The 115,343-nt window shown below is 56.3% G+C and carries 101 protein-coding genes (2 of these 101 running past the window's edge); 69 read left to right on the top strand and 32 right to left on the bottom strand.

The window, feature by feature from the left end; translation table 11 throughout:
- The 5 genes from rpsL to BISA_RS00780 form a co-directional block, all read left to right on the top strand.
- Positions 1-63 carry the final stretch of a 30S ribosomal protein S12 gene (gene rpsL, locus BISA_RS00760; protein WP_003813881.1) on the top strand. 309 nt of this gene lie to the left of the window's left edge, so 63 of the gene's 372 nt are visible here — the last part of the coding sequence; the start codon falls outside the window, past its left edge; it ends in the stop codon at positions 61-63.
- A gap of 5 nt (positions 64-68) precedes the next feature.
- Complete coding sequence (gene rpsG, locus BISA_RS00765; protein ID WP_003828652.1) at positions 69-539, top strand: 30S ribosomal protein S7; 471 nt, start codon at positions 69-71, stop codon at positions 537-539.
- A 26-nt stretch (positions 540-565) separates the two neighbouring features.
- A complete protein-coding gene (gene fusA, locus BISA_RS00770; RefSeq protein WP_033889608.1) occupies positions 566-2,689 on the top strand; it encodes an elongation factor G in 2,124 nt (707 codons plus the stop codon).
- A gap of 174 nt (positions 2,690-2,863) precedes the next feature.
- Positions 2,864-4,063, top strand: a complete 1,200-nt coding sequence (gene tuf / locus BISA_RS00775; protein ID WP_033889609.1) for an elongation factor Tu — start codon at positions 2,864-2,866, stop codon at positions 4,061-4,063.
- A gap of 233 nt (positions 4,064-4,296) precedes the next feature.
- Entirely contained in the window at positions 4,297-5,340 is a 1,044-nt protein-coding gene (locus tag BISA_RS00780; protein ID WP_033889610.1) for a zinc-dependent alcohol dehydrogenase family protein, read from the top strand.
- 177 nt (positions 5,341-5,517) lie between these two features.
- On the opposite strand, the gene BISA_RS00785 is transcribed toward BISA_RS00780, so the two are convergent.
- The gene (locus BISA_RS00785) at positions 5,518-6,606 is read right to left on the bottom strand and encodes a DUF6591 domain-containing protein (RefSeq protein ID WP_051917244.1); all 1,089 of its coding nucleotides are present in this window, start codon (positions 6,604-6,606) and stop codon (positions 5,518-5,520) included.
- A 172-nt stretch (positions 6,607-6,778) separates the two neighbouring features.
- On the opposite strand from BISA_RS00785, the gene BISA_RS00790 reads away from it, so the two are divergent.
- The 16 genes from BISA_RS00790 (at position 6,779) to BISA_RS00865 (ending at position 32,198) form a co-directional block, all read left to right on the top strand.
- Entirely contained in the window at positions 6,779-7,228 is a 450-nt protein-coding gene (locus BISA_RS00790; RefSeq protein ID WP_033889777.1) for a helix-turn-helix domain-containing protein, read from the top strand.
- Between the two features lie 78 nt (positions 7,229-7,306).
- Positions 7,307-8,962 carry a serine/threonine protein kinase gene (locus tag BISA_RS00795; RefSeq protein ID WP_033889778.1) on the top strand — a complete coding sequence of 552 codons (1,656 nt, stop codon included), beginning with the start codon at positions 7,307-7,309 and terminating at the stop codon, positions 8,960-8,962.
- A gap of 75 nt (positions 8,963-9,037) precedes the next feature.
- Positions 9,038-10,048 (top strand): LacI family DNA-binding transcriptional regulator, encoded by a 1,011-nt coding sequence (locus BISA_RS00800; protein ID WP_033889612.1) that lies wholly within the window; start codon positions 9,038-9,040, stop codon positions 10,046-10,048.
- Between the two features lie 270 nt (positions 10,049-10,318).
- Entirely contained in the window at positions 10,319-11,275 is a 957-nt protein-coding gene (locus tag BISA_RS00805) for a nucleoside hydrolase (RefSeq protein ID WP_033889613.1), read from the top strand.
- Positions 11,276-11,308: 33 nt separating this feature from the next.
- Positions 11,309-12,727: an MFS transporter gene (locus BISA_RS00810; RefSeq protein ID WP_033889614.1), complete on the top strand. Its 1,419-nt coding sequence runs from the start codon at positions 11,309-11,311 to the stop codon at positions 12,725-12,727.
- Positions 12,728-12,887: 160 nt separating this feature from the next.
- A complete protein-coding gene (locus BISA_RS00815; protein WP_051917246.1) occupies positions 12,888-13,892 on the top strand; it encodes a ribokinase in 1,005 nt (334 codons plus the stop codon).
- A gap of 188 nt (positions 13,893-14,080) precedes the next feature.
- Entirely contained in the window at positions 14,081-16,735 is a 2,655-nt protein-coding gene (locus tag BISA_RS00820) for an excinuclease ABC subunit UvrA (protein WP_033889615.1), read from the top strand.
- Between the two features lie 176 nt (positions 16,736-16,911).
- Positions 16,912-18,231, top strand: a complete 1,320-nt coding sequence (locus BISA_RS00825; protein ID WP_420308617.1) for an MATE family efflux transporter — start codon at positions 16,912-16,914, stop codon at positions 18,229-18,231.
- 28 nt (positions 18,232-18,259) lie between these two features.
- Positions 18,260-19,291, top strand: coding sequence for an AEC family transporter (locus tag BISA_RS00830; RefSeq protein ID WP_033889617.1), 1,032 nt, complete (start codon positions 18,260-18,262; stop codon positions 19,289-19,291).
- Positions 19,292-19,391: 100 nt separating this feature from the next.
- Positions 19,392-20,402: a LacI family DNA-binding transcriptional regulator gene (locus tag BISA_RS00835; RefSeq protein ID WP_033889618.1), complete on the top strand. Its 1,011-nt coding sequence runs from the start codon at positions 19,392-19,394 to the stop codon at positions 20,400-20,402.
- Positions 20,403-20,905: 503 nt separating this feature from the next.
- Positions 20,906-24,211: a mupirocin-resistant isoleucine--tRNA ligase gene (gene ileS, locus BISA_RS00840; RefSeq protein ID WP_033889619.1), complete on the top strand. Its 3,306-nt coding sequence runs from the start codon at positions 20,906-20,908 to the stop codon at positions 24,209-24,211.
- 457 nt (positions 24,212-24,668) lie between these two features.
- The gene (locus tag BISA_RS00845; RefSeq protein WP_033889620.1) at positions 24,669-25,976 is read left to right on the top strand and encodes an ABC transporter substrate-binding protein; all 1,308 of its coding nucleotides are present in this window, start codon (positions 24,669-24,671) and stop codon (positions 25,974-25,976) included.
- 182 nt (positions 25,977-26,158) lie between these two features.
- A complete protein-coding gene (locus tag BISA_RS00850; protein WP_033889622.1) occupies positions 26,159-27,127 on the top strand; it encodes a carbohydrate ABC transporter permease in 969 nt (322 codons plus the stop codon).
- 3 nt (positions 27,128-27,130) lie between these two features.
- On the top strand, positions 27,131-28,000 hold the full coding sequence (locus BISA_RS00855; protein WP_033889624.1) for a carbohydrate ABC transporter permease: 870 nt from the start codon (positions 27,131-27,133) through the stop codon (positions 27,998-28,000).
- Between the two features lie 129 nt (positions 28,001-28,129).
- On the top strand, positions 28,130-30,541 hold the full coding sequence (yicI, locus tag BISA_RS00860) for an alpha-xylosidase (protein WP_033889625.1): 2,412 nt from the start codon (positions 28,130-28,132) through the stop codon (positions 30,539-30,541).
- Positions 30,542-30,794: 253 nt separating this feature from the next.
- Entirely contained in the window at positions 30,795-32,198 is a 1,404-nt protein-coding gene (locus BISA_RS00865; protein ID WP_033889627.1) for a GH1 family beta-glucosidase, read from the top strand.
- Between the two features lie 216 nt (positions 32,199-32,414).
- Here the strand turns inward: BISA_RS00865 and BISA_RS13285 are convergent, their stop codons facing one another.
- On the bottom strand, positions 32,415-33,137 hold the full coding sequence (locus tag BISA_RS13285; RefSeq protein WP_272945242.1) for an NADPH-dependent F420 reductase: 723 nt from the start codon (positions 33,135-33,137) through the stop codon (positions 32,415-32,417).
- Positions 33,138-33,287: 150 nt separating this feature from the next.
- Between BISA_RS13285 and BISA_RS00875 the strand changes: the two genes are divergently transcribed.
- From BISA_RS00875 to BISA_RS00900, 6 genes are all read left to right on the top strand, one after another.
- The gene (locus BISA_RS00875; protein WP_237746049.1) at positions 33,288-33,815 is read left to right on the top strand and encodes a PadR family transcriptional regulator; all 528 of its coding nucleotides are present in this window, start codon (positions 33,288-33,290) and stop codon (positions 33,813-33,815) included.
- 110 nt (positions 33,816-33,925) lie between these two features.
- Positions 33,926-34,630: an ABC transporter ATP-binding protein gene (locus BISA_RS00880; RefSeq protein WP_033889632.1), complete on the top strand. Its 705-nt coding sequence runs from the start codon at positions 33,926-33,928 to the stop codon at positions 34,628-34,630.
- A gap of 103 nt (positions 34,631-34,733) precedes the next feature.
- Positions 34,734-37,574, top strand: a complete 2,841-nt coding sequence (locus BISA_RS00885) for an ABC transporter permease (RefSeq protein WP_237746050.1) — start codon at positions 34,734-34,736, stop codon at positions 37,572-37,574.
- Between the two features lie 30 nt (positions 37,575-37,604).
- On the top strand, positions 37,605-38,276 hold the full coding sequence (locus tag BISA_RS00890) for an endonuclease III domain-containing protein (RefSeq protein WP_033889635.1): 672 nt from the start codon (positions 37,605-37,607) through the stop codon (positions 38,274-38,276).
- Between the two features lie 160 nt (positions 38,277-38,436).
- The gene (locus BISA_RS00895; protein ID WP_033889636.1) at positions 38,437-38,916 is read left to right on the top strand and encodes a flavodoxin; all 480 of its coding nucleotides are present in this window, start codon (positions 38,437-38,439) and stop codon (positions 38,914-38,916) included.
- Positions 38,917-39,138: 222 nt separating this feature from the next.
- Positions 39,139-39,537, top strand: coding sequence for a cupin domain-containing protein (locus BISA_RS00900; protein ID WP_033889637.1), 399 nt, complete (start codon positions 39,139-39,141; stop codon positions 39,535-39,537).
- Between the two features lie 67 nt (positions 39,538-39,604).
- Here BISA_RS00900 and BISA_RS00905 read toward each other — a convergent pair whose 3' ends face one another.
- Positions 39,605-40,396 carry an ABC transporter permease gene (locus BISA_RS00905; protein WP_033889639.1) on the bottom strand — a complete coding sequence of 264 codons (792 nt, stop codon included), beginning with the start codon at positions 40,394-40,396 and terminating at the stop codon, positions 39,605-39,607.
- Positions 40,397-40,486: 90 nt separating this feature from the next.
- Entirely contained in the window at positions 40,487-41,377 is an 891-nt protein-coding gene (locus tag BISA_RS00910) for an ABC transporter ATP-binding protein (protein ID WP_033889640.1), read from the bottom strand.
- A gap of 200 nt (positions 41,378-41,577) precedes the next feature.
- Here BISA_RS00910 and BISA_RS00915 point away from each other — a divergent pair, with 200 nt between their 5' ends.
- On the top strand, positions 41,578-42,282 hold the full coding sequence (locus BISA_RS00915) for a response regulator transcription factor (protein ID WP_051917247.1): 705 nt from the start codon (positions 41,578-41,580) through the stop codon (positions 42,280-42,282).
- A 26-nt stretch (positions 42,283-42,308) separates the two neighbouring features.
- Positions 42,309-43,319, top strand: coding sequence for a sensor histidine kinase (locus tag BISA_RS00920; RefSeq protein WP_051917248.1), 1,011 nt, complete (start codon positions 42,309-42,311; stop codon positions 43,317-43,319).
- Between the two features lie 12 nt (positions 43,320-43,331).
- Here BISA_RS00920 and BISA_RS00925 read toward each other — a convergent pair whose 3' ends face one another.
- Entirely contained in the window at positions 43,332-44,234 is a 903-nt protein-coding gene (locus BISA_RS00925) for a LysR family transcriptional regulator (RefSeq protein ID WP_033889641.1), read from the bottom strand.
- 132 nt (positions 44,235-44,366) lie between these two features.
- Between BISA_RS00925 and BISA_RS00930 the strand changes: the two genes are divergently transcribed.
- Both BISA_RS00930 and BISA_RS00935 read left to right on the top strand, forming a co-directional pair.
- Positions 44,367-45,746, top strand: a complete 1,380-nt coding sequence (locus BISA_RS00930; protein ID WP_237746051.1) for an MFS transporter — start codon at positions 44,367-44,369, stop codon at positions 45,744-45,746.
- Between the two features lie 49 nt (positions 45,747-45,795).
- Positions 45,796-46,782: a 3-hydroxyacyl-CoA dehydrogenase family protein gene (locus tag BISA_RS00935; RefSeq protein ID WP_033889642.1), complete on the top strand. Its 987-nt coding sequence runs from the start codon at positions 45,796-45,798 to the stop codon at positions 46,780-46,782.
- A 128-nt stretch (positions 46,783-46,910) separates the two neighbouring features.
- On the opposite strand, the gene BISA_RS00940 is transcribed toward BISA_RS00935, so the two are convergent.
- The 4 genes from BISA_RS00940 to BISA_RS00955 form a co-directional block, all read right to left on the bottom strand.
- Positions 46,911-48,464 carry a GH39 family glycosyl hydrolase gene (locus BISA_RS00940; RefSeq protein ID WP_033889643.1) on the bottom strand — a complete coding sequence of 518 codons (1,554 nt, stop codon included), beginning with the start codon at positions 48,462-48,464 and terminating at the stop codon, positions 46,911-46,913.
- A 185-nt stretch (positions 48,465-48,649) separates the two neighbouring features.
- Positions 48,650-49,258: a sugar O-acetyltransferase gene (locus BISA_RS00945; protein WP_033889644.1), complete on the bottom strand. Its 609-nt coding sequence runs from the start codon at positions 49,256-49,258 to the stop codon at positions 48,650-48,652.
- Between the two features lie 354 nt (positions 49,259-49,612).
- Positions 49,613-50,713: a CTP synthase gene (locus BISA_RS00950; RefSeq protein WP_152597163.1), complete on the bottom strand. Its 1,101-nt coding sequence runs from the start codon at positions 50,711-50,713 to the stop codon at positions 49,613-49,615.
- 482 nt (positions 50,714-51,195) lie between these two features.
- Positions 51,196-51,726: an NAD(P)H-dependent oxidoreductase gene (locus BISA_RS00955; protein ID WP_033889645.1), complete on the bottom strand. Its 531-nt coding sequence runs from the start codon at positions 51,724-51,726 to the stop codon at positions 51,196-51,198.
- 201 nt (positions 51,727-51,927) lie between these two features.
- Here BISA_RS00955 and BISA_RS00960 point away from each other — a divergent pair, with 201 nt between their 5' ends.
- The gene (locus BISA_RS00960) at positions 51,928-52,749 is read left to right on the top strand and encodes a methyltransferase domain-containing protein (protein WP_237746052.1); all 822 of its coding nucleotides are present in this window, start codon (positions 51,928-51,930) and stop codon (positions 52,747-52,749) included.
- A gap of 64 nt (positions 52,750-52,813) precedes the next feature.
- On the opposite strand, the gene BISA_RS00965 is transcribed toward BISA_RS00960, so the two are convergent.
- Both BISA_RS00965 and BISA_RS12130 read right to left on the bottom strand, forming a co-directional pair.
- Positions 52,814-53,335 (bottom strand): NAD(P)H-dependent oxidoreductase, encoded by a 522-nt coding sequence (locus BISA_RS00965; protein WP_033889646.1) that lies wholly within the window; start codon positions 53,333-53,335, stop codon positions 52,814-52,816.
- Between the two features lie 110 nt (positions 53,336-53,445).
- Positions 53,446-54,444 carry an AraC family transcriptional regulator gene (locus BISA_RS12130; protein ID WP_051917250.1) on the bottom strand — a complete coding sequence of 333 codons (999 nt, stop codon included), beginning with the start codon at positions 54,442-54,444 and terminating at the stop codon, positions 53,446-53,448.
- A 224-nt stretch (positions 54,445-54,668) separates the two neighbouring features.
- Here BISA_RS12130 and BISA_RS00985 point away from each other — a divergent pair, with 224 nt between their 5' ends.
- Positions 54,669-55,226: a DUF1349 domain-containing protein gene (locus tag BISA_RS00985; protein WP_033889651.1), complete on the top strand. Its 558-nt coding sequence runs from the start codon at positions 54,669-54,671 to the stop codon at positions 55,224-55,226.
- 150 nt (positions 55,227-55,376) lie between these two features.
- Here the strand turns inward: BISA_RS00985 and BISA_RS00990 are convergent, their stop codons facing one another.
- Together BISA_RS00990 and BISA_RS00995 are read right to left on the bottom strand one after the other, a co-directional pair.
- A complete protein-coding gene (locus BISA_RS00990; RefSeq protein ID WP_051917251.1) occupies positions 55,377-56,033 on the bottom strand; it encodes a sugar O-acetyltransferase in 657 nt (218 codons plus the stop codon).
- A gap of 485 nt (positions 56,034-56,518) precedes the next feature.
- Entirely contained in the window at positions 56,519-57,802 is a 1,284-nt protein-coding gene (locus BISA_RS00995; RefSeq protein ID WP_051917252.1) for an MFS transporter, read from the bottom strand.
- 182 nt (positions 57,803-57,984) lie between these two features.
- On the opposite strand from BISA_RS00995, the gene BISA_RS01000 reads away from it, so the two are divergent.
- Positions 57,985-58,902, top strand: coding sequence for a LysR family transcriptional regulator (locus tag BISA_RS01000; protein ID WP_152597164.1), 918 nt, complete (start codon positions 57,985-57,987; stop codon positions 58,900-58,902).
- A gap of 27 nt (positions 58,903-58,929) precedes the next feature.
- Here BISA_RS01000 and BISA_RS01005 read toward each other — a convergent pair whose 3' ends face one another.
- The gene (locus BISA_RS01005; protein ID WP_033889652.1) at positions 58,930-59,745 is read right to left on the bottom strand and encodes a Cof-type HAD-IIB family hydrolase; all 816 of its coding nucleotides are present in this window, start codon (positions 59,743-59,745) and stop codon (positions 58,930-58,932) included.
- 206 nt (positions 59,746-59,951) lie between these two features.
- Between BISA_RS01005 and BISA_RS01010 the strand changes: the two genes are divergently transcribed.
- From BISA_RS01010 to BISA_RS01045, 9 genes are all read left to right on the top strand, one after another.
- On the top strand, positions 59,952-60,650 hold the full coding sequence (locus tag BISA_RS01010; RefSeq protein WP_033889653.1) for a GntR family transcriptional regulator: 699 nt from the start codon (positions 59,952-59,954) through the stop codon (positions 60,648-60,650).
- A 251-nt stretch (positions 60,651-60,901) separates the two neighbouring features.
- Positions 60,902-62,263: a PTS sugar transporter subunit IIC gene (locus tag BISA_RS01015; RefSeq protein WP_033889654.1), complete on the top strand. Its 1,362-nt coding sequence runs from the start codon at positions 60,902-60,904 to the stop codon at positions 62,261-62,263.
- Positions 62,264-62,426: 163 nt separating this feature from the next.
- Positions 62,427-62,726 carry a PTS sugar transporter subunit IIB gene (locus BISA_RS01020; protein WP_033889655.1) on the top strand — a complete coding sequence of 100 codons (300 nt, stop codon included), beginning with the start codon at positions 62,427-62,429 and terminating at the stop codon, positions 62,724-62,726.
- A 52-nt stretch (positions 62,727-62,778) separates the two neighbouring features.
- A complete protein-coding gene (locus tag BISA_RS01025; protein WP_033889656.1) occupies positions 62,779-63,105 on the top strand; it encodes a PTS sugar transporter subunit IIA in 327 nt (108 codons plus the stop codon).
- A 31-nt stretch (positions 63,106-63,136) separates the two neighbouring features.
- On the top strand, positions 63,137-64,573 hold the full coding sequence (locus BISA_RS01030; RefSeq protein ID WP_033889657.1) for a 6-phospho-beta-glucosidase: 1,437 nt from the start codon (positions 63,137-63,139) through the stop codon (positions 64,571-64,573).
- A gap of 29 nt (positions 64,574-64,602) precedes the next feature.
- Entirely contained in the window at positions 64,603-64,863 is a 261-nt protein-coding gene (locus BISA_RS01035; RefSeq protein WP_033889658.1) for an HPr family phosphocarrier protein, read from the top strand.
- Positions 64,820-66,487, top strand: coding sequence for a phosphoenolpyruvate--protein phosphotransferase (gene ptsP, locus BISA_RS01040; RefSeq protein ID WP_081889946.1), 1,668 nt, complete (start codon positions 64,820-64,822; stop codon positions 66,485-66,487). The genes BISA_RS01035 and ptsP overlap by 44 nt, the downstream gene beginning before the upstream one ends.
- Positions 66,488-66,563: 76 nt before the next feature.
- A complete protein-coding gene (locus BISA_RS12745; protein ID WP_156099579.1) occupies positions 66,564-66,731 on the top strand; it encodes a hypothetical protein in 168 nt (55 codons plus the stop codon).
- A 149-nt stretch (positions 66,732-66,880) separates the two neighbouring features.
- Entirely contained in the window at positions 66,881-68,266 is a 1,386-nt protein-coding gene (locus BISA_RS01045; protein ID WP_033889660.1) for an MFS transporter, read from the top strand.
- A gap of 298 nt (positions 68,267-68,564) precedes the next feature.
- Here BISA_RS01045 and BISA_RS01050 read toward each other — a convergent pair whose 3' ends face one another.
- The 3 genes from BISA_RS01050 to BISA_RS01060 all read right to left on the bottom strand — a co-directional run bounded on the left by BISA_RS01050 (position 68,565) and on the right by BISA_RS01060 (position 71,516).
- On the bottom strand, positions 68,565-69,968 hold the full coding sequence (locus BISA_RS01050) for a DHA2 family efflux MFS transporter permease subunit (RefSeq protein ID WP_033889661.1): 1,404 nt from the start codon (positions 69,966-69,968) through the stop codon (positions 68,565-68,567).
- 261 nt (positions 69,969-70,229) lie between these two features.
- Complete coding sequence (locus BISA_RS01055; RefSeq protein ID WP_033889662.1) at positions 70,230-70,949, bottom strand: SDR family NAD(P)-dependent oxidoreductase; 720 nt, start codon at positions 70,947-70,949, stop codon at positions 70,230-70,232.
- 51 nt (positions 70,950-71,000) lie between these two features.
- Complete coding sequence (locus BISA_RS01060) at positions 71,001-71,516, bottom strand: flavodoxin family protein (RefSeq protein ID WP_033889663.1); 516 nt, start codon at positions 71,514-71,516, stop codon at positions 71,001-71,003.
- A gap of 142 nt (positions 71,517-71,658) precedes the next feature.
- On the opposite strand from BISA_RS01060, the gene BISA_RS01065 reads away from it, so the two are divergent.
- Both BISA_RS01065 and BISA_RS01070 read left to right on the top strand, forming a co-directional pair.
- Entirely contained in the window at positions 71,659-72,009 is a 351-nt protein-coding gene (locus BISA_RS01065) for a winged helix-turn-helix transcriptional regulator (protein ID WP_033889664.1), read from the top strand.
- 169 nt (positions 72,010-72,178) lie between these two features.
- Positions 72,179-73,396: an ATP-binding protein gene (locus tag BISA_RS01070; RefSeq protein ID WP_033889665.1), complete on the top strand. Its 1,218-nt coding sequence runs from the start codon at positions 72,179-72,181 to the stop codon at positions 73,394-73,396.
- Between the two features lie 5 nt (positions 73,397-73,401).
- On the opposite strand, the gene BISA_RS01075 is transcribed toward BISA_RS01070, so the two are convergent.
- Positions 73,402-73,842: a GNAT family N-acetyltransferase gene (locus BISA_RS01075; RefSeq protein WP_033889667.1), complete on the bottom strand. Its 441-nt coding sequence runs from the start codon at positions 73,840-73,842 to the stop codon at positions 73,402-73,404.
- 185 nt (positions 73,843-74,027) lie between these two features.
- On the opposite strand from BISA_RS01075, the gene BISA_RS01080 reads away from it, so the two are divergent.
- A complete protein-coding gene (locus BISA_RS01080; RefSeq protein WP_033889668.1) occupies positions 74,028-75,020 on the top strand; it encodes an aldo/keto reductase in 993 nt (330 codons plus the stop codon).
- A 146-nt stretch (positions 75,021-75,166) separates the two neighbouring features.
- On the opposite strand, the gene BISA_RS01085 is transcribed toward BISA_RS01080, so the two are convergent.
- The 4 genes from BISA_RS01085 to BISA_RS01095 form a co-directional block, all read right to left on the bottom strand.
- Positions 75,167-75,358: a hypothetical protein gene (locus BISA_RS01085; RefSeq protein WP_033889669.1), complete on the bottom strand. Its 192-nt coding sequence runs from the start codon at positions 75,356-75,358 to the stop codon at positions 75,167-75,169.
- A complete protein-coding gene (locus BISA_RS01090) occupies positions 75,355-75,669 on the bottom strand; it encodes a DUF3737 family protein (RefSeq protein WP_033889670.1) in 315 nt (104 codons plus the stop codon). Before BISA_RS01090 ends, BISA_RS01085 begins: the two co-directional genes overlap by 4 nt.
- The gene (locus tag BISA_RS13290; protein WP_081889947.1) at positions 75,555-75,815 is read right to left on the bottom strand and encodes a DUF3737 family protein; all 261 of its coding nucleotides are present in this window, start codon (positions 75,813-75,815) and stop codon (positions 75,555-75,557) included. The genes BISA_RS01090 and BISA_RS13290 overlap by 115 nt, the downstream gene beginning before the upstream one ends.
- A gap of 119 nt (positions 75,816-75,934) precedes the next feature.
- Positions 75,935-76,852: a LysR family transcriptional regulator gene (locus BISA_RS01095; RefSeq protein ID WP_237746053.1), complete on the bottom strand. Its 918-nt coding sequence runs from the start codon at positions 76,850-76,852 to the stop codon at positions 75,935-75,937.
- A gap of 215 nt (positions 76,853-77,067) precedes the next feature.
- On the opposite strand from BISA_RS01095, the gene BISA_RS01100 reads away from it, so the two are divergent.
- Positions 77,068-77,586: a ferric reductase-like transmembrane domain-containing protein gene (locus BISA_RS01100; protein ID WP_152597165.1), complete on the top strand. Its 519-nt coding sequence runs from the start codon at positions 77,068-77,070 to the stop codon at positions 77,584-77,586.
- A 93-nt stretch (positions 77,587-77,679) separates the two neighbouring features.
- Here the strand turns inward: BISA_RS01100 and BISA_RS01105 are convergent, their stop codons facing one another.
- On the bottom strand, positions 77,680-78,207 hold the full coding sequence (locus BISA_RS01105; protein WP_033889672.1) for an NAD(P)H-dependent oxidoreductase: 528 nt from the start codon (positions 78,205-78,207) through the stop codon (positions 77,680-77,682).
- Between the two features lie 517 nt (positions 78,208-78,724).
- Between BISA_RS01105 and BISA_RS01110 the strand changes: the two genes are divergently transcribed.
- The 3 genes from BISA_RS01110 to BISA_RS01120 all read left to right on the top strand — a co-directional run bounded on the left by BISA_RS01110 (position 78,725) and on the right by BISA_RS01120 (position 83,348).
- Positions 78,725-81,652, top strand: coding sequence for a glycoside hydrolase family 3 protein (locus BISA_RS01110; protein WP_051917254.1), 2,928 nt, complete (start codon positions 78,725-78,727; stop codon positions 81,650-81,652).
- A 387-nt stretch (positions 81,653-82,039) separates the two neighbouring features.
- Positions 82,040-82,873 carry a class I SAM-dependent methyltransferase gene (locus BISA_RS01115; RefSeq protein WP_051917255.1) on the top strand — a complete coding sequence of 278 codons (834 nt, stop codon included), beginning with the start codon at positions 82,040-82,042 and terminating at the stop codon, positions 82,871-82,873.
- Positions 82,874-82,991: 118 nt separating this feature from the next.
- Positions 82,992-83,348, top strand: a complete 357-nt coding sequence (locus BISA_RS01120; RefSeq protein WP_051917256.1) for a cupin domain-containing protein — start codon at positions 82,992-82,994, stop codon at positions 83,346-83,348.
- 66 nt (positions 83,349-83,414) lie between these two features.
- Here the strand turns inward: BISA_RS01120 and BISA_RS01125 are convergent, their stop codons facing one another.
- The 5 genes from BISA_RS01125 to BISA_RS01145 form a co-directional block, all read right to left on the bottom strand.
- Entirely contained in the window at positions 83,415-86,366 is a 2,952-nt protein-coding gene (locus BISA_RS01125; RefSeq protein WP_033889674.1) for a glycoside hydrolase family 3 C-terminal domain-containing protein, read from the bottom strand.
- Between the two features lie 189 nt (positions 86,367-86,555).
- Positions 86,556-87,965 (bottom strand): sensor histidine kinase, encoded by a 1,410-nt coding sequence (locus BISA_RS12135; RefSeq protein ID WP_051917257.1) that lies wholly within the window; start codon positions 87,963-87,965, stop codon positions 86,556-86,558.
- Positions 87,965-88,672, bottom strand: a complete 708-nt coding sequence (locus BISA_RS01135) for a LytR/AlgR family response regulator transcription factor (protein WP_081889949.1) — start codon at positions 88,670-88,672, stop codon at positions 87,965-87,967. Before BISA_RS01135 ends, BISA_RS12135 begins: the two co-directional genes overlap by 1 nt.
- Positions 88,673-88,818: 146 nt before the next feature.
- Positions 88,819-89,388: a sugar O-acetyltransferase gene (locus BISA_RS01140; RefSeq protein ID WP_033889677.1), complete on the bottom strand. Its 570-nt coding sequence runs from the start codon at positions 89,386-89,388 to the stop codon at positions 88,819-88,821.
- A 251-nt stretch (positions 89,389-89,639) separates the two neighbouring features.
- The gene (locus tag BISA_RS01145; RefSeq protein WP_033889678.1) at positions 89,640-90,503 is read right to left on the bottom strand and encodes a LysR family transcriptional regulator; all 864 of its coding nucleotides are present in this window, start codon (positions 90,501-90,503) and stop codon (positions 89,640-89,642) included.
- A gap of 124 nt (positions 90,504-90,627) precedes the next feature.
- Between BISA_RS01145 and BISA_RS01150 the strand changes: the two genes are divergently transcribed.
- From BISA_RS01150 to BISA_RS01165, 4 genes are all read left to right on the top strand, one after another.
- Entirely contained in the window at positions 90,628-91,299 is a 672-nt protein-coding gene (locus tag BISA_RS01150) for a response regulator transcription factor (protein ID WP_033889679.1), read from the top strand.
- Positions 91,296-92,381: a HAMP domain-containing sensor histidine kinase gene (locus tag BISA_RS01155; protein ID WP_033889680.1), complete on the top strand. Its 1,086-nt coding sequence runs from the start codon at positions 91,296-91,298 to the stop codon at positions 92,379-92,381. The genes BISA_RS01150 and BISA_RS01155 overlap by 4 nt, the downstream gene beginning before the upstream one ends.
- An 88-nt stretch (positions 92,382-92,469) precedes the next feature.
- Positions 92,470-92,994, top strand: a complete 525-nt coding sequence (locus tag BISA_RS01160) for a hypothetical protein (protein ID WP_156099580.1) — start codon at positions 92,470-92,472, stop codon at positions 92,992-92,994.
- 85 nt (positions 92,995-93,079) lie between these two features.
- Positions 93,080-94,459 (top strand): DHA2 family efflux MFS transporter permease subunit, encoded by a 1,380-nt coding sequence (locus tag BISA_RS01165; RefSeq protein WP_033889681.1) that lies wholly within the window; start codon positions 93,080-93,082, stop codon positions 94,457-94,459.
- On the opposite strand, the gene BISA_RS12440 is transcribed toward BISA_RS01165, so the two are convergent.
- A complete protein-coding gene (locus BISA_RS12440) occupies positions 94,419-95,027 on the bottom strand; it encodes a TetR/AcrR family transcriptional regulator (RefSeq protein WP_152597166.1) in 609 nt (202 codons plus the stop codon). The two genes, BISA_RS01165 and BISA_RS12440, sit on opposite strands and share 41 nt — an antisense overlap.
- 291 nt (positions 95,028-95,318) lie before the next feature.
- Between BISA_RS12440 and BISA_RS01175 the strand changes: the two genes are divergently transcribed.
- The 10 genes from BISA_RS01175 (at position 95,319) to BISA_RS01220 (ending at position 107,774) form a co-directional block, all read left to right on the top strand.
- Positions 95,319-96,020 (top strand): ABC transporter ATP-binding protein, encoded by a 702-nt coding sequence (locus BISA_RS01175; protein ID WP_033889683.1) that lies wholly within the window; start codon positions 95,319-95,321, stop codon positions 96,018-96,020.
- A gap of 19 nt (positions 96,021-96,039) precedes the next feature.
- Positions 96,040-98,541, top strand: coding sequence for an ABC transporter permease (locus BISA_RS01180; protein ID WP_033889684.1), 2,502 nt, complete (start codon positions 96,040-96,042; stop codon positions 98,539-98,541).
- 291 nt (positions 98,542-98,832) lie between these two features.
- On the top strand, positions 98,833-99,555 hold the full coding sequence (locus BISA_RS01185) for a L,D-transpeptidase (RefSeq protein ID WP_081889952.1): 723 nt from the start codon (positions 98,833-98,835) through the stop codon (positions 99,553-99,555).
- A gap of 209 nt (positions 99,556-99,764) precedes the next feature.
- The gene (efp, locus tag BISA_RS01190) at positions 99,765-100,328 is read left to right on the top strand and encodes an elongation factor P (protein WP_033889801.1); all 564 of its coding nucleotides are present in this window, start codon (positions 99,765-99,767) and stop codon (positions 100,326-100,328) included.
- Positions 100,329-100,361: 33 nt separating this feature from the next.
- A complete protein-coding gene (nusB, locus tag BISA_RS01195; RefSeq protein WP_051917259.1) occupies positions 100,362-100,841 on the top strand; it encodes a transcription antitermination factor NusB in 480 nt (159 codons plus the stop codon).
- Positions 100,842-101,076: 235 nt separating this feature from the next.
- Complete coding sequence (carA, locus tag BISA_RS01200; protein ID WP_051917273.1) at positions 101,077-102,294, top strand: glutamine-hydrolyzing carbamoyl-phosphate synthase small subunit; 1,218 nt, start codon at positions 101,077-101,079, stop codon at positions 102,292-102,294.
- A 1-nt stretch (position 102,295) separates the two neighbouring features.
- A complete protein-coding gene (gene carB, locus BISA_RS01205) occupies positions 102,296-105,679 on the top strand; it encodes a carbamoyl-phosphate synthase large subunit (RefSeq protein ID WP_033889686.1) in 3,384 nt (1,127 codons plus the stop codon).
- Positions 105,679-106,605 (top strand): orotidine-5'-phosphate decarboxylase, encoded by a 927-nt coding sequence (gene pyrF, locus BISA_RS01210; RefSeq protein ID WP_033889687.1) that lies wholly within the window; start codon positions 105,679-105,681, stop codon positions 106,603-106,605. Before carB ends, pyrF begins: the two co-directional genes overlap by 1 nt.
- A 166-nt stretch (positions 106,606-106,771) precedes the next feature.
- The gene (gmk, locus tag BISA_RS01215; RefSeq protein ID WP_033889688.1) at positions 106,772-107,362 is read left to right on the top strand and encodes a guanylate kinase; all 591 of its coding nucleotides are present in this window, start codon (positions 106,772-106,774) and stop codon (positions 107,360-107,362) included.
- Positions 107,363-107,450: 88 nt separating this feature from the next.
- Positions 107,451-107,774, top strand: coding sequence for a hypothetical protein (locus BISA_RS01220; protein ID WP_033889689.1), 324 nt, complete (start codon positions 107,451-107,453; stop codon positions 107,772-107,774).
- A 58-nt stretch (positions 107,775-107,832) separates the two neighbouring features.
- Here BISA_RS01220 and BISA_RS01225 read toward each other — a convergent pair whose 3' ends face one another.
- Positions 107,833-108,543 (bottom strand): 3'-5' exonuclease, encoded by a 711-nt coding sequence (locus tag BISA_RS01225; protein ID WP_033889690.1) that lies wholly within the window; start codon positions 108,541-108,543, stop codon positions 107,833-107,835.
- A gap of 178 nt (positions 108,544-108,721) precedes the next feature.
- Positions 108,722-109,636: a hypothetical protein gene (locus BISA_RS12140; RefSeq protein WP_051917260.1), complete on the bottom strand. Its 915-nt coding sequence runs from the start codon at positions 109,634-109,636 to the stop codon at positions 108,722-108,724.
- Positions 109,637-109,758: 122 nt separating this feature from the next.
- Between BISA_RS12140 and BISA_RS01235 the strand changes: the two genes are divergently transcribed.
- Entirely contained in the window at positions 109,759-110,004 is a 246-nt protein-coding gene (locus tag BISA_RS01235; protein WP_152597167.1) for a hypothetical protein, read from the top strand.
- A 303-nt stretch (positions 110,005-110,307) separates the two neighbouring features.
- On the top strand, positions 110,308-112,518 hold the full coding sequence (locus BISA_RS01240) for a GTP-binding protein (RefSeq protein ID WP_033889692.1): 2,211 nt from the start codon (positions 110,308-110,310) through the stop codon (positions 112,516-112,518).
- On the opposite strand, the gene BISA_RS01245 is transcribed toward BISA_RS01240, so the two are convergent.
- On the bottom strand, positions 112,506-113,156 hold the full coding sequence (locus BISA_RS01245) for an alpha/beta hydrolase (RefSeq protein WP_033889693.1): 651 nt from the start codon (positions 113,154-113,156) through the stop codon (positions 112,506-112,508). The two genes, BISA_RS01240 and BISA_RS01245, sit on opposite strands and share 13 nt — an antisense overlap.
- 262 nt (positions 113,157-113,418) lie before the next feature.
- On the opposite strand from BISA_RS01245, the gene BISA_RS01250 reads away from it, so the two are divergent.
- The 3 genes in view from BISA_RS01250 to BISA_RS01260 are tightly spaced (each overlapping or abutting the next) and all read left to right on the top strand, a layout consistent with a single transcriptional unit that may run on beyond the window.
- A complete protein-coding gene (locus tag BISA_RS01250; protein WP_033889694.1) occupies positions 113,419-114,078 on the top strand; it encodes an amino acid ABC transporter permease in 660 nt (219 codons plus the stop codon).
- A complete protein-coding gene (locus BISA_RS01255) occupies positions 114,065-114,739 on the top strand; it encodes an amino acid ABC transporter permease (protein WP_033889695.1) in 675 nt (224 codons plus the stop codon). The genes BISA_RS01250 and BISA_RS01255 overlap by 14 nt, the downstream gene beginning before the upstream one ends.
- Positions 114,732-115,343 carry the 5' portion of an amino acid ABC transporter ATP-binding protein gene (locus BISA_RS01260; protein ID WP_237746054.1) on the top strand. The gene runs 243 nt beyond the window's last position, so 612 of the gene's 855 nt are visible here — the first part of the coding sequence; the start codon lies at positions 114,732-114,734; its stop codon lies beyond the right edge, outside the window. The genes BISA_RS01255 and BISA_RS01260 overlap by 8 nt, the downstream gene beginning before the upstream one ends.

The raw sequence follows: 115,343 nt of genomic DNA on the forward strand, positions 1-115,343 counted from the left end.
ACCCAGGGCGTCAAGGACCGTAAGCAGGGTCGTTCCCTGTATGGAGCAAAGAAGGCGAAGTAAGAGATATGTCACGTAAGGGACCTTCCAAGAAGCACGTCGTGCTGCCCGATCCGATCTACGGTTCCACCGTGGTGGCGCAGCTCATCAACAAGATTCTGCTTGACGGCAAGAAGTCGATCGCCGAGGACATCGTGTACTCCGCTCTCGACATGGTCAAGGAGAAGTCCGACCAGGAGCCGGTCGCTGTTCTGAAGCGCGCCCTGGACAACATCCGTCCGTCCCTCGAGGTTCGCTCCCGCCGTGTCGGTGGCGCTACCTACCAGGTGCCGGTCGAGGTCAAGCCGAACCGCGCTAACACCCTGTCTCTGCGCTGGCTGACCGACTTCTCCCGCGCTCGTCGTGAGAAGACTATGGCCGAGCGTCTCGCCAACGAGATTCTGGACGCTTCCAACGGCCTCGGTGCTTCTGTCAAGCGCCGCGAGGATACTCATAAGATGGCAGAGGCCAACAAGGCCTTCGCTCATTACCGCTGGTAATTAATCCAGGAGAATAAGGAATAACGATGGCTCAAGAGATTTCGGACCTTCACGACGTCCGCAATATCGGCATCATGGCTCACATCGATGCCGGTAAGACCACCACTACCGAGCGAATTCTGTTCTACACCGGTAAGAGCTACAAGATCGGTGAGGTTCACGATGGCGCAGCCACCATGGACTTCATGGCTCAGGAGCAGGAACGCGGCATCACCATTCAGTCTGCTGCTACCACCTGCTTCTGGAACCGTCAGACTCACGACACCAAGGACAAGTTCCAGATCAACATCATCGATACCCCTGGCCACGTGGACTTCACGGCCGAGGTGGAGCGCTCCCTGCGCGTGCTCGATGGTGCCGTTGCCGTGTTCGACGGCAAGGAAGGTGTGGAGCCGCAGTCTGAGACCGTGTGGCGTCAGGCTGATAAGTACAGCGTTCCGCGTATCTGCTTCGTCAACAAGATGGATAAGCTGGGCGCCAACTTCTACTACTCCGTCGACACCATCAAGGAGAAGCTGGGTGCTAACCCGATCGTTATGCAGCTGCCGATCGGCGCTGAGAACGACTTCGCCGGTGTTGTCGACCTGGTTGAAATGAAGGCCTACGTCTGGAACGGTACCGAGGGCCTCGGCGCTAAGTACGACACCACTGAGATCCCGGAGGACCTCAAGGACAAGGCTGAGGAATACCACGAGAAGCTTGTTGAGGCCGCTGCTGAGGCTAACGACGAGCTGATGGACAAGTTCTTCGAGGAAGGTGACCTCTCCAAGGAAGAGGTCCGCGCTGGTATTCGTCAGCTGACGATTGCCAAGAAGGCCTTCCCGGTCTTCTGCGGCTCCGCCTTCAAGGACAAGGGTGTTCAGCCGATGCTGGACGCCGTTGTTGATTACCTGCCGTCTCCTGAAGACGTGCCGGCTATCAAGGGCTATAAGCCGGGCGATGAGTCCGTCGAGATCGATCGTCACCCGACGAAGTCCGATCCGTTCTCCGCACTGGTCTTCAAGATTTCCACCCACCCGTTCTACGGCAAGCTCGTGTTCGTGCGCGTCTACTCCGGTTCCGTCAAGCCTGGCGACACCGTGCTGGACTCCACCCGCGAGAAGAAGGAACGTATCGGCAAGATCTTCCAGATGCACGCCGATAAGGAGAACCCGATGGATGTGGCCGATGCCGGCAACATCTACACCTTCGTGGGCCTGAAGAACGTCACCACCGGTGACACCCTGTGCGCCATCGACGAGCCGATCACCCTCGACTCCATGACCTTCCCGGATCCGGTGATCCAGGTTGCCGTTGAGCCGAAGACCAAGGCCGATCAGGAGAAGATGGGCATCGCTCTGGCCAAGCTGGCTGAAGAGGATCCGACCTTCCAGGTCACCACCGACGAAGAGTCCGGCCAGACCCTGATCGCAGGTATGGGCGAGCTCCAGCTCGACATCATCGTTGACCGTATGCGTCGTGAGTTCAAGGTCGAGTGCAACCAGGGCAAGCCGCAGGTTGCCTACCGCGAGACCATCCGCAAGGCCGTCATGGACCAGGGTTACACCCACAAGAAGCAGACCGGTGGTTCCGGCCAGTTCGCAAAGGTCCTGATGAACTTCGAGCCGCTCGACACCACCGAAGGCAAGACCTTCGAGTTCGAGAACGCCGTCACCGGTGGCCACATTTCCCAGGAGTTCATCCCGTCCATCGAGGCTGGCGTCAAGGAAGCTATGGAATCCGGTATTCTCGCCGGCTTCCCGGTTGTGGGCGTCAAGGCTACCGTCACCGACGGCCAGATGCACCCGGTCGATTCCTCCGAAATGGCCTTCAAGCTCGCAGGCTCCATGTGCTTCAAGGAGGCTGCTCCGAAGGCTAAGCCGGTCATCCTCGAACCTATCATGAAGGTCGAGGTCCGTACTCCGGAAGAGTACATGGGCGAAGTCATCGGCGATCTGAACCAGCGTCGTGGCAACATCCAGTCCATGACCGACGCCATCGGCGTCAAGGTCATCGACGCCAAGGTCCCGCTGTCCGAGATGTTCGGCTACATCGGCGATCTGCGCTCCAAGACCCAGGGCCGCGCCATGTTCACCATGGAGATGGACTCCTACGATGAGGTCCCGAAGAGCGTCGCTGAAGAGATCATCAAGGCTCAGCGCGGCGAGTGACACGCGCCACTAACTGAAGTTCGCTAGTGTCTCCAGTCAGCGGTAATATCGTGTACCGCTGACTGGGTTCTGGCTCTTCAAAGTGGCACATAACCCAGAAACCCAGTAGAATAGAGCGAGTGCCTACGCGAAAGGGCGTAGGAAACTCACGAGACGTCCAGGAGGACAAGAGTAATGGCAAAGGAAAAGTACGAGCGTACTAAGCCGCACGTTAACATTGGTACCATCGGCCACGTCGATCACGGTAAGACTACCCTGACTGCCGCCATCTCCAAGGTGCTGCACGAGGAGTTCCCGGATGTCAACCCGGAGTACGACTTCAACCAGATCGATTCCGCTCCGGAAGAGGCCGCCCGCGGTATCACCATCAACATCGCCCACATCGAGTACCAGACCGCTAAGCGTCACTACGCTCACGTCGACTGCCCGGGCCACGCCGACTTCGTGAAGAACATGATCACCGGTGCTGCCCAGATGGATGGCGCTATCCTCGTTGTGGCCGCCACCGACGGCCCGATGGCTCAGACTCGCGAGCACGTTCTGCTCGCTCGTCAGGTGGGCGTTCCGAAGATTCTCGTCGCTCTGAACAAGTGCGATATGGTCGAGGACGAAGAGCTCATCGAGCTCGTTGAGGAAGAGGTCCGTGACCTTCTCGACGAGAACGGCTTCGATCGCGACTGCCCGATCATCCGCGTCTCCGCTTACGGCGCTCTGCATGATGACGCTCCGGACCACGAGAAGTGGGTTGAGCAGGTCAAGAAGCTCATGGACGCTGTCGACGAGTACATTCCGACCCCGGTTCACGACCTGGACAAGCCGTTCCTGATGCCTATCGAGGACGTCTTCACCATCTCCGGCCGTGGTACCGTTGTCACCGGTCGTGTCGAGCGTGGCCAGCTGGCCGTCAACACCCCGGTCGAGATCGTCGGTATTCGTCCGACCCAGCAGACCACCGTCACCTCCATCGAGACCTTCCACAAGACCATGGACGCCTGCGAGGCTGGCGACAACACCGGTCTGCTGCTGCGTGGTCTCGGCCGTGACGATGTCGAGCGTGGCCAGGTTGTGGCCAAGCCGGGCTCCGTCACCCCGCACACCAAGTTCGAGGGCGAAGTCTACGTGCTGACCAAGGACGAGGGCGGCCGTCACTCGCCGTTCTTCTCCAACTACCGTCCGCAGTTCTACTTCCGCACCACCGACGTCACCGGCGTCATCGAGCTGCCGGAAGGCGTCGAGATGGTTCAGCCGGGCGACCACGCTACCTTCACCGTTGAGCTGATTCAGCCCATCGCAATGGAGGAAGGCCTGACCTTCGCAGTGCGCGAAGGTGGCCACACCGTTGGCTCCGGTCGTGTGACCAAGATCCTCGCCTGATTCACTGAATCACGCAAGAATCTACGTTTGAACTAGCGTTATAGGAAATCCCCTTCGAGGAAACTCGGAGGGGATTTCTTGTATGTGACGCATGCTTACACCTGTATCAAATTTGTATGAATTAGCAGTGGGACATAAGTCTTAGGCATAGCTGTGCATGGTCAATGGGTATTGGATATTGCTATCGAATAGTTGTTCAATAGGAGTCAATATCAATAATCAAAGGAGCAACAATGAGCGAGACCATGAAAGCTGCCATCTTTGTCAAGCCTGGACAGATGGCTGTGGAAGAGGTGCCGAAGGCACGCCTTGAACAGGATGATGATGCGGTTGTGCGTGTTGTGCGTGCTTGTGTGTGCGGTTCCGATCTGTGGTATTTCCGTGGGTTGAGCCCGCACCCCGAACACGCGCAGATTGGTCATGAGTCGATTGGCGTGGTCGAGGAAGTGGGTTCGGCAGTCACGTCTGTGAAGTCCGGTGATTTTGTGGTACTGCCTTTCCCGTACAGCTGCGGCAAGTGCCCGGTGTGCAAGGCCGGTTTCGAATCCGTATGCCCGCACGGTGGCTACTTCGGTGCCAGCCAGGCCGAATATGTGCGCGTACCGGAAGCCGATGGCACCGTGGTTAAGGTGCCCGGTTCTCCTGAGGATTACGATGATGCCACGCTCGCTTCGCTGCTGACCATCGCTGACGTGATGTCCACTGGCTACCACGCAGCAGTTTCCGCCGAAGTCAAGCCCGGCGACACCGCCGTGGTAATGGGTGATGGTGCGGTTGGCCTGTGCGGCGTGCTGTCCGCGCACATGCTCGGTGCCAAGCGCATTATCGCGATGAGCCGTCACGAAGATCGTGCCGCGGTCGCCCGTGAGTTCGGTGCCACGGATATTGTGGCTGAACGCGATCAGGCCGCCATTGACAAGGTGTTGGAGATGACCGGCGGCTATGGCGCAGATGCCGTGCTCGAATGTGTGGGTTCCAAGCAGTCCTTCGACACCGCCATCGGTCTCATTCGCCGCGGTGGCGTGATCGGCCGTGTTGGTCTGCCGCATGATGTCGAAATCAGCGCCGAGGGCACGTTCTACGGCAACATCGGTATCAAGGGTGGCCCGGCTCCCGTGCGTCATTACGATCTGCAGTCCGGCCTGCTGGACACCGTGGTGAAGGGCGAAATCAACCCCGGTCGCGTGTTCACCGCCGAGTTCGACCTCGACCATATTCAGGAAGCTTATGAGGCAATGGATCAGCGCAAGGTCATCAAGTCCCTGATTCGCTTCTGAATTACCGCAGCGAATGGTTCTCATTAACGACTGTGCGGGGATTGCACACGCACTTGAACATCCTCACGTTGCTTCCATCGTTGGGATTACGAGGAAGGTATGACTGTGATGTTCGTTTGATGGTGTGTCAATCCCCGCACGTTTGCTATTGAGAATGATTCGCTGCGGTATCGGTCGCTACTGCAGTGTACCGAGCTTCTGATTAACTCGGGTTTGCACTTCGATGTAGTACTGCAGTTCTTCGTCGGTCAGCGAACCATCGTCCACGGCATCGAACTTTTGCACCATGTCGCTGTACTGCTTGGTCCACTTGGCGTAGTCGGCAAGCATGGAAACCGGATGACCTTCGGAGTTGTACTTGTTCATGAAGTCCACGTAGTCGTTCATGGTTTTCTCGTAGCTATCCATTGCGGCCTTGAAATCACTTTCGGATGGGCTGGAAGACGCATTGGAGTCGGTGTTCGCAGAATCATCAGAGGCAGTGGAATCATCGGTAGAGGAGTCCGAGGAACCTGAAGAGTCCTCTGGTGGATAGATGGAAATATCCATCACATTCGTGTTGTATTCATTCACCGATGCATGCACACTGTAGCCAGCTGCATTCTTAGCTGTAAATGCCTCGTCGGACTTGGAATAGTCGGCGGTGAAACCCTTGTCCTGCAATGCCTTTATATAAGCCGTATATGCAGTGGAATCCGTATCGCATACGGAGATGGAGAATAGGCTGGAGCTTTCGCTTTCGATCTTACCGGTGGTGGATTGCGGTTGCGGCAGCTGTGCGACCAGGTCAGAGGACGGCCAGCTATACGCTTTGCACGTCACCTTCATGGATTCCTTGAACGCGGCATCATCAGCTGCGCTCTTGGCGCCGGCGCGCACAATGCCAACGCCGCCGATAATCAGCGCCACTACGGTAATACCAACTGCCACCCAAGCGAGTACACGGCCTTGAACTTTGCCATCCTTACGCGTCACATACAAGGAGAAGCCGGAAAGCAATACTGGCAAAACCGCAAGGACCACCAGTGTGCTCCAAGAGTTTATGCCGATGAAAGTGCTCAGCAGGAACACTGCGTCCACAATGATGGCGAAAACCGCAAGTTTCGAAGTCTTCTTATGCGGTTTCGGTTGCTGAATGGCGGGACCATTCGTTGGAATTCCTGTAGGGTTAGCAGGTCCGTTTGGATACACAATTGGCGTAGTGGGTTGGCTGGGCTGCCCGTTCGGCTGCTGTGCCGGAGCCGGCTGATTGAATTGATTGGTCATAGTATCTTCTCTCCTTTCCAATCAAAAGCCACTAATCTCGCGGAAATTATTGCGTAGAACCAAACAGCATTCCTCAGCTGGCTGCTGAATTACTCAGTTGCCAACTGAATTTCAAGGAATTTGTTTGATGGCTGACTCTGCTCGCCTGCAATACAGCGGTATAAAGGAAGGCATGAGAACGAACGGTACTTCAGGCGAGAAAATCCTTACCGAAGAACTACTGGACCGGTTACTTGCCAGCAACAGCATCGAGGCATATCTGGATGAGGAGAAAATTAAGGACCGCGAGCTGGTTGATTATCTGCAGTTTCTGTTGGCTCGGCATGGTTTGAAACGTGCTGACGTGGCTCGTGCATTCGGTCTGAACGCCACAGTGGTGTATGACATTTTCGCCGGTAAGAGCAGGCCGGGGCGCGATCATGCGATTATGCTGGCGTTCGGGTTGCAGTGCGACGTGAGAGAAACCCAGCGTGTACTGCGTTTTGCCGGTGTCTCTGAGCTGTGGTGCCGGCAGCGGCGCGATGCCATTATCTTATGGTGTGTGCAGCAGGGCTTCGACCGGGCGTCTACGGATGATGAACTGCATCGATTTGGCGAACCGACGTTGCTGAGCGTGGATTAGCATAGAGAAAATATGGAGCATGCAATGTTTGCAATGCTCCAGAAACTGAGCGATTGCGGCACTGGGGGAGGGCACGTCATGGATGATATGCAAACGATGCATGCCATGATGCTGGACGATGCCTACCATGTTGAGCAAGTGTTGGCGAACGGACAGTATGGCATTACCGAGCTGGTTACGCTCGATGGCACCGGCCCGTTTGTTCGTAAAAAGATTCCTCTGCAATTCGCACGCAGACGCTTATGGTCAACGATTGCTGAATGCCGTTCGCCACGCTTGCCGCAGATTGAAGCCACATATGAGCTGCCTGACTGGTTTGTGGTGATTTACGATTATGTGCAAGGTGTCACGCTCGAACAGTACATGGCCGAGCGCGGACGTTTATCTGCTGATGCGGCGATTCGCATTGTTGCACAATTGTGCGAAGCGGTAGACGAATTGCATCGGTGCGGTATTGTGCACCGCGACATCACCCCGGCGAATATCATCATGGCTGCTGACGGCGTGCATCTTATCGATTTTGGCATTGCGTGCGAACACAGTGGCGCTGATGGAGCCAACGGTATGCCGCGCTCGCATGATACGACCACGCTGGGTACTTGGGGTTTTGCGGCTCCGGAGCAGTATGGTTTTGCGGCCACTGATGCGCGTAGCGATGTGTACGCCATCGGATGTGTATTGGGATTTTTGGTTACCGGTGTGCAGCCTTCAGATAAGAATCACTATGAGCGGCTGCTTGCGGATGCTGATGTGGTTGATTCGCGCATTCGCTTCATTGTGCAGCAGGCATGTGCGTTTGAGCCAAGTGCTCGACCGCAGGATGCGGCAGCCTTGCGTCGATTGCTGTATTCCGCGAATGCTGGGTCGGCAGGCGCGTACGGCAGTGGGGAAGCGCCTGATGCAGCGCATAGTGGTACGGTGCGGCGTTTGCGCAGACGATGGGTGATGTGGATTGCTGCGGTGCTGGTAATGGTGCTGATTGTGGCCGGCGGCATTACCGGATATGCGCTGTTGCGTGGGAATCTTGGCGGTGGGCTTGCGCAATCGAGCTCCGATACGCAAACTTCAACCGGTAAGGTTCCTGATAAGAACGGTGGCGATTCCTCGCCGGATTCATCGTCAGCTGGCAGTAACGATGGGAAGGAAGCGTTGCAGAATAACCCTCTTGAACTGACCGAATCTGGATGGTCGGCACCAAACGGGTATGTGGAATATGCGCTTGCGCTGCATAATACGGATGTTACGTATGCTGTACAGTTCCCTCAGGTCACGGTTACCGGTAAAAGTGCCGATGGATCGGTGATGTTTTCGCATACACAGGTGTTCGCTATCGTGTATGCCTCAGAGACTGCGTATTTCGCAGGGCAGGCCGGGGACGGTGAGAAACCGGCGAGTGTGGAATTCACGGTGGAGAAGCCATCAGCGGATGATTTGTTGGATACCGGTGGCGCGGAGTCGTTCACTGTTCGGGGAGTCAAAGCGCGCAAGATCGATTTGGGCGGTACGACCTTCAGCGGGGAAGTGGTGTGCGAGCGTGATGATGACAATGGCAAAGGCTTATATGCGGACGACATCAGTGTGACGCTTGTCTTGCGTGATAAACAGGGACAGATCGTATATGGGCGCAATACCAATGTGATCAAGCCCGCACAGGGCAGTGCCAAGGCGTTTTCTATCGAGACGTACGATTTGCCGGCATATGCGTCATACGATGTGTATGCGCATGTGTACTAGGATATTCCGGTACGGTATTGATGTATCGTTACATCAGGAGTGTGCTCTACTGATATTGAGGTAGGGGAGGGCCTTATGGCATTCGTGACCATTCGAGATATTGCGCAGGAAGCCGGCGTTTCCGTTACGGCGGTTTCGCAGATTCTGCATGATAAAGGCCGTTTCTCTCAGCAGACGCGCGAACTGGTGCGTCAGACCGCCGAACGATTGGGGTATGTGCCCGACCAGCGTGCTCGTGCGATGCGTTCGGCCGCCACGCAAACCGTAGGACTTCTGGTACCGGACCTACGCAACCCGTATTTCGCCGACATGGTTTCCTCGATGGAGGAGGAGCTGTATAGACGAGGTTTTACCACGTTGATTGGTTCCTATGGTGAACGGGTGGATAGGCAGGATGCGTTCTTGCGCAGTCTGCTCGGCCAGCGTATCGATGGGGCCATCGTAGTGCCGCAAGGTGGGCTTTCCCAAGGATTGCAACTGTTGATTGAGCGTAAGTTGCCGTTGGTGTTTGTGGATCGTCTGGTGCCGGGAGCGGAGAATGTTCCGTTTGTGGTTTCCGATCCCAAACCTGGTTTGGAGGAGGCTCTGGAACGACTGGCCGGGCTGGGGCACAGGGCAATTGGATTTGTTTCGCATTCCGCATTGGGGTCGTTCAGCGTAAACGAACGTGCGAAGGCGTTTTCCGCTGCCATTCGAGAGCGGATTCCTGGCGGGACCGGCGTGGTGGTTGACTGTAATTCAACGGTCGAGTCGAGATCTTCTGCTCTGGAGCGTTTGAACAATGCGGGGGTTACGGCCATTATCTGTGCGTATTCTCCGGATGCCATCACCATGTTGGGGCTGCTTCAGGAACGTGGCATTGCCATCGGCGATGCGGTGTCGCTGATTTCGTTCGATGACATCGAGGCATTTCGTTTGATGGTTCCGCAAGTATCCGTGATCTCTCAGCAGGCCGATGCGATGGGCCGGCTTGGCGTTGAGATGCTGATACGGCGTATCGCTTCGGGAACTGAAGTGGCTGCGCATACGCACTATGTGCCCACGGTATTGCATATGCGCGGATCATGCGGTGTCGCAGTCGTATGATGTTGGGCCTCTATGGATTTCCTGATTGACGCACCGGCTAGCAAGAATGACGGCTGGGGCAGCCTATATGTGTATAGGCTGAGTGCTGTCGTGCTGATATGCAACACGCTGAAAAGGGCAATGGTTATTTGACAATATTGATTTAACGTTTTATCTTTGATGTTGTCAGATGATAAAACGTTAAATCAAAGCTTTCGGGCTAGACCACAACGCCCATCATCACCGGTCGCGGAAGACCGGTTTAACGCCATCAATGAAGAAAGGCACTCAATGAAGAAGCTCATTCTCGATCTCGATACCGGTGTAGATGACGCGCTTGCCATCTCCTATGCACTGGGCAGCCCGGAGGTCGAACTCATCGGCATCACTGGTACGTACGGCAATGTGCTGCTCGATCAAGGTGTACGCAATGCACTGGCTATCACCGATCTGCTGGGTCATCCGGAAGTCAAGGTGTATAAGGGCTTGCCGCATTCCAGCACTACCGATTCCTTTGAAGTGCTCGACATTTCCGCTTTCATCCACGGCAAGAACGGCATTGGAGAAGTCGAAATCCCGGATTCTCCGCGTCAGCCGGAAACCGAATCCGCGGTCGACTTCATCATCGATGCAGTAAAGACCTACGGTAAGGATTTGATCTACGTACCCACCGGTCCAATGACCAACATTGCCGCAGCTCTAAAGAAAGTTCCCGAAATCAAGGATGAAATCGGCAATATCGTGCTCATGGGTGGCGCACTGACCGTACCGGGCAACTGCAACGCTTGCATGGAAGCCAACATTTCCCAAGATCCGGAAGCCGCGAACGAACTGTTCCATTCAGGTGCTCCTGTCACTATGGTCGGCCTCGACGTAACGCTGCGCACGCTGCTGACCTATAAGGAAACCCAGCAGTGGCGTGATCTCGGTACCAAGGCCGGCAACTTCCTCGCGGATATGACCGACTTCTATATCAAAGCCTATGAGACCACGTCGCCACACCTCGGTGGCTGCGGTCTGCATGATCCGCTCGCTGTGGCGGTGGCCATCGACCCAAGTCTTGTCACCCTGCTGCCACTCAATATGAAGGTCGATCTGGAAGTCCCGACCCGCGGCCGTACCATCGGAGACGAAACCCGCTTGAGCGAACCGGCTGACACCACCAAGGCCGCCGTGCAGGTTGATGTGCCGCGCTTCCTCAACGAATTCATGACCCGCATCACTAACCTCGCCAAGGCCGCCGAGTAATACCACCATCGCATATATATAAGGACTTCAATCATGTCGAATACCGCAACTGTGCCTGCAAACGCATCCGCTGATCCGTGGGCCGATCCGGAAACCAGCAGCAGCATGGCCGTCAAGGCCCTGATTCCGCTGCTCATCACCTTCATTCTCGGCACCCTGTGTCTGCAGGGCTTCAACTTGGTCTTCACCCAAGTCGGTGCAGACGTCGGCGCACCAGCGCAGGCCTCGCTGATCACTGCCATCCCCGGCATCGTGCTCGGCATCGTCTGCTTCATCTACGGCTCCCTTGGTGATTTCGTCTCCCTGAAGAAGCTCGTGGTCGTTGGTCTGATCACCCTGTTCATTGGCTCGATTTTCGGCTTCGTGGCCAACTTCTTCTTTGCCGCGAACCTGTGGACCGTAATCATCGCCCGCGTCCTGCAGACCGCAGGCGAGCAGGTGGCCGGTTCCGCGTTCCTCGTGGTGGCCAGCAAGTACCTGAAGCCATCGCTCAAGGTGATTTTCTTCGGCCTGTTCACTGCCGGCTACCAGCTGTCCGCATCCATTGGCGTATTCGCTGCCGGCATCCTGAGCTCCATCGCATGGCAATACCTGTTCCTCATTCCTTCCGTCACCATCGTCTTCCTGCCGCTGCTGCTCAAGAACCTGCCGGACAAGCAGGGCAATGGCGAGAAAGTCGATTGGCTCGGCTTCACCATCTTCGGCGTGGCCACCGCATTCCTCACCCTGTTCTTCTCCTACATGGCATGGTGGATGCTCGCCGTGGCCATCGCACTGTTCGTGGTCTTCGCCGTGTACATCACCAAGGCTGCCAAGCCGTTCGTGACTCCGGAATTCTTCAAGAACAAGCGTTGGCTGTGCGCCATCAGCCTGATTCTGGTGTTCTACTTCACCAACTACTTCATCTCCCCGATGTTCAACGCCATCGGCACCAACATCTACGGTATGACCACCACGCAGGTCTCCCTGCACATCGTGTTCGCCTTCCTCGTGGCCGCTGCATTCGGCATCTGCTCGGGCGGCATCGTAGGCAAAATCGGCATCCAGCGTGCCCTGCCCATTGCCGGCACACTGATGGCGGTCGGTTTCATCGCCTCCGGTCTGGCTGTCAACTCCGGATTCGTGGTGCTCACCCTGTGCGCATGCTTCTTCTACGCAGGCTGCGGCCTCATGTACTCGCCGGTCGTTACCACCGTGCTTGGTACGCTGTCCGCTGACGAGTCCGGCCGCGGCGTGGGCATGAACGATCTGGCCATGAACGTCAGCCCCTCCATCGGCATCGCACTGTTCTCCAGCCTCATGGGTTCGCAAGCATTCTCCGGATTCAGCGTGATTGGAGCCTCCGGTGCGGCCGCCAGCTACTCCAACATCCTGATTCTCGCCGGCTGCGCGCCGATCCTCGGTCTGATTGTGTTCTTCGCCTTCCGCAAGAAGATCTACACCGATAAGTAAGCAATACTTCCGATCAACCATCGGACGGCTGTGATACTACGGCCGAATATAGTAGCCATATCAAGGCCGTTGGGCCGGTCTTATATCCGGTTCAACGGCCGTTCTCATGCGAAAATCACTCAGTTTCCCAATCAATTCACCTCACGAAAAGGCAACTCTCATGTCTGATTCTGTTTCTTCTTTCTTCTCTTCCACTACCTCTTCCAATAATGATGTGCTTGCCTTGCTCGACCATATTCACGGTTCGGTCAGCGTGGTTGGCTCAATGAACGCTGACTACACCGTTGCCGCACAACGTCTTCCCGGCCCGGGAGAGACGGTTGCAGGCGGACCATTGCAGATCTTGCCTGGCGGCAAGTCCGGCAATCAAGCTGCTGCAGCAGCGCGTATAGGTGCCAATGTGCGCATATTTGGCGCGGTCGGCTCGGATAGCAACGCTGATTTTCTGCTGGGAGCCTTAGACGATGCTGGCGTAGACACTGCCAATGTGCGTCGCGTGGCTGGACCGAGCGGCACCACCGTCATTATGGTGGACGCGGCAGGGGAGAACGCCATCGTGTATTCACCGGGTTCCAATGCACAAGTCACAGCGGACTATATTGAAGCCTCACGCGAGGCATTGACCGGCGCCAGTGTGCTCGGACTGTGTTTGGAAAGTCCGATGGAAGCTGTGACTGCGGCGGCACGCATGTGTCATGAGGCCGGAGTCAAGGTACTGCTCAATAATTCACCGTTCACGCCGGTTTTGCCAGCTGAGCTCATCGAAGCTGCTGATGTGCTGTTGGTTAACGAACATGAAATGGTGCAATTGCTAGGGATTGCAGAGCCTGAGAATGATGATTGGTCAACGTTTGACTGGGAGACCGCACGGCAGCGCATGCACGAATACGGGTTCAAGCAGGCGATAGTCACTTTAGGCGGTGATGGATCGATGGTACTGGATTCCGCATGCACGCGTATTGCGCCGGTGAAGGTGGATGCTGTGGATACCACCGGGTGCGGCGACTCATTCATGGGTACTGTGCTGGCGGGGCTTGCCTCTGGTTTTGCGCTGCGCGAGGCGGCCAGCCTGGCATCATATGTGTCCGCCTATGCGGCCACCGGTTACGGTGCCCAAGCATCCTATGGCACGGCGGCGCAGATCAGGGAGCGTTTTTCCTTCTGAGTAACCGCGCAGCGAATCATTCTCATTAACAACCGTGCAGGGATTACGCACACAATCGAACAAAAGCGCATTGCTACCATCGTTGGAATCGCAGGGAAAATGCGGTTACGATGTTCGTTTGAGAGTGCGTCAATCCCCGCACGGTTGTTAATGAGAACCATTCGCTGCGGGGGAGGGAGGGGAGCTTCATGACACAAGGGCAGCAGCAGAAGCCAACTACAATAGAAGTGCGCGGCGCCCGCGTGCATAACCTTAAAAACATCAACGTCGATGTGCCGTTGGGCGAGCTGGTTGGCATCGCCGGCGTCTCCGGTTCAGGCAAAAGCTCCCTGGCATTAGGCGTGCTCTACGCGGAAGGCTCCCGGCGATATCTCGAAGCCCTCTCCACATACACGCGTCGCCGTTTGACCCAGGCCTCCCGCGCGCAAGTCGACGAAGTGTTGCATGTGCCGGCTGCGCTTGCCCTGCATCAGCGGCCGGCAGTTCCCGGCATTCGCTCAACGTTCGGCACAATGACCGAACTGCTCAATAGCTTGCGATTGCTGTTCTCCCGCTGCGCATCACATGTCTGTCCATATTGCGGCGCGCGCCAAAAACCCACGCTGAATGTGGCAGCTGAACTGCCGATGATCTGTATTAGTTGCGGCAAGGAATTCCAAGCTCCGGGCGCAGAATCATTGGCATTCAATTCAGCTGGCGCATGCCCTACCTGCTCAGGCACCGGCATTGTGCGCGAAGTGAACCGTGCGGCCTTGGTGCCAGATGAGTCAAAAAGCATCGATGACGGTGCGGTGTTGCCGTGGGGTTCCCTGATGTGGGATCTGATGAAGCAGGTGTGCGGTGCGATGGGCGTGCGCACCAATGTGCCGTTCAAAGAATTGACACCTGAAGAGCGCGATATCGTCTTCAATGGTCCGGCAGTCAAAAAGCATATTCTGTACCGGCCAAAGAAAGGTGACGATTTCGCTGAACTGGACTTCACCTACTACAACGCGGTCTACACGGTGGAAAACGCGCTCGCCAAAGCCAAGGATGAGCAGGGTTTGAAGCGTGTGGCGAGGTTTCTGGAAGAAAAGCCATGCCATGACTGTGGTGGTACGAGGCTGAGCTCGGCGGCCCGAGGGCCTGAAATTCGTGGTATTAATCTGGCGCAAGCCACGGCTATGACCTTGGATGATGCGGTGGCTTGGATGCACGGTGTGCCGGAATCATTGCCGGTTGACATGCGCCCGATGGCCACCAATATTTGTGAGTCTTTCCTCGATGTGGCGAAGCGGCTGCTCGAGCTCGGGCTTGGGTATCTTGCACTGGATCGTGCCGGTTCCACTTTGTCCACCGGCGAACGCCAGCGCGTGCAGTTGGCGCGTGCCGTGCGCAACCGCACCACCGGCGTGCTGTATGTGCTGGACGAGCCGTCCATCGGGCTACATCCCTCGAATGTAGACGGTCTGCTTGGCGTGATGCATGATCTGGTGGCGGACGGCAATTCCGTGGTCGTGGTCGACCATGATGTGCGCGTGCTCAAAGCCGCGGACCATCTCATCGAAATGGGGCCGGTCGCCGGTGCCGGCGGTGGCTATGTGATTGCACAGGGTGCGGTTAGTGAGGTGGCGCATAATGCGAACAGCCGTATTGCGCCTTTCTTGAGCGAAGACGGGCAGCAACGGATTCGCGCGCGAGTTGCTGTCCACGATGATTCTTCCGAAACGATGCCGCAGCCAAGCCGACCTGAAGCAGCATCAACGGAATCAAGCATGTTCGCCAACGGACGTATTCACATGGAGACCGGTTCGCTGCATACGGTCAAGCCATTGACCGTGGATATTCCGCGCGGCCGATTAGTGGCCGTCACCGGTGTTTCCGGTTCTGGGAAAACCACGATGGTGCTGGAGTCGCTGATTCCAGCGCTGAAAGCCGCGGCCGCCGGTGAATCATTGCCGAAGCATGTGCATGCGTTGCAGGCGGACGGTATAACACGCGCCAATCTCATCGACGCCACGCCCATCGGCGCGAATGTGCGTTCCACTGTGGCCACGTATGCTGGCATCCATGATGAGCTGCGCCGAGCATTCGCACGTTGCGAGGAAGCCAAAGCGGCTGGTTATAAGGCCGGCGACTTTTCCTATAACACCGGCCGGTTGCGCTGCCCAACCTGCGATGGTACCGGTTCGATTTCGCTCGATGTGCAGTTTCTGCCGGATGTGACCATTGCCTGCCCAGACTGCCAGGGCTCGCGTTATGCGCCGGAAGCCAGCACCATTCATCGGCAGGTGAAAGCTGCGAAATCCTCAACCGGTCGAAAGACTGCGAAGAATGTGGCAGACGAAAGCGGTAACGCTGTTACCTCGGATGTTTTCGAGGTGTCGCGCTTGCTAACACTGCCGCAACTGATGTCCATGAGCGTGGACGAGGCGCTGGCCGTGACCGCTGATATGCGAAAAGTGCATGCACGCCTTATCACCTTGCATGATTTGGGGCTTGGCTATCTGACTCTTGGCGAACCCACGCCATCCCTTTCCGGCGGCGAGGCGCAGCGATTGAAGCTCGCCAGTGAGATGGGTCGTGCGCAATCCGACGCGGTGTTTGTTTTCGACGAGCCGACCATCGGCCTTCATCCCCTCGATGTGCAGGTGTTGCTCGGTGTATTCGACCGGTTGATGGCAAGCGGTGCCACGGTAGTGGTCATCGAACATGACTTGGATGTCATCGCTAATGCCGACTGGGTGATTGATCTGGGACCGGGCGGTGGAGAAGCGGGCGGACGCATCATAGCCACTGGTACGCCGGAACAGATTGCATCTGATCCCGTGAGTATCACCGGCAGGTATCTCAGCGTGCGCTGAGCCGCGGAAGTGCTGCGATCACAGTACTTTTTGCGCGAAAAGTGCGTTGCTGATACAGCATATGCCTCGTATGGCGGGCGAATAAGAGAGCTTAGGTGCGGCAGGGGAGTAGGATAACCGGCGTGAATCAGGTACATGGCATCAAACGCGCGAATGCGGACGCAAAGTACCATCAGATGACCGAACAGCCGATTCCCTCGCTGATTCTGACGCTGAGCGTGCCGGCGGTCGTCTCCAACCTGGTGACTACCGCCTACAATCTGACCGATACGTTTTTCATTGGCCAGCTGGGTACCTCACAATCGGGTGCGATTGGCATCGCCTTCTCCATCATGACCGTACTGCAGGCGCTGGGTTTCTTCTGCGGCCAGGGTGCCGGTAATTCGCTCAGCCGCGAGCTCGGCAAGCGCGACATCGACCGCGCATCCAAATTGCTGGCCATTGGATTCGTGGCGGCATTCAGCTTCGGTCTGCTCGTGGCCATCATCTGTCTGGCGACTCTGCGGCCTCTGGTCATGCTACTGGGATCCACTGCCACCATTGCCCCTTATGCCGTGCAATATCTGACGCCGATCCTGGTGGCCGCACCTTGCGTATGCGGATCGTTCGCGCTGAACGGATTGCTGCGATACCAAGGGCAATCGGCATACGGCATGATCGGTCTGGTCACCGGTTCGTTGCTGAACTTCCTGTTGGCGCCACTGTTCATTTTTGTGCTTGACATGGGCATTTTCGGTGCCGGCCTCGCCACCGGCATCTGCCAGACGGTGAGCTTCATCATTCTTGTGGTGATGAGTGCGAAGTTTGGCGTGCTGAAGCTTTCGCTGCGCAACTTCAAACCGGATCCGCTGCTGTTGCGTGAGATTCTGGGCGGTGGTCTGCCATCGCTGATCCGCCAAAGTGCAGGTTCGATAGCCACCACATGCGTGAACATCGCCGCCAATCCGTTCGGTGACGCGGCCATCGCCGGCATGGCCATCGTGATGCGCATCATGCTCGGCGTCAATTCGGTGATCATCGGTCTCGGCCAAGGATTCCAGCCGGTATGCGGCTACAACTATGGCGCCGGCAAGTTTGCGCGCGTGCGTGAAGGCTTCTGGTTCTGCGTCAAGCTATCGACCGCCGTGCTGGTGGTGCTTGGAGCGCTGATTTGGGTGATTGCGCCACAGCTCGTAGAGATCTTCCGCTCCGACCCGGCCGTGGTGTCGGTAGGCGTTGCCGCGCTGCACTTCGAATGCCTGTCGGTGGCGCTGAACGGCGTGAACATGATGGGCAATATGATCAGTCAGACGCTTGGCAAAACCGGTATCGCCTCATTCCTCGCGGTCTGCCGCACGGGATTGTATTTGGCTCCGGTCGTGCTGATCTTGCCGCAATTCATGGGCGTCACTGGCGTGGAAGTGGCGCAAACGGTTTCCGATGTGCTGACGTTTATCACCACGGTGCCGTTTATGAGGTATATCTTGCATAAGTTCCTCGCACAGAATCGCGTCTAGCGGTAAGTGTGTAAAGTAGGAGAGAGCAATGGACCAATTTGGGGTAATGATCGGCCAACTGGTCGGCTTCTTCATCATGCTGATGGTGGGTTACGGCTGCGTGCGCCTGCGTTTTTACGGCAAGGTGGCATTGGATGGCATGTGCTCGCTGCTGCTTAACGTGCTGATTCCTGTGCTGGTGTTCTCCAATGCGGTGGACGGTACCGATCGCTCGCATCTTGCCGCCAATTGGGGTGTGATGCTGCTCACCGCGGTTATGTATGGGCTGTTGGTTCTTGTGTTTTGGGCGCTTGCCCATGTACTGCGACTCAAAGGTTCACGCAGTCACATATTCCAAGCATCCTTGATTTTCGGCAACGCTGGTTTTATTGGTATTCCACTGATTATGGCGCTGTTTCCCAAGGAAGGCGCGATTTATGTGGCGCTGATGTCCATTGTGGATCAGGCGCTGTTGTGGACGTATGGCGTTTGGTTATGCGAACCGGTCAAAGAATCTAATGATGCGACGGCGACGCAATCAGCGGAATCCGTCGCTGCTGTGGGAGCTCGCAAAGCGTCGCGCCCCTCCATTGGCTCGAAAGTGATTTCCCTGCTGCGCCGCTTCATCAACCCGGCGTTCATCGGTGTGATGATTGCGCTTGCATTGATTCTTCTGGGTGTCAAAGTGCCAGCCATTATTTTGAAGCCGCTGCATACCATCGGCAATATGGCCACGCCAATGTCGCTGATTTATCTCGGTGGCCTGTTCGCACTGACCCGCTGGTGGAAGGTACTGCAGCGTTACGAGCTGTATGTGGGTCTTGTTGCCAAGATGATTGCGTTCCCGCTGGCTTTCTATGCGCTGCTTACCGCCGTTGTGACTGCGCTGCCGTTCGCCGTGCCGATCACGCATGACATGATGCTGATGATTACGGTGATTTCAGGCTTGCCGACGATGACCACCATTGCCATGTTCACTGGGCGCAAGGACAATATGCCCGAATATGCGGTGGGATTCGTGCTGGTCAGCACACTGTTCTCCCTGTGCTCGCTTGCCGTGGTTTCCGCGGTGGTGTTCTAGCCTCGTGATGCTCCGCTCTCAGCCATTATTGGTGCTTTCGTTCGTTATCGACTACACTCATAGAAACGTTTCGACTGCATATCGATGAGGAGGATGCGCAATGGCGGGCATCAAAGATGTGGCGGCGCTGGCGGGAGTTTCGATTAGCACGGTCTCATATGTGATGAGTGGTAAGCGCTCGATTGGCGATGCGACTAAGAAGAAGGTACTTGCCGCCGCTAAAGAACTCGGCTACATGCCCAACGCGCAGGCAAGATTCCTGAGAGGAGAACCCACCAAGGTTCTGGCGTTGAGTTCCCCTATTCACGAATACACGGATTATTCCAACTATGCGGTGTTCTTCTTCGCGCTTGCTATGCGTGCTAAGCGCTATGGGTATGACATTTTGCTGCTTATGCATGAGTATGGCGATCAGGAACTTTCACGCATTGCCTCCAGCGGCATGGTAGACGGTATTTTGCTGTTGGATGTATTGATGTGCGATGCTCGTGCCGATGTGGCGAAAACCCTGGACATACCAGTGGTGGCAGTGGGATATCCGAGCAATTCAGATGGTATTTATTCAGTGGATCTGGACTTCGAGCGCATGGGGCGCGAAGCCATCGAAAAGGCGCATGCGCTTGGCCATCGACATGTATTGATTGCAGGTTCGGAACGCAATGCCTATGAGGATGGGTCGAATTATCTGGTTCGTTTCCGTGATGCCGCCGTCAAAAAGGGTGATGATCTCGGTGTATCGGTGATGTTCAAACCATCTACCGGTTTTGGCCGCGATGACGTGAATTTGATGCTGGATGAGGCTTTCGCTGAAGATTCGGAGATTTCATTGATTATCTGTCAAACCAATGCCGCGCATATTTCCAATGTGCTGGCATGTTTGCAAGCCCGCGCAATCAAAGTGCCTGAGGATGTTTCCGTACTTGCCGCATGCACGTACGGCTTAGGTTCCCTGCCCAAGCGTGTTGATGAAATGCCGATGATGCCGAATGAAACATGCTCGCGAGCCGTTGACCTCATGATGGAAGTGTTGGAGGGCAAACGCAGTGACGTGGGCCATGTGGAATTGCTGCCTTCGCGGTATCAAGCGCGAGGCACGGTGACCGCACACTGAAACATAACAGTGATGACGTATCCGTTGTTTATCTCGTAGTCATACGAGAATCATTTGGCGTTGCGGCGTGCTACGATGTGCACCGTTGTTAGGCGTTGATCCGTTATCAGCGGGGAGTCTTCGGAAGAACAGCAGGTGCGGCCGGATGTGATGGCTGAAGCTGCTCAGTAGAACCGACGGGTTCGGCCCGAAATAGCCGAACACAAGCGATCGCACGATCGTCAGCAATAGATTGGGTTTCTTATCTGATTTATTGCTGTGATGGTGGCGATAAGCGAGGTGGTACCGCGGTGCGGGGCGCAACAATAGCGTTCATCATCGTCCTCGTAGGCAGGAATGGTTGGAATGAAACCATTCCGGGCGGAACAATGGCTGTTCCCGAACTGCGAGGGTTGCCGCTGGCGCCATCGCAAACGGGAATCATGCTGATTTGATTCATTGCTCGGAATTTTCATCGCAGCCGCTCCTGCAAGGACCAACACAGTATTACTAGGAGATTTACGGTGAGCGAAAACGTATATCCCAAGGCGAACGAGGGCGGCGAAACCGCACACGTAGCGCCAAACCCAAGCTTCCCCAACATGGAGCAAACCGTTCTCGACTACTGGGATAAGGACGATACCTTCCAGAAGTCCGTGGAACGCAACCCTTCCGGCGACCACTCCCAGAACGAATTCGTGTTCTTCGATGGCCCGCCGTTCGCCAACGGTCTGCCGCACTACGGCCACCTGCTGACCGGTTACGCCAAGGACGTGATTCCGCGTTACCAGACCATGAAGGGCCGCAAGGTCAACCGCGTCTTCGGCTGGGATACCCACGGTCTGCCGGCAGAGCTCGAAGCGCAGAAGGAACTCGGCATCGACTCCGTCGATCAGATCGAGAAGATGGGCATCGATAAGTTCAACGATGCCTGCCGCGCATCCGTTCTGAAGTACACGCACGAATGGCAGGACTACGTGCACCGTCAGGCTCGCTGGGTGGACTTCGAACACGGCTACAAGACCTTGAACATTCCATACATGGAATCCGTGATGTGGGCATTCAAGCAGCTGTACGACAAGGGGCTGGCTTACCAGGGCTACCGCGTGCTGCCGTACTGCCCGAAGGATCGCACGCCGCTTTCCGCCCACGAGCTTCGCATGGATGCCGACGTCTACCAGGATCGTCAGGACACCACCGTCTCCGTGGCCGTTAAGCTGCGCGATGAAGACGCCTACGCCGTCTTCTGGACCACCACCCCGTGGACCGTGCCCACCAACTTCGCCATCGTGGTCGGTGCCGACATCGATTACGTGGAAGTCCAGCCGACCGAAGGCAAGTTCGCCGGCAAGAAGTTCTACCTCGGCAAGGACCTGCTGCCGCACTACACCAAGGAACTTGGCGAGAACTACGAAGTCGTGCGTGAGCTCAAGGGCTCCGAACTGGCCGGCCGCCGCTACTGGCCGGTGTTCCCATACTTCGCCGGTGAGAAGGCCGAGACCGAAGGCAATGTGCCCGGTCCGAACGGCTACACCATCTTCACCGCCGATTACGTCGACACCGTTGAAGGTACCGGCCTCGTGCATCAGGCACCTTACGGCGAAGACGATATGAACACGCTCAACGCCAAGGGCATCAAGAGCACCGACGTGCTCGATGCAGGCTGCCGCTTCACCTCCCAGTGCCCGGAATACGAAGGCATGTTCGTGTTCGACGCCAACCTGCCGATCTTGCGCAATCTGCGTGCCGGTGACGGTCCGCTCGCTCAGATCGATGAGGACAAGCGCGCCATCCTCTTCCAGGAGAAGAGCTACGTGCACTCCTACCCGCACTGCTGGCGTTGCGCCACCCCGCTGATCTACAAGCCGGTGAGCTCCTGGTTCGTTTCCGTGACCAAGATCAAGCCGCGCCTGCTGGAGCTCAACCAGCAGATCAACTGGATTCCGGAGAACGTGAAGGACGGCCAGTTTGGCAAGTGGCTCGCCAACGCCCGTGACTGGTCCATCTCCCGTAACCGCTTCTGGGGCTCCCCGATCCCGGTGTGGGTTTCCGACGATCCGAAGTACCCGCGTGTGGACGTCTACGGTTCTCTCGAAGAGCTGAAGAACGATTTCGGCGACTATCCGCGCGACAAGGACGGCAACATCAACATGCACCGTCCGTGGATCGACGATCTGACCCGCCCGAACCCGGATGACCCGACCGGCAAGTCCACGATGCGCCGCATTCCGGACGTGCTCGACTGCTGGTTCGAATCCGGTTCCATGTCGTTCGCGCAGTTCCACTACCCGTTCGAAAACAAGGAGAAGTTCGAACAGCACTTCCCAGCCGACTACATCGTCGAATACATCGGCCAGACCCGCGGTTGGTTCTACCTGTTGCACGTCATGGCCACCGCACTGTTCGATCGCCCGGCATTCAAGAACGTGATCTGCCACGGCATCGTGCTCGGCTCCGATGGCCAGAAGATGTCCAAGCACCTGCGCAACTACCCGGATGTGAACGGCGTGTTCGACAAGTACGGTTCCGACGCCATGCGCTGGTTCCTCATGTCTTCTCCGATCCTGCGCGGCGGCAACCTGATCGTCACCGCCGAAGGCATCCGCGACACGGTTCGCCAGGTCATGCTGCCGGTGTGGAGCTCCTACTACTTCTTCACGCTGTACGCCAACGCAGCCAATGGCGGCAAGGGCTTTGACGCCCGTCACCTCAACGCTGATGAGGTCGCCGGTCTGCCGGAAATGGACCGCTACCTGCTGGCCCGTACTCGTCGCCTGGTCGAGAAGGTGGAGAAGTCGCTCAATGAGTTCGCCATCTCCGATGCCTGCGATGCAGCCTCCGACTTCATCGACGTGCTGACCAACTGGTACATCCGCAACACCCGTGACCGCTTCTGGAACGAGGACGCGAACGCATTCAACACCCTGTACACCGTGCTTGAGGTGTTCATGCGCGTGCTCGCCCCGCTCGCTCCGATGGAAGCCGAATCCGTATGGCGCGGCCTCACCGGTGGCGAATCCGTGCACCTGGCCGACTGGCCGTTCGTCGTGGACGAGAAGACCGGCGAAGCCACCGAACTCGGCCGCGTGCTGGTCGACGATCCGAAGCTGGTCAATGCTATGGAGAAGGTGCGCGAAGTTGTCTCCGGCACCCTGTCCCTGCGCAAGGCCTCCCAGATTCGCGTGCGCCAGCCGCTCTCCAAGCTCACCGTTGTGGTCGAGGACGTGGAAGACGTGCGCGCCTATGCAGAGGTGCTGAAGTCCGAGCTTAACGTGAAGGACATCGAGTTCTGCACGATGGAGGACGCCGGCTCCCAGGGGCTCAAGATCGTGCACCAGCTCAAGGTCAACGCCCGTGCCGCCGGCCCGCGCCTGGGCAAGCAGGTGCAGTTCGCCATCAAGGCCTCCAAGACCGGTGCCTGGCATGTGGATGCCTCCGGCGCTCCGGTGGTGGAAACTCCGAACGGCGAGGTTGCTCTGGTGGAAGGCGAATACGAGCTCATCAACCGCGTGGAGGAGGAGAACGCTGCCGAGGCCGCCGCTTCCGTGTCCGCAGCACTGCCGACCGGTGGCTTCGTAATTCTCGATACCGCGCTGACTGATGATCTGCTGGCCGAAGGCTACGCTCGCGATGCCATCCGCGCCGTGCAGGATGCCCGTAAGGACGCTGGTCTGGAGATTTCCGACCGTATCGCCCTGACGCTCACCGTGCCGGCTGCCGATGTGGCCAAGGTCGAGCAGTTCAAGGACCTCATCGCCCACGAGACCCTCGCCACTTCCTTGGAAGTCAAGGAAGGTGCCGAGCTCGCCGTCGAGGTGAAGAAGGCCTGAATGATGCAGTAATCACAGGTTGATTGGAATCTTGGACCACATCATCCTGTGATAGATAAACAAGGCTGAGTCGTGAAAACGGCTCAGCCTTGTTTGTATTTCTTGAGTTGTTCGATTGTTGTGCGGTGGAGACCGGAGGGAATCGAAATGATTCGAAATAATTGGTTTGAATGTGCCCGCATTCGTTGGTGAGTGACTGCAGCGTCTGTGATTCAAAGATTGATGCCGAGGTGAGGTGTGCGAAGGAGCCCTTATTTTGTAAGGAAAATAAACATTTATGAAGTGAACGTTATCATTGCAGCGTGAACGTTCACATTGTTCATTCGTTGAATTAATTTATCGAAATCAATCGAAATAATTTGCGGGCGATGTTATCAATCCGTTATCTTAATTACTGAAAACATTCGAATCGTTTCGAAGCTTTTCAATCAGTAATGGCGCTGAATAAGGAGACAAGATGAAAGCTACCCGCAAATTCGTTGCTGCAGCTCTCGCAGTAGCCACCATGATTGGCATGGCCGGCTGCGGTGGCGGTGAAACCGCCCAGGAGGAGAACCCAACCTCCATCAAGATTTGGCACTATGAGGAAGACAACGGCGCTCAGGGCAAGGCTTGGGCCAAGGCTATGGAAATCTTCGAAAAGGAGACCGGCGTCAAGGTCGAGTTCGAGAAGAAGTCCTTCGAGCAGATTCGCCAGAACGCTTCCCAGATTCTGAACTCCGACGAAGCCCCTGATGTTATGGAATACAACAAGGGCAACGCTACCGCCGGCCTGCTTGCCAGCCAGGGCCTGCTGAGCAACCTGAACGATTACGTCTCTAAGTACAACTGGGATAAGAAGGTCTCCGGCTCCCTCGCCGACACCGGCAAGTACAACGAGCAGGGCATCATGGGCTCCGGCGACTGGTACGGCATCACCAACTACGGTGAAGACATCGTCATGTACTACAACAAGGACATGTTCGACAAGTACGGCATCGAAATCCCGACCACTATGGACGAGCTCGAAGACGCCATGCAGAAGTTCGTGGATGCCGGCGTGACCCCGCTTTCCGAAGGTGTGGCCGAATACCCGCTGCAGCACCTGTGGTGGCAGCTGGTTCTGCAGAAGGCCTCCGACAAGTTCCTCAAGGCCTACGAGATGTACGACGGTGACGTCGACTGGCAGGGCGAAGCAACCACCTACGCCACCAAGACCATCAAGGATTGGGTCGACAAGGGCTACATTTCCAAGGATTCCACTGGTCTGAAGGCCGAGGATGCCGGCCAGAACTTCATCAAGGGCAGCTACCCGATGTTCTTCTCCGGCACCTGGTGGTTCGGCCGCTTCCAGTCCGACATGGCTGACACCAACTGGACCTTCTCCCTGTTCCCTGAATCCAAGAAGGTCGTCGGCTCCTCCGGCAACATCTGGGTCATTCCTGAGAACTCTAAGCGCAAGGATCTCGCTGCCAAGTTCATCGACATCACGCTGAGCGAAGAAGTCCAGAACCTGATGGGCAACTCCGGTGGTCTGCCGATCGCCGCTGATCCGGACAAGATCACCGACGAGAAGACCAAGGAACTCATCACCTCCTTCAACGGCGTGCTGAAGGATAACGCCCTCGGCTTCTACCCGGATTGGCCGACCTCCACCTTCTACGACGAGCTCAACTCCTCGCTGCAGGAACTGGTCAACGGCACCTCCGATGTCAAGACCGTGCTCGGCCAGATGGAAGACAACTACAACAAGGGTGTCGAAGCCGCTGGCGTAAAGCAGCAGTAAACGTATCTTCCTCCTCCGATAAATTCAGGGTTTGCCGGTTTTCCTCCAAAATCCTAACCGGCAAACCCGCCCTTTATTTTTGTTTTTTCCTTAGGCTTGGCGTGAGCCTACCCAAAATCAAGCCACTCGCACATCGCAGTGCCGAATTCCAATACCAATGACGTTAACGGAAGTGAGCCGTTATGAGCGCAACAGCGAAAACCAAGAAGCATGTGCAGGATGCAACTGCGCGTGAGAAGGGAATGTCCCGCATTCCGGGCAGCCCATCAAGCCGATTCTGGCTGTACCTGATTCCAGGTTTTGTCATGCTGCTGTGGATCATCGTGATCCCGGCTGTGTGGAACATTTATCTGAGCTTCACCAACTATCGTGGTATCAAGCCGCCAACCTTCGCAGGCCTGACCAACTGGGCTCGACTGATGAAGGACACCACCTTCTGGACCTCCTTCCGCAACTCCATCTGGATGATTATTGCAATGGTGGTCATCCCGATTCTGCTCGGCCTAATTCTCTCCTCCCTCGTCTTCGACGTGGTGCAGAAGAAGTTCGGACCGAAGGCCGCATCCACGATGCGTGCCATCTACTACTTCCCGCAGTTGCTGCCTATCGCAGTCGCATCCTTGGTCATGGGCTGGATCTTCCGCCCGGAGAATGGCGCACTGAACGCCCTGCTTGAAGCCATCGGTCTCGGCAACCTCCAACATGACTGGCTCGGCAAACCAGATACGGCACTGATCTTCCTCATGCTCATCATGATCTGGATTCAGGTAGGCTACCCGCTGGTCATCTTCATGTCCGGCCTGCAGCGCGTCGATCCGGAACTGTATGAAGCCGCAAGCCTCGACGGCGCCAACTGGTGGCAGCGCTTCCTCGCCATCACCCTGCCGGCCATCAAGCCTGAAATCTTCGTGGTGGCCCTGACCTGCACCATCGCAGCCCTGAAGGTGTTCGGTCCGGTCTACATGCTGACCAAGGGCGGCCCAGGCACCAGCACCATCGTGCCGTCCTACTACTCGTACGTTCAGTTCTTCCAGTCGCAGCAGGTTGGCTACGGTGCCGCGATTGCTACCGCTCTGACCATCGTCATCATCATTGTGGCCGTTGTGTTCACCAACCTTCAGGAGAAGGTTGCGAAGGAAGATGAGGAGTAGACCATGACTTCTGCAACCGCACGCAAAATGAATATTCCTAGGGCTCACAAGAACCGCACGGTCGGCGACTGGACGATCATGGTGTTGCTGATTATCGGCGGCCTGATCATGCTCTTCCCGTTCATCGTCCTGCTGCTCAACGCATTCAAGACCACAGCCGACTACAATGCCTCCGGCCCTCTGGCCTGGCCGCATGAGTTCAGCCTCGACGGTCTGGTGAAGTTCTGGACCCGCGTCAACTACCCTGAAAAGCTCTGGAACTCCATCTGGACCTCCGGCCTTGTGGCAATCTTCGCAGTGATTCTCTCCATGTTCAACGCCTTCGCGCTCGGCATCGGCCGCGTCAAGGGTTGCCGTTGGATCGTGCTGCTTATCATGCTTGCCAACATGCTGCCGCAGGAAGCCATGCTGTACCCGCTGTACATCATGTTCAAGGAGATCGGCCTGTACAACAGCCCGTGGGCCATTGTCATCATCTTCACGGTGATTCAGTCCGCATTCGGCACCTACCTGCTCTCCTCCGTGTATGGCACCTTCCCGAAGGCAATCCTTGAAGCAGCAACCATCGATGGTGCCAGCCGCTGGACCATCTTCAAGGACATCGTGTTCCCGATTTCCAAGCCCACCCTGAGCGTCATGCTCGTGTTCTTCTTCATCTGGACCTGGAACGAGTACATGATTCCAATGGCCTTCCTCATCGACAACTCCACCCAGACCATCCCGATTGCAGTCAGCTCGCTGACCGGCGATCGTCTGATGGATGTGACCACCACCGCTGCCGCATCCCTCATCAGCATCGTGCCTACCTTGATCTTCTACTTGATCTTCCAGCGCACGCTGTCCCGCGGCATCACCTCCGGTGCAGTCAAGTAGTGCAATAACGACCCGAAGTAATAACCCAGGGTCATAATACAAACCAACATAACCCGATAAACCAAGGTTCCGGCCGGTTCTAATTCCCTGCCGGCCGGAACCGCCTCTCCCACAAGGAGCACAGCAACAATGAAGTTCACCAACGGTTACTGGATGATTCGCGACGGCGTCGAAGCCCTCTACGCACGAGAAGCCTATGAATTGAGCGCCGACACTGCAGCCGAGCGTCTCAACGTGCTCGCCCCGACCTCTGTGGTGCGTGGCCGCTACGATACTTTGAACCTGCCCACATTCGATGTGGACATCACCTCGCCGGCCGAAGGCGTGATTCGCGTACGTGCCGAGCATTGGCAGGGTGCCATCGAGTATCCCGGCTTCCCGCTCAATGCAGACGAGCCCGGCAACCGCGACTATGTGAGCGTGGCCGCACATGGCAATGGTGATGGCGAAGTCGGCGTCAATGGTGCGGATGTTACCTTGACCACCGGTGGACTGACCGCCAAAGTCGTCAAAGGCTCACCTTGGAACCTGACTTTCCTCGGCGAAGACGGCAAGGTGCTGACCAAGTCGGAAGGCAAGTCCCTGGCCCGATTCAAGCTCGGCGCGGAATCCAATGTCACTGCACAGCCGGTGGGTGAATTCGGCGTGACGATGGACGGCTCCGCCCGCGACGAATCCGACGTGTTCACCGCCATCCAGCTGCACCTTGCGGTTGGCGAGAACGTATACGGCTTAGGTGAACGTTTCGGCGCTTACGTGAAGAATGGTCAGACCGTCGACATCTGGAATGAGGACGGCGGCACCGCATCCGAGCAGGGGTACAAGGATGTGCCGTTCTACATGACCTCCAACGGCTACGGCATTCTGGTGAACAACCGCGGCCACGTCTCCTTCGAAATCGGCTCCGAGAACACCGAAGCCGTGCAGTTCTCCGTGCCGGGTGAAGGCCTCGACTTCTGCGTGATTTACGGCCCGACCCCGAAGCAGATTCTCGACCGTTACACCAAGCTCGTGGGTCGCCCGGCCAACGTGCCGGCATGGAGCTACGGCCTGTGGCTCACCACTTCGTTCACCACCAAGTACGATGAGCAGACCATCAACTCCTTCATCGACGGCATGGCCGAGCGCGATATTCCGCTGGCAGCCTTCCACTACGACTGCTACTGGATGCGTGAATTCCACTGGTGCGATTTCGAATGGGACAAGCGCTTCTTCGGTGATATCGAATCCACGCTGAAGCGTTTGCATGAGGACAAGGGCCTGCACATCTGCGCATGGATCAACCCGTACATCGGCCAGCGTGGCGACATGTTCAAGGAAGGCCGTGACAAGGGCTACCTCGTCAAGAAGGCCAATGGCGAAGTTTGGCAGACCGACTTCTGGCAGGCCGGTATGGGTCTGGTGGACTTCACCAACCCTGAGGCCCGTGAATGGTTCAAGAGCAAGGTTAAGAAGCTGCTGAACCAGGGCGTGGACGCCATCAAGACCGACTTCGGCGAGCGTATTCCGCGCGACGTGGTCTGGTATGACGGCTCCCCGAAGCTCTCCATGCACAACTGGTACACCCAGCTCTACAACCAGACAGTGTTCGAGGCGATTGAGGAAACCTACGGCAAGGGCAACGCATGCCTGTACGCCCGATCGGCAACCGTGGGCGGCCAGCAGCAGCCCGTGCACTGGGGCGGCGACTGCGAATCCACCTTCAACGGCATGGCACAGTCCCTGCGCGCAGGTCTGTCCCTGACCTCCTCTGGCTTCGGCTTCTGGAGCCACGACATTGGCGGCTTCGAAGGCGCCTTCCCGGATCCGGCAGTCTACAAGCGTTGGGTGGCATTCGGCCTTCTGGGCTCCCACTCCCGTCTGCACGGCTCCACTGTGTACCGCGTGCCGTGGCTGTTCGACGAGGAAGACAAGAAAAACGGCGTGGAGCTGGTTCCCGGTCAGACCGCCGTGGACGTGGCCCGCAAGTTCACCAAGCTCAAGCTCGAACTCATGCCGTACGTCTACGAGACCGGCCTGAAGCCGCACATCAACGGCACTCCGGTAATGCGTTCCATGTTCGTCGAATTCCCGGATGACCAGACCTGCCGTACGCTGGACCGCCAGTACATGTTCGGCCCGAACTTCTTGGTGGCCCCTGTATTCACCTACTCCGGCGAAGTTTCCTACTACCTGCCGGAAGGCGTGTGGACCAACTGGCTCACTGGCGAGAAGGCGCAGGGTGGCGTGTGGCGCAACGAGGTGCACGGCTACGATTCCATCCCGCTGTGGGTGCGCGACGGCTCCGTCATCGTCACCAACCCGGGCGAAACCAAGCCGGACCGTGTCTACGGCACCGACGCTCTGGTTTCCGTGTTCCTGACCGATGCCGAATCCGCCGAAGCGGTGGTCAGCGAAATCGACGGCTCCTCCGTGACCTTCACCGCCCGCCGTACTCCGGCTGGCGTGGAAGTCTCCAGCTCTGATGGCCGTGCGTTTAGCGCACGCCTCGGCTCGGACGGTGAAATCGTCAAGGCCGAATCCGGCACTGTAGTGCTGTAAAGCTCACACATTAGGCACAGGGCGATCATGACGGGCAGGATTCCTGCATCGCAATGATCGCCCTGTTTCTTTTTAAGCTCTGTTAAACCAAATTCTGGCTCCCCTTGTCAGGGGAGCTGGCGGCGAAGCCGACTGAGGGGTAGTCCCGCCCGATTTGTATCAATTTTGCTTTAACAAAGCCTTTTTAAAATGATCGGTTTTCGGCTCGCTGCCGAAGCTAACTGTTATGTCAACTATCAACGGAGATACCACGATGACATTCACATTCCCGAAAGACTTCACATGGGGAACCGCTACCGCCTCATACCAAGTGGAGGGCGCAATTCGTGAAGGTGGCCGCACCGCATCCATCTGGGACACATATTGTGCAGTGCCGGGCAATATCTTGGACGGCTCCAGCGGTGAATTCGCATGTGACCAATACCATCGCTACCTTGAAGACATCAAGCTCATGCAAGAGCTTGGCGTAGGGGCTTACCGGCTTTCCGTGGCATGGTCGCGCATCGTTCCCGAATATGGCGGGCCGGTGAATCAGGAAGGCATCGACTACTACCGGCGAGTGCTGGAAGCTTTGCATGAAGCTGGAATCAAACCTGCTGTAACGCTGTATCACTGGGATTTGCCGCAATATTTGGAAGACCGTGGCGGATGGGTGAACCGGGAAACCGCATTGCGATTCGCCGATTACGTTGCGGTGCTCGTACATGAGTTCGGTGATCTGGTGGATACATGGATTACGCTGAACGAACCGTGGTGCAGCGCGTATTTGGGGTATGGCAATGGCGCTCATGCGCCCGGATTGCGCGACCATGCCAAGGCGCTCGCTGCCGTGCACCATCTCAATCTGGCCCACGGTCTTGCAGTCAAGGCGATACGTGCCGAATTGGGGGAGCGGGCCAAGGTTGCCGTCACACTGAACCTGGCCGCCAATGTGGCCGAAACCGAGACGCCTGAGGATATTGCCGCCAAGCATCGTGCCGATCTTATGGCCAATGAGGTGTTCTTAGGCCCCATGATTGATGGCACATACGATCCGGAGATTTTCGAGGTTACCAAGCACGTTACTGATTGGTCTTTCATTCAGGACGGTGACGTTGAGATCGCACACCAGCCAATTGATGCATTGGGTATCAATTACTATTCAACCAATCATGTGCGCGGTTGTGTTGCCGCTGATGCCGGCTCTTTTGCTGGTGATCGTCATGCCAATGCGATGCCGGCACAGGAGAACGTGGAAACACTGCCTCCCACCGGCGAATTGACGGCAATGGGGTGGAACCAGGAGCCGAAAGCGCTGACTGCTTTGCTCTGCGAACTCAGCGAACGCTGGCCTGACCTGCCGATAGTGATTACGGAAAACGGTTCGGCTTGGGATGATGAGGTCAGTGAGGATTCCGCTGCGCCGGATGGTCTTATTGTTCATGATCCACATCGAGTGGCTTATCTGAATGCGCATGTGCAAGCGGTTGCCGATGCTTTGAAGGCCGGAGCAAACGTGACTGGCTACTTTGCCTGGAGTTTGCTCGATAACTTCGAGTGGGCGTATGGCTATACCAAGCGATTCGGCATTATTCGCGTGGATTATGATACCGAAGCGCGCATCTGGAAGGATTCGGCGTTCCGATTCAGGGATATCGTTCGTGCGAATGCCATTTAGGTTCGCGGCTAGGCTCGCGGCTTCGCGGGGACTTGTGCGGGAACGCTCGCATCGCCACCCATTCGTCATGTACACCCCGCGCAGTTACTGCCTGTTTGGCGACGAATACAGGCAGTAACTGCGCGGAGGTTCCGTTGAGACGCGCACATACTGCCGGTTCTCGTCCTGAAACAGGCAGTAACTGCGCGGAGGTGGAGGATGGGTGCAGGACCTCGCTTACTTCACGACCTTGAAACCACCGGTCCACGGGGTCTGCTCGGTAACGCCGAGGATGATCTGCAGGGCGCCGTAGCCCTCAAGATACTGGGCGCGCTTCAGCGGGCCGGCGTCCACGGTCTTCAAGCCCGCACCCTCGATGAAGGCGGCGACGGACTTCTTGGCGTCCTCATCGTCGGAGGCGAGCTGCACCACGGTCGGAGCGCCATCGTTCTCGCCGGTGGCGAGAGTAGCGGCGAAGGTGGTGTTGAAGCCCTTGACCACCTTGGAATTCGGCAGCTTAGCGGACACATACTCGGCGGCGGACTTGAAGCCTTCCGGCAGAGCCAGGTCGAAGGTGGTGAAATCGATCGGGTTGGCAACGTCCACCACGGTCTTACCGGCCAGCTGATCGGCGTAGGCGGCGAGCACTTCGTCGTAGGCCGGGAACGGGAGGGCCAGAACCACAATATCGCCGGAGATGGTGGCTTCGCCTAACTTGGCGCCGGTGACGCCTTCGGCTGCGGCGGCGGCCTTGTCTGGGTTGCGATCGATGACCTGCACGGAAGCGCCGGACTTGACTGCGATGCCCGCCACTGCGGAACCGATGTTGCCTGCGCCGAAGATGGTGATGTTGCTCATGATGAGTCCTTTCGATATGGGTGTGTACCTCGTCTTTGTTTTTTCTGCTGGCGATTGCTTCGGTTGGTGTTCCGCTGCGTTCGCGTTGATGCCAGTATGCACCTCAGCAAGAAATATTTCAAACTGAGATATATCGGAAAGGTTTATATCGAATTGAAAATGACTGAAATAAAAGGGTTTGTGAGCATTGCTGATAGCTTTGACTCGGGCGTGTCGTTCTGAGATATCTCGACTTGAGATATCATGGAAGGCATGATGAACACGATAGAACTGATGACTTTAGGTTTCCTTTCCGAGGAACCCTTGTGCGGCTACCGTCTGCGCAAGAAGATGGAACAGCTGCAGGGCTATATGCAGGCCGTATCCGATGGCACCCTGCATTCGGTGACGAACAAATTCGTCAAGGCCGGTTATATCGGTGAAACCTTCAATGTGGTGAACGGCCGCCGGCTGCGTGAATTCCATCTCGAAGAGGCCGGGCGCGTCAAACTCATCGAAGAGCTGAAGGAAACCAGCGGCTACAACCTCACCAACATCACCAAATGGGCGGTTGTCATGTCGTTCCTCTCAGTGATTCCTGATGAGGCGGACCGTCGCGCTGTGCTCCAGCGCCGTCTTGACGTACTCGAATCCGACGTTCGCCGTCTCTACAGCGACGGCGAAGGACCGATTGATAACGACAAGGTGGAAGATAAATACCGCCGTGCCATCATTCTGGTGCACGATGCCGAAATCGACGCCGAACGCCAATGGCTGAAAGAGGAACTCGGTGTTGTCTGATAGCGAAAGCCGAGAGAAAACGGCACAATAGAAGTACACGCTTCAACAAACAATGCGAGGGCTGTTCGACGTAGAACAGCCCCGCATGCTATGTGGTGGAAGGAGATGCAATGGCCTATATCGAATTCGACCATGTGGTGAAGGAATATCCATCCGGAGGCGGCACGCCGATTCGTGCGCTCGATGAGGCCAGCTTCACCGCCGATCAAGGCGAATTGACAGTGATTCTCGGCCAATCCGGAGCCGGCAAAACCACAGCATTGAACATCCTGGGTGGTATGGATGTAGCCACCTCGGGACGCGTGGTGGTTGGCGGGCGAGACATTACGGACTTCAGAAAGCGTGAACTCATCACCTACCGCCGCAACGATATCGGCTTCGTATTCCAGTTCTACAATCTGGTGCCCAATCTGACCGCACTGGAAAACGTAGAACTTGCCAGCCAAATCTGCCCCGATCATTTCGATCCGGCTGAAACGTTGCGCAAAGTCGGCCTAGGCGATCGACTCAATAATTTCCCGGCCCAGCTCTCCGGTGGAGAACAGCAGCGCGTATCCATCGCCCGCGCCATCGCCAAGAAACCAAAACTATTGCTGTGCGATGAGCCAACCGGTGCATTGGATTACGAAACCGGCAAGGAAGTGCTCGAGCTCTTGCAGGACATTTGCCGAACTCAGGGCATGGCGGTGATGATTATCACCCATAATTCTGCGCTTGCGCCGATGGCGCATAAGGTGATTCGATTCCGCTCCGGTAAGGTGACCAGTGAAGAAATCAATCCTAATCCGATGCCGATAGCTGACATTGAATGGTAGGCGGATGATGACTCGTGGTAGGCATGCGAAGACGCGGGCTCGGCGTGGACAGCTTGAGCGGCAGTCGCGGGCAAGTATGTGGTCTGCCGCATTTGCCAAGGATATGCTGCGTGCATGGGGCCGCAATTGGAAACGATTTGTATCTTTAGCAGTGATTTCCATGCTCGGCGTGGCCGTACTTACCGGTATTTACGCCGGCTGCCGAGACATGTTCCAAGGTGCCGACCGTTTCTTCGACCAGCAGCGGCTCTATGATATCCAAGTCATTTCAACGTTGGGACTCACCAAGGACGACGTTTCCGCGTTGCAAGCCATCGATGGCGTGAAATCAGTGCAAGCGGAACGTACCGAATCCGCCACAGTCAAGGTCGACGGCTCAGACGAGTCGGTGACCTTAAGCGAAATCGGCGCGGACGGCATGAACCAGCCGTATCTTCAGCAGGGACGGCTTCCCAAGAAATCTGGCGAAATGGCGGTGACACGTAAATTCGTGCGCGATAGCGGGCTGAACATCGGTGATACGCTGACCGTCGCGCCGAAAACATCTACTGCTGATACCAATAGTGACGAGAACGATGCCGAATCGAATGAATCAGACGACGATACACCGCAATTCCCAACCAAACTCACCATCACAGGCATCGTGCTTGACCCACTCGATTTACAGAACCCAGACGGTTACTCGCAAGGCGCGTTCCGCAGCTCCGCTACCTCCGAATACACATTTTTCCTACCGTCCGCTGGCGTAACAGGCAGCACATACACAGCCATCTCCCTTGAACTCGACGGCACTGCCGCATTTGATACCTTCACCGATTCCTATGATTCTGCTGTGCGCACAGTACGCGACCGCATCGAACAGCAGGTACAATCCAAGCGTCAGCGGGCACGCCGCCAGCAGCTCATTGATGATGCCAAACAGCAGATCGATGATGCGCGCTCGCAAGCGGATGCGAAATTCGCCGATGCACAATCGCAAATTGATGCCCAACGTTCGCAATTCAACGCCCAGGTTGATGCACTTATCCAAGCTCGAGGCGGCAAAGCCGGCGATGATGCTCAGAGAAACGCAATCATCGCATCGAATACACAGCTCACTCAAGCCAAGCAACAGTTGGATGATGCACAAGCAAAACTCGACCAACAGAAAACCGACACCACCAGCCAGCTTGATGAACAGGAATCGAAGATTGAATCCGATATTCCGCAAGCGCGCTGGTATGTAAACACGCGTTCTTCGGCGGGCACGTTCTCCTCGCTCAAATCCGATTTGAGTTCGATTGAATCCATTGGCCGCGCGTTTCCTATCGTGTTCCTGCTGGTTGCCGTATTCATGAGTCTCACCGCCATGACCCGCATGGTCGAGGAGGAGCGCGGGCTCATCGGCACCTATATGGGGCTCGGGTATGGTTCCGCTGCCATCGCATCCAGATATGTGCTGTTCGCATTGCTGGCTTGCCTCATTGGTGGCGGGCTCGGTGACCTCATCGGTTTCCTTGGTATTCCGGCATTCCTGTTGATTGTGTTGGAAGGCATGTATGTGGTGCCGAATGTCACGATGCTCTACGACTGGCTCTACGGTTCGGCGGGTGTGGCCCTGTTCGTGCTCGGTATTGGTGCGGCCACCATCGCCGCGTGCTGGGGTGAAGTGCGCCAGACTCCCGCTGCGCTCATGCGGCCGAAAGCACCAAAAGCCGGGTCGCGCGTGCTGTTGGAATACATCGGTCCACTATGGCGGCGCATGAAATTCCTCAACAAAGTCACCGCTCGCAACCTGTTCCGCTTCAAAGGCCGCCTGTTCATGACCATCGGCGGCGTGGCCGGCTGCACCGCGCTCATCGTCTGCGGATTGGCCATCAACGATACGGTGGATGCACTGCCTGCCACGCAGTATCAGGATATCTACCAGTATCAATTGATGGTGGTTACTGACCATGATCAGCTCGACGCGGTGCTACAGAAGCTCAAGGACAACTCGCAGGTGCGCACAGCTGACAGTGCCAGTACTTTCGCCAAAGTCGAAAGCGGCGAACTGACCAATGCAGCCGAGGAATCCGAAACCGTGCAACTGGTCACTGTGCCGGAAGCCGCCGATCTCAAGGTCATCGCAGACCTACGCAACGTCGATGGCGGCGAGCCGATTGATGTGAGCAGTATCGCCGGCAGCAATGGGGGAGTGATTGTCTCGCAAAGTGCGGCCAATGCGCTTGACGTGCATGCGGGCGATTCCATCACTGTGGAAAACGGCGATGCCGAGCGTGAATCCGTGCGCGTTGCAGCCGTCAGCAAATCGGTCATTGGCTCGGATATCTATCTGACTGCCGACTACTACAGTCGCATCTTTGGCACGAACGCAGATACTGCCGGCAGTGATAGTTCCGCGGACACCGTGGCCAATGGTGTAGCAATGAACGCGATATTCGCGCAATACCAAGGTTCCGATGATGACCAGATCGCTTACGCGGACAAGCTCGCCAAGGATGCCGATGTGCTGAGCGTGGTGAGTACGGCGGATATGCAGCGCGGTTTCAGCTTCGACCTGATGGGCGCGGTGGTGGCGCTGATCGTGGCGCTCGCTGGCGCGCTCGCACTGGTGGTGCTGTTCACATTGGCGAATACGAATGTGTCCGAACGCGTGCGCGAGATGGCCACGCTCAAGGTGCTCGGTTTCTACGATAGGGAAGTGCACAAGTACGTCAATCGCGAAATGCTGCTGCTGACGCTAATGGGCATCGCCGTAGGACTTCCGCTCGGCCGTTGGATTGGTGGGCTTTTGACTGCCGCGCTCAATATGCCGGGATTGTATTTCGCGGTGACCGTACGCTGGACCAGTTATGCGATTGCCGCCGTCGTGACGCTGGCGTTCGCGCTGCTGGTGCAATTGTTCACGAACCCGGTGCTCGACCGCATCGACCCGGTATCGTCGCTGAAATCCGTGGAATGATGGTGGCTGATAGGAGAAGGGAGCTCTGGTATGGCAAAGCGCGTATTGAATCTCCCCTCGCCTGACTACATTGCGGCGCTATACGATGTGATGGAGCGCGAGCTTGGGACGACCGACTGGTGGCCTGCCGAGACTCTGTTTGAAATCATGGTCGGTGCGGTGCTGACACAAAACACCGCATGGGGGAACGTGGATCGCTCGCTTGGAGCATTGAAAGACGCTGATGCTCTGGAGCCACATGCGATAGTGGAATTGACATCGGAAGAGTTGCAGGATTTGATCCGCCCATCCGGGTTCTACCGCAATAAGGCAAAAACACTGCAGTCATTAAGTCGGTGGTATATCGAACGGTGTGGTGCCAGGCCGGAAGGTGCGGTGGATATCGAAGATGATGAGCTGCGTGATGAATTGTTGGGATTGTTCGGCATTGGCGGGGAGACCGCTGATGATCTGGTGCTCTATGTGTTTGGCCGCCGCGCATTCGTGGCCGATACGTATGCGCGGCGACTTTTTGCATTTCTGGGATTTACTGTGCCGGTTGGCTATCCATCATTCCATAAGGCTTTTGAGCCAGCGGTGCTGGCCTCTGGGCTAGATGTTGCGCAATTACAGGAATTCCACGGCCTCATCGATGAATATGGCAAAGCGTATCGCACTGATGAGGCCAAAGCGGAATCATTCCTGCACGGCTTCAAGGTGTGAACGCACCTTCACCACCACATACCAGACGAGCAGCGCCACACGATGGCTGGTGGCGATGCCAATCATGCATTTTGCGTATAGCAAATCATCGTTGTTTTCTATTGGACGGATGTGGGTATCAGCGATTCAATAGAGCTGAACTTGTAAGGGAGGAATCGATATGAGTAAGAAGATTCTGGTTACGTACTTTTCCGCCACTGGCACTACGCGTGCGGTTGCGGAACGTTTGGCGAAGGCTATTGGTGCGGATTTGACCGAGATTGAGCCGGCGGAGCCGTATACCGCTGCTGATGTGAACTGGCGTGATACCGCGAGCCGTTCGTCTGTGGAGCATGCACATCGTGAGATGCGCCCGACATTGGCCAAGCCGATTGACGTGAAGCCGTATGACGTGGTGTTCGTCGGCTACCCTCTGTGGTGGGAGACCGCGCCGCGCGTGGTGCGCACGTTCCTCGAAAGCGAGGATTGGGCTGGCAAGACCATTGTGACGTTCGCCACTTCTGGTTCCAGCACGCGTGGCGCCGATGGCGTGCAGTTGCACGATTCCGCGCCGGCCGCACATTGGGTCGCCGGCCGTCGTCTGGCTGCGAACGTCAAGGAATCCGAACTCGCCAAGTGGGTCGCCGGCCTCAATCTGTAATTCACGCTATCCTAGGCTCCCCTTGTCAGGACATTGCCGTGAAGCAAACGGCAAGGCCGTTTGCAGGCAATGTGCGAGGCGAAGGCGAGCCAATAGGCAGCGAAACGGAGTTCGTCGTCAATTGCAGGACGAGCTGGCGGCGTAGCCGACTGAGGGGTAGTGGGTTTTGTGTGTGCCTGCAAAGAAATAAACAAAAGTACACAGATACCTGAAAGGAAACATATGGAAAATCCAAGCGCATTCCCGCTGGGCAAGCCGAATGATGCCTTCGCCCAGTATTTCGAAGGTCAAAGCTACCTGGCGCCGCTGGCCGGCGACGATCAGGTGAACGTAGCCAACGTGACCTTCGAGCCCGGTTGCACAAACCACTGGCATATCCACCACGGCATCTGCCAGATTCTGTTGGCCGTGGGCGGTCGTGGTTACTACCAGATCGAAGGTCAAGAGCCCGTGGAGCTGAAGCCTGGCGAAGTGGCCTACATTCCACCGGACACCAAGCACTGGCATGGTGCCGCGCCCACCGAGGCATTCGCCCATGTGGCCGTGATGCCCAAGAAGGAAGGCTCCTCCACCGAATGGCTTGAACCAGTCGACGAGGAAGCCTACAAAAAGCTGGCGTAATGAGTAAGGCTTGATTCTTTTCACGAAGGAATCAAGCCTTTTTGTTAATGGACAGACAAATTGCCCGCTACCGCATTTCCGGGGGCTTGTATTGGTCATCGGTGGTGAAGCAGGTGCGGTAGACCATCGTCATGATGAGGCTATCGGCCACTAGGGTCAGTGCGGCGATGGCCGCAAAGACCACGAACTGGTATTTGGCGGCCTCAAGCGGGTCGCCGCCGGCGATGACCTGACCGGCCATCATGCCCGGTATCGTCACGATGCCGCAAGAGGCAAGCGTAGCGGTAGTAGGCAGCAAGCCCAGTCGAATCGAAGAGACAATCGAGGGACGAGCGGCCTCCCAAGCTGTGGACCCCAAGGCCAGGAGTGTATCAATCTCGTCGCGGCGCTCGTTCATACTCTCGTAGAATCGGCTCAACCCCACCGCCAGTGCGGACACCGTATTGCCGAGCAGCATACCGGTTAGCGGCACCACCAATTGCGGCGCATACCACGGGTGCGGGCGCACCACGAGTTCAGTGACCAATGAAATCATCAGCAGCATCGTGATGGTCAGGCTGAGCAGCACCGGGCCGGCCAAGCCTTTCGGTACACCTTTGGCGCGCGAGAGAGTAATCTGCACAGCGGCCACCAACATCACTGCAATCACCGCGAACACCAGAAATACATTGTTCGCGCGAATCACATAACCGATGATGAAGCCCATCGCGCACAATTGCAGTAGCGCACGGCATGCGGACCACAGCAGTGTCTTGCCTATGTTGATGCGCATGAGTTCGCTGATGCCAGCCGCAATGGCCACCATAACCAATGCGACCAAGAGACCCCAAATATCAATGTCGTATGCGTTACCGGTCATGCCTGATGCTTTCCTTCATATGTTCACGGTTTACTCCCCTCAGTCCGCTTAGCGGACAGCTCCCCTCAGAGAGGGGAGCCATTAGTGGAGTCATGCCTGTTCACCAGCTTGTTCACTCAATGTTCCGTTGGCCAGCGTCACGATTCTCGAGGCGCGACCGTCCGGTGGGCGGTGGCGGATGCGGATAATTGCCATGCCGCGGGCTGCGGCGGTGGCCATAATATCGGCCACCTTTTCGGCGTTTTCGTCATCCAAACCAGCGTCCACCTCATCCGCCAGCAGCACTTTCGGTTCGGTTAAGAGCGTGCGTGCCAGGGAGACGCGTGCTGCCTGGCCGCCGGACAAATCATGCGGCGGGCGGGCGAGATCGATATCCTCGCATCCCATCGCATCCAAGGTCATACGAATCTTCTGATCGGTGAGCAGTTTGCGTGCCTGCTGATCATTGTTGCGGAACAAGGCCATGAATTTGCGGCCCAAACTGACTTTGCCGATGCGATGTGGGGTGGAATTGCTGGCGGACGTAGTATGCGATGTGGAGATGCCAGTGGTAGCAGATGTATCGGCCGCACTGGTCGTGGTAATCGCAGCAGTTGCCCCAGCGGCGTCGCTTTGGCTGCCGATACCATCAGCCCCCGCTCGAATCATTAAAGTGAACGGCAGTCGAATCGCCTCGGCCACCGTTTCACCCGGCAGAATCGGCTTCTGCGGTAGATACGCCACCTCATGCCGCCATTGCTGCGGCGTAAACTCGCTGGAATCATGCCCACCCAGCGTCAATGTGCCGGTTGCGTGCGGATTCAATCGCGCGAACGCAGTCAGCAGACTGCTTTTACCGGAGCCGGACGGCCCGACCAGATCAACAATTTCGCCGGGGGCTATCGCAAACTCAAGATTCTCAAAAATCGTGCGGCGCTCACCTTGCGCCGGGACGATACAAGTCACCCCACTTGCGGTGAATACATGCTTCGTACTGCTCATAGTGCGCACGTTACTTCGCTTGCGGCATTGCGCAACGTTCGCGCGTTTCTTAGCGGACTCTTAGACGGTTGGCGGTCTGATATAACCGTAAGAAAAGGCTTGTTGCTTGGTCCGAGCTCCCAATCCGCGCCAGCAGTTCCCTGGCGGGGAACCCATGTGCGGGGGGCTCGGCGGTGGCATTACTGCAAAGGCATAGGCGAATGACGACGGCGAACGAATACGCGACTGATCCGGAGCGGCTACTGCTGCCTGCCGTGCTATTTATCGAGGACGATCCGAACTTGGGATCGATGACTTCGGAAATGCTCGGGCTCGACTATCGCGTGGACTGGGTGCAGACAATCGCCGATGCGCGAGTGCGTCTTGCCGCAAACACCTATGATGCGCTGATTGTGGACCGTCGACTGCCGGACGGTGATGGATTGGATTTGATTCGCGGTTTGCGCGCGGGCGGTGTCGCTACTCCTGCGCTGATGCTGACCGCGCTTGCCGAAGTGGACGATATCGTAGATGGGCTTGACGCCGGTGCCAATGATTACCTCACCAAACCATTTCATGTAGTGGAGCTTGAAGCTCGATTGCGCGCGTTGCTGCGCGGTTTCCATGCGCAGGCGGCCGGCATCATGATTGGCGACTGGCTTCTGAAGCCTAGCGCTAACATCATCGAAGACCCGGATGGGCGGGCGGTGCCGTTGACGGATGTGGAGTCGAAACTGCTGGCCACACTCGCCGCAGCGCCGGATCATGTGTTCAGTCGCGAGGAACTGCTCAAGAACGCATTCTCAACCGGCAGTGATATTGGAGCGGTGGACGTGTACGTGTCGTATGCGCGAGGAAAAACCACGCGAAGCATTATCGCCACCGTACGCGGCAAAGGGTACCGCATTGGCCAGCCACAGGATTAGACCTATTGCATAGGGGAGAGTGAACTATGGCAAGCGATAAGCAAACGCAGCGCAATCACAAGCATCATGCCAGCAGCGTGGCCGGGCTGATTAGTTTGCGTATGACCATCGCGATGACCATTATTACTGTGGTCGGCGGGATTATATTTGTGGCCGGCGTGCTGCTCGGTTCACGCCATGAATTCACCGAGCGTGGGCTCGACCCGAATGCCATGTCCGTTACCGAACAATTCGGCTCAGGCATGATGGTGATCGACACTAAAAAAGCCGTGGGCTTTACTGTGCTATTTGTGCTCGGCGTCATCGCGGCGGTGGCACTGGTTGGCCGGTATTATTCACGCAAGGAAGTCGCGCCGCTCGAGCACGCTTTCGAACTGCAGAAGGATTTCGTGGCAGATGCCAGTCATGAGTTGAAGACCCCGTTGGCCGTGATTTCCACACGCATCGATCTGATTGAATTCCGCCGCGCGCATGGACAGCCAATCGACAGCGCCATCAGCGATTTGCGTGGCGACGTAGACCGCATGAACGCCATTATCACAGATTTGTTGGTGGCTGCGCGTGGCGCTGTGGATGCTGAACCGGTGGCGCTCGCCGGAGTAATCGGTCAATCTGTGGATTCGGTAAGGCCTTTGGCAGATAAGCGCGGCGTGAGGTTGCGCACCCATATTGATGGGGATTCTGCGCGATTTGTGGTGCGCGGCAATGCTGTAGGGCTTTCACGTTGCTTGGTAGCTGTGCTTGACAATGCCATCGCGCATTCGCCGGCTGATGGTCCGGTCACGGTGTCGCTCGGCTACCATCATCACGGTGATGTGGCCATTCGCGTCACCGATTGCGGCAGCGGCATCGGTTCGGACCCGGAGCGACTGTTCCGCAGATTCGCGCGCGATGATGACGGCACCGAACATCAGGGCTATGGCTTGGGGTTGGCGCTTGCACGCGATGTGGCCAATCGCTACGGCGGCACGCTGAGCGTGGAATCCACGTCTTCGAGTGGCACCACGATGCTGATTACGCTGCCGCTGGCGGCATAGCGCGTTCGTGCATCAGACTGAGGTGCCGGCAAGCTCTCGAATGCGCTCGATGAATGCGGCGACGGCGGGGGATGGATTAAGCGAATATAACAGGCCATAGGATAGGCCTACCCGAACCGGCCAATCCACGGGCACATTTACTAGCTGCGGATGCACGCCGGCCCACATGTTTTTGGAAATCATCACATCGCCGCTTTGTGCACAGTCGTTGAATGTGTCAAGGTCATAATGATCGATATCGATCAGTGTGATACCCGGATATTGGGCGAGCAAGGCGCGTGCGGTTTCATCGCCGCCGTGACGATGCTTCAATACACGGATTCGTGCGTGGCTACGGTCGAGATCATCCAAGGTAATGATTGGTTTGCGGGCCAAAGGATTATTTCGTGGAATCGCGAGGCAAAGTGGCTCGAAGTCAAGTGTCAAGGTACCGCAATGTTGCGCCCAATAATCGGTATCGAACGCAGTAGACACCATATCCACGGTTTCACCCAAGTGTGTGATGATGTCGTTGATGGTGGTTTTGTTATCCGGCAAGGAGACTAATTCCAAACGGATTTCAGGATGTTTGCCGGCGTCCTTCTGCCAAAGGTCGAGGATGCGCCGGCCAGAGCGCAATATCGAGACGCCGAGCCGCACTGGTTCGACGTTAGCTGCCGAACGATGCTGCGCGCGACTGATGATTTCATTGCATTCATGCATGACCGGCCTCGCATCGGCAACGAAATCGCGTCCCTGAGAGGTGAGCTCCACGCCGCTGCGCGAACGGGTGAACAGTTTCAGCCCGTATTCCTTCTCGAATGTATTGATCTGCTTGGCCAATGCCGGCGTGGAAATGTGCAGCATACGACCGGCGCTGGCGAAACTGCCGGTATCCGCCGCCGCAATCACCGCATCCAATCGCTTGTCATACATGGTGCAACCTTTGTGTAAACCAATGGTTTATAGCTTATAAACCACAATCATCTACAAACCGATATCTTGCAACGATTTTCAAGCGTACAGTATCTCACGCAGTAACCAATAGTATATGAGATAAGAGTACTTGTGAATTCTGTATCAAAGCTTTCCTCAAACCTCACCACAGCAGCGGCCGCAGTCGCATCATTCCTGGCTGGCATGGATGTGCTCATCGTCAATGTGGCGCTGCCCACCATCGCCAAAGAACTGGGCGGCAGCATGGCGGTGCAGCAGTGGGTGGTGGACGGCTACACCCTGCTGTTTGCCGCGTTGCTGTTGCTTGCTGGCAGTCTCGCCGATCAGTTCGGTGCCAAGCGCATTTTTATCATTGGCGCAGCGCTGTTCGGTGCCGCCTCACTGTTCTGCTCATTCGCATGGTCGATGATGGCCTTGGTCGCCGGCCGCTGCGTACTCGGCATTGCGTCGGCTCTACTGCTGCCAGCGTCAATGTCGCTGATTAATGAGGCAAGCCCGAATCCACGCTATCGAGCATGGGCATTGGCCCTTTGGGGCGCAGGCGGTGCTTCGGCTTCGGCGGTGGGGCCGTTGCTCGGTGGATTGCTGACGCCGATTCACTGGAGTCTGGTATTCGCCATCAACGTGCCGTTCTGCCTGATGATTCTGGCGGTTACGCCGCGTATCGCGCCCTCGCCAAGGCGGGCGACCAAGTTCGACTGGATTGGTCAGGTGCTGGCTCTGATTGGATTGAGCACATTGGTTGCCGGCATTATTCAGGTTGGCTCCGCGGGATTATCCGCGCCCTCAACGCTAGTGTTACTGATTGTTGGCGTGGTGATGCTCGTGGCGTTCGGTTATTCGCAAGCCAAAGTCGCTTCCCCAATGATGCCGCTCGGCCTCTTCCATGTGCGTGGCATGCAAGTGGCGTTGCAAATCGGCTTCATCATGATTTTCAACTGGTATGGCATGGTGTTCATCTGCACGATGTTCCTGCAGAACGAGCTCAACATGAACCCATTCGCGGCCGGGCTGGTATTCGTGCCATCCGCATTCGTAACCATTTTCGGCAATCTGATGGGCGGACGCATTGTCACCGCACGCGGATCGAAATTCTCGATTACCTTAGGCCTATCCATCATGATTGCCGGATTCCTGTTTGAGTTTCTGACTCCTCAGCAGATTCCCGTATGGGTGATTGCTACGGGACTGAGCGTGGTCGGTTTCGGCGCGGCCATTACCACGCCGGCTGCGGCAGGAGTGGTGCTGAAAAGCGTGGATGCTGCGCAAGCCGGCATCGCATCCGCCATGTTCAACACGTTCCGCCAAGTCGGTGGTGCGATTGGCGTGGCGGTGTTCGGGGTGATTGCCACCTTCCTACCCTCATTGGATCTTGCGCTACGGTCGGTGTTCCTCGCCTCCGCACTACTACTGGTATACGTGCTGGTGTTCGAACTGCTGCGCTGGAAGGATTTCGCCATTACTGCCGAGAGCGCTCAATCAGTGGCATAATCAGGAACTGCTAGGTCATCAACGTCGAAGATGAATGGAGATGGTGGCGATGGCGCAGTCGGATGCAGGGCAGGCGAGTGATATTAAGGTAATTGCGAACGTGGGCACAGGCACAATGGGGCATGCCATCGCTCTGCAGTTCGCGCTCGCCGGCTATGAGACTCGATTGGTCGGCCGCAGTGAGGGTTCACTTGACCGCTCGATGGGTCGCATTCGTGCGGATGCTGAGACCTTCGCCGGTGCTGGGCTGTTGCATGCTGGTGAGACTGTGGATGATGTGCTCGCGCGCATCACGCCCATCGTCGGTTACGAGCAGGGTGTGGCCGATGCTGATTTCGTCATCGAATCGGTGTCGGAGAATCTGGAAGTCAAGCAGCAGGTGTGGCGTGAAATTGAGCGATTCGCGCCAAAGGATGCGATTTTCGCCACCAATACCTCAGGTCTGAGCCCCACGGCCATCCAGTCGGTATTGGACAAGCCTGAGCGATTCGTGGTGGCTCACTTCTGGAACCCGGCGCAACTGATGCCATTAGTGGAAGTGGTGCCCGGGGCCCATACCGACCCGCATGTGGTGGATGTGACTTTTGACCTTATGAAACTCATCGGTAAGAAGCCGGCGAAAATCAAGAAGGAATCACTCGGGTTCGTGGGCAACCGACTGCAGCTGGCCGTGCTGCGAGAGGAATTCCATATCATTCAGGAAGGCATCGCCGACGCCGCCACCGTGGATGATGTAATGAAGTACAGTCTCGGCCGCCGTTGGAATCTGGTTGGTCCTGTGGCCAGCATCGACCTCGGTGGGCTCGACGTGTTCTACAACATCAGCACCTACCTGTTCGACGACATGGACAATGGTACTGGTCCCTCGCCGCTGCTCGCCGAAAAAGTCAAGGAAGGCAACCTTGGCGCCAAAACCGGGCGAGGTTTCTTCTCTTGGCAGGGTGAGGATGGCAAGCGGGTCATCGAGCAGCGCGACAAAGCATTGCTGCGTGCGCTCAAAGAGGATGCTGCAGAGGCGTCTGAAGCTGCCCAATAGAGCTGCGGAATTATTCGCCTGACATTGAATTGATACCGGGCTCATCCACGTTGCGATCATGTGGTGGCGGGGTGGCTCCATGAGCAAGCAGCCCAGCCGCCACATCGAACATTAGGCGGCGCTGTCGGCTACTGAAGGTCGAACGTCAATAACGATACCGCGTGCGTGGGCATGTTGAACCGTAAGGTTGCTGTGCCCACGCTGGTGGCGGCTATGGTTTCCGCTGGGCTTAGCATATCTAATGCCTCTGCGGCTTTGATTCGGTCGTATTGCTCACTGGTGGGATACTTTGGTCGACCTTCTTTGAGCCATTGCGTGTGTGCATTGGAATGTGTGGCATCAATGCGCCAATGCCGCATCCGGTAGCGTTGATTCGGATTCAGTCCGGTGAGCTGCAGTTCGATAGTTCGCTCGCTATGCGCATCGATATCATCGCAGTGGGAATACAGCAGCACCTGTACTTGTCCGATGTCGTTGCGCGCAGCCCAACCGGAGACGATGGTTGGTGCACCCAATCCTGAGTAATGATGTGGCGTGGCTTTGCCGTAATCAGCGTCGAGCTTACGCTCCAAAGCAGGATTTGCAGTACCGTCGCTGCTGAGCTTAAGTGCATGGGAGCCAAGCCGGCTCAACATATCGAACGCTCGAAACACTGGTTTTACGATGTCCTGCGTGGCGAACGTGCGGGTTGCCGGGAAGCATTCCTCCTGCGGGAATATAAACGCCCAAGCCAGCGGATGAATCGGAGCGCCATAGTTGAGTGCAATCTCAGCGATGCGCTGGTAAGCGCAGATGACGAACGAAGCGTAATACTCGGTGTCGCGGAATCGCATATTGGCATTGTCGTTGATGCCTCCTGCCGCCCACGTATCCGGATCAGCCTCAGACAACAGTACGATTTCGAGGCCGCCGTACCCAGCTGCTTTAATCATTTCCGCACCAGACACAACCTGATGTATCAGATTGCCTACGCTGGGCACTGCTTTAGTGGCATTGGCGTCGCGCGGGAATTCCGCACCTTTGACGTGGAAAGTAACGAAATCAAGTCTAGTGCCGGTTTCTTTGGTCGCATCATTGATTCCGGTTTTGCAGTGCTCCAGGAATGTTTGCATGAGTTCCCGGCCACCGCCTTGGTCAAAGATTCCGGTGCATGTCGGGCTGCCGAGCCGAGCGTTCGGCAGCACAGCATGCAGTGCTTGTTCGGTGTAGTCAAATAGTGTGCAGTAATCCTTATTGCTGCCGGACCAGTAGAAGATATCAGGTTCGTTCCACAGCTCGAAATACCAATTATTGACTTCCTCGCTGCCGTACCGACCAGCTAAATGCTGGGCGACTGTGCGGATGAAATCATGCCGGCGATGGTAATCCTTCGGCGGATACGTCCAGCCGGACTCGCGATACGGGTCCAAGCCGCCAAGCCAAGGATTCCTGCGTAAACTCGGATCCGCCAAGTCCTCGGGCATAAAGCCGAGCTCCACGTACGGCTTGTTGCCAGACTCCAGAATCGTATTGAGAATCAGATCGATATAGGCAAAATCATGCACCGGATTGCCATGCGCATCCTCATGGTAGATATTCGTGGAACCGAACTTCTGCGTGCCCGTGCAGTTGCCGTTGCAGAACATGAAATGCGTGCGCACATAATACGGCGCGTCGGCGAGCTTGCCGAACCGCTCCAGCATGCGCTGGCCTTCAGGCGTGTAGGTGTAGTTGCATTCGTCGTAGCCGAAGAAGCGCCCAATCGTGGTTCAATGGGCTGATTGTGCGGGCGGCGTCGACTCTGATATGTGTGACGTTGCTCGTGATGCGCTTGGGGTTGTTGCGTGGTGCGGCGTGTCCATCGTTCCTTGACTTTTGTGATTTCCGACTACTCCCATACGTCGAGCTTGCGATTCTTGAAGTAGAATTCCTTGTCCTTTTCGCCAATCGGGCGTGCGACCTTGCAGGGTACGCCATAGGCCACGGAGTTCGCCGGAATATCGTGGCTCACCACCGAGCCGGCGCCGATGACGCAGTTGTCGCCGATGGTGGTGCCGGGCAGAATGGTTACGTTTGCGCCGACCCATACGTTGCGGCCTATGGTCACCGGAATTGCGTAGACGTAATGATGCTCGCGCAGCACTGGCAGTACCGGGTGGCCAGCCGTGGCGATGACCACGTTCGGTCCGAACATGCACCAGTCGCCGATAGTGATGTCGGCATCATCCACGCAGGTGAAGTTCACATTGCAATAGATGCCTTTGCCCATGTGAACATGGTGGAAGCCCCAGTTCGCGTGCGCCGGCGTCTCCACATGGCAGCCCTCGTCAATTTCGGCGAACATTTCTTTAAGGAGCTTCTGTTTGCCGGCCTGGTCCGTGGGGTGCGTCTGATTGAACTTCCAGAGCTTTTCCTGATATTCGAGCTGTCCGTCCATGATGCTCGGGTCGTCGTAATGGTAGGGGAGCTGCTCCTCGCGCCGCTTCGCATTATCCATGATTGCCACCTCACTGTCCCAATAATTCCAATGATGTTTGCGTTACCATTTCAGTATAGTCGCTGTGGAGGTGGTCGGACTGGGCGGTCGTCTTGGGTGACCGTCTTGGGTGGCCGGACTGGATTGCCGGCTGGAGAGTTCTGAGGCTGGCGGAGAGGTCTTGTGACGAGCCGAGTATCCTACGGCTGCGGCCACCTTCGCGCAGTTACTGCCTGTTTTGGGACCGTAGCAGGCAGCAACTGCGCGGATGAACGTGCCACACGCGCAGTTACTGCCGCTTTGTGCCCGAAAACAGGCAGTACCTGCGCGTCAACTGTGTTCCAGCGCGCAGTTACTGCCTGCCGCGATGAACGGTCAACATGCCTTCTGCCATCCTGCGTTTGTCGGAGCTGCGAATGACGGAACCGCTCCGGCTAGGGGTACTCCAGCTTCAATGAGCTTCTGGATGAGAGGCGTTTGCAGTAGCACCTCATCGAAAGTCGCCCTGATAATTGTTGTTGCGCCTGCTTTACGTAATACGTCTTCGCGTTCTTTTTCCTGATGCACCACATCCTGGATGCTGCGCCGATTCGTCATTTCAGGATTGACGTATTTCTGTGTCCCGTCATATTCCAGGATTATTAATCGGCCGTCAGGCGTATGCCAGCAGAAATCGACTCGGTATTGCTTCCAAGGAGCATCCGGGTCGGCGAATACGCGTTGCAGTTGAGGAACCGCGAAGCCTGCTTCGATAATTACCGCTCTGCAGAGCGATTCCCCTCCGTTTTCGCTCAAGGGGCTCATGTAGTACAGCAGCCTGAATATTCGCCCGCAATCGATCTGCATATCGTCACAAATGTCGATTATCAGTTCAGTCGTGGTGAGTCCTTGTCTCATAGCGGAATCAAATAGTGAAAGAGATTGGGCGAAGGAGTATCTCAACCCGCAATCAACCAAGGTGCGGGCTGGCGACGTGATCGTTACGGCATTAATGATGTCGGACGTTGCTGTGACCTGGGTGGCAGAAGTGTTCTCAGCCATCGTCATCCGTATTTTGCCGCCTCTTTCGCGAGAGGATAACAATACTGACGTGGGCGGATCGGCGACGATAATCCTGCGTAGCTTTCGATATGTCTGCTTGGAGTTTCCTGTTTTGCCGGCAATAAAAATGGTGCCATCGGCATGAAGCTTCCAGTTGTAATCAAGATGCATCATTGCCGCTGCGCTAATGCCGGCGAATATACGGTTGGGGAATTGCTGTGACAGTGCGCGAATGATGTGCCGCATCTGCTCTGCAGGATTGAGTGTTGACCAGTATGCGGTTCTTGCATAAACGTTACGAAATGGTCGAACGATATATCCGTTCTGCAGACGAACGTGAGTTGCTCGGCGAATAGCGTTTGTAGTTGGATAAAAACATCGTAAATTGCGCTCGGCTTCGTTGCAGAGCTGCTCAAGTTCGGTATGCGTTCTCATGACTTCATGGTCATGGATATGTGTTGACGAGCGCAAGCTCGAACGGGGTATGTGGTTCTAGCTTCGTTTTTGCTGGAAAATGTGGATAACTTCGGTGGGTTATTGTGCGAATGTGTGTCTTTGTGATTGTATCCACTTGTTGCCGAAGGTCTTGTGATTGCGGGGCAGGCAGTAAATGCGCGCTGTGACGAGAGGTGCGCGCAGTTACTGCCGGTTTTGACTTTGCAACAGGCAGTAACTGCGCAGATGAACGTGATGCCCGCGCAGTTACTGCCTCTTTTCGTCTGAAAACAGGCAGTAACTGCGCGAAAGGGGAGGAGGGGTGGTGGGGGCGGTCTTCGAGGGGCCTATCGTCAGCGGTCCATCGTTCGCGCGCGGTAATGAGGCTAAGCGTGGTGGTCGGAGAGACGGGGAGCGGCCATAGGGCTAATTGGCGGTAACCATACATTCAGCCGTTTTCCGTTCGGAAACCCATAAAGAGGTCAATCCGTGAGGAAGACTTGGTATTGCTTGGCGGTTTTGGCCAGAGCCTCGTCGGAAAGCTCCATCGAGCCGAAGACCACGAACGGCTCGCGCCAAGTGGCGTGCACGTAGCGGGCCATCATGCGGTACGGCGACAGCACCTCGCGCATCGTGGCGCCATTGTCTTCCGGCTGGTATTCGCTTTCCGGCCCGCCCGCCGTGGTGGCCACCGTGATTTCCCTACCTTCGAGCGCCTCTCCATCCGGGCCGTATGCCCAGCCGAACGCCAACACCTGATCCTCCCATTCCTTGAGTAGCGCAGGGGAGGAGTACCAGTAGAGCGGGAATTGCAGCACGATGCGATCATGTGCCTCAATGAGCTGTTGCTCGGCGGCAACGTCGATGTTGCCATCCGGGTATTGCGCGTATTCGTCACGCACGGTGACTGTCGTGTTGCCGTCATCGGGCAAGGCCTGAGCCGCGGCCATCAGCGCTGCGTTGGCGCGAGATTTTGCCATATTGGGATGGAATACGAGTACCAGAGTCTTCATGGTGACTGCTCCTTCGTCGGTAACCTATCTGATTGTTCGGTGTTCTTTGTCTCTATGGTACGTTCGGAAACTTTCGGCTGCGAATAAGGCGAGTACGCGGAGCCGTTCGGGTGTGGCCGCTGTGGATGTCGGCGGGGTGCATGGCTATGGCTGTGCGGCAACTTTCCCGATGGTGCTTCAGTTCGCAATGTGGTCAATATTATGGACGCGGTTGATGCGAGGATTAGCGTGAACCGCATGGTCGTATGGGATTCCGCGCAATATCTGCGCTTCAAGAATGAACGCACGCAGCCTTCGCGTGATTTGGCGATGCAGCTGCCTCCTGATGACGGCACGGTCAAACATGTATTGGATATCGGCTGCGGCCCGGGCAACAGCACTGCGGTATTGCGCGAGCGATATCCGCATGCGGAAATCCTTGGTGTTGATAATTCACCTGAAATGATTGAAGCTGCGCGCAAGGCTCATCCGGATATCGACTTTGCGCTATGCGATGTGTCGAATCCTGAAGAACTCGGCAGCTTGCCCGATGACTTTGATGTGGTGTTCTCCAACGCTTGCATTCAATGGGTGCCGAATCATCAGCGACTGATTCCTGAATTGCTTGCGCGGCTTAAGCAGGGCGGTGTGCTCGCTGTGCAGACGCCGATGAATTATGAGGAGCCGATTCACCGCATTATTGCTGAGATTGTGCATTCGCCGGAATACGTGGACCAGCTGCCGCAGCAGCGGGAGTTTTATAATCTGACGCCGCCCGAATATTGGGAACTATTGCGCGAGCACGCGTCGCACTTCCGCATGTGGAAGATTACGTATATGCATACGTTGCCCTCGCATGAGGCGATTATGGATTGGTATCGCGGCACCGGACTGCGCCCGTATCTGCAAGCGCTGCCGGATGATGAAGCTCGCAAGAACTTTGAGGCCAAGGTATTCGCTCGCGTGCGTGAGGCGTATCCGACCCAGTCGGATGGAAGCATCATCTTCCCGTTCCCACGGTTCTTCTTTACTGCGGTGAAATAAAGGGGTATAAAAAATGGCTCCTTCAGTAGCGAAGGAGCCATTGATTGTGTAAGGAAACCTGAAGTTACTTGGTCAGGTAATCCTTGTAGTTCTTGACAGCCTCAGCCAGAGCTTCGTCGGAAATGCCGAAGGAGCCGAAGGTCACGAACGGCTTGATCCAGGTGGCGTTGATGTGGTTGGCGGTACCTTGGAACGGCACGAGCACCTGCTCGATCTTGAACTTGTTATCGCCTTCCGGCTGGTACTTGGACTCCGGGGAGCCGGTAGAGACGGCGACGCCGAACTCCTTGCCTTCGAAGGCGTGACCTTCGGAGCCGTACGCCCAGCCATGCTCCAGCACGTCGTCCTCCCAGGTCTTCAGTAGGGCGGGGGAAGAGAACCAGTACAGCGGGAACTGGAACACCACGCGGTCGGCGGCTTCGACGGCGGCCTGCTCGGCCTTGACGTCGATCTTGCCGTCCGGGTACAGCGCGTACTCGTCGCGTACGGTCACGTTCTCCAGGCCCTCGGCGGCCTCGGCCAGCGCGGCGTTGACGTGGGACTGGCCCTTCAGGGACGGGTGGAATGCAAGCACCAGAGTCTTCATATTGCTTCTCCTTAATAAAGCGTTCATATGGCTCACTCAGTAATATTGCAAGCCGGTATATCTCAGAATGAACTATATACGCAACGGTGTAGCAACCGGCGGACGGCGTGTCATATTCCTCTCACGGCTGACGAAGCTGACGGATCACGGCCGTCATATTGCTGGCGATATGCGCCGGGGGAGAGCATGAAGTGCTCACGGAAGCGTTTGCCGAAATAGCTGGCGTTGGCGAAACCGCAGATACGGGCGACACGGGTGATGTTGTCATCGTCGGAGGCAAGCTTTGCGGCCGCCTGTCTCAGCCGGTACGACAGCAGATAGTCCACGGGACTACTGCCGGTATGGGTTTTGAAGAGGCGGTAACATTCCGTCCGGCTGACCGAAGCGCTCGCTGCAATGTCGTTCAGGTCGATTGGCTCGCCATAATGTTGCTGGATGAACACGAGCATGACTCGCATGCGCTGTTCGCGGCGCTGCTCGACGCTGGGCGCTTCCGGGATGTCCCTTGCGGACAGTGTGCGAAGCAGCTCCTTCCACAGTGCGGCCATGTGCGCCATGTAGTCCAATGCTCGCGTGGGATCGTGCCGGCCGACCGCGGTGAGCGCGCGAATCTCCCTCAGTATGGCGGCATCTCGCTCGGCGGTGAGTTTCAGCCCCGCGAACGGCTTGCTGGCCACCGGCAGCACGTGGTCGAGATAGATGGTGCCGACCGGCTGTCCCGAGAAGAACAGCGGGGAGACGGTCAGACAGCTCATCACTGCCCCCGGCGTGGGATGGTCCGCTGAATGCAGCATTTTGGAGTTGACGAAGACGCCGTCGCCCTGTTGCAGCCGAATCGTATTCGAGGTGCCGTGCAAGTGATAATCGCATGCTCCCCTCAGCATGAAGGCGAATTCGAAATCCGTATGCCAGTGGATGTTGATCTCATGGCCGATCAGCGTATCGAAGTAATCCATGCAGAAATGAATCGGTGTGGACGGGTCGTCATAGTGGATGTCCTCCGAATAATCGTCATTGACGGGGACCGCCCTGTTCAGGGCGTCGGCCGTACGTCTCGCGGCGGGCGGCGCAACATGTGGCGAGGATGGTGAGATGGATTCGGCCGGCATGGTTGGCTCCTTGCCTATCGCAATGGTGATGGAAATATAATTGCATATCCTGATTAAATAATAGTGAAAATCAGCCATTATTGTGGTGATGACACAATAATTCTGGAATTAATCTCATAGTACGCATGGTTCAACAAGCCATGTTCGCAAAACCAAACCCCGTACTTATACAGCGCCTGTATCCCGGCAAAGGGCTGCGGGCGAGACGACCAAAGGAGACCATCATGCTGCAAGGAAACTGCGCCTTCGAAATCAAAGACAACATGCTGATCATGGAAGCGGAGCCGGGCAAGGACTACTTCGCCAACCCGGTCAGCGGAGAAGTCAAGGCGGACGCCGCGTTTGCGTATACGACGATTGAAGGCGACTTCACCTGCCGCGCCAAAGTGCGGTTGGAGCACAAAAGCCAGTTCGACGGCGCCGGCCTGTTCGCCTTCCAGGACGATACCCACTGGGTGAAGGCCTGCTTCGAGCAGGGCGACTATGGATTCAAATCGGTGGTCACGGTGATGACCAACGATCATTCCGATGACGGGTATGGCGTGACCATCCCCGGCGACTCCATCTGGCTCCAGCTGGCCCGTACAGGCGACGTGTTCTCCATCCACTACTCGTATGACGGCGACATCTACTACATGTCCCGCCTGGCGCGCATGCCGTTCGCCAAGACGCTCCACGTGGGGTTCGAAGCACAGTCGCCTACCGGCGAAGGCGGCAAGCGGTACTTCACTGATTTCACCATCGTGCGTGAAGGATTGAAGGACCCGCGCGCAGGACAGTGACATCAGTGGGAAGCGCTGATTGGCGCATGCGCCGGCAAACCTGAGTTGGGTGGTTGATCGTAAGTGACGTGATCAATCCAACCCAACCCAGGGCGGGAGACAGAGTGCAAAGTACGGACAAGGAAGGGACGTCGGCGCGCTTGCGGATGCTCAGCGCGCGGCGTTGCGGGCGGCGATGCGCTCGCAGAAGCCGGTTTTATCCGCTTCGGTAATCGGGCGAATCACACGGGCTGGGTTACCGACCGCGACCACGCCGGCCGGAATATCCTTGGTGACCACGGAGCCCGCGCCAATCACCGAACCTCGACCAATAGTCACGCCGCCGAGCACCGTCACATGGCCACCAAGCCAGACACCATCCTCAATCACAATCGGCTTCGCTTGGCAGGCACCATTCTTGCGCTCCTCGAAGTCGAGCGCATGATTGGTGGCGAACAAGCCCACCATCGGCGCAATCCACACGTAGTCGCCCAAGGTGATGGGTGCGTTGTCGAGCATTACACAATCGAAATTGATGTAGGCATGCGAGCCGATGGTAATATTGCGGCCCATCTCGCAGCGGAAATTCGGTTCGATGAATACGTCCTCGCCGACTGCGGCAAATAGCTGCTCCATAATCGCGCGGCGCTCGGCCTCCTGATCATAATCAAGCTGGTTGTAGGCGCGGAACAGTTTTTTCGCTTCCACGCGCTTGCGCTCGATTTCCGGATGCGAGTCCTCATAGACCTCGCCGGCCACCATGCGCTGCCATTCCACCAGTCCTTCCGGGGTGAGATCGGCGGTGACGTCGTATGAATTAACGGTCATAATCGCTCCTTTGCTTGGAATCCGTTCGCAGTTGAAATGTGGCATGCTATTGCCGCACTTATTCCACGGTCTACTGCCATCGTAGTTTCCTTGGAGTGTGCGCAACGCTTGAAAGGAAGGAGACTACAGCATGATGATTCCAGCGGATATGACGATTATTCCATTGTGATGATTATTGCGAGCGAAACTGTATGCAATGTGCGCAGTCTAATCCCACGGTTTTACTGAATTGTTATAGAAAAAGGCCGCTGTGCGATGCGCTGAATAATCAGCGCACGCGCAGCGACCTATGCAAGAACTATTGCGTAATCCTTACAGGCGGCAGAGTGCTGCTGCGGCAAGGGTGGTGATAGTTGCGATAGTAATGGCGGCCATAAGAACTTCCTTCCTCTCTTTTCCAATAGCCGGAACCGGATACTAGTGCTAGGGGTCGAAAAGCAAGCGGAACATGTTCGACTTCTGGACGGCCGAATATCGCGGCAACCCTATATATGACAGTCAGTCGCCTTTGATGCATGGTGGCTCGTCAGCAGATAAACAATGATGGCAGCAGGTATGGTGAGCATCAATATCGGGTAAAACCACGCCAGATTAACATTGGCGTAGAGCCCGCCGCCGATGATTGGGCCCAGTGCCATGCCTAGGTCGAGGCCGATGTAATACGTGGCGTTGCCGCGGCCTCCATGCCCAGTTCCGGCCAAGCGTACGGCGTCGGACTGGCTGACCGAGCTCATAATGCCGTAGGATGCGGCCATGAAAATCGCAGCGATAAGCAGTATGCCATTATTGCCGAGGACGGTGAGCGCGCCGAGCGCAACAATCATGCATGCGGAGCAGGCCCACAGAAACCATGAGAATGGGCGGCGGTCGAATAGATTACGCATTGCCACGCGCAATATCAGCAATGCCGCAGCGTAAAGCGGAAAGAACAGGCTGACATCCACGCTCAAGTTTCGGGCCTCTGCATAGGTGACGATGTAGGACTGCGTGGCGCAGTAGGGGATGGCGAACAGCATGAACACTAGTGCTACTGGAATTACTCGGACGGATATGGTCTGTTCAATGCGGTCGCGTAGGTTCGCGGATTGCGGCTGTTGTTGGGCTCGTGTAAGCGCAGACACGGTTACCGTAGCGGGTGTGCGCTGTGTTGGTCGTGATCCGCCTTTGCAAACCATCAATACCAGTACCAGTGCGATGATCATTTCCGCACAGGCTATGGCGAATGCTGCACGATACCCCAAAGCCGAGCGCATATGAATGCCGACCGCCGGGCCAAGCGCCATAGCTAATGCATTGACCATGCCGTAATATCCCATGCCCTTGCCGATATGCGCCAGCGGAATCAATGCGGTCAGCCAGGCTGCAAGGCAGACGGATAAGCAGGAGAAGCCGACGCCATTGATGATGCGGGCGGCGAACAACGTTGTGGCATTAGGCGAGCATAGGTATCCGGCATTGGCGGCAATCAGCAGTGCGATGGCTATTGCGGCAAAGCGTTTGAGCGGCGCGCGGTCACTCAAATGGCCGGCCCAGGGCCTGCAGAACAGGGAGATGATGTTCATTGTGCCGGCAATGATGCCGGCGAACTCTCCGCTCGCTCCCAAAGTGTGCGAGTAGCCGACAATCAACGTGGTGCCCATCATCGTGCCGGACATGTAGAAGAAGGCGGCCGCCATGATCAGGATGATGCTACCGTTCATGAACGAGTCATTGTCTGTAGGACCGTTGATGCTGTCAGAACCTTGCGCTTGCGCTGATAATGCTGGCATATGCATGCTCTCCTTATGTTGTGCTGCGAATGTGGGCCAATTGTCAGTAGACCTTGTGCGGCACTTCCAAGCAATGCATTGTAGGGAATCGCATAAGTGTACGCGGCAGTCACTTGTTCTCTATTATGGGTTGAGTTCACTCTTTTGGTGTGAACTGATTGCAGTCATCTGACTGTAATCAGTTGGACGGGGAGGCACTTATGTATGACCGGCGCCTGGATGCCATCATTGCGGCGGCGGAATGCGGCAGTTTCAATCAGGCGGCGCGGCAGTTGCATCTTTCGGCAACCGCGTTGATCAAACAAGTCACGGGATTCGAGAACGAATATGGGATTACGCTCTTTACGCGCAGCAGCAATGGTGTGAGGCTTACCACCTCCGGTCGGGCGCTGATTGAAGATGCCAAGGATCTCATTCGCCAAAGCGAACAAGCTCTGCGTCATGCGCATCGATTGGAACATGGGCAAGACATGACGGTCCGGCTTGCCATCTCGATGCTTCGCCCGGCGACTCCGTTGCTGGAACTCTGGCCGCGCGCCTCGGCTTGGCTCGAACAACGTGGGCGGCACCTGCGTTTGGAACTGGTTTCCATGTCGGATTCGCCCGACGGATACATGAATGCACTTGATCATCTCGGCGAAATGGTGGATGTGGCGGCCAACGGCTTTTCGCCGAAACACCAGAAATATCCCTGTCAAGTGTTGAAGCTGGGGGAGTATCCGCTACAGATGGGTGTTCCGGCATCGAATCCACTGTACGCAAGACCTCTTCCCGCACTTCGTCTCAGCGATTTGGAAGGCCAGCACATTCATATTCCTCAGGCCGGCAACAATGACGCGATGGACCAGGCGCGTGACCTGCTGAGCAAAATTCCCGGCGTCACGTTGATTGACATGGAGCAATACACCTTCGAGGAATTCAATACATGTGCCGCCAATGGCGACCTCATCGTCGCGCGAACATTCGGCACCGACATCCACCCGATGATGCGCACCATGCCGGTGGAGTGGAATGTAAGCATTGATTATGGATTGTTCTATCCGATGACTCCATCCGCGGCGGTGAAGCTGTTCGTGGAAGCGATTACCGCCGTGCGATAGCGGTGAGAGTGCACGGCGGGCGGGCTGTTACGGGAGAAGCCGATGCAGTGCTGCGGCCAAGCCGTTATTATCGACATGCGGCGCAATCATATTGGCGGCCGATTTGGCGGGTGCCGTGCCGTTGCCCATTGCCACGCCGATGCCTGCGGCCTGAATCATCTCAAGATCGTTTTCGCTATCTCCGATGGCAACAGTGTCGGATAGCGGTACTCCGAGACGCTGGGCAATAGCGGTAAGTGCGGTTCCCTTATTGACTCCGGGGATAAGAATTTCACCGTTGTCGTCGCTGGAAGCGTGGATGGATCCGTGGATGATGGTTGCGTATCCGGCGAGTGCGTGCTGCACGTCCTCAATGGTGAGGCTGCCGTCGTCGGGAATGTAGAAGGTGCCTTTGCGGACGACTGTCGGAGGTTCGTCGGGGTCGGCAATGGTATGCCAGGATCCGCGCATCCGTGGATATTGCAGCATTTTCTTCCACACGCCAATCCGATTCAAAAAGGGTATGGTGGCGTGCATACCATCAGGGCAGTGCCATGCGTACGGCATGGAGTGTGCGTTGAAGAACGCGGTTGCTGCATGGATGGATTCTTCGGGCATGTGCTCGTCGATGATGGTCTTGCCGTCGAGTTCGGCGCAGGCACCGCCATCGGATACGATGCCGTCGAAGCCAAGTTCGAGCACCGGAGGGTCGATATCCAGCGCCGCGCGGCCTGAACAAATGAACAGTTTGTGTCCGGCTTGCTGCGCGCGCAGGCACTCCTTACGCGCGGATTCGGGGATGCGGTGACGGCTGTCCAGCAGCGTGCCGTCAATGTCGATGAACACTAGCGTGGGCTTTCTCATGCGCGTACTCTCCTATGGAATGTCGACATCGGCGTCTGAACTGTAAATGGTATCCCCTTAAGAATAATTCATTCGAATGAATCATGCAATTGTGGGTGCTGGATGTGTCTGTAATTCGAATGAATATGAGTCATGCGATAATATGGATTATGTGTGCTGCGGCGATATGGCGCGGCTGGATGATGCGATTTCGGAGGGTGTGTCATATGAAGTACCGTGAACTGGCGAAGATTCTCAAGGTGGAGATCGATAAGGGCAAATACCGTGACACGGGAAAGCTGCCCACCGAGCCCGAGCTCATGGAGCAGTTCGGCGCGACCCGGTACTGCGTGCGTAACGCCATAGCCCTGTTGGCCGAGCTTGGCGACGTGTACCCGGTGCAGGGCAGTGGAATGTTCGTCCGGGAGAACAGGCGCGAGGGCTGTCTCAACATCAACGGCACGAGGGGCATGACCTCGGAGTTCCCCGGCCATTCTGTATCTTCCAAGCTGATCAAACTGGAGCAGCGCGAGGCGGGCGAGGATTCCGCTCGCCTCAAATGCGCCGCCGACGCCAAGGTATACAGCGTCTCACGCCTGCGCCTGCTGGACGACGAGCCGTTCGCCATCGAGTACGCCCTGTATCTCAAGGAGTTCGTGCCGTATCTCAACGAGGAGATCGCCAGTGGCTCCATTTACGCGTACATTCGCGAGGATCTGGGTCTGAGCACGGGCTTCGCGGACAAGCTGATATACGCGCGAGAGCTGGATCACGGACGGGCCGACCTCCTCGGTCTGTCGGCAGGGGACCCCGCCCTGGTGGTCGAGGACGACGCTTATCTGGCCAGCGGCCGCATGTTCAACGCCGGCACGGTCTACTACCACTACAAGAAGGCCACGTTTTTTAATTTCGCCGACCTGAAGTAGTCCCTTATGCGCGTGAAGCGGCGTCGCCGGTGGGGGTGACGCCGCTTCACGGTATTCCCTCGGGAAGGCGACACTCCGTATCCAAAAATCATTCGAATGAATTTGACACAGCCGAATGAAACTCGTATATTGTAGTCAAGTCATTCGGATTACGCCTATTCATTCGAATGACTTGATACTGAACAAGAGGAATCGGACCGGCAGCAAGGACGCCGGCCCGGGGACATCAACCAGTCCAAAGGAGGACGAGAATGAAGGAGTTCGGCAACAAACTGCTCAACGGCTTCATGAAATTCGCGACGACCAAGGCGGTCACCGCTCTGAAGGACGGCTTCGTGCTCACGATGCCGGCCACCTTGGTGGGTTCGCTGTTCCTGTTGCTCGCGAACCTGCCATTCGAGGGCTACACGGACTTCATGAACAATCTGCTCACCGACAAATGGAACATCGGTTTGAACCAGGTGTCCGCCGGCACGTTCAATATCCTGGCCGTCATCATCGCGGTCGGCATCGGCTACGCCTACGCGCGCAATGAGAAGGAAGACGGCATCTCCTCTGGTCTGCTGGCCCTGGTCGCCTTCTTCATCCTCTCGCCGTCCTCGGTGAGCATCGACCACAGCACCGTCGATGCGATCAAGGAGGGCACCACCGCGTCCGTGTCCGGCGCGATCTCCACCTCATGGACCGGCGGCAACGGCGTGATCACCGCCATCATCGTCGGTCTGCTGTCCGGCTTGGTGTTCGTCAAGTGCATGAAGCACAACCTCAAGATCAAGCTGCCCGACTCCGTGCCTGAAGGCGTGTCCAACGCGTTCTCCGCCATGATCCCCGGCTTCTTCGTGGTGCTCGGCTCCGCGGTCATCTACCACCTGTGCCAGGTGTTCGGCGGCGTGAGCTTCACCGAACTCATCTTCAAGATCCTGCAGACCCCGATGCAGAACCTCACCGACAACTGGGCCGGCGCGATCATCATCACCCTGCTCATCTCCATCCTCTTCTGGTGCGGCATCCACGGCCCGAACGTCGTCATGGGCATCATGGCCCCGCTGCTGACCGCAAACTCCGTGGCCAACCAGGCCCTCATGGACGCAGGCAAGGCCGTGAACACCGCCGACGGCGGCCATATCCTCACCCCGCAGATCGTTGACTGCTTCGTCAAGTTCGGCGGCACCGGCATCACCCTCGGCCTGCTCATCGCCGGCCTGATCGTGGCCAAGTCCAGCCAGATGAAGGAAATGTCGAAGCTGTCCATCGTGCCCGGTCTGTTCAACATTAATGAGCCGGTCATCTTCGGCCTGCCGATCGTGTTCAACCCGTTCTTCCTGATTCCGTTCATCGTCGTCCCGCTGATCGCCATGATCATCACCTACGGCGCGATGTACATTGGCTTCATGCCCCCGTTCGGTGCCGTCCAGGTGCCGTGGACCACCCCGGTGATCATCTCCGGCTTCCTGCTGGGCGGCTGGAAGGGTGCGCTCATCCAGCTCATCATCCTTGTAATCTCCGTGGTCGTCTACCTGCCGTTCGTCAAGAAGCAGGACCAGATATGGGTCGCCGAGCAGTCCGCCAACGACGCCGATCTCCAGACCGCCGCCGAGGCCGCCAAGGCCTGAGATGCGGGCGGAACGGCTCCGTTCTTCCGATTGGCGACAATCGGATCATGGGAGCCCGGTATGAGCGACCACCCTTGCCGGGCTCCCGCCTTATCAAAACTCAACGCATATAGAGAACCAATCGTCCCACAATCGGTGTGGGACCCATTGAAAGGAAAACACCATGAAGATCGTACTGTGCTGCAACGCCGGAATGTCCACCAGCATGCTGGTCAAGAAGATGCGCGCTGCTGCCGAGGCCAAGGGCATCGAGGCCGAAATCGACGCCTACCCGATCTCCGAGGTCGAGGAGAAGGCCGCGAACGCCGATGCCGTGCTGCTCGGCCCGCAGGTGCGCTACGAGCTCGACCACGTCAAGAAGCTGCTGCCCGGCAAGCCGGTCGAGGCCATCAACCCGCAGGACTACGGCATGGTGCGCGGCGACAAGGTACTCGACCACGCCATCGCCATCGCCTCCAAGTAACCCGACACCAAACAGACAGACAACACAACCAAACGAACCAAGGGTGGTAACAATGGCAGAAGACAACAAGGACTTCGACTGGGAGACCCTCTGCTTCCAGATGATCACGGCCGCGGGAAGCGCCAAATCCGACTACATCGAGGCATTGCAGGCGGCCAAGGCCGGCAAGTATGACAAGGCCGACGAGCTCATCAAGAGCGGCGACCAGAGCTTCGCGACCGGCCACGACCTGCACACCAACCTCGTACAGCGCGAGGCGTCCGGCGAGAAGATCGAGGTCAGCCTGCTCATGACACACGTCGAGGACCAGATGATGGCCGCGGAGACCGTCAAACTGCTGGTCAATGAGCTCATCGCATTGTACAAGAAGATCAACTGACCCATAGGGCTATCAGGAAAAGGAACACAACATGGGTTTCCCAAGCAACTTTCTGTGGGGCGGTGCAGTGGCCGCCCACCAGCTCGAAGGTGCGTGGAACGAAGACGGCAAGGGCGTGTCCATTGCCGACGTGATGACCGCGGGCGCGCACGGCGTGCCCCGACAAATCACCGATAGCGTCGAGACCGGCAAGATCTACCCGAACCACTGGGGTAATGATTACTACCACCGCTTCCGCGGCGACGACTCGTTGTTCCAGGAGATGGGCTTCAAATGTTTCCGCACCTCCATCGCATGGTCGCGCATCTTCCCTAATGGCGAGGAGAACGAGCCCAACGAGGCCGGACTGAAGTTCTACGACGACCTGTTCGATGACCTCAAGGCCAAGGGCATGGAACCGGTCGTGACGCTCTCGCACTTCGAGATGCCGCTCAACCTGAGCCTCAAATACGGCGGGTTCACCGACCGCAGGCTCATCGACCTGTTCGTCAAGTTCGCGCTCACCGTCATGGAACGCTACAAGACCAAGGTGAAGTACTGGCTGACCTTCAACGAGGTCAACAACCAGATGAACCTCGACAACCCGATCTTCGCCTATACCGATTCCGGCATCCGCTTCTCCGAGTCGGACACGATCCACGAGCGCAAGCGCAAGGTCTGGCAGGCCGCGCACAACGAGTTCGTCGCCAGCGCCCTGGTCGTCAAACGAGGCCATGAAATCAACCCTGACTTCCAGATCGGATGCATGCTGGCCGTCGTGCCGATCTACCCGGCCACCTGCAATCCTGACGACGTGATGCGCGCCGAAGTCGCCATGCGCGACCGGCTCGTGTTCGGCGACGTGTATGTCAACGGCGCATACCCGAACTACGCGAAGAACATGTGGGCCCGCGAGGACATCACCCCTCACATGGAGCCGGGAGACGAGACGGCCATCGCCGAGGGCGCGGTCGACTTCATCTCCATCAGCTACTACATGTCGATGGCCCTGTCCGCCGACGACTCCACCCCCGGCGATTTCGACTCCGGCATCGCCGGCGTGGTACGCAACACATACATCCCCGCCACCAAATGGGGATGGCAGATTGACCCCGTCGGCCTGCGCTACGCGCTGAGCGTCCTGTACGAACGCTACCGCAAGCCGATCTTCATCGTGGAGAACGGCTACGGCGCATACGACACCGTCAACCCGGACGGCACCATCGACGACGACGACCGCATCGACTACTTGCGCGCCCACATCGAACAGGTCGGCAAGGCCATCGACCTCGACGGCGTGGAAGTCATGGGCTACACCGTGTGGGGCTGCATCGACCTGGTCAGCTTCGGCACCGGCGAATTCAAGAAACGCTACGGTCTGATCTACGTCGACGCCGATGACGAAGGCCACGGCAGCTTCGAACGCCGCCGCAAGAAATCCTTTGGCTGGTACCAGAAGGTCATCGCCACCAACGGCGAACAACTATAAAACGCGTAAAACGTATAAGGAGCAATATCATGTCTCAGGAATTCACGTTCACCGTATCCGACCCCGAGGGCATGCACGCCCGCCCCGCAGGCCTGCTGGTCGCCAAGGCGCAGCAGTATGATTCGACCATCATCGTCAGCCATGACGGCAAATCCGTGGACGCCAAACGTATCTTCGGCGTCATGGGACTCGGCGTCAAGCAGGGCGACGAGGTCACCGTTAAGGTGCAGGGCAACGACGAAGTCAATGCCGCCGCCGAATTCGAGCAGTTCCTCAAGGAGAACCTGTGATGAGAACGATACAAGCGTCGGCGTATCCGCTGGCATCGCCATCGGCGCGATCCGCGTGCTCGACACCGCCGACCACGCTGTCGAACGCCGCGTGGTCGACGATCCGCAGGCCGAGGTGGAACGCTTCCGCGCAGCCCGCGATGCGGCTGTCGCTCAGCTGAAGCAGTTGCGTGACAAGACCGCGGCCGAATTCGGCGAGGGCAAGGCCGAACTGTTCGACACCCACCAGCTCATGCTCCGGGACCCGGACTACGTGGAAAGCATCGAGGACCTGATCGCGCAGAGCAAGGTGAACGCTGAGTACGCGGTCAACAGCACTGCCGAACAGTTCGCTGCCATGTTTGCCGCAATGGACAATTCCTACATGCAAGCTCGCGCCGCCGATGTTAAGGATGTCTCTCACCGTGTGATCAATGTGCTCGAAGGCAAGCGCGGTGGTGTCGCGGACGAAGATGGTGGTGAGAGCCGGATCATCCTTGCCGAGGATTTGGCTCCTAGCGAGACCGTGCAACTCGATCGCGCCAAGGTGCTCGGCTTCGTGACCGCTAAAGGCTCCGCGAATTCGCACACTGCAATCTTGGCCCGCACAATGGGATTGCCCGCCATCATCGGCATCGGCGATGCCTTCGACCCGGCTGACGACGGCCATGCCGCAGTGATTGACGGCACCAGTGGTCTGGTGTTCGTTGACCCGGATGAGAAGACCCTCGCTGAATACCAGGGCAGGAAGGCTAAGTACGAGGAACATCTGCGCCTGTTGCAGGAGCTTAAGGGTAAGCCTACCGAGACCAAGAGTGGCCAGAAGGTTCGCCTGTACGCCAACATTGGCCGTCCTTCCGATGTGGCCGCGGTATTGGCCAATGATGCTGAAGGCATCGGTCTGTTCCGTAGCGAATTCCTGTACTTGGAGAGCGAAGACTACCCAACCGAGGAATTCCAGTTCCAAGCATATAAGGAAGTCGCACAGAAGATGGGCGACCGTCTCGTCGTCATTCGTACGCTCGATATCGGCGCTGATAAGCAGGTCGGCTACTTCAATCTGGAGCATGAGGCTAACCCCGCCCTCGGCTACCGTGCCATCCGTATCTGCCTGACCCGTCCGGAGATTTTCAAGGTGCAGCTGCGCGCTCTGCTGCGTGCCTCGGTGTATGGCAATATCGCCATCATGCTGCCTATGATTACCTCCGTGCAGGAAGTGCGCGATGCCAAGCAGATTCTCGAAGAGGTTAAGAACGAGCTACGTGGTGAGCATATCGACTTCAACGAGCACATCCAGGTCGGCATCATGATTGAGACGCCTGCCTCCGTGATTATGGCTGACGAACTGGCCGCCGAAGTCGATTTCTTCTCCATCGGTACCAACGATCTGACCCAATACACACTGGCCTGCGACCGTCAGAATCCGAACCTCGGACGCTTTGCTGACACGCACTCGCCAGCTGTGCTGCGCATGATCAAGATGGCCACCGAAGCCGCCCATCGCCACGGCATCTGGTGCGGCATCTGCGGTGAACTCGGTGCTGATTTGAGCCTGACTGACACGTTCCTTGAAATCGGTCTCGACGAACTGTCCGTTTCGCCTACCAGCGTGCTGCCTCTGCGCAACGCTATTCGCAACCACTGAGCGATACCAAAAAGACGTTAATGGCCCGTCTCGCAATATATATTGCGGTGTGCGGGCCATTAGCATATCTGCGGCTATGGTTGCTGCAATGCTGCTGAGCCTTGTTCCAAGGATTGGACATAGCACGCTGGATGCAGACGGCATGTCAACGTCGATGATTATGGTCGGCAACTATGTGTTCTATGCGTTGCATGATGACGATAGCGCGATTCGCGCTGAAGCCCGCGATCTAACGGGTAGATAGGCCCGCGGGTGGGCCTTGGCATACCTCGGTTCAGGTGTGCCGTTCAGTCATATGCAAATCAATAGTGCGCGATATCGATGTGCTGTACAACGACCAATCTGTATCGTCCGTATATCGCGCGTGAAAAAGAGAAAGATTAGAACACCCATATGTCTCACCCATTCTCGGAAGAATCAGCGCAGTCCGAAACCGGATGGATGCAGCGCGCCGTGCTGCTGCTCACAGGGCAGGCCTTCTCGCTGCTCGGCTCCAGCGTGGTGCAATTCGCTATCTGGTGGTGGATTGTGCTGCAAACCCGCACCGGCTCGGCCATGCTGCTGGCCACCTTATTCGGCGTATTGCCGCAGTCGCTGGTTTCGGTTTTCGGCGGTCCGATGGCCGACCGATACAATCGCAAAGCGCTGATTATCCTGCCGGACTTGATTATCGCCGGCGTGACCGTACTGCTGTCCGTGAGTTTCGCGCTCGACTGGGCAAGCCTGTCGCTGATTTTCGTGGTGCTGCTTATCCGCTCAGCTGGCGGTGGCATTCAGCAGCCGGCTGTGCAATCGTTTATTCCCGACGTGGTTCCGGAAAGCAAATTGTTGCGTGTCAATGCGATATTCGGCGTGATTGATTCCGCGAATCGTATCGCTGCGCCTGCGCTTGCTGCAGTACTGGTCAACTTGGTGCCATTGTGGGCGATTCTGCTGGTGGATGTGACCACTGCAGTGATTGGTGTGGGCTTTGTGGCGATGATTCGCGTGCCTCGCGCGGCTGTGCCGGATAGTGCCGTGCAGAATGGTGCTGTGCCGGACAATGTTGCGGAAGCACAAGGGAACGGTGCAATTGCCGGTACCACTGACTCGGCCGCCGCCCATTCCATTGCGATACTGCGTCGCACTTTCGCTGATCTCAAGGCCGGACTGGCGTATGCGATGCGCCATGCACATATCAAGGGTGTGATTCTGGGCGATGCACTGACCTGCCTGATGTCGGTCGCGCCAATGAACCTGACCTTGCTGCTCATGACCCGCGAATTCGAAGGTATCGATTTGAATCTTGGATTCATCAACCTCACCACCGCATCCGACAAGCTTGCCGCCAACGAACTCGGCTTAAGCGTCGGCATGCTGCTTGGAGGCGCGCTGATGTCCGCCATCGGACCCAAGTTGCTGCGCAGAAATATCGCGCAAATGTATGCCGTCGCATTGGGCATTGCTATGGTCGGCATCACGGTTATTGGCTTGGGTGTTTCCCGGAACCTGCTGCTCTACCTCATTATTGATGTACTGAACGGTGTTGCTTCGGCAGTCTGCGTCGGCCCGATGCGTACCGTGATGCAATCTGAATCCGATGAGTCGATGGTCGGTCGCGTATTCGGACTCGACACTATGCTGTCCACGCTCGGCATGCCGCTGGGCATGCTCATCTTCGCGCCGCTTGCCGACGTGATTCCGATAGCATGGGTGTTTATCGCTGGCGGTTTGCTGACGTTGCCGGTCGCCTGGTATGTGCTGATGCTGTCGCGCAAACCGGTGCCGTTGCGGACCTGATGGGTGTCGGCTGGTTGGTTGTGATGTGAGATGGCCATTCCGTGTCCGGTTGGCTGTGCTCGGTGACGTTAATGAAGTCAGCCGGGCAAACGATGGAGGGGTGGCTTCATTGAATTCGTTTCAATGAAGCCGTTGGCCATTCGTTGCCCGTTTGACTTCGCTTACCGCGTTTTCGCGAAGCCGATCAGGCAGGTGATGGCCGAATGGCTTCGCAGAGGCATGATGATGACGCAAGAGTGACGTGGTCTGGGCAAACCGCGTCAGAATGCCATCGCTTTTTGCCGTTGTGACATATTTATCAACTGCGGTCGCGCACAAAGAGCGACAGTGCGAATGCTGCCACTGCCACGATGGTGGCAACGAGGAATACCGCATCCACGCCATGTGCAAGACCTGCGGCCGCCGAGCCGGCAACGGACACCGGCTGCGTATTCATTGTCATGATGGTGAAGTTGATGGCGATGCCGATGGCGGCGCATGTTTGACGCAGCGTATTGTTCATCGCCGTGCCATGAGGCAGCATCGGCCCGGCTAGTTGGTTGAGCGCCGTGGTGGTGAGCGGCATCAGACAAAATGCCACACCGGTCATCATGATGGTGAAGAACAGTGCCGGATACCATGCCGGTGTGCTGGCGGTCATACGAGACAAAGCGAATGTGGACATGGCGACCACGGCAATGGCAGGAGGCGCGATACGCCGAATACCGACGCGGTCGAACAGTCGGCCGGCAACCGGATTGAACACGCCTTCGGCCACGCCGCCGCCCATCAGCAGCAGTCCGGATTGTAGGGCGGTCATGCCTAGTGAATCCTGAATGAACATGGGCAGAATATTCATCGTGGCGATGAATGTGACGAACACCAGCACTATCACTAGCATCGACAAGGCAAACATCGGTCGAGCGAACACACGAAAGTCAAGCATGGGGCGTTCGAGATGCAGCTGACGGTGAATAAACACGCACAGACTGACTGTGCCAACGATAAGCGAACCAAGTGTATCAGGGGAGAGCCAGCCCGACTGGCCAGCCATACTGAAGCCAAGCAACAATCCGCCAAAGCCAAGTGTGGAGAGCACAACCGAAAGCATGTCGATCGTTGGATTGGTTTGCCTGGTTACATTCTTCACGGTTGGGATGGCAATAGCCAATACGGTGACCGCAATAACAATCAATGGCACAAAGAGAAATCGCCACGGTAAGAAATCAATAATCAAGCCGGATAAAGTCGGACCAAGCGCTGGAGCAAACGCAATGACCAATCCGAACCAGCCCATCGCTGTACCGCGTTTGTCTGGCGGGAAGGTAATGAACAGTACTGTTTGCAGTAGCGGCATTAGGATGCCTGCGCCAGTTGCTTGCAGAATACGGCCAAGCAACAATACCCAGAATCCGGGTGCGAATGTGCATACAAGCGTGCCGAACAGGAACATGCCGATCGCATAGAAGAACAACTGTCGTGTAGTAAACCGCTGAATCAGAAATGCGGTGATGGGAATCATAATGCCGTTGGTGAGCATGAATCCAGTGCTCAACCATTGCACGGTATTGCTGGGCAGATTGAACTCGCGCATCAAATATGGCAATGCCGAAGTCATCAATGTCTGGTTCAGGATTGCGGTAAAGCTGCCGACCATCATCACAATGATCGGTACCAATGACTGCGTTTTGTTTGCTTTGTTCGCGGGCGCGACGGAATTCATGGAGTACCTCGGTTGGTTGGAAACGAATCCAGCTGATTTCGGTCAACGCCGCATGATTGCAGCGCCGTAGCCCCTGCCGGCGATGTCAGCGACAAGTGTAGCGATGGGGTTGACATGTGAATAGATTCGGTAGCTCCGAGGTGCGCGTGAGGTTGTTTATATATATGACTGCGCGCGACAGCTCGGTGTGCAGTGCGGTAGCGCAGGACTTTGGCTATCGCGTGCGAGGTTTGTTCTTATATGAGGTGCCGATGGCGCTGATCACCACGGCAGCGGTTGGCCGTCGCGGAAGAAGCCGCCTGTTGGGCCATCGTCAGGCAGAGTGGCGGCCCAGGTTACGCTTTTCGCGCTGACTTCAACCGGGCGTCCGAACATGCCTGAACCGAAGGAGTCGGTGAGGTCCGGGCAGACCGCGTTAACGAGAATATGGTCGGCGGCCAATTCCTTTGCGGTTTTGATGGTCAGGCCGTTGAGTGCGAGCTTGGAAATGCCGTATCCGGAAGCGGGAATGCCCATATTGCCATGCAGGAAACCATACTGCGGGTCTCCGTAAGAGCCGGCGCCGCTGGACACGTTGACGATGCGGCCATGCTCCGACTTACGCAGCAGCGGAATGAACTTCTGGGTGACATTCCATGTGCCGATCACATTGGTGTCGAACACCATGCGCATCTCGGTAAGGTCCTGCTGTTCCACCGAGTCGCCTGCGCGCATGGAGGCCGCATTGTTGATAAGCACGTCGAGTCGGCCGAAGCGACGATTGACTTCTGCGGCTGCGGCTTTGACGCTTGCCTCGTCGGTGGTGTCCATCACCACATAGCTGGCGGAGATGCCTTGGTCGATAAGTTCCTGGGTGAGTTGCGCGAGCTCGGGGCGGCGCGCGGCGAGAATAACATGATAGCCGGCTTCGCCAAGCTGACGGGCGGTTTCATAACCGAGGCCGCCTTTGCGGCCGGAACCGGTGATGAGTGCGATCTGCATGATGATGCTCCTTGAAATGATATGTGGTTGAGAGAGCTTGGAGCGGTTGGCTCAGAATTCGCGGCCGAGCTCGCGGGCCTTATCGAGGTATGGGGTGCTTGCTACCTGACCGGGTGCGAATACGCCGGCCGCAATCACCGAGCCCTTAATCTTCCAGCCGAGGCTTTCGCCGAAGCACATTTGGTAGTAGCCGAACACGTTTTTGGTGAGTACTTCTTCGGGGCTGGCGCCGGCGACCAACAGTGCGGATTCCTTGCCGGCAAGATCGTCGTGCGCGTCGAACGGTAGACGGTCCATCATCGCCTTGATTTGTGCGGAGAACTGCATCCAATAGGTCGGTGTTGCGATGACAATGCCGTCCGCGGTCTTCATCTGCTCCATCACCTGCGTCATATCGTCGGCCGGCTGGTCGTAAGCGGTGAACGGTGCGATGTTCATGTTCGCGAGCGTGAGCTTGGCTGCGGTGTTGCCGGCTGCCTCGACGCCTTCGATGAAAGCGTCGGCGAGCATATCGGCATTGCCTCCCTTGGTGGGGCTGCCTTGGATGACGAGAATGTGCTTGGTCATGGTGATTCCTATTCCTTTCGATGCCGTACGGCTATGCCGTTGCGTTCTTGATAAGGACAGTATGCATCAGTACATATACTTTTCGTCCTTAGAATAAAAAACTGATTTTTGTGATATGGCAACGATGTTAGGATGGGAAGTCATGAGCAAGCATGTTGAGAACACTGGAGCTGGAAGCATCACCGCCCCAACCTGCGCGATGGGCTACGCATTCAAAGCCATTGAAGGCAAGTGGAAGTTGCCGGTCATGTATGTACTCAGCGAACGGGGAGCCGCGCGATACAACGAAATCAAGCGTGAACTCGGCATCACCAATATGATGCTCACCAACACTTTGCGTGACCTTGAGGAATACGGGCTCGTCAATCGTACCCAGTACAACGAGGTGCCGCCTCGCGTTGAATACTCGCTCACGCCCAACGGTTACGCCATCATCCCCGCCCTCAAAGAATTCGAGAAATGGGGCCAGCTCCTGCTCGATACGAAAAAATGATAGTGCCCATAACTCTAGGTGTGAGTCGCAAACTTATGTTGCGTCGTGGATTGGATATTGATAGATAAAAGTGAAAATGGCTCACTTTTAATCTATATGTATATATATGAGCATATAAATTTCGATACAATAATCCGTGTGCTGGTTCGTATAAGAGTTGGAGATTTTGATGAACGCTAGTGCTGTTGCAAAGTTGCCGTTGCATTCATTGAATCCGTTTATGCCCGGTGCTGGCAAACAGCCTCCAGAGTTAGTGGGGCGTACGCATGATCTTGAACTCATGGATCGTATGATTGCTCGTACCAAACTTGGATTGCTGGATCGTGGAATTGTTTACAGCGGCTTGCGAGGCATGGGGAAAACGGTGCTGCTGCTCAAGCTTAATGACATGGCGACTCAGCAGGGGATGGTCACTGTGCAGATTGAATCGAATGGTGACGCTGCGGCGGAGTATGACGAGCTGCTCCATGAAATGTCCTTATCGATTATGCGTGTCAGGAAGCCTGATATTAGAGAACGTCTTTCGGGCGTGTTCTCGCATATTGGATCTGTGAATCTGGACTTTGTTCTTGGCTCGGCGAAGATCGAATTGAATGGTTCTGCCGAGGAACAACGAGCTGTTCGAGCATCGTCGTATAGGTTGGAGCTATTGATTGAGGGTTTGGCTGAAGCGCTGAAATCAAATGGTTTGGGCTTATTCCTGTTTGTGGATGAATTTCAGGATATGTCTTCCGAAGTAATGATGACGTTGATTACTGTGCAGCATAAGATGGGGCAGCGCAATCTGCCGTTCTACATCATTGGGGCTGGGCTTCCTAATCTGCCGGGTGTACTTACCAAAGCGCGTTCATATGCCGAGCGTTTGTTTGAATATCGTTCTATTGGCCGCTTGGATAATGCCGCTGTTGCTGATGGTTTCCAGAAGCCTGCGCGCGAACTGGGATATGCGTTCGATGATCAGGCGTTGAGTCGTTTAATTGATTTGTCGAATGGATATCCATATTTCATTCAGGCGTACGGCAAGGCTGCATGGGATGCTTCGGATTCCAATCCAATTACCGTTGATGCAGTGGAAAAAGGCGAGCCTGTTGCTCGGGCTGAGCTGGATCAGGGCCTTTATGTATCGCGTTGGCAGCGCGCCACGCCATTAGGCCGCGAATATCTGGCTGCGATGGCGGCTATTGGTGATATTTGTACGTCTGCGCAAGTGGCGAACCATATGGGCCGTAGTGTTTCCGATTTATCTTCGATTCGTTTGTCGTTGATTGAACTCGGTCTGATTTATTCCCCGGAGCGTGGTCAGATTGCATTCACCGTACCCGGTATGGACGAGTTCATACGCCGTGCTATGCCGGCTGAAACGCAATCTTATGATGGACGAGACTGATTAATTTACTGTGCCTGCCAGATCATGCCGATGTGGGGGATGCCATCTTCTAGGAATTCGTCGGAGACCTGCGTGAAACCGAGGTGCTCGTACAGCTTGCGCGCGTAGGTTTGAGCCTCGATGTGCACAGTGTCGACATGCATGCGCTCTTGTGCCACTTTCAGTCCCTCGCGCACAATGCGGGTGCCAAGGCCTTGCCATCGGTGAGTAGCTAATACGCGGCCGATGGACGCTTCGGGGAATGTGATGCCCGGGTCGATGACGCGGCAGTAGGCGGCGATGCCGTTTTCATCATGCAGGGACACATGCCAGCAGTGCCGGTCCGCCTCATCCACCTCCTGATAGGCGCAGTGCTGTTCCACCACGAACACCGCCACGCGCACACGGTAGATTTCATACAATTCTGCCGCGCTGAGCTCTTCGAACCGTTTGACCGTCAACTGCATGTGGCCAAGTGTACAAACCACATACGAATTGCATGCTTGACATGCATGGCTGGGTATGAAGCAGGAGTATTAGACACGGAAAGCGGCTCGTTGTGTAATACATTGCGAAAGCTTGTGAGCGGCCGGGCTAAGCGTTGGTAATGATGCATCGCATGCTCGGCCATGTTGAGATTAAGGAGACCGCAATGGAATACACCAAGCTAGGCAACAGCGACGTGACCGTGTCACGAATTTGCATGGGTTGTATGGGATTCGGCGACGCGACCAAAGTCCATCATTCCTGGATTCTCGATGCCGATCAGTCGCGTGAGATTATCAAATACGGTTTCGAACACGGCATCACGTTCTACGACACCGCCATCGGCTACGCGGATGGCACCAGCGAAGAATACGTGGGCCGTGCGCTGCGCTCCATCGCCAGCAAGCGCGAGGACTATCAGATTGCCACCAAGTTCCTGCCGCGTACGGATGCCGAGCGTGAAGCCGGCGTGACCGGCCAGCAGCATGTGCTGAACAATCTTGATGCTAGCTTGCAGCACCTTGGCCTTGACTATGTGGACCTCTACATCTGCCACATGTGGGATTACCACACTGATATGGCCGAAATCATGGAGGGCATGAACGAAGCCGTCAAGGCAGGCAAGGTGCGTACCATCGGCATCTCCAACTGCTATGCCTATCAGCTCGCCAAGATGAACGCGCTCGCCGAAGCCAACGGCTGGTTCAAGTTCGTGTCCATCCAAAGCCACTATAACCTCATCGCTCGCGAAGATGAGCGTGAATTGACCAAGCTGTGCTATGAAGACAACATTGCCATGACCCCGTACAGCGCGCTCGCCGCTGGCCGTCTTGCTCGCAAACCCGGCGCGGCTGCTACCAAGCGTCTCACGGAGGATCAGGTGGCGCATTCCAAATACGATGCCACCGAGGCTCAGGATGATGTGATTATCGAGCGTGTGGCCGAGATTGCCGCCAAACACGGCACTTCGATGACCGCCGTTTCACTCGCCTGGCTGTTGACCAAGGTGACTGCGCCTGTGGTCGGCATGACCAAGCCGCATCACGTCGATGGTGCGCTTGATGCCGTGGCCTTGAAGCTCACGGACGAGGAGATCACCTACCTCGAGGAGCCGTACGTGCCGCACAAGCTCGTCGGCGTGATGGCATTCAACCATTGATTGCAAAACGTCCGTATGTTCGCGCGCTTTACGTACCCCATGCGAACATACGGACGTTTTCTGTCTCACAATCCTTTGTATGTGCGCGCAGTACTCGTCAGTTGCGCGAACATACAAAGGATGGCTTGTCTACAGTGAGCTGCGAATCACGATTGTGACAGACTTGCGGCTACTGTGAGTCCGTCAATCAGGCGACGGATTCCCACCCACATTGGCAGCTCGTCCGTAACGGTACCGGTCTCGTCATCCTCCCACTTGAGCGAATGGGTGTGCCGACGGTCGATTAGCGTATCGAAATCGTAGGCTGGCGCTTCGTCGTCCATGTTCATATCGGTCATACCTGCACCCGCTCCTTGGTAACGATGGTGGTTCGTGCCGGGTCGATTTTATTCGCATCCAGAATAAGCTCGTCGATGTAATCCGCCCGGATCGTGCCACCGGCCGGGTTGATGACGCTGCCGATGGTCCCTCGCACATCGGCGTCCACAGCGGAATATTCGAACGCCAACGTGGTATTGATGAGCCGGCAGCTCCTCAGCGCGAGGTTGTCGATGTAGCACATGCCCTGCAGGCTTTCGATGGTGCAGTTCTCGAAGGTGAGGTTCTTGGAATTCCATCCCAGAGCGGGTATTTCCACTGGAACGCGCAATCGACCAGCTCAATACTGTGGGCGTGCTTCAACGGCGACTCGCCATCCGTGAAGATTGCATCGACGTATGTGGTGTCATGCGCGAAGAATTCGGCGCGCTCGCCGATTAACCGCGCTTGGTGCACCTCCTCAGGCATATCCGTCATGTCGGGATCCTTTCCGCTGTTCAGTCAGTATTTGCTGACGTTATTGAACAGCGGAAAGCGCGGAACATCCAATAGGTTTACGCCATGAGGATGTATAGCCAAATCGTATGGGGTGCGCTTCACCCGCGCAGGAATCGGATGAATTCCGCGGCCGCGGCCGATGGCGTGGACTGCTTCTTCCATACCACAATCGAACCGGTGTTGATGGGCGGATACAACGGCACGGCGGTCACACCGGAGTACTGGGCGCCGGTATCGATGCACAGGCAAACACCCAGGCCGGCGGCGACCATAGCCGCGGCATTGGTAGGCAGATTGGAATGCCCGGTCACCAGTGCTTCGTCATAATAGGGGCCGAGCCAACTTGTCGCGGCGCTTTTCGCGTGGCGGCGCGATGGCACGATAACCTGCATACCGCGCAAATCCTTAGGAGTAAGCGCGGATTTGCCGGCAAACATATGGTCGTTCGGCACTAACGCGGTCCAATGTTCTTGTACGTGTGTAGATACATATTCATAGCGATTGGTATCAGCTGGCTCCAACAGTAATCCCAAATCCAACAGACCTTGCTCGATACGCATTTGGATGATGTCCGCCGAAGAGCTGAACAAGGCGAACTGCACGCGTTCATGCAGGGCGCGGAACTGCTGCATCTTTTTGGCGAGCCATGCCATGCCTTGCACTTCGCCGCAGCCGATGGCTACCTCGCCCTCCAGCTCGCCGTCTGCATGCTGCAGCTCAAACGCGGTCTTATCCGCCAAAGAGACGATGGTCTGCGCGCGTTCGCGCAGCAGCCGGCCCTCGGGTGTGAGCGTCACGGATTGATTGCCGCGCACCAACAGCGGCACACCGAGTTCGTCCTCCATCTGCTTGATTTGACGGGAGAGCGTGGGTTGCGAAATCTGCAGCAATTGCGCGGCCCAGGTGATGTTGCCCTCCTCAGCCACCGCAAGGAAATACCTCAGCAGACGAATGTCCAGTGTCACCGGCTTCTTGAACTGCCTGCCATGCTCGATGTCGTATTCACTAAACTCCATAATCCCATCATAGAGGTGCAGACCTGCCCGCGTTCGACCCAGCGAAAGCCTACGGCAGTATCGCGTTCTGGCTGCTGTTCGCGGTAGTGCTGCTGGCGGTCGTCTTCATGGCGCGTTGGATTGCCGATGCGATACCGCTGATTGGATGGTTGAAACGACATCTTGAACGCGTGTTTCACCACGAAATTAGTGTGTGGCTGCATAGGCTTGTTTTATTGGCTGTGTCGTTGGTGTGCGTGCATTTTCATGCCATCCGCTATATCGTCACGGTCACACCGTTCATTGTGATATCCGACGTGGCGACCGATGGCGTGGACGTCGATGTGCTGCCGCCATATGGCCGCTACCACAGGTTCCTTGACGAGCGAGGACTGGACGATCATGGCGAAACCCGGCCAATCGTCGTGTTCGCCGGAGGCATTGGCATCACGCCATTGCTGCCGATTATCTTCCGCTACGGCTACGGCCGCCGTCCAGTGAAGGTCATGTACTGCGCGCATGACGAAGCCGGGCTGCTGTGCTGCGGTCAACTTGAGGCGTGGAGCCGTCGTACCGGCAATCCGCTGACGCTCAAGGTCGGACGATTCACCGTAGGGGAATTGCAATCGGCCGTCACGCCGGGTGCCATCTACCTCATCGCTGGCCCCACTGGTATGACCCATGCCGTCAAACGCACGCTACGCAAGACCGGTGTCTCCGTCGAAGACATCTGCCATGAACCGTTCGCATGGTAACGAACAAGTGACTGCCGCAATAAGGAAAACCCGGTAGGTGTACCGAATCATGTGTTCGGTACACCTACCGGGTTTTCGTTGATGGGATGCGACTTACTCGCTCAGCAACGCAACATAGTCGGCAACGGCCTTGTCCAGCTCCTTGTCGGTGATGCCGAGCATACCGTGGATGGCGAACGGCTTGGCGAACGTCATACCGATGTGCTTGGCGGTGGTCTCCAGAGGCTTCAGCAGTTCGAGGCCGGTGACACCGAACTCGCCGTCGTGGCGGTACTTGTCGACCGTGGCGCCCACGGTGATGGCCAGTTGCAGCTCTTTGCCGTGCAGCTTATCACCGTCATGGCCGTATGCCCATCCGTGCTCGAGCACCAAATCCTCCCACTGCTTCAGGAGTGCCGGCGTGGAGTACCAGTAGAACGGGAACTGCCAGACCACGCGGTCTGCCTTGAGCAGTGCTTCCTGTTCGGCCTTCACGTCGATCTTGAAGTCTGGGTAGAGCGCGTACTCGTCGCGCACGGTCACGTTCAGCAGGGCGGCGGCAGCTTCGGCCAGCTTGAGGTTGGCGCGCGAGCCGTCGCTGAGATGCGGGTGGAAGACCAGTACCAAAGTGTTCTTAGCCATGATGATTCCTTTGTCCTTCTTACGTTCTGTGGTTTTGTTTCACGGCAATAATCGGTAATGATTGGCGGCGCAGTCACCTTGCGCATTGCCTGACATCATCATTGAAGCGCGGTAGCAAAGTTTCGGCCAATGTTCAGGCTGATGCCCGGTCATGCTGAATTCGTATGTCGATCGAAACCATGCAGAATATGTGCGGAAAGCGACAGGATGTGCGCGGCTTTGCGGTGAAGTGGCATGTAAGTCAGTTGAGGTAACAATGCAGAATCGTTGCAATTACTGGCATTGTGAGTGCTCGTTCGCGTCGCTATACGAACTGTGCATGACCGGAGATGTGCTTTCTGCATTGGGAATCGCAAAATGCTTTTCGCACAATGGCAACTGTCAAACGGGCTGAAAATCCTAAAGAACATGTCGAAATTTCCAAAGGCGGAATTCTTGAGGATCCGGCCCAAATCCCCGCGGCATGGGTGCCGAATGATGAGAGCGCTGCCCATGCATCAGGAAAGGAAGAAGGCACATGCTCAACATCAATATGGATGATGTGTGGAACATCCTCCAATCATTGCTGCCGCAGCTGATTGCAATAGGTGTCGCATTGCTGTTGGCAATCATCATCACTATCGCTGTCAACAAGCGTACGGTAGCCAACGAAGGCACACGCAAGCTGGTGCATTCACAGTCTTGGATCGTTGCGGTTATCGCCATGATTGTGGCTGTACAGATGATGCTGTTCGGCCCGCTCAACAGCGTGCTGACCTTGGCGTCCGGCCAAGGCACCTTGAGCCAGCAGTCCATTGACAATGCAGAATCTTTGGCTGTTGACATTCAGCGCGAAGGCATCACGCTGCTGCAGAATGATGACAATAATCTTCCGCTGCAAACCAAGAAACTCAACGTATTCGGTTGGTCTTCCACCAATCCGATCTATGGCGGTTCAGGCTCCGGCTCGATGAACGATTACTATCCGACCGTCTCCCTGTTGGAAGGCATGAAGCAAGCCGGCATCGAAACCAATAGCGAGCTGAGCGACCTTTACACCAAGTACCGCGCCGACCGTCCGTATGTGAACTACGATCGTCAGGATTGGAGCCTGCCGGAAGTGCCGGCCGCACAGTACTCGCAGACCATCATCGATGATGCGAAGTCCTTCTCCAATCAGGCGGCCATCGTTATCAGCCGCCCTGGTGGTGAAGGTGCCGACCTGCCCACGAATATGAAGGGCGAAGGCATCGACTATACCGATAATTCCACCGAATACGCCGACTTCGAAGATGGCGGTCACTTCCTGCAGCTGAGCCGCACTGAGCAGGATATGGTCGACCTGGTCACTAAGAACTTCGACAACGTCACCCTGATCTACAACGGTGCGAACACGTTCGAATTCGGTTTCCTTGCCAACTATCCGCAGATCAAGTCCGTGCTATGGTGCCCGCCTGCTGGCCAGACTGGTTTCACCGCGCTCGGTGAAGTACTCGCTGGCAAGACGAACCCCTCCGGTCACACCACTGATACGTTCGTCAAGGATCTGAAAACCACGCCGACCTGGAACAACTTCGGTGACTTCCGCTACGACAACATGTCCGAATACAACACCGACTTCTACGGCACAACAATGCGTCCTTCCTTCGTGAATTACGTGGAAGGCATCTACGTGGGCTACCGTTTCTATGAAACCGCATCGGATGAAGGCTTCATCAACTACGATGATGTGGTGCAGTTCCCGTTCGGCTATGGCCTGAGCTATACGAACTTTGACCAGAGCCTTGATAACGTGACCTACGAGAACGGTCACATTACCGCTGACGTGACCGTCACCAACACCGGTGATGTGGCAGGCCGCGACGCTGTGGAGCTTTACTACAACCCGCCGTACACCAACGGCGGCATTGAAAAGGCCTCGGCCAACCTCATTGCCTTTGACAAGACCGATGAATTGCAGCCAGGCGAATCCACCAACGTCACCCTCGAATTCAACGACGAGGATATGGCCTCCTATGATTACCAGAACGACAAGGCATACGTGCTGGAAGCTGGAGACTACGGCATCTCTTTGCGTTCCGATTCACATCATGTGATTGCCGAGCGGAACATCAACGTGCCGAGCACCATCGTCTACGACGAGTCAAATCCGCGATCCACGGATAAGACTACCGTCACCAATCAGTTCGACAATGCCGAAGGCGACGTGACCTATCTTTCCCGCGCCAACCATTTCGCCAACTATGACGAGGTCGCCGCAGCGCCGACCAGCTTCACGTTGTCCGATGACCTCAAAGCCAAGTTCATCAACAATTCGAACTACAACACTGATGAGCTGAACAATGATTCTGACCAAATGCCCACAACCGGTGCAAAGAACGACATTCGTTTGGCTGATCTCTATGGTGCCGATTATGACGATGCACGCTGGGATCAACTGCTCGATAATCTTACCTTTGACGATATGGATGATTTGATTGCGTGGGGCGGCTACGGCTCTCGCGCGGTCAAGTCTATCGGCAAGGTGCAGCAGTACGATCTCGATGGCCCGGCTGCACTGAACAACAACTTCACCGGTTCCGGTTCTATTGGCTTCCCCGCTTCCGTGGCTGTGGCCTGCACCTGGAATGAGGATCTGGCCACCCGCTATGGCGAGAGCATCGGCGACATGGCTCATGAAATCGATGCCTCCGGTTGGTATGCGCCGGCCATGAACATCCATCGCAACGCCTTTGCCGGCCGTAACTTCGAATACTTCTCCGAAGATGGTCTCCTTTCCGGTGTGATGGTGCGCAATGAGGTGGCGGCCGCTCGTGCCAAGGGTGTGTACGCATTCATCAAGCATTTCGCGCTCAATGATCAGGAAACCAACCGCCAGTCCATGCTGTGCACTTGGGCTACGGAGCAGGCGATTCGCGAAATCTACCTGAAGCCGTTCGAAATGGCGGTCAAGGATGGTGGCGCGCAGGCCGTGATGAGTGCCTACAACTACATCGGCACTATCTACGCCGGTGCCAGCTCCAACCTGCTGAACACGGTGTTGCGCGACGAATGGGGCTTCCGAGGCATGGTGCTCACCGATTACTTCGGCGGCATCGGTTACCAGAACGCCAACCAGGAAATCCGCAACGGCGGCGACATCATGCTCGCCACCACGGAAACCACCAACCACATCACCGATCATTCCGCAACCTCGCTGCTGGCCATGCGCAACGCCGCACACAACATTCTGTACACTACGGTGAACTGCTGGAAGTACGAGAACGGCGAGCCGAAGACCCAGACTCCGGTCTGGCAGTGGATTGACTACGGTGTGATTGCAGCAATGGCCATTGCGCTCATCGCCGCAGAGACGCTGGCCATCCGCAGATTCATGATGCGTCTCCAGGCTGCTCGCAAGGTTGAGGTGGCGGGAACCGCTGCGGCGAACGAGCCTGGCGATTCCCTCGAGTCCATCGAGAACTGAAGCAATCGTGGGTCGCAGTGAGACTCCTGCGCTGCTGACCCGTCCTGAAGATACGAATTGCTCTGCCCAGTATTCGTGTCAACTGCCCACATGCTGTGGCGGCCGTCCTCCTTCGGTTTCCACAGCATTTTTTATTGTCTCTTGTTGCTGCCGGACTAAAAACGTCCGTATGTTCGCGCGCTTTACGGACCCTGCGCGAACATACGGACGTTTTTCGTATCGAAATCCTTTGTATGTTCGCGCGGTACTCGTCAGTTGCGCGAACATACGGGCGATTGAGGTAACGTTTGGCCTGCAATCGGCTCGCAATCCTGCGAGCGTATATCACATTTGATACTGAAAAACCAGTCTGTTGCATCTGTGATTGATTCCGTATGCTTGAGGCCTATGTATGAACGCAATAATGCTATATCGACAGCGAATATCGAATCATCGCAGCTGCCTCAGGCCGATCGTGGCGCGGAGCATATGCAAGGCCATTGGGTGCTCGCCCAACTTGGCAAACGCGTGCTCAGGCCAGGTGGCGAGAAACTGACCAAGCGCATGCTGGCACATGTGGCCATTGCAGGCAAACGCGTGGTGGAGTTCGCTCCGGGCCTGGGCCGCACGATCCGATTGATTCTTGGTGCTGGCCCTGCCGGATACACCGGTGTCGACCGGGATGAACAAGTGGTGAAGATCATCAGCCCGCTGGCTGCATCAGCGAGCGGTACATGCATCAATGCCGACGCTGCGCAGACTGGTTTGCCGGATGAATCGGCGGACGTGGTGATTGGCGAGGCGATGCTGAGCATGCAGTCCGAGCGCGGCAAGCATGCGATTATCAATGAAGCCCATCGCATCCTGAAATCGGGCGGCTTGTATGCGATTCATGAAATGGGCCTTGCTCCAGACAATATCGACGAATTCGTTAAGGATTCGATTCGTAAGGACTTGGCCCGCGCCATCAAAGTTAACGCTCGTCCACTGACTGCAGCTGAATGGCAAACCGTACTCGAATCAGAAGGATTCGAAGTGTTGTGGAGCGGTGTGGAGCCGATGGCATTGCTGAAGATGCGCCGTAATCTGGTGGACGAGGGCATCGGCGGTGTGCTGCGTATCATGCGTAATGTGCTGACGCATCCGGATTTGCGTGCGCGCGTATTGGAAATGCGCCATGTGTTCAACACCTATGGTGATGCGCTCACCGGCATCGCATTCGTGGCACGGCGCAAGGATTGATGCCGGCAATGCCGCTGTTACGAGATTAAACTGACGTTTTAAGCATTAATTAAAAAACGCATAGAGCGGGCATTGAGGCCTACTACTCACATGCCACCTATATATAAGGGGTCTTGAAATGACTGACGAAACCACAACCGCAGCTGAGAACACCGAGCCGATGGTCATGGAGTTCATCGATGATCTGAATCCGCTGGTCGAAGTCCAGCCGGAGGCCACCGTCTCCCGAACGGTGATGCAGGTGGAGGGTGCCAATGTGGTGCTCTTCTCCTTCGATAAAGGTCAGGAGCTCAGTGAGCACACCGCCGCCATGCCGGTGCTGGTGCAATGCCTCGAAGGGCATCTCAAGGTGACCGGCGGCGGCAAAACCGTGGATCTCAAGCCAGGCGGCATTCTGCACTTCCCAACCCACTTGCCGCACGCGGTCTACGCCGAGAAAGCATCCAAAATGATGCTGATTATGATGCGCCACTGAATGCAAAGAAAGGCTCTGGATGTGAGTTCCAGAGCCTTTCAGTATTGTCGTCAGCCGTGAGCAGATTTACTGTTCGATAACCGCAGTCCGCTCAGTAGTACGACGTTTCAGGAAGCGCTTGATGGCAAGAACTTCGAGCCCAACCAACACTACCGCGAGTGCGGCAACTACTGCATAGTAGACGTATTGCCATGCAGGCGTTTCCACCTTAGGCTGACCATTCTCGTACAGCCAGCTGTTCACTGCCGTATACAGAATGTTGTGCGAAGCGGTGCGCATAGCCTTCACTGATGTCGCAGAGTGGTCGGTAATCACATTGGTGCCTTCGATGGTCGCGAGCATTGCATCATTGCCGGAACGAATCGCCTGATCGCCAATCTGATATCCGAAACCGCCGAAGTAGTCGGTTTCCACGAAGCCGTGGAATCCCCATTCTCCGCGCAGCACACCGTTCAGCATGTTCTCGTTGGCGGAGGAGTATCCGTTGCCAACATAGTTGAATGAAGCCATGACTGCGGTTGCGCCACCATCCTTGACGGCCAGCTCAAACGGTTTGAAATAGATTTCGCGCATGGACTGTTCGTTAGCCCAAGTGCAGAGCATGGCCACGCGGTTGGTCTCCTGATCGTTCAATGCGAAATGCTTGATGAACGGATATACGCCCTTTGAACGTGCCCCGGCGACCTGCTGGGCGGCCATGATGCCGGACAGCACGCCGTCTTCGGAGAAGTATTCAAAGTTGCGACCAGCATATGGGGTGCGGTGAATGTTCATGGCCGGCGCATACCAGCCGGTCACATTCATTTCGCGTGCCATGTCGCCAATGATTTCGCCGAACTTGCGCGCCAGCTCCTTGCTGAACGTGTTGGCCACCGAAACGCCGGAAGGCAAACCGATGGAGCCCACGCCGGTGAAGTTGTTATTCAGCGTGGAGGGGCCGTCCACGTCAGACTGGCGAGGCTTGTTGATGGATGTCACTGCGGAATTGCCATAACCGGCGAAAGCGATGAGCTGGTTCATCTCGTCGAAAGTCATTTCGTCGAGCAGATTATCCCACATCGGATCGTCGTAATCCTTGCCATAGAGCTGATACAGGCTTACACCGTTTTTGGCTCCGGTAGTCGGCATTTCGTCGGAATCGTTGTTTTCGTTCTTGTAGTTCGATGCGTTGACGAATGTCTCCTTATATTGTTCTGGCATTTCAGTGCTGTCAGGAGCTGCGGTTGCGGACTCAAAGTTCGCGAAATGGTCAGCGCGAGACAGTGTCTCGAACGCCGGCTTGATATTGTCAAACTCGTTGGTGACTTCACCGGCATCAGAAGAACGATGATTGTCGCCAGAGTAGGTAATGGTCTGCGGAATGTTCACAGTCTGCTCGGCAATTGACTCATGTGCATTTGCATTGATGGAAATGCCATAGTCTCCGGCTTCAAGTACGTAGGCGCGAGCATTGTCTGCATCATAGGATGCCATGTCTTCGTCCTGGAACTTAATGTGCGCGGTTTGCGATTCGCCGGGCTTGAGCTCCTTCGTTTTCTCGAAGTCGATGAGGTTCGCACTGGCCTTTTCAATGCCACCATTGGTATATGGCGGATTGTAGAACACCTCAACCGTGTCCTTGCCTGCAACGTCACCGGTGTTGGTCACGGTTACGTCGAAGCTCACGGTGCCGTTGTCATACGTCACGTCGCCCATTGATTGATCGAACGTCGTGTAGCTCAGGCCATAGCCGAACGGATACTGCACCACGGCATCGTAATCGATGGCGCCTTCATCGTCAGCGGTTTCGTAATATTTGTAGCCAACGTAAATATCCTCGACATAATCGACGAAGCTCGGCACCACATGCAGATCCTGACCGGCGAAGTCGGTATCCACGGCGAACTCATCCATGTTGCTGTACTGGAACTGGCCGAAGTTGTTCGACCAAGGAGCTGCGGAGAAATCGCGCAGGAACGTATCGGTGGCACGGCCGGAAGGATTGACCTTGCCGGCCAAAACCTCGCCTAGTGCTGTGAAACCAGTCTGACCAGCCGGTGGCGCCCACAGCACGGACTTGATTTGTGCATAATCATCAACAAAATTCAAGTTCAACGTATTGGCGCCGTTGTAGACCAAAACCACATTATTGAAGTTCTTCGTCACCAGATCAATCATGTCGCGCTCGCTTTTGGAGAGCTCGAGATAGCCTTGACCGTCTTCAAAATCGTTGTAATCCGAGGAATTATTGTGGTACACGGATACGGCATCGCTGGATTCGCCTGGACCGGTGATGGCGCTATCTCCTGGGCCGAACTGACGGTTTTTGCCGGTGTCGGCCATATCGCTCGGCAAATCGAAGCATTCGCCGCCGGTTCGGGCCAATACCACCACTGCGGTGTCAGAGAATGATTTGGCATTGGCGATGAGCTTATCTGAATACGTGCTGGCGGGTGGCTCAGGCAGTGTCCAATCCTGATTGCCGGCATCGTTCGCCGGGCGATCGGCGCGATACGACGTGTAAAAATCGGAGAGTTCGGTATTGGTTTTCAGGCCGGCATCCGCCATACCTTGCAGGATTGACGTGGTCGGGTACTGGTCATTCATCGAACCGGAGCCGGTGCCGCCATAAATCGGATTCGTGGACGCCCAGCCGAACACATTGACCTTCTTGGTGCTGAGCGGCAGTGTGTCACTGTCATTCTTCAACATCACAATGCCTTCACGCTCAATATCTGTGGCGAGTTCCTTGGTTTGGGCGCTTGTCTCTTCGGTGAGCGTGCCGCTGCCGGAAAGCAGGGAGAGCATCGTGTTCAGTGGTCCAAACAGCATCATGCTTAGTGCAACGATGGTGGCGATGGCTGCTGCAATCCAGGTCTGTGAGTGGACAAGTTTGCGAATGCCTTGGTTATGTACGGTTCGTTTATTGATGGCGATAGTCAGCAGCAAGGCTACGGCAAGCGTGATGCCAATGGCAATCAGATGGGCGCTGATGGATTGCAGGGTGCTGATGACATCTGAGAAGTTGATTCCCAGCATGTTGTCTCCTTCTTATCATTTCTTCCGTCAACGATCTTCGGTGACGTTGAGCGGTTGTTCTAAGCGTTGGGCTAAGGCGTCAACGCCTTGCTCCGCTTATGTTTCGACGATAAGAAAGAAAGGAATAAGCGAGTAGCTCAAGTGCGCGAGCGGTGTATGAGCGTACGCGAATGACATCAGAATATCGGTTTAGGATTCTGGTGAAGGTGCTATTGTGACAGGTTTGGGAAGTATCAGTCCCAAGTCGAAAATGTCGTCATGAGTGGTGATGGCCAAATCGCCGCCGAGCCGTTCGACAATCATGCGCATGCTGGTGATGCCATAGCCATGAGACGCGGTGTCAACTTTCGTGGTGCGCAATGTGCCATCATCGTCACGGTGAATGGTGCTGTAGTAATTCGAGATATGAATGGTGACGATATTGCCGCGTAGCGTCGCGGTCAATTTAATAACCCGCTGCTCTGGATTGTTAAGCTTCTCTACGGCTTCGATGGCGTTATCGAGGGCGTTGCCGAAAAGAGAGTAGATATCGTAATCGCTCATCCAGTTTACACAGGCAGCGTCGGCCATATAGGTGAAATGAATATTCTTGCGCTCGGCTTCCAGACTTTTCTGAGTCAGCACCACATCGAATGCAGCATTGCCTGTTTTGGCGATGTGATCATACGTGGATACCGAGTCTGCGATTTCATCAAGAATGTGATGCGCCGAATGAGCGCTGTCGTTGGTACTGCCGGAAGTTTGTGCGGTGGCAGACCGTAGTCTTGCAATCTGATGTTTGAGATCGTGATAGCGTACGTTGGTGGTTTCGATGGTGTCTTTGAGCTGTTCGTAATAATTGGTGCGTAAACGATTCATGCGTTGCACGAATGCAAGTTCATCGGTAAGTGCTTGGCTGTGTGCCACTTCTCCGAATAACAGCAGAATGATGATGCAGGTCAACGCTGAAATGGCGCGAATTGCGAACTCTGTTGAATCGTCGAGATTCTTGGCGTATGCATATGAGCTGAGGCCGATGGTGACTGCCAGTGTACTGGCCGTTAGTGCGGCCAAGGATGCCGGTGAGCTCAGACGTGCTTTTGCTACGTCAAAAGCGCGGATGTACCAATGCCAAAACACTGCATATACACAGATGAACACGACGATGCGCAGAAGCTCGTTCATCAGCCATGTTGTCAGTATCGCGAAGCCGGAAAATGAAGCGATACCGGCAACCGCCAGTTCCATGATCTCCTCTGTTGCAGCTGCAACATGTTGTACCGCGTAGCCGCAAATAGCGATGCCGCATGCCAGTTGCCAATCGCATCGGCAAATCAGTCGTATGAGCGCTATGGAAATGATGAAGATCAGCGAAAAATTGAGGATGGATCGTGCCATAGTGCTTATGGCGATGGTGCATTGCACACAGAGTAGGGCGGATAGCATCATCACCGGAATAGCTATCATCGTGCGCTTCTTGGCACCGGGAGAGCGGACAGGCGAACGCAGGGCAAACATTAATTGTGCCGCAAGCAGTTCGAGGGATGCCGCCTCCATGTTGAACAAGTTCAGCAACGGCGCAGTGCCGAACAATACATCTGGGAATTCCAGCCAATTCATCATGCGGCTCCTGCGGAAAGCGCAATGGCTCTCAGTATTTCCTGCTTCTTGGAACGGCTCACCTCAATGCGATGGTTGCCTACGGTTATGGTGTTGCCTTCCAGGCCGGTGATGTTGTCGATATTGACCAGATACCAGCGGTTGCAGCGCATGAAATTACCGGATTGTAGCGCTTGTTCGGCTTGTCCAAGCGTGCCTTTGATTGTGTAATTGCCATCGGCTGTGCAGTAGGTGATGTAATGGTCTTGCACTTCCACATAGTCAATACGGTCAATCGGCACTACATGTACGGCGTCTCGAGTGATGAGCTTGATTGTGCTGGACCTACGCCGTTCCATGCGTTGCAGTGCTTTGCGCATCACCATAGCGAAGCTGTAATAATCTATAGGTTTGACCACAAAATCAAGCGCTTCGACTTCGTATCCTTTGATGGCGAGCTGAGCCATATTGGTGACGAATACGATGATGGTTGCCGGATCGGTCTCGCGTATCACTTTTGCGGCTTTGATGCCGTCGACCTGCTGCATTTCGATGTCAAGAAATATGACATCGTACTCCGGCTTGTAATGGTGCAGCAGCTCGGCGGCATCGGCGAAGGCGGTGATGGTCGTGTCTAATTGCCGTTCGCCGGCGAAACGTGAGATGAATGCACTGATTTGTTTGCGCGCCTCGATATCGTCATCGACTACAGCAAATGCAACCATCATCACTCCTTTGCATTGGTGGGTGGCATTGCTGTATTCACCATACCAATGGTGGATGCGTTGGTGTTGATTGATGTCATTGAGGCATGATGCTGGTCGATGCGCATGGTGGTGATACGGCGTTTTCCTAGCGCGGCAAAGAGCTGTACTCAGATGTGTCCGATTTCGCGGGCGGGATTGCCGGCCACGATGCTGCCCGCGGGCACGTCGTGAGTGACAATCGCGCCCGCGCCCACAATGGCGCCGTCGCCGATGATCACGTTCTGCAGTACGATGGCGCCCGCGCCAATCCATACATGTTTGCCGATGATGATGGGAAGACTTGTGGTGGTGGCGCGGTCCATCGGGTTTTTGCTGTGGTTGATGGTGATGAGCTGCACGTTCGGTCCGATGAACGTGCCGTCGCCGATGGTAATGCCGCCGCGGTCCATCAGGGTGCAACCCCAGTTGATGAATACGCCTCGGCCGATTTCGATGTTATGCCCGAAATCCGTGTAGAACGGCGGATTGAAGCGGAATGTTGGGTCAACCGGATGGCCGACGATGCGTTCGAACAGGGTGTGCGCCTCCTGCGGCTCGTGGTAGCCGGTGTTGAGCTCGGCGCAGAGCCGCTTGGTCTCGTTGATGATGGTGGCGATGGCGCAATAGCCGGGATCGCATGGGTTGACTGGTTTTCCGGTGCGGTCGCGCTCGAGAATGTCGGCTGCTGTGGTGGTCATGATGGCTCCTTGGTCGTGTTCTGCCATCATTGAACCGCGCAGGGTTGGTGCTGTCTAATACCTATGGTTTATGCGCTTGCATGCCGTCGGGGCATGAACATACTGTACTGTTTTTGCTGCTCTCCCTCAGTCAGCCGATGGCTGACAGCTCCCTCACCAGAGGGAGCCAAGTATGTATGGGTTTCAGTCATGCAAATATGGACAGCTCCCTCACCAGAGGGACCCAAACTCACAGGGGACTCGGAAAGCAATCACATGGTCTGCAGGAACTTGGCGAATGCGGCAGCTGCTGGGGAAATGGTTCCTTGCTTTTTCCATACCAGCACCGAGCTGCTTTCCAATGGTGGCGCAAGACGTATTCCGCGCACGCCCGGATACGTGGTGCCGTGGTCAAGACACAGGTACAGTCCGAGCCCACTGGCCGCCATTGCCGCGCCGTTCGCCGGCAGATTACAGGTGCCTGCGATGTTGAGATGCGGGGCGTAAGGTCCGAACCAGTTCAGCACCACACGGCGCACCGGTTCACGCGAGGGCAGGAGCAGCGCTTCATTGGCCAGATCGGCGGGGGAAAGATGATCATGGGTCTCAAGTGGATGGCCGTTCGGAATCATCGTGCACCAATGCTCGGTGATATTGGTGCGCAAAAACTCGTAGCGACTGGTATCCACCGGGTCGGCGAGCAGTCCGAAATCCAGCAATCCCTGTTCAAGCTGATCTTGAATCACATCCGCAGTGGTGCTGACCACATGGAAGCGCACGCCGGGATGCAACGTGCGGAACGCGGCCATACGGTCGGCGAGGAATGTCATAGCGCGCACTTCGCCGCAGCCGGCCATAATATCGCCGCTTAATTCATAGCTGGACTGCTTGAGCTCAAATTCCGCCTTGTCCGCCAAAGAGACAATGGTTTGCGCGCGATCGCGCAACAGTCGGCCTTCTTCGGTCAGTGTGATGGTGTGACTGCCGCGTTCGAATAGAGTGACGCCAAGCTCCTCTTCCAACTGCTTCAACTGCCGGGAAAGTGTTGGTTGGGAGATGCGCAGCAGTTGTGCCGCCCACGTAATATTGCCTTCTTCGGCCACTGCCAGAAAATACCTGAGCACGCGCAATTCCATAACTTCCGCTCCTTTCCGGCAGATTCGACGCATCCATTGTAAATGGTTAAACTTTTCTGTCAGAAGAATGCGCTGACACATCGTCGCTGCGGCGGATCCTAAGTGTCTGGGCAGGGGAGGGCATATGACCAGAGTTTTGGTTGTGGAAGATGAGCAGGCACTCAACGACATCACCTGCGATACCCTGCGCGACGCCGGCTATGAAGTGACCGGCTGCCTTAACGCAAACCGAGCGTTCGACGCTATGCATGGTACCCTCTACGATCTGGTGGTTTCCGACATCATGATGCCCGGCGTCGACGGCTATGAGCTGACCGAGCGCATCCGCGCAATCGACCCGAACATTCCCATCATCTTCATGACCGCGCGCGACGACATCATGTCGAAACGTCGAGGATTCCGCGCCGGTGTTGACGATTACATGGTCAAGCCGGTTGATTTGGACGAGTTGGTGCTGCGTATCGAAGCGTTGCTGCGGCGTGCGCGCATTGCCGAAGATAAGCGGCTGACTATCGGAGCATTCGTTATGGACTCCGATCAGATGACCGCAACGCTGCAAGGCCAGGAGATTGCGCTGACCATGCGCGAATTCAATATTCTGTACCGCTTGCTGAGTTACCCGAAGCAGGTGTTCTCCCGTGCTCAGCTCATGGAGGAGTTTTGGGATTCTGCCGATGCGGGGAGCCTCAGGGCTGTGGATGTGTACATTACCAAGCTGCGGCAGAAGCTTGCCGATTGCAAAGATTTTGATATTGTCACCGTGCGTGGCCTCGGATACAAGGCGGTGCCAAGATGAGCAGACTGTTGAGCGAAGGCAAAAAGCTGGCTCTGGGCGCAGTGTCCGTCCGCGTGGTGCTGTGGTCGTTTCTGGTCTTCGTTTTGGCTGCAGCTGGCCAGACGAGTCTGATTGTCTGGCTTCCGCGATGGCTGCCGGAAGCCAACCGTTGGTATCTTGCCGTAGTGATTCTTGCATATTGGCTGCTGCTGGCCATAGTATTTGCGGCGCTGATCGGCCGGCAGATTAATGAGCGGTTGGAACGGCCGATGCGTGATTTGGGCGAGGCTGCCGGTCGCGTGGCTCAGGGCGACTTCTCCGTATATGTGGCGCCTCGGCATGTGGAGGGCACCCGGCAATGGAATTCCACGGATCAGATGTTCGCTGATTTCAACACGATGGTGGCTGAATTAGGCAGCATTGAGACGATGAAGAATGATTTCGTATCCAATGTGAGCCATGAAATCAAGAACCCACTCGCCATCATCACCACGCATGCCAAGGCGCTGGAGCGTGACACCATCAGCGATGAGCGTCGTAAGGCTTATGTGCGCACCATCGTCGATGCTTCCACACGGCTGAACACATTGGTCACGAACACATTGAAGCTCAATAAGCTCGAAAGCCAGAGCATCGTGGCGCAAGCCGCTGACTACGATGTTGCGAGCCAACTTACCGATGCGGCATTGGCGCTGTACGATCTATTTGATGCCAAAGGTGTTGCCTTGGAACTTGATGTGGAGGATCACGCCACCGTGCATGCCGACCCTGGCATTGTGAGCCTCATCTGGAGCAACGTGCTCGGCAATGCATTGAAATACACCGAACCGGGTGGACATGTGAAACTGTGCCAAACCTCAACATCGAGCGAAATCACGGTAGAAATCATCGATGACGGCTGCGGCATGAGCGAGACCGAAGCCGCTCGCATATTCGACAAGTTCTATCAGGGCGCGACTGCGCATGCTGCTGAAGGCAACGGTTTGGGCATGGCAATGGTCAAGCGTGCGATTGATCTGAGCCACGGAACGATTAGTGTGCGCAGCAGTCAGGGTTCAGGCACTACCGTCACTGTCACTTTGCCTGCCGCGGCCGGTTTTTAATACAAGACCAACAATTCTTCAACAGTCGGCCAACATAACGCTCATACGGTAGGCATCATCAGCCAAACGAACATGAGTCAAGGAGCCGATGATGACCGCAGTCAACCAGCCCACCAGCAAATCCGCCAACGACTACGTTGGTTATGAATATCTGACCGTCGCCACCGCACCCGCCCGCAGCGCCATGCTTGCCGACGGCTACCGCGCCTTTGGCTGGGAACTGCAGGATGCATCCTCACGCACACTGCAGTTCCGCCGTCCACGCGCCATCGATAACAAAACCGCACTCGTGCGCCTGCAGCGACGTTTTGAAGCGCAATCCGCGCAAATCGCCGACTTGGATGCCGCTCCGGTACGCAATGGTCGTATCGCCGGGCTGAGCTTGGGGCTCGTCGGCTGCGCATTCCTTGCCGGCGCAACGTTCGCCTATTTGGCCGCCATGATCGCGCTGATGATCGTTCTCGCCATTCCCGGCTTCGCTTGCTGGATTGCCGCATACCCGGTATGCCGTGCCATTGCCGCATCATCCAGCCGCCGCAACGCGCAGACCATTGAGCATCTGTACGATCTCAACGACGATGTATGCCGTAAAGCGAGTGAACTGCTTGCATGATTATTGTTCGAGTGATTGAGGTATGTTGCGCTGTTGTGAAACGTGCGTGGTTCATAGTGCTGAAAAGGGGATAGTAGGACACAATATGACGGGGAAGAAGCAGACGATAATAACCGATAAGCAACGCACGGCGATTTTCGCAGTACTGCTGGCCGCGTGCATCGCCGGCGCCTTCGCGCAAACATCACTGACCACCGCGCTACCGGCCATCATGACAAGCCTCAATATTTCCGCAGTGCTCGGCAATTGGCTGACCAGTGGTTTCTCATTGGCGATGGGCGTGATTATTCCGGCTACCGCGTTCATGATGAAACGCTTCAACACTAAGCCACTGTTTTTGACTGGTCTTGCATTGTTCGCCGGTGGCCTGTTGCTGGCGGCCGTCTCGCAGAGTTTCCCTTTACTGATGGCGGCGCGCATTGTTCAAGCATTCGGTTCGGGCATCTCCCTATCCATGACGCAGGTGATTATCCTCGCGCTGTACGCTGAATCCGGCGTGGGTACGGCAATGGGGTTCTACGGGCTTGCTGTTTCCGCGGCGCCGGTGATTGCGCCGACGATTTCCGGCATCATGGTCGACCACTGGGGATGGCAGTCTATCTTCTGGGTGGCAGGCGGTATTTCAGCGCTTGTGTTGGTGATTGCGTTTCCGGTGATGCGCAATGTGCTCACCACATCGGCCAGCGCACATCTCGATATGCTCTCATTCATTCTTGCGGCCTTCGGCTTCGTCGGGCTGCAGCTCGGTTTCAGTAATCTTGGCGTGGCTCCTGCATTCAGCTGGCAGGTTTTCGGGGCACTTGCTGTGGGCGCCATCTGCCTCGCCGTGTTTGTTGCTCGCCAATTCAAGATTGATCATCCGCTGCTGCAACTGCGTATTTTCGCCACACGAGACTTCACTGTGGCGGTGCTGCTCAGTATGTTCCTGTACGCGGTGCTTATCGCCGGCTCTACAATTCTGCCGATTTACATGCAGCAGATGAACGGTGCCACGGTGACAATGTCGGCGCTCGCCATGCTGCCCGGCTCGCTGGTGATGGCGGTCTCTTCGCCTGTTACCGGGCGAGTGTTTGACCGATTCGGTATTCGCCCGCTGGCTATCGGCGGCATGGCTTTGCTGGCCGTTACGATGATTCCGTTTGGATTCCTGACTTCCTCAACGCCGATTTGGTGGATTGCCGTGGTGTTCGCCGTGCGTTCGGTGGCCGTGGCAATGGTGATGATGCCGGCCGCTACCTGGGGTTTGGCGTCGGTGGAGCGCAGGTATGCCAGCGATGCCAGCGCGTTGTTGACTTCATTGCGTACGATTGCCGGTGCGCTCGGCTCCGCAGTATTCGTGGCGGTGATGGTTGCGTGCGGCAATAATCCGAGTGGTGTTTCCGTCGCCTTCTGGTCAATGGTTGGTGTGGCCGTAGTGGGCCTCATCATGGCTGTGGCGTGCTGCTATCGCTCTTCAGTGAATTGATGAGCTGCGCGATGGTATCCGGCAATATGGAGCGGCTCAGCCATGTGATATTTTCCGGGGTGAATACCGCTGGCGCCTGTGCGAGGATGCCAAGCATGCCGCTGGATGCGAATTCCAGCACAATGCGCTGACCTGGATTGAGTGCCTCTGAATCGCAGCCGAGCGTTGCCAGCCATATTTCGATGACATGGCTTTTCAGCTGATTGACCAGTCCTGTAGAGCCATGTGGGCCGGCGATAAGTGCCAGCTTCCGAATGCTGGCAACACGCTGTGGTGTGGCTATGCTGGCGATGGCATAGTCACAGATCGCATCAATACCTTCATCTTGCCGAATGATATGCGCGATGAACGCGGTGATATCGGGATCTCCATAGATTGACGCGATGGCATCGTCGGCAAGTTCGGGAATGTTGCCGTAATGGTAGTAGAACGCGCTGCGGTTCAAGCCGCTCAATCGCGTGACATCGCTGATGGTGATTTGCGCATACGGTTTTTGCTCCAGCAGTTGCCAGAATGCATCCTGCATTCTTTCGGGTGCACTCTGCTCGCCTGTCTTCGGTCGTGCCATATATGCCCTTCGTACTGCTGTTTGACGTCAATCAATAACTCAACATCGTATCGTGTTTTTCGCAGAATACTGCGGTTTTGAAGCGGAAACCCAACATAATGCTGAATTACGTGGATTTTATTACCCAACAGGGTGATGTATTTCTTGAAGTGCGATGCGTGGTGCCAACAGCATCCAGCCTACGTCTGCTCTCAAGCCAGCTGCAGCTGACAGTTCTTCTGACCAGAGGAACCAGAGAGCGGTAGGTTCAATGATCGAATACAGTCATCGCAAGAGAGGACTTACGATACCGTGGCTTTCCTTGAATTCCATGATGTAGTGCGGCAGTACGGCAGCGGTGAATCCGCAGTGCTGGCGCTGAACCATGCCAATTTCGATATCGAACAAGGTGAACTTGCTGTGATTCTCGGCGCTTCCGGTGCCGGCAAATCCACCACGTTGAACATTCTGGGCGGCATGGATCGCGCCACCTCAGGCTCGGTAATCATCGATGGCAAAGACATCACCAAAGCCAACGAATCCCAGCTCACCGACTACCGCAGATTCGATGTGGGTTTCGTCTTCCAGTTCTACAATCTCGTACCCAATCTAACCGCTCTTGAGAACGTGGAACTCGCCTCGCAGATCTGCCCGAATGCGCTCGACGCTCGCGAAACTCTCGATAAAGTCGGACTCGGCGACCGTCTCGCCAACTTCCCTGCGCAGCTTTCCGGTGGCGAACAACAGCGTGTTTCCATCGCACGCGCCCTTGCCAAGAATCCGAAACTGCTTCTGTGCGACGAACCAACCGGTGCACTCGACTACAACACCGGCAAAGAAGTGCTCCAACTCCTGCAGGATTCCTGCCGACAGCATGGCATTACCGTGGCACTGGTGACTCACAACTCAGCGCTCGCTCCAATGGGCGACCGTCTGATTCGTTTCCGCTCCGGCAAAGTCACCGAGATCACGCGCAATCCGAACCCCACGCCTATCGCGGATATCGAATGGTAGGGGAGCGGCGGAAACACTCATGAAGAAAACAGCACTCTGGAAAGACGCGTGGCGCGCCATCGCCGGCAACGGCAAACGCTTCGCCGCCATGCTCGTGATCGTAGCGGTCGGCGTGATGATGCTCGGCGGGCTCAACACCATAGCTCGGGATATTCGCGGTGGCATGGATGAATTCTTCGACAATACAGCCATGCACGACGTCTCCATCATCTCCACTCTCGGCTTTGATGATGACGATATTGCCGCGCTTAAACAGGTCGATGGTGTTGCCAAGGTCGCTGGCGAACACTCAGCCAGCGTGACCACGGCCATCGACGGCAAGCAATCTTCAGCAACCGTCACCACCTTAAACAATCAAGGCGTCGAACAGCCATATCTCAAGGATGGCAGGCTGCCGAAATCGACCCACGAAATCGCAGTAACCGAGCAGTACCTGAATGATAGTGGCAAATCGCTGGGTGATACCCTGACCTTCAAGCCTGATGATTCCGGCACTGCCGGAAGTGCTGCGGGTGATTCGGAAGGTACGTTTGCAGACGGTAAGTACACCATCGTCGGCACAGTGATCGACCCGAATGATATCGTGAACCCGACCGGTCCGCTGGCCTTGGTTTCCGGTGCGAAAACCGTCTACTCGATGTTCGTTGCCGAAGACTCGTTGCGTACCGTTGACGCTCCATATACGTCAGTGGTTATTACAGTGCTTGGAGCGAAGGCCCTGAACACCTATGATGACGACTATCTCAATGCCGTTGATGATGCGGTCGCCAACATCGAAGACATCCAAACGACCCGTGAGCAAGCGCGCACCGACGCCGTGCATCAAGCCAAGTGGATTATTCGCGACCGCAGCGCCGTGACCAGCTACGAGGATGTGAAAACCCAAACCGAAATGATCGCGCGCCTGGGTACGATGTTCCCGGTGCTGTTCCTCATCATCGCACTGCTGGTAAGCCTCACCGCCATCACGCGCATGGTAGAGGAGGATCGCGGACTCATCGGCACCTATAAAGCGCTCGGCTATACGCGTCACGAAATCATGCTTAAGTACTTGGTGTATTCGGGTGCTGCATGCCTGTTCGGCGGACTGCTCGGCGATGTATTGGGCTTGATTGGCCTGCCGTTCATGTTCACTCGAAAAGTCATTACTGATATGTATGTGCTGCCGAGTTATCCGCTGCTGGCTGACTGGCGACTTGCACTCGGTGGCGTACTGCTGTTCGTGGTCATCATTACCGGCGCTGCCATGATTGCTTGTGCTGGCTCGCTCAGGTTGGAGCCGGCCGAACTCATGCGCCCCAAGGCACCCAAGGCTGGTAAAACCATTTTTCTGCAGCGTATCGGATTCATCTGGAATCATTTGAGCTTCCTCGGCAAGGTGACCGCGCGCAACCTGTTCCGGTACAAGTCGCGTGCGTTGATGGTCATCATCGGCGTGCTCGGCTGCACGGCGTTGATGACTGCCGGATTCGGCATGGGCAGCTCGGCCTTGACGCTGATGCCGCGCCAGCACAGCGAGATTGCGCCCTACGATGTGATGGCTGTGACTTCTGCCGCTAATCATGACAAGGCTCAGAGCGCGCTGGATAATGATTCCGAAGTGAAATCCACCTTGCCTCTGCAACTTGGCAGCGTCACGCTTGCACCGGTACAACAGCCCGGCTCTGATACCACGGACGATGCGAAACTCGCTGCGCAGCTGATGGTCATTCCGGACGGCAAATCAACGGACGGCTACATCAATCTGCAAACGTCGGACGGCTCACCCATCGAGCTGAAGTTTGCGGATGGCGATATCGTCGTCACTGCCAATGCGGCGCGCAAGCTGGCGCTTACCTCCGGCTCCACCGTGAACCTCACCGACCAGATGGCCAACACTACCGATGCCACCGTGCACGAAGTTGCCCAGTACTACACCGGCAATCTGGTAGTCATGTCTCAGTCCACATATGAGCAGCTGTTTGATGCGGATTATGCGCCAAATGCTGACTTCATCAATGTGCGAGGCGACGATGATGCCCAAATCGCTTTCGCGGATGATTTGGCCGAGCAGAGCGAATACCTGTCGGTGACGAGTTCCGCCAAACAGGAGCGTGATTTCTCGAAGAGCTTCCAGTTGTTCTTCGTAATGATCGGCTTCATCGTGATCATGGCTGCAATCCTGGCTGTGGTGGTGCTCTACACGCTGGCCAGTACGAACATTTCCGAGCGCGAGCGCGAGCTGGCCACTATCAAGGTGCTCGGCTTCCGCAAGCGCGAGGTGCATGGGTATGTCAATAAGGAAATGTTGCTGCTGAGCGTCATCGGCATTGCGATCGGTATGCCGTGTGGACGCGGACTGCTTGGCTTCCTGGTGAGCCAGTTGGATCTGCCGGGCATGAACATCGTGCCGAACGTGCTCTGGTTCTGCTACGCGGGCGCGGCTGCGCTGGCACTCGCCTTCACGCTGCTGGTGAGTCTCGCCACCAACCGCTCTCTCGACCGTATCGACATGGTCGGCGCCCTAAAAAGCCCGGAGTGATGTAGCTTGCCTGCCGATTGGGCGGCTAATCCGCTCGTATTCCTTTGTAAGTTTGCGCAATTGACGGATGGTGTGCGAACTTACAAAGGATTTCAGCGGCAAAATCGTTTGTATGTTCGCGCGGCACCCGTGAATTGCGCGAACGTACGGATGCTGAAGGGGAAAACCAGCGGAAGCGTTGGTGCGGGGTGTTGGCGGAGGGGGAGAGGCGCGGGGCGTATTGTCTCCGCATTGGGCGCGAGACTTATAATGGTCAAGCGGGATTGAAGAGATCGTAAAGGATTGGCAATCATGGCTGCAGGGCGTCATGGGCGGTTAAGCGCCGACGAACAGGTTCGTATGAGACGTGTTTATGCCAGGCGTCGTGCTGTGGTTGCCGTGTGTGCAGTACTGGTTCTTCTTTTGGCCGGCCTGAGTGCGCATGCTGCAATGGGTGGATGGTCTCGAGGAACCGCACCCCGAAATCAGTCTGATATCGCGGCGCAAACCGTGGCGCAAACACCTTTCTCCACGATTGACCCCGTCGTGGAGCGCGACAATGTTCCACAGCCTAATCAGGCTATTCAGGAGCAACGCGATCAGGAGGCGGCGCGAGCTCGGTGGACCAATCCCACGGGCAGTCAGCCGGACCTGTCGCAGTACTCCAACTTGAGCGTGGACGTGAACCTTGCCGAGCAAAAAGTGTATGTGAAATCCAATGGGGAAACCATATATACGATGATTGCCAGCAGTGGCATGAATGACGCCACGCCACGAGGCAATTATGTGATTCAACAGCGCGGCACGCATTTCTACAATGCTTCCGAAGGCATGGGAGCTGATTATTGGGTGCGATTCCGAGGCAGCTACCTGTTCCATTCGGTGCCCACAGGGCCTGAGGCTGGTGATTACATTGCCAGCGAAGGCGAAAAGCTTGGTCAGCCGGCTTCGCATGGCTGTGTTCGACTGACCGTGGCCGATGCTCAATGGTTCTATAACCAGATTCCCGAAGGTACGCCGGTTACTATTGCGTGACACCCTGTAACGACTACACGCCGTACATATGATGGTATGGCAATTGTGTGCAGCGACTGAAATGTTGCGGCTGCAAAGCGGCTCAAGCACTCATGTGCCGGCATGCATGCGCAACCCCGATGGGTGCGCTGTATACCCGTTGTGGCATAATTGCCGAGGCAATTTTTGGGCATTGCCCTAGAAGTTTGATTTGAAAACAGGTGAATAACGTGGCACAGACTACCAATGACATCAAGAACGGTTCCGTCCTGAACCTGGACGGCCAGCTGTGGACCGTCATGAAGTTCCAGCACGTCAAGCCGGGCAAGGGCCCCGCTTTCGTGCGCACCACCATCAAGAACGTGCTTTCCGGCAAGATCGTTGACAAGACCTTCAACGCTGGCATGAAGATGGAATTCGAGACCGTGGACAACCGTACCCTCCAGTACTCCTACGAGGATGGCGACAACTTCGTGTTCATGGACATGACCACCTACGATCAGATCATGGTTCCGAAGACCCTCGTGGGCGACAAGGCCAAGTTCCTGCTCGAAGGCACCGACTGCCTGGTTTCCTTCCACGACGGCACCCCGCTGAACGTTGATCTGCCGGGTTCCGTGGTTCTGACCATCACCCACACTGAGCCGGGCCTGCAGGGCAACCGCTCCAACGCTGGCACCAAGCCGGCTACCGTTGAGACCGGCGCCGAGATTCAGGTGCCGCTGTTCATCAACGAAGGCGATCGCGTCAAGATCAACACCGAAGACGGCTCCTACACCGGCCGCGAGAACTGATTCTTTCCACAACACTGGAGGATTAGCAGCAGTATGGCACGTTCTACCGCGCGCAAGAGGGCTCTGAACACCCTGTATGAGGCAGATGAAAAGAGCCAGGATATCCTGTCTCTGCTCGATGAGCGTATCGCTCACCCGGGCGCTCAGACCCCGCTTCCTGACTACGCCATTGAAATTGTTCGTGGCGTGGCAGAACATCGTCGCCAAATCGACCGCACCCTGGATGATTGCTCCACGGGCTGGAAGGTCAGGCGCATGGGTGTGGTCGATCGCAACATTCTGCGTATCGCCACTTGGGAGATTCTGTTTAATGATGAGGTGCCGGGCAAGGTAGCCATCGATGAGGCATTGGCATTGGCCAAGACCTTGTGCGATGACGATGCTCCGGCGTTCATTCACGGTTTGCTTTCCGCTGTGTGCAATGCGAAGGATGCTGAACCGGCAACAGAAGATTCCACCGATGCCGTTGATTCTGCAGTTCCGTCCGCTGATGATCAGCAGACGGAAGAATAGTTATTGATTAAGCCTCCCCATTGTGGGGAGGCTTTTTCATGGGCAAGTGACACTTCGCTTGCACCATGTGAGCCGGTATAACCGGTTGCCTCCGCCAGCGAGGCATGGTTTGTGCGCTGCATTTCGCTCAGGCGGCGTGTGAGTCTTAGCTGGCCGTTAACCTTGGTACGAATACCCGAAACAGCATAAGGGGGTTTTGGTGAGCCAGAACGAGTCCGGAACCATCGCTATTCCGATGTATGACAAGGACGATGCAGTCCTCGTTTTGGAAGACGGACAGGTGTATGTGGGAGAGCCATATGGCGCCCTGGGCAAGACGACCGGTGAGATCGTCTTCGCCACCGGCATGACCGGATACCAGGAAACGCTCACCGATCCGAGCTACGATCGCCAGATCGTGGTGCAGACCTTCCCACACATCGGTGATACCGGTGTGAACAGCGAGGATCCTGAATCCTCCCGCATTTGGGTCGCCGGCTATGTGGTGCGTGATCCTTCCCCGAACGTCAGCAATTGGCGTGCCGAAGGCAGCTTGGATGACGACTTGAAGAAGAACGGCATCGTCTCCCTGAGCCACATCGATACCCGCAAGCTCGTGCGCCATCTGCGCTCCGCTGGTGTGATGCGTGCCGGCATCTTCTCCGGTGATGCTCTGCTTAATCCGGAAAACGGCAAGCTGCGTGATATCGACAGCATGCTTCAGGACGTGAAGAACACGCCGCAGATGCAGGGCCTGAGCCTGTACGATGAAGTCTCCACCAAGGAGATGTACACCATCGAGCCGTGCGGTGAATATGAAGGCAAGGAGCCGCTGTACACCGTGGCTGCAGTTGACCTCGGTATCAAGGGCATGACCCCGCACCGTATGGCTGAGCGTGGCTGCCGCGTGCATGTGGTGCCGTCCACCACCACGTTCGAGCAGATTGAAGCCCTGAACCCAGATGGTGTCTTCTTCTCCAATGGCCCGGGTGACCCGGAGCAGGCCGGTCCGGAAATCGAACTGCTGCGCAAGGTCTTGGACGCCGGATACCCGTTCTTCGGTATTTGCTTCGGCAATCAGCTGCTGGGCCGTTCCCTTGGCTTCGGCACCTACAAGCTGAAGTTCGGCCACCGAGGCATCAACCAGCCGGTCAAGGATGTGACCACCGGCAAGGTGGAAGTCACCGCCCATAACCACGGCTTCGCAGTCGATGCGCCGATCGGCAAGACTGTGGACGCCCCGTTTGAAAACGGCAAATATGGCAAGGTGTTCGTCTCCCACATCGATTTGAACGATGACGTGGTCGAAGGCCTGCAGTGCGTGGACATCCCCGCATTCTCCGTGCAGTACCACCCGGAGGCCGCAGCAGGCCCGCACGATGCGGCCTACCTGTTCGACCGTTTCTGCGAACTGATGAAGAACAACCCGCGCGACGCTCGCGCCAACAACGCCAACATCAAGGAAGGTAAGTGATATGCCGAAGCGCACCGACATCAAATCCGTGATGGTCATCGGCTCCGGCCCGATCGTAATCGGTCAGGCTGCGGAGTTCGATTACTCGGGCACCCAGGCATGCCGCGTCCTTCGTGAGGAAGGCATCCGCGTCATCCTCGTCAACTCGAACCCGGCCACCATCATGACCGACCCCGAGATGGCCGATGCCACCTACATCGAACCGATTGCCACCCCGATTCTTGAGCAGATCATCGCCAAGGAACGTCCGGACGCACTGCTGCCGACCCTCGGTGGCCAGACCGCACTGAATGCCGCTATGGCACTGGGCGAGGCCGGCGTACTGAAGAAGTACAACGTCGAGCTCATCGGCGCATCCCTGGAAGCCATTGACCGTGGCGAGGACCGCGAACTGTTCAAGAAGGTTGTGGATGAGGCAGGTGCCGAATCCGCACGTTCCCGCATCGCCCACAGCCTTGAAGAATGCGATCGTATTGCCGAAGAGCTTGGCTACCCGCTGGTCGTGCGCCCGAGCTTCACGATGGGTGGTCTGGGTTCCGGCATCGCTCACGATGAAGAGGAACTGCACCGCATCGCCGGCGCTGGCATCCACTACTCTCCGACTGACGAGGTGCTGATCGAAGAAGGCATCGAGGGCTGGAAGGAATTCGAGCTCGAGCTCATGCGCGACCGCAACGACAACGTCGTGGTCGTCTGCCCGATTGAAAACGTTGACCCGGTGGGTGTGCACACGGGTGATTCCATCACCGTGGCCCCCTGCTTCACGCTGACCGATCGTGAATACCAGAAGCTGCGCGATATCGGCATCGCCATCATCCGTGGCGTGGGCGTGGACACCGGTGGCTGCAACATTCAGTTCGCCATTCACCCGGACACCGGCCGCATCATCGTCATCGAGATGAACCCGCGCGTTTCCCGTTCCTCCGCACTGGCTTCCAAGGCCACCGGTTTCCCGATCGCCAAGATCGCCACCAAGCTGGCCCTCGGCTACACGCTGGATGAGATTCGCAACGACATCACCCAGTCCACCCCGGCTTCCTTCGAGCCGACCATCGACTACGTGGTCACCAAGGTGCCGCGCTTCGCATTCGAGAAGTTCCCGGGTGCCGATCCAACCCTGACCACCTCCATGAAGTCGGTGGGCGAGGCTATGGCTCTGGCAGGCAACTTCCAGGAGTCTCTGGGCAAGGCCATGCGCTCCATCGATAAGCGCCACATGGGCTTCAACTGGGACGGTGAGAAGCCGTCCGCCGAAGAAGTCGCCGAGCTGCTCGAAAAGGTGCATGTGCCGACCGAGCACCGCTACCTGCAGCTGATGCGCGCCATCTGGGGCGGTGCCACCGTCGAACAGTTGTATGCAGCCACCAAGATCGATCCGTGGTTCTTGAAGCAGATCACGCTGATCAACGACATGGCCATGACCGTTCGCGCGGCTGAAACCCTGACGCCGAAGCTGCTCAAGAAGGCTAAGCTCGCAGGCCTCTCCGACGTGCAGATCGCACACCTGCGTGGTCTGGGCGACGAAGGCGAGAACACCATCCGTGAACTGCGCTGGAATTATGGCATCCGCCCGGTCTACAAGACTGTGGACACCTGCGCCGCCGAGTTCGATGCGGCAACCCCGTATTACTACTCCTGCTACACCGACGAAACCGAACTTCGTCCGCGCGAGCGTGAAGCCGTGATTATTCTCGGATCCGGCCCGAACCGTATCGGTCAGGGCATCGAGTTCGACTACACCTGCGTGCACGCGGTGCAGGAGCTCGGCAAGGACTATGACACCATCATGGTCAACTGCAACCCGGAGACCGTGTCCACCGATTACGACATGTCCGACCGCCTCTACTTCGAGCCGCTCACCTTCGAAGACGTGCTCGAAATCTACGAGGCCGAAAAGAAGATGGGGCCGGTCAAGGGCGTTATCGTGCAACTCGGCGGTCAGACGCCGCTCTCGCTTGCAGCTCGTCTGAAGGCTGCTGGCGTGCCGATCTTGGGCACCACGCCGGAATCCATCGACCTGGCTGAGAACCGTGAGCTCTTCGGCGAAGTGCTGAAGAAGGCTGAAATGAACGCACCGCGCTACGGCACCGCTCTGAGCCTCGAAGAGGCTATGGATGCAGCCCACCGCATTGGCTACCCGGTGCTGGTGCGTCCGAGCTACGTGCTCGGCGGCCGCGGCATGGAAATCGTCTACGACGACAAGCAGCTCACCAAGTACGTGGACCGTGCACTGGCCGAGGCTCAGGCCGATACCGTGGTCTCGGGCCGTCTGCCATCCCCGCTGCTCATCGACAAGTTCCTGCAGGATGCCATCGAAATCGACGTCGACGCACTGTTCGACGGCGAAGAACTGTACATCGGCGGCATTATGGAACACGTCGAGGAGGCTGGCGTGCACTCTGGCGATGCCGCCTGCACCCTGCCGCCGTCCACCCTGTCCGATGATCAGATTCGTCGCCTCAGGGAAGGCACCTACGCCATCGCCAAGGGCTGCCATGTGCAGGGCCTGATCAACGTGCAGTACGCCTTCATGGCCAACACACTGTATGTGATCGAAGCCAACCCGCGCGCCTCCCGTACCGTGCCGTTCGCCTCCAAGGCCACCGGCGTGGCTCTGGCCAAGGCCGCAGCCCGCATCATGGCCGGCGAAACCATCGAAGACCAGCGCAAGAACGGTCTGCTGCTGCCCAAGGGCGATGGTGGCGTAATGCACCGCGGCCAGCAGGTGGCGGTCAAGGAATCCGTGATGCCGTTCAAGCGCTTCCGCACCCCGGTGGGCAAGACCGTGGACATCCTCCTCGGACCTGAGATGCGCTCCACTGGTGAGGTTATGGGCTTCGACCGTGACTTCCCGCACGCATTCGCCAAGAGCCAGCTTGCCGCCTATGACGGTGGCCTGCCGACCTCCGGCAACGTGTTCATCTCCGTGAACGACACCGACAAGCGTCAGCTGCCGCTGCTCGCCGTACGTCTGGTGGAACTCGGCTTCAAGATCTGGGCAACCGAAGGCACCGCCTCCGTGCTGCGCCGTTACGGCATCGACTCCAACATTGTCGACAAGATTAGCACGCGTATGGATACCGATCCGGAAGCACCGGTGGTTGTGCACCATGCCGAAGGTTCCGTGGGCAAGAACGTGGTTCAGCTCATCGAGGACGGCAAGATCGATATGATCCTCAACACGCCGAACTCCCGCGGCTCCCGCTCGGACGGTTACTCCATTCGTGCGGCCGCTATTGCCGCCGATTTGCCGCAGTTCACTACGGTTACGGAATTCCAGGCAGCGCTGCTCGCCATCGAGGCCGTGAAGCATAATGATTACCAGATCATGAGCATCCAGGATCATTCGAAGCAGCTGTTCGAATTGGAGAGACAGGAGTTCTGATGGTTATTTCTAGCGGCGAGGAGCTACAAGCTCAGCGTTCCGATTTTGGTTTACGGTTGAGCAATTCGATGGCCAAATACGGACCATTATGTGTCGGTATTGACCCGCATCGAAAGCTCCTCACCGACTGGGGATATAACGTCGACGCCGAAGGCGCTGAACTCTTCTCTATGCGCATGCTGCAGGCCGCCAATGGCAGGGCTGCAGCCGTGAAATTCCAATCATCTATGTTCGAGCGTTACGGATCCAAAGGATTCGAAGCGCTCGAGCGTGTGCTCTACGCAGCACGCCAGATGGGTGTCATCACCATCGTGGACTGCTTGCACGGTGGCCTATCCACCACCATCTCCGCTATCGCCGATGCCTACTTCAAGCCGGGCGCACCAATGCTGGCCGATGCCATCACGCTGCTGCCATACTATGGCGCACGTTCCTTGAACGGTCTGATTTCCGAAGCCTTGGAAAACGGACGTGGTGTGTTCATCGCATCACTGACCTCGAACCCTGAAGGCATGAGCCTGCAGACGTCGATTCGTCAAAGTGGCGAATACAAGGGCCGCACCGTGGCCTATGGCATCGCATCCACCGCGCAGAAGCATAATGCCGGCATTGAAGGCATGGGTTCTGTGGGGCTGATTATCGGTGCGACCATCGGCCAGTGGATGCAGGATTCTGGTGTGGATCCCTCCAAGTTCACCGGCCCGATCTTGTCTCCCGGTTACGGCTGGCAGGGCGCGGAAGCCAAGGATTTGAAGACCGTGTTCAAGGGCACCCGTGGCAACGTGCTGGTTACGGTGTCCCGCTTCATCGCTTCGCATGGTCCGGACATCGCGGCGCTGAGCCAAGCAACCGAATCCATTGCCTTGGACGTGCGCCAGGCACTGCTTGAAGCCACTGTTGAAGGCGAGAATACCCAAACAAAATAACGTGGGTAATGGCTCTGTACATCTGCATAAGCGATATACGTATGTATAAAGGGGTCATAAGAATCCTGTCGGCGTGACTGCAAAACGCGCACAGAATATATCGGCATTTCGTAATGACAACGCCGATATTTTCATTACGAATCCAGGTTGTTATCGAGGAGGAACTATGAGCGAACATACGCCTACAGGCCGTTTGATTGTGCTGACTGGCCCGACTGCTGTGGGCAAGGGAACCGTTGAAGCGAAGCTGCGCGCCGACCATCCGGAGGTGTGGGTTTCGGTTTCAGCCACCACCCGTCAGCCGCGCCCGGGCGAGGTCAATGGCGTGAACTATTGGTTCCTCACGGAAGATGAATTCGTGTCTAAGGAAAAGGCCGGCGAATTCTTGGAAACCGCCGTGGTGCACGGCATGGCCCACTACGGTACCCTGTTGAAGCCGGTCGAAGAACACTTGGCTCAGGGTGTGCCCACGATTCTTGAAATCGATCTGCAAGGTGCACGTCGCGTCAAGCAGCGCGCCGCCGAACTCGGCCTTGAAGTAGTGTATGTGTTCATCGCGCCGCCGAGTTTCGAGGAATTGAAGCGCCGCCTCATCAGTCGCGGCACCGAAACCCCGGAGCAGCAGGCTCGCCGTTTGGAAACCGCGAAGGTTGAATTGGCTGCGGAAAACGAATTCGATGTGACCATCGTCAATAACACCGTCGATCAGGCTGCTGAAGATCTCTGGAACGTTATCGCCAAGGAATACGGCCTGTAAAAGCCCCGCACATAGGCAAGAACAGCTCCATACATTTATCGGCGGTTCTTACTTAACAAATCGGTGGAATGCTCCTACCGTATGAGGTATGAGCATTCCAACCAAATATCCAATGAAGCAATATCTGGCTGGCATCGTTGAAGCTCTGAAGTCCGCTCCAGGCAATGGTGCCAACCCCAATGATGTGGAAACCATTCGTTTCTACTCTGAACTTGGCAATGACGCGCCCGACTCGCAATGGCCGAACGTGCTGGTAGCCATCGCACATGTCACCAAGGCCGCTTCCTATGACCCGCAGGTCAAGAAAGCTTTCGCTGATGCAGGCGGTTTCGGCTATGTGAAAGATGCTCAGCATGCCATTATGGAGTCGTTGACCGTGGATGCTGAAAAACTAGTCGCCAAACGCGGGTGACCGCAGCTAAGCACATGAAGCCCCTCACAAAGAGGGGCTTCATTGGTATTGCCTCGAATTACCGAAGCACAAGCTGCTGATGAAGAATCTCGGCACTGGTTTTCGCCGGTACCGTTCGCCAATCAATAGTCGAAGCCTCGCAATGTTCCGCGGTGTACTGATGCATCCATTCCAAGCATTCCTGCGTCTGAATGGCATCGCTTAATGCGCGGTGCTCCTCGTTGTCCGCAATGCCAAATCGAACGATGAGATCAGCCAAACGATGATGTTTGAACTCAGGGAATAGTACTCGACTGATCTGCATGGTGTCATAATCCATGCAGGCAAACGGCGAACCTGCGATATGACGGGTGTTGTAGTCAAGGAACCGTAAATCAAAACTGACATTATGGCCGACAATCGGTTCTGCAATGGATTCCCGCTGTGAATCGGCAGCAAGCCAATTGATAAACCGGGGGAGCACATCGTCAATCGGGTCCAGGTCCGCCACCATAGCATCGTTAATGCCGGTCAACGCCGTTATTTGTCGGGGGATCGGACGCAGCGGATTCACCAGTTCCTGAAACTGGTCGACAATTCGCCCATCGCGCACGCGAACGGCACCGATCTCCGTAATCGCACAACGATTCGGGTAGAAGCCGGTGGTCTCCAAATCCAGTGTCACATAATCGCGCGGAAAACCTAATGCATCCAGCTCAGATGGCACCTCGTGCTGCATTGCCTTGATTCCATTAGGCCTTCCGAAAACAGTAATGCCGGAATTCGTCACGATGGCTCCTCGTTGCTGTAAGTATCAGTTCACATGCTTGCACGCATGCTGCACATGCTCGCTTGGATATTGTAACGGAATCAACATAGTAAGACCCCGTTGGTGTGGCTATATCTTGCTGATGAATCAGCTGAACACACCAACGGGGTTCGGGGCTATTGGAGCCGGATTGCGGGAATTACTTCACTTGTTCGGTGATGATATCCTGCAGCTTATCGGTCAGATCGTTGAGTTCCTTTGATGGATTAGCATTGTCCTCCGCATCCCTGAACTCATCGCTGAGCTTGGTCGAAGCGTCATAGGGGAACTGCAAATCATAGAATTTGTTGATGAGGCTATACATCTGGTCGTAGGCATCGGTACCGTATTCGATGGTGTTCGGATCGCCCAACGCTTGCATTTGCTTGAGAATCTCGCTCGCCGAAGCCAGATAGTCCTTGAGTGATTTCGCATATTCCGGAATGCCACTGACCTTGGAATCCGTGAGCTTATCCAAAGCGGCAGTGCATTCAGAAATATAGGTATCGTACTCGCTGTAAAAACCGCTATCGTACAGCGATGCAGTAGGCGCTTCATCGCAAGCTTTAGTTGCTTCGCTCATTGGCACGGCGGTGTCGGCAAGATTATTCGCCCAAGTGGAGAATTTCTTCGCCTTGGCCTGATATTTGTCAAACGCTTGTTTGACATCCTCATCCTTCTGATAAGCCTTCATCTGAGTGAACTGAGTGTTTGCATCATCGAATGCCTTCACCTTGGTCTTGATTTTGGCTGCATCATCCTTGGTGAATTTGGAGGATGAACTATACGACGTAGCCATAGCATCGACTAGGCTGGCGGAAACCTTGCTGTACTTCGTGTACATTGCTGTGGTTTGCTGGTGCGCGTCAATATAGTCGTCTTGAGTGAGCGAACCGGGTTTCACCACAAACACCACAATAAGAATGATGACAACGACAGCTGCAACAGCGCCGACGATGATGCCGATAAGCGACTTCTGCGAGAGCTTCTTCTTAGGTGCCGGAACGCCCGGTTGTTGCGGATAACCGGGAATTGGCTGGCCGGGTGGCACTGGTGCGCCGGGACGAGCGGGCATGGGCTGCTGCCATGCCGGAATGTTTTGCCCAGGTTGCGCGGGTTGTCCCTGATTATTCGGTGCGAATTGATGCTGATTGGGAATTGGCTGGCCCGGTTGCTGCCACGGCGCGGATTGTCCGGATGGTCCTTGAACAGGCTGCTGAGGGTAATAGTGCGGCTGGCCTGACTGATTGGTTGGAACAGTTTGATGGGGCAGTGGCTGTTGCCAAGGTGCCGGTGATTGCTGCCAGGGTTGTGGCTGTTGTGGTTGCTGTGGCTGTCCCGGAGCGGCTTGTTGTTGCCAGGGCTGTGACTGGTTCAGCTGAGGCTGATGAGGCAACGGCTGTGCTGGATTGGAGGCAGGTTGGACATCAGATACTGGAGTAGTCGACTGATCGAATGGTATCTGCTCATTGTTGTGCATGGGATCGTCGTTGGAATGTTCATCGCTCATGAACTTGAGTCCTTTCTCTCAACATTCGCTTTAGCCCAACTTTGGACTCCCCAAAAGTGAATGCTTACCACACAGCCTATCACCGCCCGCGATGGTTCAGAAGGCAACGACAGCATTTCACAGATCGACAGAGCAATGCGTGCAGGTTGCACGTTACGCTCGGTACGCCTCGTCATCGTATATATTGGTGTGGTTGGTACGGCGACGAACTATGCCGGGCGGAAAGCGGGAATAGCATGAAACGGATTGTGGCAGGCATTGTGGCGCATGTGGATGCTGGGAAAACCACATTATCCGAGGCGTTGCTGTATCGTTCCGGTGAAATCCGCAAGCTTGGCCGTGTGGATCATGGCGACGCTTTTTTGGATACGAATGCGTTGGAAAAGGCGCGAGGCATCACTATTTTTGCGCATCAGGCATTGGTGGAGCATGGCGACCTCAAGCTCACGTTGCTGGATACGCCGGGCCATGTGGATTTTGCCGCCGAAACCGAACGCGTATTGAACGTACTGGATTATGCGATTCTGGTGGTATCTGGTACTGATGGAGTGCAGGGCCATACGGAAACGTTGTGGCGTTTGCTGGCACGGTATCATGTGCCGACGTTCATCTTCGTCAACAAATGCGATGCCGCGGGATTCGATAGGGAAGCGGTGCTGGCGCAACTGCGCAAACGATTAAGTGATGCGGTGTTCCCATTCCCGCTGGTAGAGGACTGCGCTGATGCTGATGTCCCAGTGGATTTCGGCAATGACGCTGAAGACATCGCCACGCTTGATGAGCAGGCGATGAATGAATACCTGGAACAAGGCATAATAACGGTTGAACGGGTACGCCGGATGATTCAATCGCGTGAGCTGTTCCCCGTTTACTTCGGCTCGGCTTTAAAGCTCGAAGGCGTGGAGGAATTCCTTGACGGCATGGAGGTATTCACTCGGGAGCCTGATTGGCCGAATGATTTCGGGGCGCAAGTATTCAAAATCGCACACGATAATCAGCACAATCGTATGACATGGTTGCGCGTAACCGGTGGCGTGCTGAAGGCCAAAGAGATGGTGAGCGGTAATACTATCGTCGCGCCTGCACAGTCGGATGGCGAACAATGGCAGGAAAAAATCGATCAGGTACGTATCTATAACGGAGCCAAATTCGAGACCGTGACCGAGGTGCCGGCAGGCGGCGTGTGCGCGGTCACCGGCCTGACCCGTACGTTCCCGGGCGCAGGATTGGGTGCTGAATCCAATGCCGAAGCACCGGTGTTGCAGCCAGTGCTTACGTACACGGTATTGCCGGCCGAGGCAGCCGGTATGGCTGACTTAATGGCTTCCGGTAAAGCGTCAGCGGCAGGAGAGCGCGGCAATACGGCATCCGATGATGAGGACACGGACGAATCCACTGACGCTCGGGAATCATCGCCCGCTGAGCCGGTGATGATTCCGAAGTTCGATGATTTGACCTTACATAAGGTACTTGCTGCCTTGCGTGAACTCGAGGATGAAGATCCGCTGCTGCACGTGATCTGGGTGGAGCGGCTGCAGGAAATCCATGTGCAGCTGATGGGTGCCGTGCAACTGGAGATTATTCAACAGACATTGTCCGAACGATTCGGATTGAATGTGGCGTTTGGTGCGGGCTCGATTCTGTATCGTGAAACGATTACCGAGGCGATTGAAGGCGTTGGCCATTTCGAGCCATTGCGTCACTATGCCGAAGCGCATATTCTGCTGGAGCCAGGAGAGCCTGGAAGTGGCGTGAACGTAGCCTCCGCCATGTCCGAAAACGATTTGGACCGCAATTGGCAGCGACTGATTCTCACCCATCTGACCGAACGCGAACATTTGGGTGTGCTGATTGGGGCGCCGCTCACCGATATCAAGATGACCTTGGTGGCTGGCAAAGCGCACTTGAAGCATACGGAAGGCGGTGACTTCCGCCAAGCCACGTACCGTGCGATTCGCCAAGGATTGATGGAAGCGCATACCGGCGTGATCGGCCATCCGCAAACGCCGGTTGATGAACGTCCGGATACCAGTGAAGTGGGCAATTGCCGCATTCTGGAACCGTGGTATCGGTTCAGATTGGAAGTGCCGAGCGAGATGATCGGCCGTGCGATGAGCGATATTCAGCGTATGGCCGGCACTTTCGATTCACCTGCCGATGATGGCGAATATGCGGTGATTACGGGTTCCGCTCCGGTTTCCGAAATGCGTGATTACGCAATGGACGTCAGCCAGTACACGCATGGCCGCGGCCGATTCTCTGCAACTTTCGGCGGATACCGGCCATGCCATAACGAAGATCAGGTGATTCGCGCAGCGCAATATGATCCGGAATCAGATTTGGACAATACTCCGGATTCGGTCTTCTGCGCCCACGGTGCCGGCTATCCAGTCAAATGGTACAAAGTCCCGGAATTCAAGCACCTCGATTACGCCTACCAAATCTGAGGGCGAACGAAGCTGTTTGATTCTAGGAATCGCTGAATATCGCGCATTTCCGGCATGTTGATGGAGTGTGCCATACCGGGGTAGATCTGCTCGGTCAGCTTGCTATGGGCAGCCCAGAAATCGCTCATGGCCTGTACGTCAGCAGCGGGGAAAATATCGTCGATTGAGCCGTGGCCATAGAACACCGGGCGTTGCAGGGCTTTCAGCTCCTCGTCGCCGGGCATTGCGCCCGGAGCAAGCCAGCCGGAACAGGAAACAGCGGCAGCATACCGTTCAGGATTGAAGCGCAGCATATGGCAGGCCAATAGTCCACCTTGCGAGAATCCCATCGTCACCACAGGGCGATTAGCAGGAATGTTCTCACTGACCCACGTATCGATGGCTTGCGCGGCTTCGAGCGCCTGCACATCAAGGGAAGCGCCTTCCGGCACGCCCTCATGAGCCCAATCGCCAAACCATGTGTACCCCATGCCATAAGCGATAGGAGCCTGCAAACTGGCATAATCAGCCGAGCCCGCGCCACAATAGTTCAATAAATCAGGCAAATCATATTCATTGGAACCCCAGCCATGCAGCAGCAGGAACACAGGAGCGGAATCCGGGCCATTCAAACGGGTCAAAGCCTTCGTGATCTTCATAGTTCCCCTAGTCTAGTAGCCTCATCGCTCACACTGCATTCATAAGACCCTATAACCAACCTCTATAACCAAACGGTATCGTTGAGCGCTGAAATACTTTACGATTACCAGCGGGGGCTTGAATATATCGATTGTTCAGCCCCCGAATCGTTTCTTGCACATGATGCCCTATCCGGTTGCGGCATCGTGATCATGATGAACGCTATTGAAGAGACTAAGAGACAACAAGACATGAGAGAGCTGAAGAGAAAGGAGTGCGTCCGTGGCATTTGACTGGTCGTTTGTACAACGCTACGCACCCTTCTTCGTCAACGGCACCTTAATGACCATATTCATTTCGGTGTTCGGCATCCTGCTCGCCATAGCAGTGGGACTGATTTGCGCTGGCATAGAAATCGCTCGCATTCCCGTGGCCCGTCAGATAGTACGCGTGTACATTGAGCTAAGCCGCAACACCCCGCTGCTGGTGCAACTGTATTTCCTATACTTCGGCCTGCCCAAACTGGGTGTGGTCTGGTCGGCTCAAACCTGCGCCATCGTCGGTCTCGGATTCCTTGGCGGCTCCTATATGGCCGAAGCCATGCGCGGCGGATTGGAATCGGTGCCGAATGTGCAGCGCGAAACCGCTTACGTGCTGGGCCTGACACCACTGCAATCCATTACCCGAGTAGTGCTGCCGCAAGCCATTTCCACCGCGGTACCCGGACTGGTGGCCAACGTGATCTTCCTGTTCAAGGAATCCAGCGTGGTCTCCGCCATCGCGCTCGCAGACGTGATGTATATGGCCAAGGATCTGATCGGCATGTATTACAGCACCTATGAGTCACTGTTCATGCTGATCGTGGCCTACTTGGTGATTCTGCTGCCGATTTCTATCTTCGGTACATGGTTGGAGAGGAGGTTTGACTATGCACGGCGCTGAAATTCTTCTTCAACCGGGAGTCTTCCCCCGTTTGTTGCAAGGACTGTGGGTCACCGTTTGGATTGCCGGCGTATCCGTAGGCGTATCCATTCCCGTGGGTCTGCTGGTCGGCTGGCTGATGACATTGAAGAACCCGGTGGTGCGCGCCATCATGCGCGTCTACCTTGACTTCATTCGTATCATGCCGCAGCTGGCCTTGCTGTTTCTCGCCTACTACGGTTTTGCCCGCTGGTTCGATTGGAATCTGGATGCTACTGGCGCTTGCGTGCTCGTGTTTATTCTGTGGGGCGGTGCGGAACTTGGCGATCTGGTACGTGGCGCATTGCAGTCGATTCCCAAAGCGCAATACGAATCCAGCTATGTGCTTGGCTTGAGCCCGTGGCAGACGTTCTCCCGAGTGATTCTGCCGCAGGCCGTGCGTAGACTGCTGCCAGCCAGCGTGAACCTGGCCACGCGCATTGTGAAAACCACTTCATTGGCTGTGCTGCTTGGTGTGGTCGAAGTGATCAAGGTGGGCCAGCAGATTATCGACGCCAACCGATTCCAATTCCCCACAGGAACCTTGTGGATTTACGGAGCAATCTTCTTCATGTACTTCATTGTGTGCTGGCCGCTGTCCATCGTGGCCCGCCGTCTGGAAAAGAGGTGGTCGCATGACTGAACAAACCCAGCCCAACGCAGTTAATTCCGAAGCTATCGCAGCATTCGAGACTTCCGGGCCTTCTGCAGTATCCGACTGCAAAGGCTTCGAAGTCAAGCATCTGGTCAAGCAGTATGCCAATGCAGACAAGCCGGTGCTAGACGATATCTCCTTCAAGGTAGAGCATGGCACGGTGCTGGTGGTGCTCGGGCCTTCCGGCTCTGGAAAATCCACGCTATTGCGCACCCTCGCCGGTCTTGAGCCGATTCAGGGCGGCACCATCTCCATCAATGAGAAGGTAATTGACGAGGGCAAGCCCGGCACCGAAAAAGCCGGACGCTCCAATCGTTCCAGTGAACTGCGTACGCGTATCGGCATGGTGTTCCAAAGCTACGACCTGTTTCCGAACAAAACCGTGCTGGGCAACATTACGATGGCACCGGTGCTCGTACAGAAGCGAGACAAGGCGGAAGTTGAAGCTGAAGCACTGAAACTACTCGAACGAGTAGGCCTTGCCGATCGTAAGAACGCTTGGCCGCATGAGCTCTCCGGCGGTCAGCGGCAACGCGTCGCCATCTGCCGAGCCCTGATTCTTCATCCGGAAGTACTGCTGCTCGATGAGATT

Source organism: Bifidobacterium saguini DSM 23967 (assembly GCF_000741715.1).
Taxonomy (GTDB): domain Bacteria; phylum Actinomycetota; class Actinomycetes; order Actinomycetales; family Bifidobacteriaceae; genus Bifidobacterium; species Bifidobacterium saguini.

Excerpts from the sequence above, each read along its gene's own strand:
- rpsG (WP_003828652.1), top strand. The coding sequence starts at position 69 with ATGTCACGTAAGGGACCTTCCAAGAAGCACGTCGTGCTGCCCGATCCG.
- fusA (WP_033889608.1), top strand. The coding sequence starts at position 566 with ATGGCTCAAGAGATTTCGGACCTTCACGACGTCCGCAATATCGGCATC.
- tuf (WP_033889609.1), top strand. The coding sequence starts at position 2,864 with ATGGCAAAGGAAAAGTACGAGCGTACTAAGCCGCACGTTAACATTGGT.
- BISA_RS00780 (WP_033889610.1), top strand. The coding sequence starts at position 4,297 with ATGAGCGAGACCATGAAAGCTGCCATCTTTGTCAAGCCTGGACAGATG.
- BISA_RS00785 (WP_051917244.1), bottom strand. The coding sequence starts at position 6,606 with ATGACCAATCAATTCAATCAGCCGGCTCCGGCACAGCAGCCGAACGGG.
- BISA_RS00790 (WP_033889777.1), top strand. The coding sequence starts at position 6,779 with ATGAGAACGAACGGTACTTCAGGCGAGAAAATCCTTACCGAAGAACTA.
- BISA_RS00795 (WP_033889778.1), top strand. The coding sequence starts at position 7,307 with ATGGATGATATGCAAACGATGCATGCCATGATGCTGGACGATGCCTAC.
- BISA_RS00800 (WP_033889612.1), top strand. The coding sequence starts at position 9,038 with ATGGCATTCGTGACCATTCGAGATATTGCGCAGGAAGCCGGCGTTTCC.
- BISA_RS00805 (WP_033889613.1), top strand. The coding sequence starts at position 10,319 with ATGAAGAAGCTCATTCTCGATCTCGATACCGGTGTAGATGACGCGCTT.
- BISA_RS00810 (WP_033889614.1), top strand. The coding sequence starts at position 11,309 with ATGTCGAATACCGCAACTGTGCCTGCAAACGCATCCGCTGATCCGTGG.
- BISA_RS00815 (WP_051917246.1), top strand. The coding sequence starts at position 12,888 with ATGTCTGATTCTGTTTCTTCTTTCTTCTCTTCCACTACCTCTTCCAAT.
- BISA_RS00820 (WP_033889615.1), top strand. The coding sequence starts at position 14,081 with ATGACACAAGGGCAGCAGCAGAAGCCAACTACAATAGAAGTGCGCGGC.
- BISA_RS00825 (WP_420308617.1), top strand. The coding sequence starts at position 16,912 with ATGACCGAACAGCCGATTCCCTCGCTGATTCTGACGCTGAGCGTGCCG.
- BISA_RS00830 (WP_033889617.1), top strand. The coding sequence starts at position 18,260 with ATGGACCAATTTGGGGTAATGATCGGCCAACTGGTCGGCTTCTTCATC.
- BISA_RS00835 (WP_033889618.1), top strand. The coding sequence starts at position 19,392 with ATGGCGGGCATCAAAGATGTGGCGGCGCTGGCGGGAGTTTCGATTAGC.
- BISA_RS00845 (WP_033889620.1), top strand. The coding sequence starts at position 24,669 with ATGAAAGCTACCCGCAAATTCGTTGCTGCAGCTCTCGCAGTAGCCACC.
- BISA_RS00850 (WP_033889622.1), top strand. The coding sequence starts at position 26,159 with ATGAGCGCAACAGCGAAAACCAAGAAGCATGTGCAGGATGCAACTGCG.
- BISA_RS00855 (WP_033889624.1), top strand. The coding sequence starts at position 27,131 with ATGACTTCTGCAACCGCACGCAAAATGAATATTCCTAGGGCTCACAAG.
- yicI (WP_033889625.1), top strand. The coding sequence starts at position 28,130 with ATGAAGTTCACCAACGGTTACTGGATGATTCGCGACGGCGTCGAAGCC.
- BISA_RS00865 (WP_033889627.1), top strand. The coding sequence starts at position 30,795 with ATGACATTCACATTCCCGAAAGACTTCACATGGGGAACCGCTACCGCC.
- BISA_RS00875 (WP_237746049.1), top strand. The coding sequence starts at position 33,288 with ATGATGAACACGATAGAACTGATGACTTTAGGTTTCCTTTCCGAGGAA.
- BISA_RS00880 (WP_033889632.1), top strand. The coding sequence starts at position 33,926 with ATGGCCTATATCGAATTCGACCATGTGGTGAAGGAATATCCATCCGGA.
- BISA_RS00885 (WP_237746050.1), top strand. The coding sequence starts at position 34,734 with ATGCTGCGTGCATGGGGCCGCAATTGGAAACGATTTGTATCTTTAGCA.
- BISA_RS00890 (WP_033889635.1), top strand. The coding sequence starts at position 37,605 with ATGGCAAAGCGCGTATTGAATCTCCCCTCGCCTGACTACATTGCGGCG.
- BISA_RS00895 (WP_033889636.1), top strand. The coding sequence starts at position 38,437 with ATGAGTAAGAAGATTCTGGTTACGTACTTTTCCGCCACTGGCACTACG.
- BISA_RS00900 (WP_033889637.1), top strand. The coding sequence starts at position 39,139 with ATGGAAAATCCAAGCGCATTCCCGCTGGGCAAGCCGAATGATGCCTTC.
- BISA_RS00905 (WP_033889639.1), bottom strand. The coding sequence starts at position 40,396 with ATGACCGGTAACGCATACGACATTGATATTTGGGGTCTCTTGGTCGCA.
- BISA_RS00910 (WP_033889640.1), bottom strand. The coding sequence starts at position 41,377 with ATGAGCAGTACGAAGCATGTATTCACCGCAAGTGGGGTGACTTGTATC.
- BISA_RS00915 (WP_051917247.1), top strand. The coding sequence starts at position 41,578 with ATGACGACGGCGAACGAATACGCGACTGATCCGGAGCGGCTACTGCTG.
- BISA_RS00920 (WP_051917248.1), top strand. The coding sequence starts at position 42,309 with ATGGCAAGCGATAAGCAAACGCAGCGCAATCACAAGCATCATGCCAGC.
- BISA_RS00925 (WP_033889641.1), bottom strand. The coding sequence starts at position 44,234 with ATGTATGACAAGCGATTGGATGCGGTGATTGCGGCGGCGGATACCGGC.
- BISA_RS00935 (WP_033889642.1), top strand. The coding sequence starts at position 45,796 with ATGGCGCAGTCGGATGCAGGGCAGGCGAGTGATATTAAGGTAATTGCG.
- BISA_RS00940 (WP_033889643.1), bottom strand. The coding sequence starts at position 48,464 with ATGCTGGAGCGGTTCGGCAAGCTCGCCGACGCGCCGTATTATGTGCGC.
- BISA_RS00945 (WP_033889644.1), bottom strand. The coding sequence starts at position 49,258 with ATGGATAATGCGAAGCGGCGCGAGGAGCAGCTCCCCTACCATTACGAC.
- BISA_RS00950 (WP_152597163.1), bottom strand. The coding sequence starts at position 50,713 with ATGAGAACGCATACCGAACTTGAGCAGCTCTGCAACGAAGCCGAGCGC.
- BISA_RS00955 (WP_033889645.1), bottom strand. The coding sequence starts at position 51,726 with ATGAAGACTCTGGTACTCGTATTCCATCCCAATATGGCAAAATCTCGC.
- BISA_RS00960 (WP_237746052.1), top strand. The coding sequence starts at position 51,928 with ATGGACGCGGTTGATGCGAGGATTAGCGTGAACCGCATGGTCGTATGG.
- BISA_RS00965 (WP_033889646.1), bottom strand. The coding sequence starts at position 53,335 with ATGAAGACTCTGGTGCTTGCATTCCACCCGTCCCTGAAGGGCCAGTCC.
- BISA_RS12130 (WP_051917250.1), bottom strand. The coding sequence starts at position 54,444 with ATGCCGGCCGAATCCATCTCACCATCCTCGCCACATGTTGCGCCGCCC.
- BISA_RS00985 (WP_033889651.1), top strand. The coding sequence starts at position 54,669 with ATGCTGCAAGGAAACTGCGCCTTCGAAATCAAAGACAACATGCTGATC.
- BISA_RS00990 (WP_051917251.1), bottom strand. The coding sequence starts at position 56,033 with ATGACCGTTAATTCATACGACGTCACCGCCGATCTCACCCCGGAAGGA.
- BISA_RS00995 (WP_051917252.1), bottom strand. The coding sequence starts at position 57,802 with ATGCCAGCATTATCAGCGCAAGCGCAAGGTTCTGACAGCATCAACGGT.
- BISA_RS01005 (WP_033889652.1), bottom strand. The coding sequence starts at position 59,745 with ATGAGAAAGCCCACGCTAGTGTTCATCGACATTGACGGCACGCTGCTG.
- BISA_RS01010 (WP_033889653.1), top strand. The coding sequence starts at position 59,952 with ATGAAGTACCGTGAACTGGCGAAGATTCTCAAGGTGGAGATCGATAAG.
- BISA_RS01015 (WP_033889654.1), top strand. The coding sequence starts at position 60,902 with ATGAAGGAGTTCGGCAACAAACTGCTCAACGGCTTCATGAAATTCGCG.
- BISA_RS01020 (WP_033889655.1), top strand. The coding sequence starts at position 62,427 with ATGAAGATCGTACTGTGCTGCAACGCCGGAATGTCCACCAGCATGCTG.
- BISA_RS01025 (WP_033889656.1), top strand. The coding sequence starts at position 62,779 with ATGGCAGAAGACAACAAGGACTTCGACTGGGAGACCCTCTGCTTCCAG.
- BISA_RS01030 (WP_033889657.1), top strand. The coding sequence starts at position 63,137 with ATGGGTTTCCCAAGCAACTTTCTGTGGGGCGGTGCAGTGGCCGCCCAC.
- BISA_RS01035 (WP_033889658.1), top strand. The coding sequence starts at position 64,603 with ATGTCTCAGGAATTCACGTTCACCGTATCCGACCCCGAGGGCATGCAC.
- ptsP (WP_081889946.1), top strand. The coding sequence starts at position 64,820 with ATGCCGCCGCCGAATTCGAGCAGTTCCTCAAGGAGAACCTGTGATGAG.
- BISA_RS12745 (WP_156099579.1), top strand. The coding sequence starts at position 66,564 with ATGGTTGCTGCAATGCTGCTGAGCCTTGTTCCAAGGATTGGACATAGC.
- BISA_RS01045 (WP_033889660.1), top strand. The coding sequence starts at position 66,881 with ATGTCTCACCCATTCTCGGAAGAATCAGCGCAGTCCGAAACCGGATGG.
- BISA_RS01050 (WP_033889661.1), bottom strand. The coding sequence starts at position 69,968 with ATGAATTCCGTCGCGCCCGCGAACAAAGCAAACAAAACGCAGTCATTG.
- BISA_RS01055 (WP_033889662.1), bottom strand. The coding sequence starts at position 70,949 with ATGCAGATCGCACTCATCACCGGTTCCGGCCGCAAAGGCGGCCTCGGT.
- BISA_RS01060 (WP_033889663.1), bottom strand. The coding sequence starts at position 71,516 with ATGACCAAGCACATTCTCGTCATCCAAGGCAGCCCCACCAAGGGAGGC.
- BISA_RS01065 (WP_033889664.1), top strand. The coding sequence starts at position 71,659 with ATGAGCAAGCATGTTGAGAACACTGGAGCTGGAAGCATCACCGCCCCA.
- BISA_RS01070 (WP_033889665.1), top strand. The coding sequence starts at position 72,179 with ATGAACGCTAGTGCTGTTGCAAAGTTGCCGTTGCATTCATTGAATCCG.
- BISA_RS01075 (WP_033889667.1), bottom strand. The coding sequence starts at position 73,842 with ATGCAGTTGACGGTCAAACGGTTCGAAGAGCTCAGCGCGGCAGAATTG.
- BISA_RS01080 (WP_033889668.1), top strand. The coding sequence starts at position 74,028 with ATGGAATACACCAAGCTAGGCAACAGCGACGTGACCGTGTCACGAATT.
- BISA_RS01085 (WP_033889669.1), bottom strand. The coding sequence starts at position 75,358 with ATGACCGATATGAACATGGACGACGAAGCGCCAGCCTACGATTTCGAT.
- BISA_RS13290 (WP_081889947.1), bottom strand. The coding sequence starts at position 75,815 with ATGACGGATATGCCTGAGGAGGTGCACCAAGCGCGGTTAATCGGCGAG.
- BISA_RS01095 (WP_237746053.1), bottom strand. The coding sequence starts at position 76,852 with ATGGAGTTTAGTGAATACGACATCGAGCATGGCAGGCAGTTCAAGAAG.
- BISA_RS01105 (WP_033889672.1), bottom strand. The coding sequence starts at position 78,207 with ATGGCTAAGAACACTTTGGTACTGGTCTTCCACCCGCATCTCAGCGAC.
- BISA_RS01110 (WP_051917254.1), top strand. The coding sequence starts at position 78,725 with ATGCTCAACATCAATATGGATGATGTGTGGAACATCCTCCAATCATTG.
- BISA_RS01115 (WP_051917255.1), top strand. The coding sequence starts at position 82,040 with ATGTATGAACGCAATAATGCTATATCGACAGCGAATATCGAATCATCG.
- BISA_RS01120 (WP_051917256.1), top strand. The coding sequence starts at position 82,992 with ATGACTGACGAAACCACAACCGCAGCTGAGAACACCGAGCCGATGGTC.
- BISA_RS01125 (WP_033889674.1), bottom strand. The coding sequence starts at position 86,366 with ATGCTGGGAATCAACTTCTCAGATGTCATCAGCACCCTGCAATCCATC.
- BISA_RS12135 (WP_051917257.1), bottom strand. The coding sequence starts at position 87,965 with ATGAATTGGCTGGAATTCCCAGATGTATTGTTCGGCACTGCGCCGTTG.
- BISA_RS01135 (WP_081889949.1), bottom strand. The coding sequence starts at position 88,672 with ATGATGGTTGCATTTGCTGTAGTCGATGACGATATCGAGGCGCGCAAA.
- BISA_RS01140 (WP_033889677.1), bottom strand. The coding sequence starts at position 89,388 with ATGACCACCACAGCAGCCGACATTCTCGAGCGCGACCGCACCGGAAAA.
- BISA_RS01145 (WP_033889678.1), bottom strand. The coding sequence starts at position 90,503 with ATGGAATTGCGCGTGCTCAGGTATTTTCTGGCAGTGGCCGAAGAAGGC.
- BISA_RS01150 (WP_033889679.1), top strand. The coding sequence starts at position 90,628 with ATGACCAGAGTTTTGGTTGTGGAAGATGAGCAGGCACTCAACGACATC.
- BISA_RS01155 (WP_033889680.1), top strand. The coding sequence starts at position 91,296 with ATGAGCAGACTGTTGAGCGAAGGCAAAAAGCTGGCTCTGGGCGCAGTG.
- BISA_RS01160 (WP_156099580.1), top strand. The coding sequence starts at position 92,470 with ATGATGACCGCAGTCAACCAGCCCACCAGCAAATCCGCCAACGACTAC.
- BISA_RS01165 (WP_033889681.1), top strand. The coding sequence starts at position 93,080 with ATGACGGGGAAGAAGCAGACGATAATAACCGATAAGCAACGCACGGCG.
- BISA_RS12440 (WP_152597166.1), bottom strand. The coding sequence starts at position 95,027 with ATGGCACGACCGAAGACAGGCGAGCAGAGTGCACCCGAAAGAATGCAG.
- BISA_RS01180 (WP_033889684.1), top strand. The coding sequence starts at position 96,040 with ATGAAGAAAACAGCACTCTGGAAAGACGCGTGGCGCGCCATCGCCGGC.
- BISA_RS01185 (WP_081889952.1), top strand. The coding sequence starts at position 98,833 with ATGGCTGCAGGGCGTCATGGGCGGTTAAGCGCCGACGAACAGGTTCGT.
- nusB (WP_051917259.1), top strand. The coding sequence starts at position 100,362 with ATGGCACGTTCTACCGCGCGCAAGAGGGCTCTGAACACCCTGTATGAG.
- carA (WP_051917273.1), top strand. The coding sequence starts at position 101,077 with ATGTATGACAAGGACGATGCAGTCCTCGTTTTGGAAGACGGACAGGTG.
- carB (WP_033889686.1), top strand. The coding sequence starts at position 102,296 with ATGCCGAAGCGCACCGACATCAAATCCGTGATGGTCATCGGCTCCGGC.
- pyrF (WP_033889687.1), top strand. The coding sequence starts at position 105,679 with ATGGTTATTTCTAGCGGCGAGGAGCTACAAGCTCAGCGTTCCGATTTT.
- gmk (WP_033889688.1), top strand. The coding sequence starts at position 106,772 with ATGAGCGAACATACGCCTACAGGCCGTTTGATTGTGCTGACTGGCCCG.
- BISA_RS01220 (WP_033889689.1), top strand. The coding sequence starts at position 107,451 with ATGAGCATTCCAACCAAATATCCAATGAAGCAATATCTGGCTGGCATC.
- BISA_RS12140 (WP_051917260.1), bottom strand. The coding sequence starts at position 109,636 with ATGCCCGCTCGTCCCGGCGCACCAGTGCCACCCGGCCAGCCAATTCCC.
- BISA_RS01235 (WP_152597167.1), top strand. The coding sequence starts at position 109,759 with ATGGTCCTTGAACAGGCTGCTGAGGGTAATAGTGCGGCTGGCCTGACT.
- BISA_RS01240 (WP_033889692.1), top strand. The coding sequence starts at position 110,308 with ATGAAACGGATTGTGGCAGGCATTGTGGCGCATGTGGATGCTGGGAAA.
- BISA_RS01245 (WP_033889693.1), bottom strand. The coding sequence starts at position 113,156 with ATGAAGATCACGAAGGCTTTGACCCGTTTGAATGGCCCGGATTCCGCT.
- BISA_RS01255 (WP_033889695.1), top strand. The coding sequence starts at position 114,065 with ATGCACGGCGCTGAAATTCTTCTTCAACCGGGAGTCTTCCCCCGTTTG.